Genomic DNA, 84,494 nt, shown 5'->3' on the forward strand with positions numbered 1-84,494 from the left:
CTCGGAGATGTGTATAAGAGACAGAGCGCCGGACAGGTCTGGTTCGACGATCGCGACCTCGTCGATATCGCGAGCGACCTCCGCCGCAGCCATTCCCCACGGCGCCGACGCCATTGCAAAGCGCGTCTCGATCACGCCGACGTCCTGGACGATCCGTGCCGTCGCCTCGCCCGTCGAGAAGGACAGCGCGCGCGCCACCGGTGCCGCCGCGATCGCGCGGAACAGCGCCGGGCGGATCTGCGCGAGCGCGCCGAACGCCGCCTCGTGGCTGGCGAGACGCTCGCCATAACGGGCACCGGTCCGCACGATCGCCAGCAAACGGATCCCTGCGCTCGGCAGCATATAGTTGAACCCCTGCGCGACGACCGGCCCGGCGAGCCCGGCGATCGCCGCGGCGGTAAGGAACCATCCCGAAAGCCCGAGCAACAGCACGGAAGCCGCCGCGACCAGCGCGGCATAGCCCGCCGCGCGCACCAGCATCGGCCGCTGGCGGATGCGCTGTTCGCCCAGCAACGCGTCGAGCGCGGTCACGCGTGCAGCTCCAGCGAGACCGTCCGGTCGGCGATCGCCGCGAGCGCGGCGCTGTGCGTCGCGATGAGCGTGGTGCGTCCGCGGCACGCCGTGCGGATCGTTTCGATCAGCGCCGCTTCGGCGACCGGATCGAGATGCGCGGTCGGTTCGTCGAGCAACAGCACCGTGCTCGGCTTGAGCAGTGCGCGCGCGAGCGCGATGCTCCGTATCTCGCCGCCCGACAATCCGCCGCCACGCGCGTCGATCGGCGCGTCGAGCCCGCGCATCGCGAGCATCGGCCCGAGCCCCGCGCGCCGCGCTGCATGCTCGATCTCGCGCGCCGTCGCGGCCGGCCAGGCGAGCGCAATATTCGCACGCAGCGTCCCCGTGATGATCAACGGCGTCTGCCCGACCCAGGCGGAGGCCGGAGCCAGCGTGATACCTTCACCAAGCGCGATACCGTCGACCGTCACGCGTCCCGCGCTCAGCGGCGCCAGCCCGAGGAGGAGATCTTGCCGCTCCCCGACGGGCCGAGCACTGCGACGATCGTCCCCGGCGCGATATCGAGCGAGAAATCGCGGATCGCCGGTGCATCGGTTCCGGCATAAGCGATCGCCACATCCGTGAGCGTGATCCGTGGCGCGGTTTCGGGCGCGCGCTGGGCGACCGGCGCGGTCGAGGGGGCGAACAGCGCATTGGGGAAGCGCTCGACCGCGGTCTGTGCGGCTTGCTTGTCATGATAGGCGGCGGCGAGCCGGCGCATCGGCAAATAGAATTCGGGCGCCAGCGCCAACACGAAGAACGCTCGCGCCAGATCGAGCTTTTCGGGCACCGGAAACGGCAGCAATCCGAGCACGTTGAACCCGGCATAGACCGCCACCAGCGCCACCGACAGCGCGGCGAAGAATTCGAGCGCGCCAGACGACAGGAACGCGACACGCAGGACGCGCATCGTGCGCCGCGCAACTTCTTCCGAAGCGCGCGCCAGTCGTTCGGCTTCACGCTGTTCCCCGCCGAACGCGAGCAGGATCGGCAAGGCGCGGATGCGATCGGCGAACAGGCCCGAAAGCCGCGACATCGCACCGAACTGCCGCCGCGATTTGTCAGCGGCGGCCCCGCCTGCAAGAATCATCGCGGCAAGGAAGGGGATGAGCGTGACGACGAGGATCGCCGCCGCGATCGGACTGGCGAGCGCGGCGGCGGCGATCACCAGGAGTGGCGCCAATCCAGCCGTCGCGCGTGCCGGAAGGAAGCGCGCGACATAGCCATCTGTCGCTTCGACCTCATCGACGCACGTGGCCAGCAGGGTGCCCGTCGTCGCGTGCCCGCCCGGCGCGCGCGCCAATAGATCCGTGACGAGCGCCGCGCGGAGCGTTCGCTTGGTCCGCCGCGCCGCGTCCGCGCCGACGCGCGCCGCAAGCAGCGCACATACCCCGCGCGCGCAGCCTGCGCCGACGAGCAGCGCCAACCATGGCAGCATCGCGCTCAGCCCTGCCGGAACCTGCACCACCGCGCCCGCGAGACCGCCAGCGAACCCGATCCCCGCCACCGTATCGCCAAGCAGCAAAACCGTCGGAGGCCAAAGCCGCACCGTGGGAGGAACGATGGACTTGAGCCGCAGCACAACACTGACGGGATCGGGCTGCGTCGGGATCGGGCTGCGTGGGGATCGAGTGCATCGCGATAGCCTAGCGAGCGTCATCGCACCGGCGAATACGCAATACCCCTCACCGCCGTCGGGCATCGGATCCGTATAGACCCGTATAGCGCACCGACGAACGCGCGTGCTTCGATGGGTCAGCAAAGGAGCGAGCCCATGCCAAACCGCACACCCCGCAACGCCGCCCGTTGGCCCAGATCAGGATCGGCAAAGCGAGCCGCAGCGATCGGGCGGGGCTCGCTATGACACACGGCGCGACGCCCGCTGCCGAACAGGCCGCCCTTCGCCATGTCGTCGTGCTCGGGTCTCCGGGCGCCGGCAGCTTCACCACCTCCGTCGCGCAGGCATATTGCGACGAAGTTCGCGCCTGTGGCCAGGAGGCGGAAATCCGCGATCTCTATGCGATGGGGTTTAACGCGCTGCTCGCCAATTCCGAACGGCCGACCGCGCCGGACTACCGGCAGCCGCCAGATGTCGCGGCCGAACTCGCCGTGCTTGAGACCGCGGCGGTCATCAGCTTCGTCTACCCGCTGTGGGTCGGCATGCCGCCCGCAATCATCAAGGGCTATATCGATCGCGTGCTGGGCGCGGGTTTCGAAGAGCCCGAACGGCGCTCGGGCAACCGGGTATCGACACTGCGCGGCAAACGCTTGCTCAGCTTCAGCGCTTCCGCCTCTACCCGGCCCTGGCTTGAAGAACATGGCCAGTGGACCTCGATCCGGCAGGGCATCGACAGCTATCTCTCGACGGTCTTCGAATTGGTCGATGGCGGACATGTCCATTTCGACTCGATCGTCGAGGGCGTATCGGAGTCCTATGTCCGCCAGTGCCTCGCCGATGTGCGCGAAGTCGCGCGGCGGACGTGCGCCGCTGTCCTAAGCGAACGCCATGCCCGCCAGAACGACGCGCGCCGCTTGCAGCTTTCACACTGAGGAAGCGGCAGAACTCCCCGACAGAACTCGAACGTGGCGGGTCAATCGCACCAAACAGCAGCGGGGGCAGGCACGGGATGGCGCCGCCGCCGCATCCGGCCTAGGTTGCTGCGCGGCGGACGGAGTCGAAAAGGTGGCTGAACAGAGACTTGTCCATATTATCGACGATGAGGAGGCGATCCGCCGGTCGGCAAGCTTCATGCTCAAGACGTCGGGCTTCGCGGTCGAGACCTGGGCGTCGGGCGTCGATTTCCTCCGGGAGGCGAAGCATGCGGCGATGGGCTGCGTACTGCTCGATGTCCGCATGCCCGAGATGGACGGGCTTGCAGTGCAACAGGCCATGATCGAACGCGGCATTGCGATGCCGGTCGTCGTGCTGACCGGGCACGGCGATGTCTCGATCGCAGTGCGAGCAATGAAGGCCGGCGCGGTCGATTTCATCGAGAAGCCGTTCGCCAAGGCGCTGTTGCTCGACTCGCTCGCCGTGGCGTTCGAGCGGATCGATCGTTCCGAAGCCGATGCCATGCGCGCGGCCGACGCTGCGATCGCGATCGGCGCACTGACGGCGCGCGAACGCGAGGTCCTCGAGGGCCTGGCGAGAGGGCTGCCCAACAAGACGATCGCCTACGACTTCGGCATCTCGCCGCGCACCGTCGAAGTCCACCGCGCCAACATCATGTCCAAGCTGCACGCGCGCAGCTTGTCCGAAGCGCTGCGGATCGCCTTTGCCGCGGGGTTGGGCAGCTCGCGCGGTTGAGTACCCGGACCGCCGGTCCGATCCGACGCTCCAGACGCGATCGTACCTGCCACGACGCCCGCCGCGAGCAGCACGAGCACGACCGGCGAAACCGTTGCCATCGCCTGAAAGGCGCGCCACCCGAGCGCGGCGGGAGCCGTGCGGCGGGCGTATCGAGCAAAAACTAGCCGATCGGCTTGCGATCCAAGACGTCGATATCGGGCGAAGGCGCCGTGCGACACGGCGTGCGCGGTGCCGTATGGGCATTTCTCGTCGACGGGGATCACCGGATCACCGAACCTCACAAGCCGCGCAAGGAGCGCGATCCCCGCGATGAGGGCAATCCGGGCCTGAGGCCCCTGCGATCAAGACGGGATTGCGACGCAGGCGGGATCGCGGGGTCAGGCGGTCGCCGGGGTTTGTCACCGACCACCGCGAGCTTGCTGGATGCGGGGTTGCGGCCGCGTGGCTTCAGCCGCATTGTCGCCACACGCCAACGGCATAGGCCGCGGCAAGCAGAAATTGAGCCGTGGACACCGTGTTGCGTTTTTCTCCTATCGTCGGTCTTCTCGGTCTGTTGCTGGCGGCGCCCGCCGTCGAGGCGGCGTCCTCCTCGTTCGACCTTGTCGGCCCCCGACTGGACGTCAGCGTGGTGCGCGACGGCGTTACGCTCCCGCTCGAGCGCGTGCCCAACCTCGCCGAAGGGGATCACATCTCGGTCAAGCTCGCCCCCCTTGCGGGGCATGACGAACATTATCGGCTGATCGCGGTGTTCCTGCGCGGCGCGGTCGATCGCCCCGGTAAGGACTGGTTCCGCGAGGCCGAGAGTTGGCGGGAGAAGAACGCCAGCCTGTCGCTCGTCGTCCCCAAGGACGCACAGCAGATGGCGCTGTTCATCGTCCCCGAGCGTGGCGGCGGCGCGAATGCGGTGATCAGCGCGGTCCGCAAGCAGCCCGGTGCGTTCGTCCGCGCGGCGCAAGAGCTGAACCAGGCCTCGCTCGACCGCGCACGGCTCGACACCTTCCTCCTCGAGATGCAGCGTGCCGAGCGCAAGAACCCCGAGAGCCTTGCCGCCGTCTCGCCGGTCCTGACGCGCAGCCTTGCGGTCAAGCTCAAGGCCGAATGCCTCGCGCAGCCGACCGAAGTCCAATCGGCGTGCCTGACCGGCGACCGCGAGACGCTGTTGCTCGCCGACACGCACAGTTCGGCGCTGGCCGATACACTTGCGGGCGCGCCGACCGATCTCGCTTTCCAGCTGAGTGCGACACCGCAAGCCGGATACGGCTCGTACAGCTCGTATATCGGCGTGGTGCGCGACCTGTTCCGGATGTTCGGCGCGTTCCAGTCGACGCAGCTCCAGTTCATTCCGGCGCTCGCGCAACAGCGTAACGCCACTGTGACGGTATTGCTTAACACGCCGGTCTCGTTCGCCAAGCCGACCTCGGTGATGGTCGTCGCGCTCCCGGCGATCGAAGCGCCCAAGCCGCCGCCGCTGCGCCAGCCACTGCCGGCGACGATGCTGTGCGCCGCACCAGGGGTGATATTGCCAGTCGAAGGCGCACCGCTGGTCTATGCCACGGGCTATGCGCACGACATGGTATTACGGCTCAAGCGGCTTGACGGGACGCAAGCCGAGATGCCGGTCCGCGCCGATCCAAGCCTTGGCGGCTTCGTCGCGACGGGCGACATTCCGTTCGGGCCGTTCGGCCCGGTGATCTCGGCGCAACTGCACGGTGCCTGGGGCTTTTCGTCGTTCGATGGCCCGAGCTACGTCCTGACCAAGCCGGGCGACGGGACGTGGAAGGCAACCGATCGCACCGCGCTGGTCGTCGGCCGCTCGAACGAACTGCAACTGTCCGGCGGCAGCGCAGGGTGCGTCACCAAGATCGGGCTGCGGCGCGGCGATGGTGCGGTCGAGCCGCTCAGCTGGAAGCAATCGGCCACGCACGGGATCGTCGCGACCGTCCCGCTCGAGCAATCCGAACCCGGCACGGTCTCGATCGTGATCGAGGAAAAGGGCGTCGCAACGCCGACCGAACTCCCGCTGCGCGCGCTGCAACAGGCCGGAAGCGTCGATGAACTGAGCTTCCACGCGGGCGACGACCAGGCCACACTGACCGGCACGCGGCTCGACCAAGTGATCGGAGTGACGCTCGGCACCCTCGCCTTCCAGCCGGGCGCGCTGACTCGCGTCGGCAAGCAGGATCGCGTCGCGTTGCAGGCCGCCAATCCGGCCAGCGCAATGGCGCTCGCTGCGGGCACGACGCTTCCCGCCGACATCAGCTATGTCGGCGGACGCCACAAATCGCTGAGCGTGACGATCGCACCGCACCGCGTCTCGGCAACGCTGCTCCGCGTTACGGCGCGGGCGCCGGTGCGTGATGGCGCCTTGCCGATCACCTTGCCCGGCACCGCGGTCTTTGCGCAGGATGCCCGACTGACCTTCGCCTTCCACCTCAACGACGCCCCCCCGCTCACGGGGCGCGAAAGCATCGAGATCGGGACGGTCGACGGGCGCACCAGCACGATGGTCGCGGCGGGCAAGGGCTATGATCTGCAGGACGCCAAAACGGGGATCGTCTCGATCAACCCGGCCGAAGCGCTAGGGCCCACGGCCTATGGCGCCCTGCGCTTCCGCATCGCGAGCGACGGCGCAGGGTCATCGTGGACGCCGCTCGCCACCGTAGTGCGACTCCCGGAGATCCACACGATCAGCTGCGCGGCGCGGAAGGCCTGCAAGCTGTCGGGCAACCGCTTCTTCCTGATCGAAGCGGTTGGGACGAACGCCGAGATGCAGCCGAGCCAAGCGATCCCCGACGGTTTCGTCGCGACCGAAATCACCACTCGCGCCAGCGCCGAAGGGCGGATCTACCTGCGGCTGCGCGATGCCCCCGAAGCCACCGCGACGGTAGCCGCGCCCTAACGATCCGGCTGTTGAAAAGGGTGTGGTTACCCCGCGACTGGCGCTTCGGCGGCAGGTCCGGTCCAGCCGCCTGCCGTTGCCACGTACAGCCGCGCCACGTTGAGGAACTGTCGCGTCTGCGCCAGCACCAGGCCATTGCGGGCACGATGATACAGGCGCTCGGTCTCGAGCACTTGGAGGATGCCCGAATTGCCGACCTGATAGCTGCGTTGCGACAGATGGCGCGATCGTTCGGCGACCGCGACCGACTCGCGCTGGTTGACCACCGAACGCGCGTCGCTCTGGATCGCCGAGAGCAGATCGGCGACTTGGCCGAATGCGGTCAGCACGGTCTGCTGATAGGTCGCCTCGCTCGCCTTGGCGCGGTTGATCGCCGCGGCGCGCTGCGCCTTGAGCGTCCCGCCATGGAAGATCGGCGCGGTCACGCCGGCAAAGATGTCGTACCCCCGGAACGCGTTCTTGACGAGATCGCCGATCCCCGGTGCGCCCTGCGTCAGCGTCGCGCCGAGCGTGATGTCGGGATAGAACCGCGCGGTCGCGACACCGACCCCGGCGGCGGCGGCATGCAGATCGGCTTCGGCCTGGAGGATATCGGGCCGACGATGCACGAGCTCGGACGGCAGCGCGACCGGGATTGCGGTGGGCAAGGTCAGCTTGGCGATGTCGAACTCGGTCTCGCCGAGCTCCGACGGCGCGATGCCGACCAGCGTCGCGAGCAAGTGCCGCGCTTCGGCCAATTGCTGCTCGAGCTGCGGGATGTCGCCGCGATCGGCGGTGTATTGGCTTTGCGCGTTGAGCACCTCGACCAGCGTACCCTCGCCGCCCTTCCGCCGCTTTTGCGTCAGATCGACGTTGCGCAGATCCTCGGCGAGCAAGGCATTGGCGGTCGCGACCTGCGCACGGATCGCGGCGACGGTCAGGACCTGGTTGACCACCTGCCCGGCGATCGAGAGATGCGCCGCCTCGGTCTGGCGTTGCTGCGCCTCGACCTGCGCGGCGCTTTGCTCGACCTGACGGCGCAGCCCGCCAAACAGATCGAGATCGTAGCTGATCCCGCCGCCGACCGAATAGAGATGGAATTCGGGATTACCGCCGGGCGCGAGCGGATTGTTGCCCGAAAAGCCGAAGCCCGCGAGATTGACCTGCTGCTGATCGACGCGCGCATTTGCGTCGATCTGCGGGAGACGGCGACCCGCGACGGCGCGCAGTTCGTCACGCGCCGCGGCAAGCGTCGCATTGCTCGCCGCCAAACTGCGATTGTTGGCGATCGCACGGTCGACCAGCGCATCCATTTTGGGCGATCCGAACGCCGTCCACCAGCGCTGCGCCGGCCCCGCGCCGAGTGTCACCGCAGGCGCACCGCGCACCGCGACGCGCTGCTCGCTCGGTGGCTGGTAGCCGCTCACCCCCGGCGTCTGCGGACGCACGAAATCGGGGCCGACGGTGCAGCCGGCGAGCGCGGTCGCGGCGAGGAGGATCGGGAGAAAGCGCATTGGCATCAGTCCATATGGATCGTTGGGCCGTCGGCCGCGCCCTTGCGCGGGCCGCGCATCAGCAGGAGCAGCGGAATCACCGCGAGCGTCAGCACGAACAGCAGCCAAAACGCGTCGATATAGGAGACCATCGACGCCTGCCGGGTGACTTGGGCATTGAGCGCCGCAACCGCGCTTGGGAGGTCGAAGTCGAAACCTTGCGCCAGCGCGGGATTGTCGGGCCGGACGCCTTCGGTCAGTCGCGAATGCACCGCCGCGGCATTTCGGATCGTCAGCGCCTGGAGCACCGAAATGCCGACCGCCGAGCCGATATTGCGCGTCAGCGTGAACATCGCCGCACCCTCGTTGCGGTATTTGACGTCGAGCGTCGCGAACGCGATCGTCGTCAACGGCACGAAGACGAGCCCGGTGCCGAGCCCCTGGATGAACCCGGAGACGATCACCAGCCGCTCGCTCATCTGCAGCGAAAAGCCCGCCATGATGTAGAGCGAAACCGCTGCCAGCGCGAAGCCGACGAAGATCAGCAGCCGAGCATCGACGCGTTTGATGATCCGCCCGACGATGATCATCGAGATTAGCGTGCCGATCCCGCGTGGCGCGGTGACGAGGCCGGTCAGCACGACCGGATAGCCCATCAGCGTCTCGAGCATCGTCGGCAGCAAAGCGAGCACGCCGAACAGCACGGTGCCGAGGAAGAAGCCGAAGATCGAGCCCGTCAGGAAATTGCGATCCTTGAACATCCCGATGTCGATGAAGGGCTTTTTCGCGGTCAGCGTATGGACGACGAAGAGATAGCCGAAGAACAAGGCAAGCCCTCCCTCGATGCAGATTTCGAGCGAGCTGAACCAGTCCTTGGTCTGTCCGCGATCGAGCATCAGCTGGAACGCGCCGATCGCGAGCGCGAGCATCGCAAAGCCGAACACGTCGAGCCGCGGTCGCGCGGCGTCCTTGGTCTCGGTGAGAAAGCCCGACAGCCCGACAAAGGCGAGAATGCCGATCGGCAGATTGATGTAGAACACCCAACGCCAGGTGAGATTGTCGGTCAGCCAGCCGCCGAGCGCCGGGCCGATGATCGGCCCAAGGATCGCGCCCATGCCCCACACCGCCATCGCCGGGCCGTGGCGCTCGGGTGGATTGATGTCGAGCAGGATCGCTTGGCTCATCGGCACCAGCGCTGCGCCGAACACGCCCTGCAGCAAGCGGAAGCCGACGAGTTCGCCGAGGCTGTTGGCCAACCCGCACAAGCCCGACACGACAGTGAAACCGACGATCGACCACAGCATCAACCGCTTGCGCCCGAAGCGCCCGGCGAGCCAGCCGGTGAGTGGCGTCATGATCGCCGCCGCAACGATGTAGGACGTCAGGACCCAGGTGATCTCCTCGCTCGACGCCGAGACGCTGCCCTGGATGTGCGGCAGCGCGACGTTGGCGATCGTGCTGTCGAGCGAGTTCATCACGGTCGCCGCCATCACCGACGCGGTGATCAGATTGCGGACGGCGGGGGCCGGATAGGCGCTCGTCATCGCACCGGGGTCGCGGCGCCGAACAGATGGCGCTGATAGCCGGTATCGACCGTGACCTCGACGCTCAGCCCGGCGTGGAGCGGGATATCGCGCGGCACTTGGTCGATGCTGAACTCGATCGGCAGGCGCTGGACCACCTTGACCCAGTTCCCCGTCGCGTTCTCGGGCGGGAGCAGCGCGAAGCTGTTGCCAGTGCCGGGGCTGAAGCTCGCGACGCGGCCAGTCAGCTTGAGGTCGGGAAAGGCATCGATCTTGAAGGTCGCGCGCTGGCCGACGCGCATATGGTCGAGCTGGTTTTCCTTGAAATTGCCCTCGACCCACAGCCGCGTCCCCGCCAGCGTGAACACCGGCTTCGCGGCCGAGACGTAGCTGCCGAGCTGGAGCTGATCGACCTTGGTGACGATGCCGTCCTGCGCGGCGCGGACCGTCGTATAGCCGAGGTTGAGCCGCGCGCGTTCGAGCGCGGCCTGTGCTCGCTGGACCGCCGGTTGCCGCTCGGTCGGCGCGGAGACGCTGCCGGTCAGTGTCGCGGCAACGCCGGCATTCTGTTGAACCGAGGTCGCGATCTGCTGGCGCGCGGTCTGCGCGGCGAGCACCGCCTGGTCGTATTGCGCTTGCGACGAGATGCCTTCGGCGAGCAGCGCCTTCTGGCGCGCCGCCTCGCGCTGAGCGTAAGCGAGCTTGTCGCGGCCGGCCTGCAGCGTCGCTTCGCCCTCGCGATAGCTCGCGCGGACCGAGGCGACCTGGGTGCGCGCACTGGCCAGTTCGGCGGCGGCTTCGTCGACGGCCGCCTGATACGGGGCCGGGTCGATCCGGAACAGGACGTCGCCCGCCTTGACGCGCTGGTTATTGTGGACCGCGATCGCGACGACGGGACCGCTGACATTGGCGCTGACCGAGACCAGCCCGGACTGGAGATAGCCATTGTCGGTCGCTTCGTAGCGGCCGCCGCTCAGATAGAAATACACGATGGCCAGCACCGCGACGATCGGCGCCAGCAGCAGCAAGGGCGTCCGCAAGCGAAGCCGGGCGCGGGGCTGGCGGTCGGCGGATTCCACTACGGGAGCAGGCGCGACGATCGGGGTCGAGTCTTCCACCGTGGGATAGTCGGCCGAGCGACCTGGCGAATCTTCCAAACTCATAGACTTTGCTCTCGAAAAGCAGTCGGTCCGCAGACGAAAATCGGACTCGGATAGCGCGTGCAACCGCGGTCGCGCCTTGCCGCTTCCGCCGATACCACGCAAACAGATAATATGCATGCTTATGTTTTGAAAGAGGCTAACGCGATTTGGCGACGCGGCTCCAGCGCGGATGCGCGGTGGAACGCGGCGCGGCGACCCTACTGCGCGCGTAAGAAGGCGGTTTTGAACATGCGGAGACCCCGACCGCCTCGCAATGATCGCTCTTCCAGATGACCTTCAGGCGCTAACGGCAAAGGCTATCACCCTCCGCGCAGCAGGGCCGGCCGCCGCCGCCTTGAGCGAGCGGCTTGCGCCGCCCGCCGGGCGGCACACGTGATCAGGCCGGATCGTCGAGCGAGAACAGATCGCCGTCATCGTCGAACGCGAACAGTTCGGCGTAGCGACCCCATTCGGTCACGGTGCGCAGCGTGGTCGCGGCGAAATCGGGCGACATATGGTCCTCGAGCTCGTCGCGGAAGCGCCGTGCCGGCGCTTGGTGGCTCGGGCGTTCGTCGAGCACGACGCGGATGTGGCGCGCCAGCCGGACATGCGTTTCGAGCGTGCGGCGGAAATTGGCCTTGCGCTGGTCGACATCCTCCTGCGCGAACGCCGCGCCGCGCTTGGTGAGCACCGCATCGCCATCGTCGATATCGACGAACTGCAACATCTGCAGCGTCTCGACGATCGGAAAGAGGTCGTCAATCTCGAGCTGGAGCGTGTCGGCGAGCGTGGCGAGCGGCGCGCGGCCCTCGAACGGCGCGGCCTCGATCTCCTCGATCAGGCCCGCCAGGCTGTTGATCGACACGTCGGGCAACGGCCGGTCGAGCCCGTGCTCGAGTTGCATGCCCGGCAGCGCGACCGGCACGACCGCACGCTGCGTCATCCGCGCATAGATCTGCTCGACCAATTCGCGGAACGCGGGATCGAGCCGGTCGCGCGGCTGCGGCAGGTCGACGGTGAACTCGGCCGCAATCCGCCCCGGGTTCGACGACAGAACGAGGATCCGATCGCACATCAGCACGGCTTCCTCGATATTGTGTGTGACGATCAACACCGAGGCGATGCCGAGCTTCCCCTCGCCCCACAGGTCGAGCAAATCGGTGCGCAGCGTCTCGGCGGTCAGCACGTCGAGTGCCGAGAAGGGTTCGTCCATCAGCAACAGCGACGGCTCGACCACAAGCGCACGCGCAAGACCCACACGTTGGCGCATCCCGCCCGACAGCTCCTTGGGAAAGGCGTTCTCGAACCCGTCGAGCCCGATCAGATCGATCGCGGCGAGCGCACGCGTTCGCCGTTCCTCGGCCGGCACGCGCTGCGCCTCAAGGCCGAGCTCGACATTCTGCAGCACCGTCAGCCACGGGAACAGCGCGAACGACTGGAACACCATCGCGACCGAGCGCGGCGCGCCCTCGGCATCGGGGACGAAGCGAAGCTCCCCGCTCGACGGGCGGACCAAGCCGGCGATCGAGCGCAGCAGCGTCGACTTGCCCGATCCCGAGCGGCCGAGCAGCCCGACGATCTCGCCCTCGCGGACGGCGAGCGCGACGTCTTCGAGGATCGGCGGGCCACCCTGCTCGCCCCCATAACTATGGCTGACATGCTCGAGCGTGACGACGGGGCGGGCGGTATGCGGGATCATGATAAGGTCCTCAGGACAGACGCAGACGGCGTTCGGACAGGCGATAGAGCGGGCGGAACAGCAAGCGGTTGATCGCGATGACGAACACCGACATCACCATGATGCCGAGCAGAACGCGCGCGCCGTCGCCCGCGGTGGTCGCATCGGCGATATAGCTGCCGAGCCCTTGCGCGCGCAGCCGCGTGCTGCCCCACGACACGGCTTCGGCGACGATGCTGGCGTTCCACGATCCGCCCGAGGCGGTCAGCGCGCCGGTGACGTAATAGGGGAAGATCCCCGGCAGGATCAGCCGCCGCCACCACTGCCAGCCGCGCACCCCGAACATCTGTGCCGCTTCGCGCATGTCGCTCGGAATGGCGCTGGCGCCTGCAATGACGTTGAACAGGATGTACCATTGCGTCCCGAGCACCATCAGCGGCGACAGCCATACATCCGGATCGGCATGAAAATGGACGATCGCGACGACCGCGATCGGGAACAGCACGTTGGCCGGGAACGCCGCGAGAAATTGCGCAACGGGCTGGATCCGCGAGGTCCAGCGCGGCCGCAGCCCGACCCACACGCCGATCGGCACCCACACGAAGCTCGCCAGGATGATCAGCACAATCACGCGCAACAGCGTGATCAGCCCGAAGCGCAACGCCGCCAGCGCCTCGGCAAGCGACAGCGTCTGGTGGAGGAAGTCGATCGCATAGCCCGTCGCGGCGAGCGCGGTGAGCGCGACCACCGCCGCCCAAAGCCGCATCCCGCGCGCTGCCGGGGCGACCGCCCTGGCGGCGAAGTGCCGCTCCTGCGCGATCGGGCGGCGCGCGGGTTCGAGCCGATAGACCATCTGCCCGACCGCGCGCAGCGGCGCAGTGAACGCCGGAAGCAACCGCGCGCGCCGGAACAGGTCGAACAGCCACGATTTCGGCGGGGCGACGCTCGCGGTTTGCTCGACGCGAAAGCGATCGGCCCAGGCGATCACCGGGCGGAAGACGAGCTGGTCGTAGAGCAGGATGACGACCGCCATTGCGCCGACCGCGAGCGCGACCGCGCTGAGATTGCGCTGCTCGATCGCGATCGCCAGCCACGACCCGATCCCCGGCAGCATGATCTGCGTATGCCCGACGCTGATCGCCTCCGACGCGACGACGAAGAACCAGCCGCCCGACATCGACATCATCGCGTTCCACACGAGGCCTGGTGCGGCAAACGGCAGTTCGAGCCGTATCAGTTTGCGCAGCGGCGAAAGGCCGAAACCGCGCGCAACCTCGTCGAGATCGGCCGGGACCTGCCGCAGCGACTGGTACAGGCTGAACGCCATGTTCCACGCCTGGCTGGTGAAGATCGCAAAGATCGCCGCGCACTCGACCCCGACCCGGCTGCCCGGAAACAGCCCCATGAAGGCGGTGACGGTAAAGGTCATGAACCCTAGGACCGGCACCGACTGGAGGATGTCGAGCGCGGGGATGATCACCAGTTCTGCCCGCCGGCTCTTGGCGGCGGCGGTCGCCGCGAGCAGCGTGAAGACGAACGATGCTGCCAGCGCCGCGAACAGCCGTAGCGTCGTCAGCAGCGCGTAGCGCGGCAATTGCCACGCATCGAGCACGACCGGCTCGAGCCGAAGCTTGGCGAGCGGCTCCGTCGCGTCACTGACCCCCGCCGCGATCGCCACCCCGGCCGCAGCAAGGATCGCGAACAAGGCGGCATCGGGCCAGCCGAACCGCACTTTCAGGCGCCGCGGCGAGAAGCCGAGAAATCCGGGCGTTTGCATGTCAGAACGCTCCATGCAGGCGTAAGGCGGCGATGTTCGCCGGTCCGCGATCGCGATTGTAGCCGGGGTTGGCGATATGCTGCGCGTCGAGCGTCGCATCGACGCCCGGCAGGAGACGCACATCGTAATAGAGCTCGGCGAACTGCTCGCGCCCGGCGTCGGGCAGCCGCGCATCGCCGACGAGCACGCCGATCCCGCCCGCCGCGAGATAGCGCTGATGCGCGGCCGAGATGCCGTTGACGACGAGCGCGAGCCCGACCCGGTCGGTCGACCGCCCCCAGCCCTTGCCCGCCAGCACCGCGCCGATTTGCGCAGTGCGATCGATATCGGTGAAGTCGTACGGCTCGATGCCGCCATCCGACCAGCCGAGACGGCCGAAAATCCCGAGCGTGTCCGTCAGTTCCTGCTCGGCATTGGCATAGGCGCCCACCCGGGTCCGCCGACCGCGCACCAGCGCCGTATCGGCCGGGGCAGCGCTTGCCGCGCCGAGCGCCAGCGCGTCGTCGAACCGCCCGAACTGCCCGCGATTGCGGAACACGCCGAGCCGGATCGATCCCGCACGGGGGCCGAAGCTGTGACGATGTTCGACTTCGCCATCGAGCTGATACTGGCCGAAACCGCGCTCGAGCGTCTCGCCATTGGGCACGCGCGACAGGTTGAACGCACCGACGCGGATGGTCCAAGGCCCGCGATAGGCCTCCAGCGCCGCCCCGGTCGAATAGCCCCAGGCGTCGGCCGCGTAATCGAAGCTCCCCGCATCGACCACCGACCAGTTGAGGAAGTCGGCGCGCGGGTCGTGCGCGTAGCGGTTCGTATCGAACACGTCGCCGACGCCGATCTTGCCGACGGTGAGAACCAGCCGATCGATCGGCCGCGCTCCGCCCAGCTGGTTGGACGACGCCACCACCGCCTCGCGCTCGCTGCCGAGAGCGATCGTCTGGCGGAAGAACACGCGCTGTAGGCGGAAATAGGGTGCGGACTTGCCGACCTTGTAGGCTTCCGCACTCGGAAAACCCGCCGCGCCGAGCGTGTTCGACAAGCCGAAGCCCTGATCGATCTCAGGGTTGGCCCAAATCTCCGCCCCCTGCCAAGGTGCCACGCCGAGATAAGCGGTGACGTCGGCAGTTTCCTGTACCTGGCGCGGCGTCAGGCTGTTTGGGCCAGAGTAAGGCGAGGCGAAGCCCCCTACCCCCTGGACAACGAACGTTGCCTGGCCGTGCAGCGCAAAGGTCTGCGGATCGCCCGTCCGCGCGCCGCTGGTCTGCGCCGCGACGGGACTGGTAGTAAGTAGCAGCACGCTGCCGAGTGCCGCGATCGGAAAATACGGGACCGCGACGCCTTTGAGCATGCGCGACCGAAACAGCGCGTCAGCGACGCGCACGGGGGGATATGGTGCGCGCTTGGGCGCGAAACATGGTCATCAGCGAAATCCTCGGGTCTCGTGGTCGAGCCCGCCGGATATCGCCTCAGGCCGGCATGATACCGCCCATGACGACCCGGCCGGGCCCAGGATTCCGGCAATCGACAGCGCAGAAGCCAAGGCTTCTACTGTCGCCGTCGCCGGACAAGGGGCTAGATCGGGGCATTGGGATCCTGTGGAATAGAGGCATCAAAGTCGTACCGAATCGGACGGGCGATTGCGATATCGCGCGGCGCCTAGCAGGTTGCCGTGCCCTCGCACAGTGTTTGTGCGGCAGTGCGGTACGATGCCGTGCCGAGGCTCAATCGATCGCCACCGGCCCCAGCATCTCGGCCATCGCCCGCGCGACATTCTCGAGCGTGTACGGCTTTTGCACGACCATGCGGTCGCGATGGTCGGCCGGCAACTTGGCCTGTTCGCCATACCCCGTCGCGAACAGGAACGGTACGCCAAGCACAAGCAGGCGATCGGCGATTGCAAAGCTGTTGCGATCGCCAAGGTGGATGTCGAGCATCGCAATCGCGGGCCGATTCTGCTCGATCGCATCGAGCGCGCCGTCGACCGTGGCCGCGGTCGTAACGGTTTCGGCGCCGAGCCGCGTTACAATGTCCTCGGCATCGAGCGCGATGATCAAGCTGTCCTCGACCAGGAGGACGTCGCGCCCCTTCAGCATGCGATCGGGCACCACCGCCGGCAGCCCCGGCGCGGGCCCTGCATACCGAACCGGCGGCGCAAGACCGGGCGGCGCTTCGGAGACGTGTCGCGCAGGGATGCGGAAGCGCGCCTCGACCCCCTCGGGACGATAGTCGACCTCTGCCGTCCCGCCGATGTCGTATGGCACCGAGCGATGGATGATCGTCGTCCCGAAACCCTTGCGCGTCGGCTTGGCGACGGTCGGGCCGCCGGTTTCACGCCAGGCAAAGTGCAGGTCCTGCGCCGCATCGCGCTCCCAACTGATCGCGACACGACCTTCGGGCACGGACAGGCTGCCATATTTGGTCGAGTTGGTGACGAGTTCGTGCAGCACCAACGCCATCGTCGAATAGGCCTGGGGATTGAGCAGCACCGGCGCGCCGTCCGAAATGATCTTGTCGCCATCGGCAAGAAAGGCCGCGGCCTCGGCGTCGATCAGCGCCTGCATCGGCGCCGGGCCCCAATGGTCATCGGTAATCTGGTTGTGCGCGCGCGCCAGCGCATGGATCCGCCCGTCGACCACCTTGACGAAATCCTGGACGACATTCTCGGTCGGCTGCGACTGGCGGATCAGCCCCCGGATCACGCCGAGCACGTTGCGCACGCGGTGGTTGAGCTCCGCGATCAGCAACTCCTGCCGCGCGCTGGCGTGCTGCCGCTCGGTCGAGGCTTCGTCGGCCATGCGCAGCACGACTTCGATCAACGTCGCGCGCAGCGTCTCGGCAACGCGCACCTCGGACGGTGTAAAGGGCTGCGAACGCCCCTGGACGAGCTCCTTCCACTCGGCAAAACTCTCGCGCGGCGACAGCCGTGGCCCATTGACGCCATATTCGACCGGCTTGTCCGGGTTGCCGGCCCAACGCACCGATCGCACGAGTTCCGACCGGAACAGCACGACATAATCGCGCGGCGCACGCGAGATCGGGATCGCCAGCAAGCCGGCGGATTGCGAGACGAACGCCTCGGCACCCGGCAGGATCGAGGCAATATGATCGGTCGCAAAAACCTTCCCCGCAGCCGTGCTGTTGAGGGCGCGGACGATCCGCTGGAATTCCTCGACCGACGGCGTCACCCCGGAAAACGCATGGTTGCCACCGATCCACACGCCGACACCGTCTGCGGCGATAGCGTTGGTCAGGATATCGCCGAGCCAGTCTGGATCCCTCAACAGCGTATCGTCGGAGGCAACCGCGCCGAGCAACTGGTCGGCGATCTCGCGCGCACCGCGCTCGAATTCGACCGTCGCCTGGCGCTCGCGGCTTTCGAGCCGCATCGCGAACATCTGCGCGAACAATTCGCTGACCGAACGCCGCTCGAAGGTCGGGCAACGCGGTGCATAATGGTGGCACGCGAACAGCCCCCAGAGCTTCCCGTCGACCAGGATAGAGATCGACAGCGACGCCTGGACGCCCATGTTCTTGAGGTATTCGATATGGATTGGCGACACCGCGCGCAGCACCGAAAGCGACAGGTCGAGCGGCTGGCCCTGCGTGTCGCGGGCCGGCACGATCGGGACAGTCTGGTGATCGACATCGGCGATGATGCGCAGCAAATTGCGCTTGTAGAGTGCGCGCGCCTGGACCGGGATGTCGCTTGCTGGATAACGCAGCCCGAGGAATTTGCCGATCCCGGCCTTGACCGCCTCGGCCACGACCTCGCCCGAATCGTCGGCATTGAAGCGATAGACCATCACCCGGTCGAAGCCGATCAGCGCGCGGACCTGGCGTGCGCCTTCGCGGAAGAAGCTCTCCATGTCGGCGCATTGGTCGAGCCGCGAGATCATCGAGCGGACAAGGCTGCTCGCATCGCCATATTCCCCCGATGCCGGCTCGGCCTCGATAACGACCTGGCCTCCCGAATAATGGATCGCGACATCGAACGCAGTGCCGCCGGGAACGAGCACGAGGTCGAACACTCGCTCGACCGCATCGGCGCCGCGCAGGACCGCGGCACGGTTGCGCAGGTCGTGGATGACCGGGGTGGAGAAGATTTCGGCAAGCGGCAGCCCGATCAGATCTTCCGGAGTGTGGCCGATATAGTCGGCGATATTCGCCGACGTGCGCGCGACAAGCCAGTCGGCGGTCAGCGCCAGCAGGAACCCGATCGGCTGAATCGCCCCCAGGATGTGGATCGGTTCGCGATCACAGTTCGTCAGATCGACCGATCGGAAGTCGTCAGCCAAGGTGCCCGGTCTCCACAATTCGTTGTCCGCTGGTTTCAAACAACGCAAACACGTGACGCGCCGCGGCGACCGCGACGGAGCGTTTTAAACCAGTATCGAGCCGCACGTCGAGCATCTGGAGCAAGCTGCGCCACGCGGCCGAATCGACGCCGCCAAGAAAGCGCGTCGGGAAGTCGGCGGGGACCGATCGCTTGAGCATCGTCCCGCCCAGCCGCGACCCCTCGAGCACATAGAGGCCACCAAGCACCGCCGCTTCATCCGAAAAGACGATCGGTCCGGCAGGGTCGGGCACGGGCAGACCGAGCACCGCGAGATCGGCTCGCACCAGATCGCCGCGCTGGCGGATATCCCAATCCGGGACGATCGCGCCCACACCCGCTTCGACAAGGGCTTGCTCGACAGGGATGTGAGCAGCCGCCTGCGCCCCGAGAAATGCGCCATAATCGTCGCGGTCATCGAGCCGGATCTGCGAGTATAGGCGATCGACCCGGTCGTGCTGCTCGTGCGTTGCCGCCCGCAACGCGCCTCGCGCGGTGATTTGATGCGTCATCGCGTCATAGTAGTTCGGTTCGACGCAAATGTAACCGCGCGCTATCATAGGCTGGATCAGCAAACGTCGGCCGTGCACGATGGTGCGAGCGCGCGATCACACGGGTTTGCTCAGATAGCGCGACCCCGCGAGACAGAAGCGCCACGGCGTTGTCGCGCCCTTGCTGATTCCGATCCGCACCGCCTCGACGATGCCGGGCGCGGTCGCGGGCAAGGCCATCGCAAATGGCGGACCATCGAGCGGCGCTCCGTTCAGCTCCGCATCGATCCCCAGCGCCTGTGCCAGCCGCCCCGGCCCGCTGCAGAGCAGTCGGTCGGCGACATTGCCGCGACGCGCCTGCATGACGTCACGACCGTATAACGGTTCGATCGCGCGGATCAGCACGGCACTCCCGGGCTGCTCCGCCGCGCAAACGAAGTTCAGGCACCAATGCAATCCGTAGATGCGATAGACATAGGCACGCCCGACGGGGCCGAACATCACGGCATTGCGCGGCGTCATTCCGCCGAAACTGTGCGAGGCTGGATCCCCCGCATCATACGCCTCGGTCTCGACGATCCGGCCGCCCGCGCCATCGACTTGCAGCTCGGCGCCGATCAGGCCGCGCGCAACGCTTACCGCGTCGCGCGCGAAGAACCCGGCGGCGAGTGTCACAGCAGCCTCCCCTCACCGACGCGCACGCCGCGATCGCATCGATCGATGACCGCAGGTGGCGGAAGCGGGCAAGTTTGTGGTGGCATCACGGCCCCCGGCTTGTATGGCACGCGACGCGCGGATCAACCCCCGCACGCTACGGAGAGGCTGCCGAATCGCCCGTCGCCGCTGTTCGGTGACGGACCCTGGAGCCTGTTATGCCTGCCCCCTTCTCGACGTCCGCGCGCACCGGCGCTGCGCCGCGCGTCGGCCTCGTCCACGCCGCGCTCGCGGTCGGCGGTTTTGCGATCGGTACGACCGAATTCGCGACGATGAGCTTGCTTCCCTATTTCGCGCGCGACCTGCACATCGACGAACCGAGCGCCGGACACGTCATCAGCGCCTATGCGCTGGGCGTGGTCGTCGGGGCGCCGCTGATCGCGATCCTGTCGGCCAAGGTCCCGCGCCGCACGCTGCTGATCGCACTGATGACGGTCTTCGCGGTCGCCAATGCGCTGTCGGCGCTCGCGCAATCTTACACCATGCTGTTGCTCGTCCGCTTTCTCAGCGGTTTACCACACGGAGCGTATTTCGGCGTCGCGTCGCTCGTCGCGGCGTCGCTCGTGCCCGACGAGCGGCGAACTCAAGCCGTCGGCCGGGTCATGCTCGGGCTGACCGTCGCGACGATCGTCGGCGTACCCGCCGCGACATGGCTCGGGCAAGTATTCGGCTGGCGCTATGGCTTCGCGATCGTCGCGGTGCTTGCGTTGATCACCGCAGGCCTCGCGGTCGCGATCGTCCCGCAGGACCGCCCGCAAAAAGACGCCAGCCCGTTGCGCGAACTCGGCGCGCTCCGCCGGCCGCAAGTGTGGCTGACGCTCGCGATCGGCGCGATCGGCTTTGGCGGGCTGTTCGCAGTCTACACCTATCTCACCGCGACGCTGACCCAAGTGACGCGCATCTCGCCGGCGCTTGTCCCGGTCGTCCTCGCGTCGTTCGGGATCGGGATGACGATCGGCAACCTCGTCGTACCGCGCTTCGCCGACAAGCGGCTGATGCGGACGGGCGGCGTGCTGCTGCTGTTCATGGCTCTCGTCCTCGCGCTTTACACGGTTGCCGCGCACAATTTCCTCGCGGTGACGCTCGACGTTTTTGCGATCGGGCTCGGCGGCGCCCTCGGGACGGTGCTGCAGACGCGGCTGATGGACGCCGCGGGCGACGCGCAGACACTCGCGGCGGCGCTCAACCATTCGGCCTTCAACGTCGCCAATGCTCTCGGACCATGGCTCGGCGGGATGGCGATCACTGCCGGCTTGGGCTGGACCTCGACCGGCTGGGTCGGATGCGCGCTCGCGCTCGGTGGGTTCGCGGTGTGGTGCGCCTCGGTGCTGCTCGAAGCGAGAGGTCGACGCGCCGTATAGTCGGCTGAAATCGGCGGCGCGCGACTTCGACAAGCGCAGCAGGCGTGCGTAAGAGGAGCCATGTCAACCGCCTCGACCCGCCGCATCCTTCTCGCCAGCCTGATCGGCACCTCGGTCGAGTTTTACGACTTCTACGTCTATGCGACCGCGGCCGCGCTCGTATTCGGGCCGCTCTTCTTCCCGGCGAGCGATCCCGGCGTCCAGATGATCGCATCCTATGCGAGCTTTGGCCTCGCCTTCTTCGCGCGCCCGCTTGGGGCCGCGCTGTTCGGACATTTCGGCGATCGGCTCGGCCGGAAATCGACGCTGGTTGCCTCGCTGATGCTGATGGGTGGATCGACCGTCGCGATCGCCTTCCTGCCGACCTATGCACAGATCGGCTGGATCGCGCCGCTGCTGCTGTGCATCCTGCGCTTTGGCCAAGGGCTCGGGCTCGGCGGCGAATGGGGCGGCGCCTCGCTGCTCGCGGTCGAGAATGCGCCCAAGGGTCACGAAAATCGCTGGGGGATGTTCCCGCCGCTCGGCGCGCCGATCGGCTTCATCGCGGCGAACGGCTTCTTCCTGCTGCTCGGCGCGGCGCTGACGCCCGCGCAGTTCGCCGCCTGGGGCTGGCGCCTTCCGTTCCTCGCCAGCGCAGTGCTCGTCGTGCTGGGGCTGTGGGTGCGTCTCAAGCTCACCGAAACGCCGGCATTTCGCGAGGCGGCGGCGCACGATGCGCTGCCGCCGGTGCCGATCGCCGAACTGTTCCGCCACCATCTGCGCGCAACGCTCGCCGGGACAGGCGCGGTGATTGCCTGCTTCGCGCTGTTCTACCTGACCACCGCCTTCGCGCTGAGCTATGGCACGACGACGCTCGGTCACAGCCGCCAGGCGTTTCTCGGGATCGAGATCGGCGCGATCCTGTTCCTCGCGCTCGGTGTCATCGTATCGTGCACGCTGGCCGACCGGACCGGAGCGCGGCCGATGCTGCGCTGGGGGTTTCTGGGGTGCGCAGTGTCAGGACTGCTGATGGGGCCGATGCTTGGTGCGACGTCCTTGTGGATCGTGTTCGCGTGGCTCGCGCTGTCGCTGTTCGCGATGGGCTTCGCTTACGGCCCGCTCGGCGGGTGGCTGCCTTCGCTGTTCGACGCGGGGGTGCGCTATACGGGCGTGTCGATCGCCTTCAATCTCGGCGGGATCCTCGGCGGCGCGCTTGCCCCGATCGCGGCGCAGAAGCTCGCCGAAGCAGGCGGCCTAAACCTTGTCGGCATCTATCTCATTGGCGAAGCCTTGCTGAGCCTTGGCGGCTTGGCGCTGCTCAAACCGGCGCATTGAGCGGGCCGGGCGTGCTGCCTTGGCGCGCAACTTGCCGCGCGAAACGATCGGCGGGTCGGAAGCGCGCTTGACCGCCGGGCCAGCGGCACCCACGGAGTCGCCAAAGCCTGCGCCGGGAGCCTTTCACGGCGGCCAGACCACGACCTTATCATCGAGACCTCTTATGTGGCCGGCGCGGCTCTTCACTTTCTCTTCCAACGACATGGCGATCGACCTCGGCACGGTGAACACACTCGTCTATCTCCGGGACAAGGGGATCGTGCTCGACGAACCCTCGGTCGTAGCGCTCGAGACGATCGACGGCGTGACGAAGCTGCGGGCGGTCGGCACCGACGCCAAGCTGATGATGGGCAAGACCCCTGAGGAGATCCGCACGATCCGCCCGATGCGCGACGGCGTTATCGCCGACATCGATGTCGCCGAACAGATGATCAAGCATTTCATGGACAAGGCGCTCGGCGGCGCGAGCCGGATGCCGCGACGCCATAAGGTCGTGATCTGCGTGCCGTCGAGCTCGACCCAGGTCGAACGTCGCGCGATCCGCCAGGCGGCGACCAACGCCGGCGCGGCGAACGTCCTGCTGATCGAAGAACCGCTCGCCGCCGCGATCGGCGCCGGCATGCCCGTTACCGAGCCGATCGGCAGCATGGTGGTCGATATCGGCGGCGGGACGACCGAAGTCGCGATCCTGTCGCTGCGCGGGCTTGCCTACAGCACGTCGGTGCGCGTCGGCGGCGACAAGATGGACGATGCGATCGCGTCGTACATCCGCCGCAAATACAACCTCATGATCGGCGAGGCGACCGCCGAGCGCGTCAAGATGACGATCGGCATGGCGCGCAAGCCCGAGAACGGCGTCGGGCTGACGATGAATGTCCGCGGGCGCGGGCTGGTCGGCGGGATCCCGACCGAGATCGAAATCAACCAGGCCGAAGTCGCCGAGGCGCTCGGCGAGCTCGTCGCGCAGATCGTCGAGGCGGTGATGAACGCGCTCGAGCAGACGCAGCCCGAGCTTGCCGCCGACATCGTCGACCACGGCATCGTGATGACCGGCGGCGGATCGCTGCTGCGCGAGCTCGACACTGTCCTCGCCGATGCGACCGGGCTGCCCGTCGTCGTTTCGGAAAACGCGCTGACGTGCGTCGTCACGGGTGCGGGCCGCGCGCTCGAGGATGCGGTGTTCAGCGGCGTGCTCAGCGAAAGCTGAACCTGCGAGGGAACCTCCACCGCGTACTTGCGCTTGGTCAAGCGCACGGGCACATCGCGCCCTCACACGATCTGGAGCATTCTGCATGGCCGCCGACAAGATGGATATTCTGCACTCGAGCCTGCTCGACAACGATGACGAGCGCGTCGTCGAATTCATGGGCGAAGTCGATGGCGAGGAATATCAGTTCGCGGTGCAATATGCCGTGCTCGAAGCGCTAAGCGGCGACGCACCCGAGGACGACGCCATCGAGCAGTTCAACCGGTTCGAGGATTCGATCGCCGAAGCCGGTCTCGTCGCGCTTGCGCGCAACAGCGACCAGGCGATGATCGTGATCAGCGAAAACGATCTCGAATAGCCCTTGTAGCCATGCCGGGAACGTCCCGGCATGGCGCCTCGCGAGGCGGGTCTTACATGGATAGGCCACGAAAACCGTCGTGAGATCTTCCGAATGGCACCCGCTTGCTCTTGCCTGGCTGCTCGCTCTCCCCGTGGCGGGATAAGGCCTCCCCTATCACGCCCGACGTAGCGGCCCCCAAAGGGTAAGTTGCCCGATCCTGCGCGATGGACCGCGTATCACTTGGCGTTGACGATCGGTCCCGACCATCCGCGCTTCACCGCCCGTGACGAGATCGACATCCTGGTGAAAGCTCAGGCGTCGATCCTCTACGGCCGCGACAAGACCGTCGCCACGCCAAGCGCGGGACCATGTTGATCCCCGCACGCCCTACCCAAGTCGACAGGACCCGCGTCGTGTAACGCGACTCTTCCAGCCCCCCTCCCGCTCCCCGTACCAATGCCGGCGCGGTTGGCGCGAGCCGATCGCATAAAAAAGCTCCCCCGGCATAGGCCGAGGGAGCGTCTCGAAGATCGAAGCAGAGTGTCGTGCCGTGCCGATCAGGTGCGGCTTGCCAGTTCCTTGTTGAGCCACAGCGCGAGCAAGGTCGCGAGCGAGCCCGAGAGCAGATACGCGCCGCCTGCGACCAGACCGAAGTGCGACGACAGGAACAACGCGACCAGCGGCGCGAAGCCGGCACCGACCAGCCAGGCGATGTCTGACGTAAGCGCAGCGCCGGTGTAGCGCGATTCGCCCGTGAATTCCGAAGCGACGACGCCCGACGACTGGCCGAACGAAATGCCGAGCAAGGCGAAGCCGAGCACCATGAAAATCACTTCGCCAAGCTCGCCTGCGGCCAGCAACTGCGGCGCGAACCCGGAGAATACGGCGATCGCCGCCGCCGACGCACCCAGCAAGGTACGGCGCCCGATACGATCTGCGAGATACCCCGACGCCACGATAGCGACGACGCCGATCGCTGCGCCGACGACTTCGATCGCCAGGAAGCGCTCGGGATTGCTCTTGGTGTAGAGGAAAACCCACGACAGCGGAAACACGGTGACCATGTGGAACAAGGCAAAGCTCGCCAGCGGCGCGAACGCGCCGAGTGCGATCGTCCGGCCCTGCTTGCGGACCGTCTCGAGCACCGGCGCCGGGATCAGATCACGGCTGGTGAACATGTCCTGATAGTCCGACGTGCTGACGATGCGCAGCCGGGCGAAGAGCGCGACGACATTGATCGCGAAGGCGACGAAGAACGGATAGCGCCAGCCCCAGTCGAGGAAATCGACCGACGACAGCGTCGCGGTGAAATATGCGAACAGCCCCGCCGCGACCATCAGGCCGAGCGGCGCGCCGAGCTGCGGAATCATCGCATACCAGCCGCGTTTGTCTTGCGGCGCATTGAGCGCGAGCAGCGACGACAGGCCATCCCAGCTCCCGCCGAGCGCCAGCCCCTGGCAGATCCGCAGGAAACCGAGGACGAACGCGGCATAGACGCCGATCTCGGCATGGCCTGGCAAAAAGCCGACCGCGACGGTCGATCCACCGAGCAGGAACAGCGCAATCGTCAGCTTGGTGCCGCGACCATACAGATGGTCGATCGCGAGGAAGATCATCGATCCGATCGGCCGGGCGACGAAGGCGAGTGCGAACAGGCCGAACGAATACAGCGTACCGGTAAGACGGTCGACATAGGGGAAGATCATCGTCGGAAAGACGAGCACCGAGGCGATCGCATAGACGAAGAAATCGAAGAATTCGGACGTGCGCCCGATCACCACGCCGATCGCGATCTCGCCCGAGGAGACATGCTCCTGGTTGATCCGGCTGGCATCGGCCTCGATCGCGCGCGACGTCGGGGTGTGGGTGGCTTGCATCGGTGTTCGAACTCCCGGCCATGATCGCCGTTTATGGTGTTCCTCTACGCGTGCTGCAGCGCAGCGAGGATTGGACAAAATGTCCAATGGGAGCCGCCGCCATTGAGGCTTAGCTCCGCGACATGATCCGACCTTCCTCGCCCCTTCGCCCCGCAATCGCGGGCCTCGCGCTGCTAGCGCCCGCCTTGCTCGGAGGGTGCAGCACCGTCGTGCTGTCGCCCGCGGGAGATGTTGCAAAGCAGCAGGGTGACCTGGTGGTCATCGCTACATTGTTGATGTTGATCATTATCGTGCCCGTCATGGCGCTGATCGCCTTCTTTGCTTGGCGGTATCGCCAGGCCAATACCGATGCACCGTACAGCCCCGAGTGGCATCATTCGACTGCGCTCGAACTGGTCATCTGGGCGGTGCCGCTGTTGATCATCATCTGCCTTGGCGCAGTAACCTGGACCAGCACGCATCTGCTCGATCCGTATCGTCCGATCGGCCGGATCGACGCGACCCGCCAGGTGGCGCTCAACGCCAAGCCGATCCGCGTGCAAGTCATCGCACTCGATTGGAAATGGCTGTTCATCTATCCCGATTACGGGATTGCCACGGTCAACCAGCTGGCCGCGCCGATCGATCAGCCGATCGAGTTCGACCTGACCTCGGCCGACGTGATGAACGCGTTCTACATCCCCGATCTTGCCGGCATGATCTACGCGATGCCGAGCATGACGACGAGGCTCCATGCAGTTGCCAACAAACCCGGCAACTATGCGGGTTTCTCGTCCAACTTCAGCGGCGACGGCTTCTCGTATATGAAGTTCCGCTTCCTTGCAGGATCGCAGAGCGACTTCGACGCCTGGGTCGCACGGGTCCGTGCGAGCGGCGCCATGCTCGACCGCGCGACCTATCTCAAGGTCGCCAAACCGAGCATGAACCGTGCACCAACCTTCTATTCGGGCGTCGCGCCCGGACTGTTCAACGCTGCCGCCAACAATTGCACCAAGCCTGGGCAAGTCTGCATGGACGCGATGATGCGCGCCGATGCGGGACCGCACAGTGGCGCGCATGCCGAAGGCCACGCCAAGAACGACGACGCGATGAAGATGTCGGCGATGCCGATGCCCGGTTCGGGGAAACCCGAAGTGGTAGAAGCAACCAAGATCACCGCCAAGAATTCCGCCCAAAGCACAGCGCGCCTTGCCGGCGCAGGTCTGCCGATGCCCGGCGACCGGAGGACCTTCTGACATGATGCCCCCCATGAGAGATGTACACCCAGTGGTCAGCCCGCTTCTCGGGCGTCTGACGCTCGATGCGTTGCCCCTTCACGAATTGCCCGTGCTGCTCGCCTTTGGCGGCGTCACGGTCGGCGGCCTCGCGCTGCTCGCGATCATCACCTACTTCAAGGCGTGGGGATGGCTGTGGCGCGACTGGTTCACCTCGGTGGACCACAAGAAGATCGGCATCATGTATGTCATCCTCGCGCTCGTCATGTTCCTGCGCGGCTTCTCCGACGCCCTCATGATGCGCGCGCAGCAGGCGATGGCGTTCGGCGACAACGCCGGGTACCTTCCGCCCGACCACTATAACCAGATCTTCACCGCGCACGGCGTGATCATGATCTTCTTCGTGGCGATGCCGCTGGTCGTCGGGCTGATGAACTTCGTCGTCCCGCTGCAGATCGGCGCGCGCGACGTGTCCTTCCCGTATCTCAATAATTTCAGCTTCTGGCTGACCGCGTCGGGTGCGATCATCACGATGATCTCGCTGTTCGTCGGCAACTACGCGCGCACCGGCTGGCTCGCGATGCCGCCGCTCTCGGGGATGGAGGCGAGCCCGGACGTCGGGGTCGACTACTATATCTGGGGGCTGCAGATCGCCGGTCTCGGCACCTTGCTCTCGGGCGTCAATCTGCTCGCGACCATCGTCAAGATGCGCGCGCCCGGCATGACGCTGTTCAAGATGCCGATCTTCGTGTGGACTGCGCTTTGCACCAACACGCTGATCGTCGCCGCCTTCCCGGTGCTGACCGCCGTGCTCGCGATCCTGTCGCTCGACCGTCTGCTCGGGATGCAGTTCTTCACCAATGGCCTCGGCGGCAACCCGATGATGTACGTCAACCTCATTTGGATCTGGGGCCACCCGGAGGTCTACATCCTCATCCTGCCGGCGTTCGGCATCTATTCCGAGGTCGTCGCGACTTTCTCGCAGAAGCGCCTCTTCGGCTACACGTCGATGGTCTATGCCACGATCGTCATCACGATCCTCGCCTACCTCGTCTGGCTCCACCACTTCTTCACGATGGGTTCGGGCGCGAGCGTCAACTCGTTCTTCGCGATCACCACGATGATCATCTCGATCCCGACGGGCGCGAAGATCTTCAACTGGCTGTTCACGATGTACCACGGCCGCATCCGCTATGAGCTGCCGATGATGTGGACGGTCGCCTTCATGTTGACCTTCACGATCGGCGGGATGACCGGCGTCCTGCTCGCCGTGCCGCCGGCCGACTTCGTGCTGCACAACTCGCTGTTCCTGGTGGCGCATTTCCACAACGTCATCATCGGCGGTACGCTGTTCGGCATGTTCGCGGGCATCAACTTCTGGTGGCCCAAGGCGTTCGGCTTCAAGCTCGACCGGGTATGGGGCAAGCGCTCGTTCTGGTTGTGGGTCGTCGGTTTCTGGACCGCCTTCGCACCGCTCTACGTGCTCGGCCTGATGGGCGTGACGCGTCGCTTGAGCCACTTCGACGATGCCTCGTACCAGCCCTACTTCATCGTCGCGGCGATCGGCGCGGCAATGATCGCGGGTGGCATCGGCTGCATGGCGATCCAGTTCTTCGTCAGCATCCGCGATCGCAACACCGAGCGGCTGCGCGACCTGACTGGCGATCCGTGGGATGGCCGCACGCTCGAATGGTCGACCTCGTCGCCGCCGCCAGACTACAACTTCGCGTTCACCCCGATCGTCTATGACAATGATGCCTTCTGGGACATGAAGACGCGCGGCTTCGAGCGTCCGACGGCGGGCTTCAAGGCGATCCACATGCCCAAGAACGCCGCCGCCGGCGTCATCATCGGCCTGATCAGCGTTGGCTTCGGCTTTGCAATGATCTGGTACATCTGGTGGCTGGCGATTGCTTCGCTGGTAGCGATGCTCGGCGTCTCGATCTGGCATTCGTTCAACTACAAGCGCGATTTCCACATCCCCGTGGAGGACGTGATCCGCACCGAAGACGAGCGCACGCGCCTCCTCGCAGCGCAGAAGGTTGTGGCATGAGCACCGAACTGACCCACGAACAGATCACCGGCGGCGGGAAGCCGGTGTTCTTCGACCTCGACGAGCACGATCATCCCGAGGGCGGCAGCACGATGCTGGGCTTCTGGATGTACCTGATGAGCGATTGCCTCATCTTTGCGGTGCTGTTCGCTTGCTACGGGGTGCTTGGGCACGGCTATGGCGGCGGCAAGGGCCCGAAGGAGCTGTTCGAACTCCCGCTGGTCGCGTTCAACACCGCGATGCTGCTGTTCTCGTCGCTGACGTACGGCATCGCCATGTTGACGATGGAGAAGGGCAGCGTTCGCCAGGTGCAGTTCTGGCTGGTCGTAACCGGCCTGTTCGGCCTGACCTTCCTCGGCGTCGAGATGTACGAGTTCAGCAACTTGATCGCGGAGGGCAATGGCCCGTCGCGCAGCGCGTTCCTCTCGGCCTTCTTCACGCTGGTCGGCACGCACGGCTTTCACGTCACTTGCGGCTTGATCTGGCTGACCACGCTCGTCATCCAGATCGGGACGCATGGCCTTGGCCAGGCCAATCGCCGCCGCCTGCAGTGCCTCAGCATGTTCTGGCACTTCCTCGACGTCATCTGGATCGGCGTCTTCACCATCGTCTATCTCATGGGAGTGCTCGGATGAGCGCCGATACGCACAGCGCACACGCGCCCGAATACGACGCCGGTGCCGGCGGCTACCATGACGCGCATGGCGACGACATGCCGCACGGCTCGATGCGCGATTACGTCATTGGCTTCATACTCTCGGTCATCCTGACGGCGATCCCGTTCGCGCTGGTCATGACCGGGGCACTCGATCACACATGGACCGCGATCCTGGTGCTCGGCTCCGCGCTGATCCAGGTGTTCGTCCACATGATCTACTTCCTGCACATGAAGACGAGCAACGAGGGTGGCTGGTCGTTCATCGCGCTCCTGTTCACGCTGATCGTCATCGTCATAACGCTGTCGGGATCGATCTGGGTGATGTATCACATGAACGCCAACATGATGCCGATGAGCCCCGCCATGTCGTCCGAGACAATGAGCCAGCAATGAGACGGTCCCCCGCGACGATGGCTGCGCTGCTGGTCGTCGCGGGGGTTTTGTGTGCCGGGCTGATCGGGCTCGGTATCTGGCAGATCCAGCGGCTCAGTTGGAAACTCGCGCTGATCGCATCGGTCGAACAGCGCGTCCACGCCGCCCCAATCCCCGCACCCGGCCCCGAACGTTGGGCCACGATCAGCGCGACGCAGGACGGCTATCGTCATGTCCGCGCCGCCGGTCGCTACCGCGATGACGCGACGGTGTTCGTTCAAGCGGTGACCGAACGCGGTCCCGGTTTCTGGGCGATGACCCCGCTCGTCTCCGATCGCGGCTTCACCGTTCTCATCAACCGCGGCTTCGTCGCGGATCGTCGAACGCCGGCGGGCGGCGCTGCGAGCGTTGGCGGGCTGCTGCGCCCGAGCGAGCCCGGCGGCGGCTTCTTGCGCAGCAACGACCCAGCGGCAAACCGCTGGTATTCGCGCGACGTGGCAGCGATTGCGGCTGCGCGGCGACTTGGTCCGGTTGCGCCCTATTTCATCGATGCCGAGGCAGGACCGCCGGGACGCGTGCCGGTCGGCGGGCTGACCGTCATCCGCTTTTCGAACAATCATCTCGTCTACGCGCTCACCTGGTTCGCGCTCGCGCTTATGGTTGCCGGTGCGGCAGCGATGCTCGTGCGCAGCCAGCGGCGCGACGCTGCATGAGCGCCCCGCTCCCGCCGCTCGATACGACCGGGCGCGACAATCTGCGGCAATTGATCAATTTGCGCTGGCTCGCGGTCGGTGGCCAGTTCGCGACGATCCTGGTTGCGCAATTCCTCATGGGTCTGACGCTGCCGCTGGCGCCGATGTTGCTGGTCGTCGGCGGGCTGGTCCTGCTCAATGTCGTCAGCATCACGCAACTGCCGCGCCGCGTCGCAATCTCGAATGGCGAACTCTTCGCCAGCCTGTTGCTCGACGTCGGCGCGCTTACCGCCCTGCTCTATCAAAGCGGCGGCGCAACCAACCCGTTCATCGCGCTGTATCTCGTCCAAATCGTGCTCGGCGCGATCCTGCTCGAGGCGTGGTCGAGTTGGGCGCTGGTCGCGGTGACGATCGCCGCCTTCGCCTTGCTCGCCGAGGTGCATATGCCGCTGCTCTTGCCGCAGCGCTTCTCCTACGACTGGAGCGATCTGTATGTGCTCGGTTCGCTGATCTGCTTCGTGCTGATCGCGGTGCTGATCGTCGGCTTCGTCACGCGGATCAACCGAAACCTGCGGATGCGCGACGCGCGGCTCGCGACGATGCGCCAGCAGGCTGCCGAGGAGGATCATATCGTCCGCATGGGGCTGCTCGCGACCGGCGCGGCGCATGAGCTCGGGACGCCGCTCGCCTCGCTCTCGGTGATCGTCAACGATTGGGGTCATTCCCCGGCGTTGCGTGCACAGCCGGGCCTCGCCGAGGAAATCGAGGACATGCGCGTCGCGCTGACGCGCTGCAAGACGATCGTCACCGGCATCCTGATGGCGGCGGGTGAAGCGCGCGGCGAGCATCCGACGATCACCAGCGTCCATCGCTTCTGCGACGAAGTCGTCGCCGAATGGCGCGTACAGAATTCGGACGACGCGATCGTCTTCCGCAACCGCTTCGGCAACGATCGTGCGATCGTCGCCGATACCGCGGTCAAGCAGATGATCTGGAATTTGCTCGACAATGCCAAGGAAGCGTCGGGCCAGCCGATCACGCTCGAGGTCGCGCGCGACGGGCCGTCGCTGCTGTTCGCGGTGAGCGATACCGGCCCGGGCTTCGCGCCCGAGATGCTCGCCAATATCGGCAAGCCGTATCACTCGACGCGCGATCGGCTCGGCAGCGGGCTGGGGCTGTTCCTCGTCGTCAACGCAATGCGCAAGCTCGGCGGGTCGGTCGAAGCGCGCAATCGCCCGAGTGGCGGCGCGGTCGTCACGTTGACCTTGCCGCTCTCGGCACTGGAGTGGGATGGCGTATGAGCGAGAAGCATCTGTTGATCGTCGAGGACGATGGCGCGTTCGCCCGCACGCTGCGCCGCTCGTTCGAGCGCCGCGGCTATGTCGTCGAGGTCGCTGCCGACCAGGGAGCCGTGACGAGCGCGCTTGCCGAGCGTACGCCCGATTTTGCGGTGGTCGATCTCAAGCTCGGCGCGACCTCGGGGTTGGCGTGCGTCCAGGCGATCCACGCGCATGACGCGACGACGCGGATCGTCGTGCTGACGGGCTATGCGAGCATTGCGACCGCGGTCGAGGCGATCAAGCTCGGCGCGACCAACTATCTCGCCAAGCCGTCGAACACCGACGATATCGAGGCGGCGTTCGGCCAGACCGACGGCGCGGCGGCGGGCAACGTCGACACGCCGCTGACCAACCGCCCGACCTCGATCAAGACGCTCGAGTGGGAACATATCCACCAGACGCTCGCGGCGAACGATTTCAACATTTCCGAGACGGCGCGCCAGCTCGGAATGCACCGCCGCACCCTCGCGCGGAAGCTCGAGAAGCAGACCGTCAAATAACCTTGCCCATTGTGGGCGGCGTGCGGCCAAACGCGCATCCGTGCGTTGCAGCGATCGTCTTACCCGGAGTGTGTCATGCCAGGCCCAAAACTGTTCGAGCCGATCGCCATCGGCGGTCTCGCGCTGCGCAATCGCATCGTGATCGCCCCGATGTGCCAATATTCCGCAGTCGATGGTGCGATGACCGATTGGCACCTGATCCATCTCGGCCAGCTGGCGCTCTCGGGCGCTGGCCTGCTGACGATCGAGGCCAGCGCGGTGCTGCCCGAGGGGCGGATCAGCTATGGCGATGTCGGGCTGTGGAATGACGCGACCGAGGCCGCGCTTGCGGGCGTCATCGCCAGCGTCCGGCGGCATTCCGACATGCCGATCGCGATTCAGCTGTCGCATGCCGGCCGCAAGGCATCGACCGACCTGCCGTGGCACGGCGGCAAGCAAATCGCGCCATCGGCGCAGAATGGCTGGCAGACCGAAGCGCCGTCGGCCGCCGCCTTCGCGGAGGGCGAGAACCCCCCGCTCGCACTCGATCGTGACGGCCTTGCCCGGATTCGCGATGCCTTTGCCGCATCCGCCACGCGCGCGGCGCGGCTCGGGATCGATTTGATCCAGCTCCACGCGGCGCACGGCTATCTGCTTCACCAATTCCTCTCGCCGCTGTCGAACCACCGCGATGACGACTATGGTGGCAGCCTCGAGAACCGGCTGCGCTTTCCGCTCGAAGTGTTCGATGCGGTGCGGGCGGCCTTCCCCGCCGACAAGCCCGTCACGATGCGCGTCTCTGGGACCGACTGGGTCGAGGGTGGTTGGGGCGTGGATGGCACGATCGCCTTCGCACGGGCGCTCGAGGCGCGCGGGTGCGCGGCGATCCACGTGTCGAGCGGTGGGCTCGATCCGCGCCAGGCGATCCCGGTCGGCCCCAACTATCAGGTCCCGCTCGCGCGTGCGGTCAAGCAGGCGGTGACGATCCCCGTCGTCGCGGTCGGTCTCATCACCGAGTTCGAACAGGCCGAGGCGATCATCGGCACAGGCGATGCCGACATGATCGCGCTGGCGCGGACGATCCTGTACGATCCGCGCTGGCCGTGGCATGCCGCGGCGCATCTCGGCGCGCGCGTCGCCGCGCCAAACCAATATCTGCGGTCGCAACCGCGCCAGCACAGCCGCTTGTTCGACCTACTGGAGTGATCGGGCGCAGGCGTCGCCGGCCTGCCCCCGACCTTTAATCGTACGTGGCGGCTGGCCGTCAGGCCGCCGCGCTCATCGCGCTGCCAATCATCGCCGCGACCATATTGCCTTCGATCGGGCGGCTGAACAGATACCCCTGAATGCTGCTGCACCCCTGCCCGCGCAGCTCGCTCAGTTGGTCGCGGTCCTCGACACCCTCGGCGGTCGTCTCCATGTGGAGCGCGGTCGCCAAGTCGACGATCGCGCGGACGATCGCCGCGGCGCTGCGGTCCTCGGCGACCGCGTCGACGAAACTCTTGTCGATCTTGATCTTGTCGAACGGGAAACTGCGCAGATAGCTGAGCGACGAATAGCCGGTCCCGAAATCGTCGAGCGCGATCCGCACGCCCATCGCGCGCAATTTGTGGAGCAGCGTGACGACGGTCGTCTCGCCATCGAGAAACACCGACTCGGTGATCTCGATCTCGAGCCGGTCGGGGGAGAGCCCGCTATGGCTCAACGCCTGGAAGATGACGTTCGGGAAGCCCGAATTGCGAAATTGCAGCGGCGAGACATTGACCGCGACGCGGACATGCGCCGGCCAGGCGGTCGCTTGACGACACGCCTCCTGCATCACCCAATCGCCGATCGCGATGATCAGGCCGGTCTCCTCGGCAACTGAAATGAAGTCGATCGGCGGGACGTTGCCGCGCGTCGGATGCTCCCAGCGCAACAACGCCTCGAAACCGCCGATCCGATCGCGCTTGAGATCGAAGATCGGCTGGAAGTTGAGCCGGAACTGGCCGCTCTGGATCGCTTCGCGCAAGTCGAGTTCTAGCGCACGCCGCTTGCGCGCTGCGGCATCGAGCGCGGGCTCGAAGAAGCGGAATACCCCGCGGCCGTCCTGCTTGGCACGATACAGCGCGAGGTCGGCATTCTTAAGCAGCGCATCGCTGTCGGCGCCGTCGTTCGGGCTGATCGCGATGCCGATGCTGGCCCCGGTAGCGATCTGATGCCCATCGACGAGCAACGGGCTGCGCATCTCATCGAGGATCGCCTGCGCCAAAGCGCGCGGGCGATCGACATCGTCATGATCGGCGAGGATGATCGCGAACTCGTCGCCGCCAAGCCGTGCGACGACTGCATCGCTGGCGATACGCGAGAGGATGTCGCCCATCTGGCGGAGCAAAGCGTCGCCGATCGGATGGCCGAGCGAATCGTTGATCCCCTTGAACCCGTCGAGATCGAGGCACAGCAAGGTCGTGCGCTGTCCGCGTTTGAGCGAACGCTGCAATTCGGACTCGAGCTGCTGGCAGAAATAGGTGCGGTTTGGCAGGCTGGTCAGCGTGTCGTGGAACGCGAGATGCGTGATGCGATGCTCGCGCTCGACGATACCCGCCGACATCCGGTTGAAGCTCTGCGCGAGCCGCCCGACCTCGTCGTCGCTCTCGACCAGCAGTTCGGTGCGCGTGCCTTCCTCGAGCGCGCGCGCGGCCGCATCGAGCGCTGCGATCGGACGGGCGATCCCGTTCGCCAAGCGGCGGCTGCCGAGCAGGACGAGCAGCAGCCCCATCACGCCGGCGAGCGCAATACCGATCTCCATCGTGCGATACGCCGCCATCGCCGCTGCCCACGGATAGCTCAGCAACAGGACCGCGCTCGGCTTGCCCGCCGGCCCGAGCAACGGTTTGGCGAGCGCCAGCGCATCGCCATCGGGCAGGGCCAGAAACGCCGGCTCGCTGCGCCCGCCGATTGCGGTCGCGACGAATGCGTCGAGCGCCCGCGACACGGCAACGTCGCTCGATACGCCGTGCCACGATCCCTTCTCATCGCGTGTCAGGATCGTCGCGGCGAGCGGGATGGCGGACAGATGCTGCAACGCCGCCATCTCGGCGCGATCGAGCGGAAGCGCGAACGTGACCCAACCGATTTCATTCGGGGCGAGGACCGGTGCGACGATGAGCCGGAATGCGCCAGTTCGCGTGGCGATGACCGCCTCGGTCCGGACGCGCGCGAGGGTGGTCGGCACGCTCGCGATCGCACGCCGTACGTCGCCCGAGCCAGTACCGAAAACTTGCCCCTGAAGATCTACGAAGAATGCCTGCGGCACGTCGGCGCGCGTGCGCAACGACGCGAGGGCAGACTCGATCGTCGGCCGATCGCCGCTCGCAACCGCCGAGCGGAAGCCGAAATCGCGCGTCAACACCGACGCGCTGTCCATAAGCGCGTGCGCGCGCATCGCCCAAATACGATCGTAGACGCTGCCGCTGGTCCGCAACTCGGCGCGGACCGCGTCGCGGGCCTGGCCCCAGATCACGAGCTGCCCGACGATTGCGACAACGAGCAGGCTGGCTGCGAACAGCACGCCATATTGCACCGCGAGCCGCGTGCGCAGATGCCGGAAGCGCCACCGCGGCAGGGCCCGTACGGTCATCTCAGCGCCCGCGAATGGTGTAGGTGGTGGTGTACCCGGTCGCAGTCACCGTGGCCGATTGAGCCAGCATATTGTCGGGCGCGCGGATTGATGGATGCCACACGCGGATCGTAGCGCCCCCAACCGGGACGTCCGCGATCGTCGCATGCCCTTTCGCATCCGATTGCACCGCATAAGGCGTTTCGACGACGATGATCGACCCGTTCATCGCATCGTGGATGTTACAGCCGAGGGCGACGACTCCGGGCTTGTCGAAGACGACAGAGCGAGTCTCGTCCTTGCCGTACAGCTTCAAGTCGAACTTGCGCGCCTTCGAGAAGGAATAGACGTGGTGGCGCACCTTGTCGCGATTGGGAAAGCTGACCGTCGCCCCGACCGGCACGATCAGCACGTGCGGGACGAACGCGATATTCTGCTGCGCCATCTCGTACGGACCGCCCGGCTTCATCGCGCCGGCCGGTTTGCGGGGGGTATCGACAAGCACCACCGCACCGGCGAGCGGTTTGCCATCGGCGCCGATCACGTCGACCGAAACGGTCGCGGCGAAGGCCGGAAACGAACATGCGAGCGCCGCGGCCGCTCCGGTGAATCGCATAACATGGATTAACATCAAACCCGGCTAAGCCGGAAAGGTGGCGAAAACGTAAAATTCGCATTTACGGAACCCTAAGGGTCTTTCCGTAGGCAGCAGGCGGCGCCTGCACTTCAGCCGGCGCGGGTGGGCGTATCATGTTTCGACACTTTCAGGCTCTGGTCGTTTGCGTGCTCGCCTTGCTGTGCGCGTCTCCCGCCTTCGCCGGCGAATTGCGCCAGGGCGGCAAATTGATGCTGACGAGCGGGGTCTCGACCGTCGAGGGATCGGCCGGCGGCGGACTGGCGACTTGGGCGCTGATCGCGGGCAATGAGACCGATGCCGGGATCGGCGGCAGCGCGCATGCGACCATCGTCGCGCTGCCCGATTTCGACCTGAAGAGCGTCGGCGGCGCGATCGGCCTGCACAATCGCGTTGAATTCTCCTACGCGCACCAGAGCTTCGACACGCGCCAAGCGGGCGCGACGCTCGGGCTCGGGCGCAACTTCACGTTTGGCCAGGACGTGTTCGGTGCAAAACTGCGCGTGATCGGCGATGCGGTGTATGATCAGGACCGCGTGTTGCCGCAAATCTCGATCGGCGTGCAGTATCACCGCGCCGCCAAGAGCGCGATCATCGCGGCGGTCGGCGGCAAGCACGCGCAGGGTACCGATTTCCTGCTGTCGGCGAGCAAGGTCGTGCTCGCGCGCAGTCTCGTTCTCGGCGCGACGGTTCGCTTCACCAAGGCCAATCAGTTCGGGCTGCTCGGTTTTGGCGGCGATAGGAGCGATGCCTATCACGCCGAATTCGAAGGGTCGGCTGGTCTGCTCGTCTCGCGCCGCCTGCTGCTTGGCGCCGAGATTCGCACCAAGCCCGACAATCTCGGTTTCGCGCGCGAGCGCAAAGCGGTGGATGCGTTTGCGGCGTGGCAATTCGAGCGCCATCTGACGGTGACTGCCGCCTATGCCGATCTCGGCAGTATCGCGACCTTCAAGCGCCAGCGCGGCGCATTCCTTTCGCTCCAGGCGAGCTTTTGAGATAGGCGCGTTCCCATGGTACTTCTTGCTCTCGCGCTCGCGCTTCAGACCACGCCGCCTGGCGAGGATCCCGTCGATCCCTATCCGCACAGCAACGCCAATGCCGGAGCGACGCCGTTCAAGGGCAGCGCGATGCTCGCCGCGTTCCACGGGCGCGCAGGCGTGGACCGGATCGCCGACGATCTCGTCACGCGCATCGTGATCGACCCGCGGATCGCCGATATCCTCAAAGGCCAGGACGAGGTGCGGTTGCGGCGGCTGCTCAAAGAGCAATTCTGTTACATCCTCAACGGCGGCTGCGGTTATAGTGGACGCACGATGCGCGAAGGCCACAAGAACCTCGGACTGCAGACCGCCGACGTCGGTGCCCTCGTCGAGGATTTGCAGGCGGCGATGCGCAAGGAAGGCGTGGCCTTCGCTGCGCAGAATCGCTTTCTCGCCAAGCTCGCGCCGATCAAGCGCGATGCGGTTGAACGCTAGGTTCGCTTACGCGTCTGCACGTGTGACAGGTCTGGACGTCGCTGGCAGAATGCCTATATACCGACCGGTATGAATAGCGTTTGCTCCCCCTCGGCGCCGAAAGGCAGGCCGCGTGAGTTCGACATTGACGAGGCGCTGGGCCAGGCTTTGCTGGTGTTCTGGCGCAACGGCTATGAGGCCGCGTCGATGACCGAGCTGACCAGTGCGATGGGCATCACCAAGCCAAGCCTGTACGCCGCGTTCGGTAATAAGGAGCAGCTGTTCCACAAGGCGCTCGACCTCTACGAGCGCGAAAAACTGGCCTATATGACGTCGGCGCTCGAAGCACCGACGGCGCGCGGTGTCGCCGAACGCTTGCTGCGCGGATCGCTCGAAATGCAGATGAGCACGTGCGATCCCAAGGGTTGCCTCGGGGTGATCAGCGCCGCGACCTGCGGCGCCGAGGCCGAACCGATCAAGGCCGAGGTCGTCAAGCGGCGCGCCTCGTCCGAGGCAGCGCTGGTCAAGCGCTTCGCCGAGGCACAGGCCGCGGGCGAATTCCCCGAAGGCATGACGCCCGAGGCGCTGACCCGCTTCCTTTTCGCGATCCTCCAAGGCCTCGCGCTGCAAGGCGGATCAGGCGCGACCTGCGCTGAGCTTTCGCAACTCGTCGAGACCAGCATGGCGGTTTGGCCGACCCAATAAAAACTTGTCGATAAATATTCGGACCGGTACAGAATGCCGTTGACGCACTCCTTTGGCGCTTTATATACCGAACGGTATTGAAGCTGGATCCTAACGCGGAACCGGTAGCGGCAAAAGGGTCTGTGCCCATGACCAACACGATCACCTGACTGAAGGGTCCGTCGGTAATGCCGCGGGCCTTTTCTACACTTTCCATAGCTTGATCAGCAGGAAGCGTGTGCGTCCTGGCATGATTTCTCACGCCCATCGCGCGGCTACCGCAGACGAAGCCTCGTCTGCGTAGGGTGCTGCTCGTCTGTCCGCCAAAGACCCAAGAGGGGGATTTTCCATGGCCTATCTCGACCTCGACAATATGTTCGCAGCGCCCGTCACCAGCCGCAGCCAGACGCCTGCCACCGCTGGGCATGCCGGGTTCTCGGCGCTCGAATGGAGCGTCATTGCGCTGGCGCAACGCGATACGCTCGGCAGCCTTACCACCCCTGGCCGTCTGGCGCGCGCGCTTGGCGGCGTGTTCGGGCGCGGCACCGCATCGCGGCTCGCCGATCCGAAGCTGGAAGCGCTCCGCCGCGCGGCGGTGCACGCCCGGCATCGCGGTTTCGCCCTGCCAACGGCTGAAATCGCACATTTCCATTCGGTCGGCTTCAGCGAGGCGCAACTCGAAACGCTCATCACCAGCGTGACCGGAATGCGCGTCGGCCGGACCGACCGGAGGAACTTCGCATGAACATGATCGCACCGATCGATACGACGCAGGAGCTTCGTACCGAATCCGACATATCAAAACCAAAGCGTTGGACGCGCTGGCAAAAACGCGCGGCTGTCCTGCTGCCGATCGCGGTTGCCGGGGTCGTCGGCGTCAAGCTGTTCGACCATTCCGACGCGGTCGCAGCGCTTCCGCCACCCGCTGCGGTGACCATCGCCACGCCGTTGGTACGCCAGGTCAGCGAGTGGGACGATTATGTCGGCCGCTTCGCGCCCAGCCGCAGCGTCGAGGTCCGGCCGCGCGTCGCGGGTGAAGTGACCGGGGTGCATTTCCACGACGGCGATGTCGTCCGCCAGGGCCAATTGCTCTTCACGATCGACTCCCGCCCCTTCGCCGCCGCGCTCGCCGAAGCACGCGCCAACGAGGCCAGTGCGCAAAGCGCGCTGGTGCTGGCGCGCACCGATCTCGGCCGCGCGACGCGGTTGATCGCCGACGATGCGGTTTCGGCCGGCGAAGTCGATGCACTGCGCGGGAAGCTGCAGGCGGCGCAAGCCGGCCTCGCGGCGGCGCAAGCCCGCGTCCGGGCGCGCGCGCTCGATGTGTCCTTCACCCAGATCCGAGCACCGATCGGCGGACGCATCTCGGATCGCCGCGTCGATGCGGGCAATCAGGTCGCCGGCGGCGAAGGCACCGGCGGCACGGTGCTGACGACGATCAACGCGCTCGACCCGATCTACTTCACCTTCGACGGTTCGGAGGCGTTGTTCCTCAAGACGCAACGCAACCGCCAGCCGGGTGCCGCTGCGCCTGCGGTCGAGATCCAGTTGCAGGACGAGACGAGCCATCGCTGGAAGGGCAAGCTCGACTTCACCGACAACGGGCTCGACACGCATTCGGGCACGATCCGCGGCCGCGCGGTGCTCGCCAATCCGGGGCTGTTCCTGACGCCGGGGATGTTCGGCAATATGCGGCTCGCCAGCGCCGGGACCAGGCCCGCGCTGCTCGTCCCCGACGATGCGGTGCAGACCGATCAGGCGCGCAAGGTCCTGCTCACGGTCGATGGCAACAATGTGGTCACCGCCAAGCCGGTCGTGCTCGGCGCGGTGGTCGACGGGATGCGCGTGATCCGATCGGGCGTCGGCCCGCAGGATCGCATCATCATCAAGGGCACGCAGATGGCGATGCCGGGTGCCAAGGTTGCGCCCACGGTTGGCAAGATCGCGGTTTCGGCGGATGCATCTGCGCCGACCGCGCAGCCAATCGCGGGCGAAGCGACGCTCAGCCGGTGACGCCCCTACTCGTCACCCTCGCGAAGGCGAGGGTCCCGCTTCTTCTCCCACGACGGGGCAAGGCAGCGGGATCCCCGCTTTCGCGGGGATGACGGGAGTGGCGCCTGTCCGGACCCAATAGCCGATCGATTCATCATTGCCGTTCGTCGCTTCGGCGTCCGCTCTTGGACGCTGCCCGGTGACGTGCGCGCGTCTTCTAGGGACACTGTCCATGCGCTTCTCGCGCTTCTTCATCACCCGGCCGATCTTCGCCGGGGTCATCGCGGTGGTCATCACCATCGTGGGGCTGATCGCCTATTTCAGCCTGCCCGTGTCGCAATACCCCGACATCGTGCCGCCGACCGTGACGGTAAGCGCGGTGTATCCCGGCGCTTCGGCCGAGACGGTCGCGGAAACCGTCGCCGCGCCGATCGAGCAGGAAATCAACGGCGTCGACAACATGCTGTACCAGTCGTCGCAATCGACCGGCGACGGCAAGGTGACGATCACCGTCACCTTCAAGATCGGCACCAATCTCGATGCCGCGCAGGTGCTCGTGCAGAACCGCGTCGCGGTTGCGGTCCCGCGGCTACCCGAGGATGTGCAGCGTCTTGGCGTCGTCACGCGGAAAACCAGCCCCGACTTCCTGATGGTCGTCAACCTGATCTCGCCCGACAGCTCGCTCGATCGCGGCTACATCTCCAATTACGCGCTGACGCAGGTCCGCGATCGCCTCAGCCGCATCGACGGCGTCGGTGACGTGCAATTGTTCGGCGCGCGCGACTATTCGATGCGCGTGTGGATCGACCCCGGCCGCGCCGCCGCGCTCGATCTGACCGCGGGCGAGATCGTCGCCGCGCTTCGTGCGCAAAACGTCCAGGTTGCGGCGGGCACGCTCGGTCAGCCGCCTTATGCAACGGGCAACGCCTTCCAGCTCAACGTCGAGACGCAGGGCCGCCTGACCGACCCCAAGCAGTTCGCCGACGTGGTGATCCGCACCGACAAGGATGGCCGCCAGGTCAAGGTCTCGGACGTCGCGCGGGTCGAGCTCGGTGCGCAGGACTACGGCGCCAACACCTATCTCAGCGGCAAGCCCACGGTTATCGCCGCCGTCTTCCAGCGCCCCGGCTCGAACGCGCTCGCCGCCGCGCAAGCGGTGTCGGCCGAGATGGAGACGATGTCGAAGAAGTTCCCCAAGGGGCTCGCCTATCGCGTCATCTACAACCCGACCGAATTCATCGCCCAGTCGATCGACGCGGTGAAGCATACGCTGATCGAGGCGATGATCCTCGTCGTGCTCGTCATCCTCGTCTTCCTGCAGAAATGGCGTGCGGCGATCATCCCGATCGTCGCGATCCCGGTTTCGCTGATCGGTACCTTCGCGGTGCTGGCGGCGGTCGGTTACTCGCTCAACAACCTCTCGCTGTTCGGGCTGGTGCTCGCGATCGGCATCGTCGTCGATGACGCGATCGTCGTGGTCGAAAATGTCGAGCGCAACCTCGAGCACGGCCTTTCCCCGCTCGAGGCGGCGCGCAAGTCGATGGACGAAGTGTCGGGCGCGCTCGTCGCGATCGTGCTCGTGCTCTGCGCGGTGTTCATCCCGACCGTGTTCCTCACCGGCCTGTCGGGCGCGTTCTACCGCCAGTTCGCGGTGACGATCTCGACTGCGACGATCATCTCGCTGCTGCTTTCGCTGACACTGTCGCCCGCGCTCGCGGCGATGCTGCTCAAGCCGCATGGACCGGCGGATTCGGGCAACCGCGCCGCGCGGCTGGTGCGCCGCACAGGCGACGCCTTCAACCGCGGCTTCGAGCGGATGAGCGAGGCCTATGGCCGCATGACGCTGCGCCTCGTCAGCGCACCGCGCAAAATGATGCTGGCGTAAGGCGCGCTGATCGCGCTGACCGCCGTCGTCTTCACCGTCACGCCGTCGGGCTTCGTGCCAGCGCAGGATCAGGGCTACTTCCTGACGATCATCCAGCTGCCGCCGGGCTCGGCGGTCGATCGCACCGATGCCGTGATGCAGAAGGTCGCCAAGCGCATCCTGCCGCTCGCCGGGGTCAAGGGCGCGGTCATGCTTGCCGGCTTCGACGGCCCGTCGCAGACGCTCGCGCCCAACAGCGCGGCGGCCTACATCCCGCTCAAGAGTTTTGAGGAACGTCGCAAGCTCGGCGTGACGCTCGCCTCGATCATGGGCGAGGCGCAGAAGGCGACTGCCGACATCAATGAGGCACGCCTGCTGATCGTCCCGCCGCCGCTGATCCAGGGCATCGGCTCGGCCGGCGGCTACCGCCTGATGGTACAGGACCTGCAGGGGCATGGCTATCAGGAGATGGGCAAGACCGCCTACGGCCTGATCGGCCAGGCGAACCAGACCAAGGGGCTGGCGCAGGTCTATACCTTCTTCGACACCGCCACGCCGCGCATCTTCGCCGATGTCGATCGCACCAAGGCGAACATGCTCGGTGTGCCACCCGAGCGCGTGTTCGAGGCGCTGCAGGTCTATCTCGGATCGGCGTTCGTCAACGACTTCAACCTGCTCGGCCGCACCTACCGCGTCACCGCCCAGGCCGATGCGCCGTTCCGCAACACCACCGCCGATATCGCCAACCTCAAGACGCGGTCGAACACCGGGCAGATGGTGCCGATCGGATCGGTCTCGACCTTCCGCGACAAGACCGGGCCGTATCGCGTCGTGCGCTACAATCTGTTCCCGGCGGTCGAGGTCGATGGCGATACGGCGAAGGGGTCGTCGTCGGGCCAGTCGCTCGTCGCAATGGAGAAGCTTGCCGACACCGCGCTGCCGACGGGGTACGCGCATGAATGGACCGGCATCGCCTTCCAGCAAAAATCGGCGGGCAGCACGGCGGGGCTCGTCTTCGGCATGGCGGTACTGTTCGTCTTCCTCGTGCTCGCCGCACAATATGAGAGCCTGACGCTGCCGCTCGCGATCATCCTGATCGTGCCAATGTGCCTGCTCGCGGCGATGACCGGGGTGAATCTGCGCGGGATGGACAATAATGTCCTGACGCAGATCGGCCTCGTCGTGCTGATCGCACTGGCCGCCAAGAACGCGATCCTCGTGGTCGAGTTCGCCAAGCAAGCCGAGGAGGAAGACGGCCTGTCGCCGATCGAGGCGGCGGTCCGCGCCGCCAAAGACCGGTTGCGCCCGATCCTGATGACGAGCTTCGCCTTCATCCTCGGCGCGGTGCCGCTGGTGATCGCCGAAGGGGCTGGCGCCGAACTCCGCCAGGCGCTCGGCACGGCCGTGTTCTTCGGGATGATCGGTGTGACCGGCTTCGGCCTGCTGTTCACCCCCACCTTCTACGTCGTCGCGCGCGCGCTGGCGAAGCGGCTCGAACGCCGCCGCCCCGCCCCGCACGCGACCCATGGCCCCGCCGCAGCGCCCACGCTGCAGCCAGCCGAATAGGAACGATGATGAAAGCCATCCTGCTCACCAGCCTCTCCGCGCTCGCGCTCTCCGCTTGCGCCGCTGGCCCCACTTACGTCGCCCCCCTGCCCCCACCGACCGCCGCGGCGCCGTTCGTCACGACCACTGCCGCGACGGTCGCCAGCGATGCCGAGCTGAACTGGTGGCGGATGTACCGCGATCCCGTGCTCGACGGGCTCGTCGCCGATGCGCTCGCGGCAAACACCGATCTACGCGTCGCGGTCGCGCGGCTCGACACCGCCCGCGCCTCGCTGCGCGGCGCCAAGAGCGATCGCGAACCGCAAGTGAATGCCGGCGCGAGCGGCAATTACGCACGGTCGTCGCAACTCCAGAGCCTGCCCGGCTTGGCACGCGAGCGCGCCACCTACGATGTCGGCCTCGACGTCAGCTACGAACTCGACCTGTCGGGTCGCGTCCGTCGCAATGTCGAGGCGGCACGCGGCGATGTCGGCGCGGCGCAGGCCGATGCCGATGCGGTGCGCGTCTCGATCGTCGCCGCGACGACGCGCGCCTATGTCGATGCCGCCTCCTCGGCCGAGCGGCTCGCGGTGGCGCGGCGGATCGTCGACCTCCTCGAAAAGTCGACGACGCTGACCGGCAAGCGCGTCGACGCCGGGCGCGCGACCAAGCTCGACCAGGTCCGCATCGCCGCGCTGCGCGACCAGCGCGCCGCGCTCGTCCCGCAGATCGAGAGCGAGCGGCAAGCCGCGCTGTTCCGCCTGGCGACGCTCACCGGCCGAACGCCGCGCGACCTCCCCGCCAGCGCCAGCGCGCGCAGCACGACGCCGCGGCTCGACCAGCCGATCCCGATCGGCGACGGGGCGGCTTTGCTCGCCCGACGCCCGGACGTTCGCGCCGCCGAGCGCCGCCTTGCCGCGTCGACCGCGCGGATCGGGGTCCAGACATCGCAACTCTATCCGCAGATCTCGCTCGGCGCCTCGATCGGCTCGACCGCGACGACGGTCGGCGATCTGTTCACCGGCGGTCCGGTGCGCTGGCTGCTCGGGCCATTGCTCAACTGGTCGCTCAACCAGTCGGCGGCGCGGGCGAAGATCGCCGGCGCCAAGGCCGAGACGCGCGGCGCGCTCGCCAGCTTCGACGGCAGCGTGTTGAGCGCGCTCGAGGAGACCGAGACCGCGCTGTCGACCTATGCGCGCGAGCTAGACCGCCGCACGCAGTTGCAGTCGGCGCGCGACAATGCCGCGACCGCCGCGCGGATCACCCGCGCGCGCCAGCGCGAGGGGACGATCGACTTTCTCGAAGTGCTCGATGCCGAACGCACCTTCGCCGACAGCGACGCCGAACTGGCCGCCGCCGACGCGCGGATCGCCGATGCGCAGATCGATCTGTTCCGCGCGCTGGGGGGTGGATGGCAGGCCCGACAAAGCTGATCGTGCAGGGCGCGGCGGCGGCCGATCGAGGGGCCATCGGCGGCGCGTCGCCCCACACTGACGCGCTCCTAACGGCTAAGCCACGGCTACGCCGTACAATCGTCATAACGCTGGTGTGGTCGGCGCAGGCCCCGCCGGCCCGACTGCATCAAAATTCGGCCCGACTTGGACCCAAAGCGGTTTCGTTTCGTTGCCGTCGCATTCCCTCCTCAAGGGTTGCGATTGCGTCATGCATCATTACTTAGCACGCTAATGATGTCCGAACGATCTAACGTCGAAGCCGCTTATGCTCGCACACTCCTTCCGCTCGCGCGCATGTGGCGGCAATCCGCCGACCGTGCGCTGAGCGGCTTTGGCCTATCCGCGTCAGGCGGATGGACGATCGTCCAAGTCGGGCGCCTTGGTGACGATGTGCGCCAGACCGACCTCGCCGCCGAGCTCGACGTTTCCGCCGCCTCCTTGGTTCGCGTGGTCGATCAGTTGGTCGCGGCCGAACTGGTCGACCGCCAACGCGACGACGTCGATGCGCGCGTCAGCCGCGTCCGCCTGACCGAGCGGGGCCGCGCGCTGGTCGCAAAGATCGAGGCGGCGTTCGAGGCCTTGCGACGCGAGATGCTCGCCGATGTCGCCGACGCCGATCTTGCCACCGCCCTGCGCGTTGCCGAGCAGCTCGAGGCGCGCTTTACCCGGAAGCGCAACCGATGACGGGCAATCGCTTCGGCTGGAAAGAGGCGCTGTTCTCGGTCAAATGCCTGCTCGCGGCGGTGCTTGCCTATTATATTGCGCTGCGGATCGGCCTGACGCGGCCGTACTGGGCGGTGACGACGTCGTACATCGTCGCGCAACCGCTCGCCGGCGCCGCGCTGTCGAAGGCAGCGTTCCGCGTGATGGGCACCGTGCTGGGCGCCGCCGCCGCTGTCGTGCTCGTGCCGAACCTCGTCAACGCACCCGAACTGCTGTCGCTCGGCCTCGCGCTGTGGCTGGGCGTGTGCCTCTATATCTCGTTGCTCGACCGGACACCGCGCGCCTACGTTTTTCTGCTCGCCGGCTATACCGCGAGCATCATCGGCTTCCCCTCGGTCGAAGCGCCGGGTGCGATCTTCACCACCGCGATCCTGCGCGTCGAGGAGATCACGATCGGGATCCTGTGCGGCGCGCTGGTCCACGGCTTCGTCTTCCCGCAGACCGTGACCGCGACGCTGCTCTCGCGCGTCAACGCGATCCTCGCCGATGCCGAGCGCTGGTCGCGCGATTCGCTCGCGGGGCTGGCCGACAGCCGGCTCGACCGTGATCGGCGCCGGCTCGCGCTCGATATCAACGAGCTGCACCAGCTCTCGATCCATCTGCCGTTCGACACTGCGCGCCTCCAGCCGCGCGTCCGGACACTGCGCGCGCTTCAAGCCGAGCTGTCGATGCTGCTGCCGCTCGCCAGCGCCGTCGACGACCGCATCCGCGAATTGCTGCGTGGGGCCGACGCGCCGCGTCCCGAAGCGCTCGCGTTGATAGAGGAGGTTCGCGGCTGGCTTGCAGCGGCGCTGCCGATGGCCGAGCGCAACGCCACCGCCGATGCTCTGATCGCGCGCGCGCGCGCGCTCGAGCCGCCTGTGGCCGAGCCATTGCTGTGGCGCGATGCACTGCGGCTGAGTTTGCTCGCGCGGCTCGCCGAGCTGATCGATGCGCATCGCAATGCGCGCGACTTGCTCGACCAGATGCGCTCGCCGTCGCGCACGCCGCTCAACCCCGGCGTCGCGCGACTGCTCGCGCGGACCGCGCGCCGCCCGCTCCACCGCGACCGTGGCATCGCGCTGCGGGCGGCGGCGGGAACCGTCGCGACGATCCTGATCGGCTGCGTCTTCTGGATCGGGACGGGCTGGTCCGATGGCGCTGGCGCGGTGCTGATCGCGGGCGTATGTTGCGCGCTGTTCGGCAACAGCGACGATCCCGCGCCGTCGATCATGGCGTTCTTCTACGGGACGATCCTCGGCCTGACCGTGGCGGCGATCTACGCTTTCGCGATCCTGCCACGCGTCACCGATTTCGTGACGCTGATCGCGGTGCTCGCGCCGGCGATGCTGATCGGCGGCGTATTCCTGTCGCGCCCGCGGACGACGCTGGTCACGCTCGGCGCGTTGCTCGGCGGGATCAATACGGTCGGGCTCAACGATCGCTACGGCGGCAGCTTCGACGGGTTCGTCAATGGCGGCGTCTCGCAGCTGATCGGGACGATCTTCGCGGTCGTCACCGTCGGCCTGTTCCAGACGATCGGCGCCAACACCGCCACGCGCCGCCTGATCCGCGCCGGCTGGCGCGAATTGGCGGAGCGTAGCAACGCGAAGGGCCCGCCCGATGCCGCAGGCTGGGTCGCGCGGATGCTCGACCGGATCGGGCTGCTCGCGCCGCGGCTCGCGCTGCAGGACAAGGATCCTGGCAAACCGCTGCTCGATGCGTTGAGCGATCTGCGCGTTGGCGTCGCGATCGGCGAATTGCGGCAATTGCGGCTCGACGGCACGCTCGACGACGCTGCGAGCATAACCCCCGTGCTGCAGGGCGTCGGCACGCATTACCGCGCGCTGCGGCCCGATCGCCCCGCCCCGCCCGAACCCGAGCTGCTTGCCGATCTCGACAGCGCGATCGGCGATCTGGCGGCCAACCCCGAACCCGCCCGCGCGCGTGCCGGCGTGCTGGCTTTGACGTCGTTGCGCCGCAACCTGTTCCCCGGCGCGCCGGCGTATGGAATTGCGGCATGATCGGCGAAGTCTCGATCGGCGGGGTGTTCGTGCCGACGATCCTGCTGCTGGCGATCGCCGCGCTGGTGCTGACCGCCGTCGTCACGCGGCTGCTCTCGGCGTTCGGCGCGTATCGCTTCGTTGCCTACCGACCCTTGGTCGACCTCGCGCTCTTCTTCCTCATCCTCGGACTCTTGTCCTTGCTGACCGGACCCTCGTTATGAAATCGCTGCTCGCCCCGCTTGGCCGTTCCGCCGTGACGATCGTGATCGTGCTGCTCGCGATCCTCGTCGCTTTGTGGCTGTGGCGCCGCTACGAGACCGATCCGTGGACGCGCGACGGGCATATCCGTGCCGATGTCGTCCGCATCACCCCCGATGTCGGCGGGTTGATCACGCAAGTCGCGGTGCATGACAATCAACGCGTGAAGGCGGGCGACGTGCTGTTCGTCGTCGATCGCCCGCGCTTCGCGTTGACGCTCGCTCAGTCCGACGCGGCGATCCAGAGCGCGCGCGCGACGCTGCTGCAGGCGCGGCGCGAGGCGCAGCGCGACCTCGCGCTCGGCGATCTCGTCGCCAAGGAAACGCACGAGCAGAATGTCGCGCGCGTTGCGACCGCCAGCGCGGCGCTCGCGCAGGCACAGAGCGCGCGCTCCACCGCCGCGCTCAACCTGGCGCGGACCACGGTGCGCGCGAGCGTCAACGGCACGGTGACCAATCTCGATTTGCACCCGGGCGACTTTATCGCAGCGGGGGCGCAAGCGATGGCGCTGCTCGATTCGGATTCGATTCGCGTCGAGGGCTATTTCGAGGAAACAAAGCTCGGCAGCATTCATATCGGCGACCCCGTCACCGTCCATCTGATGGGCGAGCCGCGCGCGCTGAAGGGCCGCGTCGACAGCATCGCAGCGGGCATCAGCGACAACGAGCGCAGCATCAGCGCGAACCAGCTGCCGACGGTCAACCCGACCTTCACCTGGGTCCGCCTCGCACAGCGTATCCCGGTGCGCGTCAAGCTGACTGCGGTGCCGCAGGGGGTCTCGCTGATCGTCGGGCGCAGCGCGACGGTAACGGTCGTCCCGCAAGCCCCACAGGTGCACGCATGAGGCGCGGTGTCCTGCCGGGAGCTGCCGCGCTTCTGCTGGCGGGCTGCACCACTGCCGGACCGAACTACACGCTGCCCGATCCAGCCGTGGTCAACCGCCCGAGCGCGCAAGGCGCGTTCGACAGCGGCAAGGAGAAGCGCTTTGCCGATGTCCCGCTGCCCGATCATTGGTGGCAGCTCTATGGCGACACGCGGCTCGACGGGTTCGTCGCGGAAGGGCTTGCCGCCAATGCCGACCTGCGCGTTGCCGACGCCAATCTGCGACGCGCCGATGCGGTCGTGGCGGAGGTCGCTGCTGGACGGACGCTGTCGACCGCGCTTGGCGGCGGCGCGTCGCTGTCGCGGCCCGCTGGCACCGGCGGATCGCTGCCGGGTACGGTGGGCTACGATGTCGGGCTGTCGCTCGCCTACCCGCTCGATCTGGCGGGCCGGATCCGGCGTGCAATCGAGGCGGCGCAGGGCGATGCCGAGGCCGTCGCTGCGGCGCGTGACAATGTCCGCGTGACCGTCGCCGCCGAGATCGCGCGCAGCTATGCGGCCGCCTGCACCGCCAACATGGTGCTCGCCGCCAACAACCGCGTGCTCGCGCTCCAGCGCCAGACACTCGGCGTGACGCAGCGGCTGCAACGCGGCGGTCGCGGCACCGCGTTCGACGTCACGCGCGCGCAAAGCGCAGTCGATCAGAGCGCCGCGCTCGTCCCCTCGACGATCGCGACACGCACCGCCGCGCTCTACCGGCTGGCCACGCTGATGGGCCGCGCGCCTGCGGACTACCCCAAGGACGTGGCAAGCTGCGCGACCGCGCCGACGATGCGCAAGCCGCTACCGATTGGTGACGGCGCAGGGCTGATCGCGCGGCGGCCCGATATCCGCGCCGCCGAGCGCTCGCTCGCCGCCGCGACCGCGCGGATCGGGGTCGCCACGGCGAACCTGTATCCCCAGGTCAGCCTCGGCGGATCGGTCGGGCTGACCGGGCCGCTCTCGGCGTTCGGGTCGGGCGATGCCTTCCATGTCGGGCTGGGACCGCTGATCAGCTGGAGCTTCCCCAACCGCCCGATCGTCCGCGCACAGATCGCGCAGGCGGGCGCGGCCGCCGACGCTGCGCTCGCGCAGTTCGATTCGACGACGCTCGAGGCGCTGCGCCAGACCGAGACCGCGCTCTCGGCCTATGCGCGCGAGGCCGATCGCAACGCGGCACTCGCTCGCGCGCAGGCGAGTGCCGCGCGCGCGGCGAACCAGGCGGGCACGCTCTATCGCTTCGGGCGGACCGATTTCCTCGCTCTGCTGAGCGCACAGGCCGCGCTCACCACGGCGCAAGCGAACCTTGCCGCCTCCAACGCGTTGTTGGTCGATCGGCAAGTCGATGTGTTCAAGGCCCTTGGCGGGGGCTGGCAGTTCTGACGCGCCCCAAGGATCAGTGATGAAACAGGTTTCCCTCCCCGATGGCACAAGCGTGCCGGCGCTTGGCCAGGGCACGTGGATGATGGGCGAGGATCGCTCGAACCGCAGCGCCGAGATCGCGGCTTTGCGTGAAGGCATCACGCTCGGCATGACGCTGATCGACACCGCCGAAATGTACGGCGACGGCGAATCGGAAGCCTTGGTCGGCGAAGCGATCGCTGGGCTTCGCGATCAGGTGTTTCTGGTCAGCAAGGCCTATCCGCAGAATGCCGGCCGCGCGCGCCTTCGCGCGGCGTGCGAAGCCAGCCTCAAGCGGCTCGGAACCGACCGGCTCGATCTCTATCTGCTCCACTGGCGCGGCTCTGTGCCGCTGGCCGAGACGGTCGAGGCGATGGAGGCGCTCCGCGATGCCGGCATGATCGTGCGCTGGGGCGTCAGCAACCTCGACACCGACGATATGGAGGAGCTGCTCGAAGCCGGTGGCGAAGGCTGCGCGACCGATCAGATCCTTTACAATCTCACGCGACGCGGGCCCGAGCATGACCTGCTGCCATGGCTCGCGGCACGGCACATGCCGATCATGGCGTACAGCCCGGTCGAACAAGGACGCCTGCTCGGCCACGGCGCGCTGGCGACGATCGCTGCCGCGCGCGACGCGACTCCGGCACAGCTCGCGCTGGCCTGGACGATGCGGCGCGACGCCGTGATCGCGATCCCCAAGGCCGGCAGCGTCGCGCACGTCCGCGACAATCGTGCCGCGCTCGATCTCGAACTCGACGCGGAAACGCTGGCAGCGCTGGACGCAGCGTTCCCGCCGCCACGCGCGCGCACGCCGCTCGCGATGCTCTAAGCGGCTTGCCCGATCGCGGCGAGCAGCGTCTGTTCGGACACGATCCGGATCGGCTTGCCCGCGCGGCGCAGCGCTTCGGCCTTGCCATATGCCGGGCTCATCAACGTCGCGCGCGTAAAGCGATCGCCTCCGGCGACGATGAGGACATTCGTGCTCGTACCGACCGAGGTCATCACCTTGGCGCCGAGCGCCGCGAGCTGATGCGCCAATGGCCCATCGCGCGGCTCGCCGACGATCGCGACGCGCTCGCCGAGCAGCGGCCCTGCCTCGGCCGGGGTCGGCGCTGGCCCCGGCTTGCGCGGCGGTGCCAGCCATTTCTCGAGCGAGATCCCAGTCTGCTCGATCGCCTTGACGATCACCCAGCCCGCCGCGCGCGCATCGCTCAGCGCGTCGTGATGGCGATGCGCGATTCCGAGATAGCGCGCGAGGCCCCCAAGCTTGTGGTTTTCGAGATCGGGCCAGGCGCGCTGGGCGACGCGGACGCTGTCGAGCCACGTCGTCTCGATCATCGGCCGATCGTGCTGCCGGCAGGCCGCCGCGAGCGCGCTCTTGTCGAAGAACGAATGCGCCACCGTGGTGCGCCCGGCGAGATGCCGTTCGACCACCGCGTGCACGTCGCCGAAGCGCGGCTGCCCGACGACATGGTGCGCGGCGATCCCATGGATCCGCGTATTGAAGATGTTGAACTCGTCGCACGGATCGAGCAGCGTTTCGTATTCGAAGACTTCGCGGCCTCCGCGAAACCCGACAATGCCGATCTGGCAGATGCTGCTCGCGCGCGAACAGGCGGTCTCGACGTCGATCACGACGAAATCGGGCGGCGGGGATTGGAACTCGGCAGACGACACGGCGTCCGGCATAGCAGTTTTCAGGCGGGCATTGTCCACAGGCTTAGCGATTTGCGGCCGCGATCAGCGCCCTGCCCGTGTCGGAGAGGCTGCGAAAGGTGATCGACCAGCGCGGTGCATCCATTTCGGCGATGCTATGCTCCCACGCGTGGCGTGCGACGCCGCTCAAATGATAGGCGCCGCGCGGAGTCAGCAGCGCGGTGGCCCGCTCGAAGCGGTCGCCGATCCGACGGCGGAAGCGCAGCGTCGCGGGGGCGCCGAGCGAGATGCCGACGACATGCTCGAAGTGCGGCCGGTCGCGGTGCCAGCCGATCCCGGCACCGATATCGTAGCGAATCACCAGCGCTTGGACGAGCGTGCCAGCGGCCAATCCCGCCATCCCCTCGGCACGGCGACGAAGCGGATCGAGCCACGCCGGAATTGGCGAAGCCTCGGCCATCCCGCCGGTGTCGAAATCGTAGTGCCAGCCAAAACTATGCGTCAGCCGCTTGCCGAGCCAGCCCTGGAAACGGAACGGCTCTAGCGCGCAGGCGTCAATTGCAACGATCAGCGCGCCCGCTTCGTCCGCGGACACGAAATCCTCGACCGCGGTCAGGCCGGGCAGGATCGGGGTATCGAACAGATCACGCATCATCGATCCAAAGACAAAAGGCCGCCCCTTGCGGGACGGCCTTTCCATTGTCGGCCTCAGGCCGGCAACTCTTCAGGCGAGACCGCCCTCCACGAGGGAAACCGAGCTTAAACCCTGTGCCGACTGCGGCGTGAGACAATGAGACATTCGACCACCTCCTTTCCATTGTTGAACGATGACAGGAAGATGGTGACGCCTCCGGGGATTGCAAGATCCCCGAATGTCCGTTCGATCAGAAGCTGAAGCGCCCGCCAAGCGACAGCACGACGGCATGCGCGTTCTGCAGCAGGCCCTTGGTCAGGATGACCGTTTGCGCGGCGGTGCCGGCATAGGCTGCGGTCGCACGGTCGATCGTCGTGTCCTTGAAATCGACATAGCTTGCCGCGGCATCGATCGTCATGTGGTTGCTCATGCGATAGCTGCCGCCCGCCGAATAGGTCCAACGATTCGAATCGGGCACGCGCGCGTCACGCAGGCCATCCTGTGTCGGGGTCACCGCGCGCTGCACGCCGGCACGCACCGTCGCCTTCGGGCTGACGGCGTAATCGAAACCGCCGGCGAGGCTCCAGCTGTCGCGGTAGTTCTCGGGCAGTGCGACGTTGAGCGGCGCGCCGAGGCGGATCGCGTCGAACTTGCTCCAGTTATACGCGACGACCTGTGCGTTGAGCGTCAGCGCTTCGGTTGCGCGCAGCCGGCCACCGACGATCACCTGCCCCGGCGTGTTGAACTGTGCCTGGACACCCGAGAGCGAACGGTTCTGCGCCGCGAGCGGACCGACCAGCCCGGCAACGGTGAGATCGCCCTTGAGCGTGTGCTTGATGCTCGACTTATAGCTGATGCCGACCGAAACCAGCTTGTTGTGGAGCTGGACGCCTGCGGTCCAGCCGAAGTCCCAGCCGTTGCCGCGCAGCGTCTGGTTGCCGTCGGGCAGTGCCGCCGAGACGTTGGGCAGCGCGTTGCTAAGGTACGCGTCGGTATATTCGACATTGAGCGCGCCGCCGACCCGCAGCCAGTCGGTCAGCACCACGCCGATCGAGGGCTGGATGTCGATCGTGCGCAGGCGCGTCTTGTCGGCGCTGTAGCGCGTCCAGCTATTGGCGTCGTAATCGGTGGTGAAGCTGAACGGCGACGTCACCGCGAGGCCGACCGCGATCCGGTCGTTGATCGGATACGCGACCGATCCGCTCGGCAGCACGCCGTTGTTGATCGGATTGCGCGAGCGGGTCTGTCCGCCGATCGGCGCGAAGGCCTGGCCGGGACGCGCGATCAGCGTGCCGTTGTCGACGACGTCACCCTTGGGCAGGATTGCAGTCGCGCTGACCTGGACTTCGGTGTCGGTGATCCCGGCGATCGCGGCAGGGTTCCACCACAGCGACGACGGTCCCGTGTCGGCGACTTCACCCGAGAACGAACGCCCCGCGCCGACCGTGGTCTGTGACTGGAGATAGAAAGCATCGGCGTGCGCAACGCCGGCGAAGCCGACGGTCGAGACGAGTGCAGACGCGGCCAGCAACGGGGCCTTGCAACGGATAACCATGATATATTCCTGAACTGACTTTTCGAGGGGGAAGAAAGAAAGTGGGCTCAGCGCACGCGCGTCCACGTCTGCGTCTTGCAGAGCGGGAAGAAGACGCAGCCGCGCAGCTTGAGCCGGTCGCTGCCAACGGGGGTGATACGACCGCTATAGGTGTGGCCGTCCTCGGCATTGTAGACTTGGCCGTTGGCCCATACGCCGTCCTTGTCGGGTGCAAAGCCGCTCAGCATCAGCATTCCCTGGACAGGACGCGTGCGCAGCTTTTCATCCGAATTCTTGGCGTCTTTGAGCGAAGGATTGGCGCGCATCGCATCCGACGTGACCACTTTACCGCAGATCGAGGCGCCGCAGCGGCTGATCTCGACAATGGCATTGAGCGTCTCGGTCTTCCAGCGGCCGATCACGGTGTCGGCGGTGGCGGGGGCGCCGGCGAGCAGGGCGCCAATGAGCAGCAGGGACATGTACGTTCCTCTCCAAGCACCACCATCTCGGTGGTGCAATCGTGGTTGCCGTGCTTGAGCGATCCCCGCACGGTCGGTTCTTGGTGTCGCTCCGTTTCGGCCCTAATGGCGAGCCCGTTGACGTATGCGGCAGATGGCTCGCAGTAGATTCGTATGCCGACAAGTCAAGCACTTGTCGGTACCGCTCGGGCACACCAACCCGGCAACACCGCAAGATCGCGCTTCCCCAACGCGATGAAATCCGCAACACACAGGCCAAGACGTTGATCGCCACGCATTCGACAAAGGAGCGTGTCCGTTGCTCGCCGGTGGTCCGGCAAGGGTCGGCGTCGTTGGATCGAGGGCGTGAATGAAAGAGCCGATGCAGGATCTGACGGGGATCAACGAGGTCGCGCGCATGCTCGACATCACGCCCCGGACGTTGCGTTTCTATGAGGATAAGGGGCTGATCACTCCCTGCCGGGTCGGCGCGATCCGCGTCTATACGCGGCGCGAGATCGCGCGGATGCGGTTGATCCTGCGCGGCAAGCGGCTCGGCTTCACGCTACGCGATATCGTCGAATTTCTCGATCTCTACGATACCGATCCGCAGCATGTCGAACAGATGCGCGCGCTCGCGCAGCGATGCCGCCAGCGGATCGACCGGCTCGCCGCGCAGCAGGAGGCGATCTCCGAGACGCTCGTCGAGCTCGAGAAGATCGAGCGCGAAGCCTTGGCACGCGTGCCCAAACCCCGCCGCTCGCGTGTCGTCCTGTCGTCGGACGCTGCGCCGCGCGAGGCCTAGCCGTCCGATCACGTGTCGTCGTGCTCGCGCGCAAGGATCAGCGCCAGCACGTCGGCGATGATCTGCTGCATCGCGTGCTGTGCCGCCAGGCCGTCCCGCGCCTCGATTGCACGCAGCACCGCGCCGTGCGCCGCGAGATCGGCGCTGCGGCCCTTGAAACGATTGGTGAAGCGAATCGACGAGCGCAGCGCGGTCGTCACGACGTCCTCGAACTGCGCGAAGAACGGGTTGCCGGCGGCGCGCAGGATCGCGACGTGGAACGCGATATCGGCGTCGAGCGAGTCATCCTCGCCCGCCTCAGCCGCGACCATCCGCGCATAACCCGCACGAATCGCGACGAGCCCGCCCGCGCCCGCATTGCGCGCGGCAAGCTCCGCTGCGGCGGGCTCGATCGCGATGCGGAGCTCGCTGAAATGCCGCAGCAGCCCGAGCGAGAATTTCCGCTCGAGCAACCAGCCGAGCACATCGGCATCGAACAGGTTCCACGACTCGGCCGGCTGGACGATCGTCCCCTGGCGCGGCCGGGCCGACAGCAGCCCCTTGGCGGTGAGCATCTTGACCGCCTCGCGTGTCACCGATCGGCTGACGCCGTGCTGGCTCGCGAGATCTGCTTCGGTCGGGAAACGCTTGTCCGTATACACCCCCGTCACGATCGCCCGCCCCAACGCATCGAGCATCCCGTGCGTAAGATTGCGTCCGAGCGAGCTGCGGACGTCGTGCGGCTCGGGTCCCTCGCCGCTGGTCACAACGACGCGCGGGCAGCGCGCCAGGCTGCGATCAGGCCATCAGCCTTGGCGCCGACGCGCGCGGCATCGTCGCCGGGGCGGTAGAGCGCGCCCCCGACGCCGATCCCCTCGGCGCCCGCGGCAAGCCATTCCCCGAAATTGTCGGCCCCCGTGCCGCCGACGCCCCACACCGCGACATGCCGCGGCAGGACTTCGCGGATCGCCTTGAGGTAGTTAGGGCCAAGCGCGACCGCCGGGAACAGCTTGATCCGCCGCGCACCCGCATCGATCGCGCGGAACGCCTCGCTCGGCGTGACGAAGCCCGGCATCGGCTCGAGCCCGAGCTCGACCGCGCGCGCGATCAACGCGGGGGCGGTGTTGGGCGTGACCATCACGGTCGCCCCGGTCGCTGCCAGCGCCTCGACCCCGGCAAGATCGAGCACCGTGCCCGCGCCGATCGCCGCAGTGTCGCCGAACGCCTGCTGGATCGCGGCGATGCTGGTGAACGGATCGGGCGAGTTGAGCGGCACCTCGATAATGCGCACGCCGGCCTTCACGAGCGCCTCGGCGACGGGGAGCGCCTCATCGGGCCGTATCCCGCGCAGGATCGCCACGACGGGCGGGGCACCAGCGGCCAGCAAATCGTCGATCGTCATCGGTCAGTCTCCAACAAGGCAAGCCCGGCGAGCGCACAGGCATCGCCATCGAGCAATTTCGTATCGATCCCGCGCGCGACGAGCGCGCGGGCATAGCGGGCACAGAGCGCGGGATCGCCGATCAGGCCGATCGTCTCGCCCGCGGCGGGGGCGACCTCGGCGATCTCGCGACCGATCAGCAGGCCCGACAGATAGCCGGCGGCCCAATCGGGCGAACGCCCGTCGATGAGCTGCGCGCTGCGCGCCTCGAACAAAGCGCCGAGCACCATGTCTCTGTCGTTCGCCCGCGCGAGACCGTGGGCGAAGCCTGCCTGCTCGGCGGCAGGGTCGGCGTCGTCCTGGCTGGCCGCGCGCAGCAGCGTCGAGCGATCGCGCAGCAGCGCGAACAGCTCGCCGGTGAAGAAGGTCTGGAAGCCGGTGATCCGCCCATCCTCGATCGTCGCCCATTTGCTGTGCGTGCCCGGCAGAGCAAGGCGATGGCGTCCCACGCGCAGCGCAGGATCGCGCGCGATCGCCCCGAAGAGTTGCGTTTCCTCGCCGCGCATCACATCGGGGCCGCCCGACGGCGCGGTGCAAGCGAGCCCGGCCATGATCGTGACCTGCACCCCGTCGAGCGCAACCTGCCCGGCCCCGGCGAGCCAGCCCGCGACATCGGCAGGACACCCCGCATAGGGCACTTCGATCCAGCCGTTGCGCGACCCGACCATGCCGCACAGCGCGATCGACTCGGCAGCGCCGTCGGCGCGCCACGGTGCAATCGCGTCGCGCAGCGCCGCCTTGGGCGTGCCGTCGAGCGCGCCGATACCAGCGCCCTCGGCGCGCGCGACGACCGCGCCGTGTTCGATGCGAAACAGCCGCAACCGGCTGGTGCCCCAATCGCCGACGATGCGGTAGCTCATCGCACGATCCTGACGGCAGGAAGCGGTAGTCCGGGGGCAGGCGCATCGAACGCGAACAGCCCGCCGGCAAGCGGTTGCGCGGCGAGGTCGGCGTCGGACAGTCCGGCGCGCGCGGTGGTGACATAGCCGGTCCGCAGATCGGGCCCGCCGAATGCCACCTTGGTGACGTTGGCGCACGGCATGGCGACGCGCATCAACACGCTGCCGTCGGGCGCATAGCGCCGCGCTTCCCAGCCACCCCACAGACCGACCCAGACACACCCTTCTGCATCGACCGTTACGCCATCGGGATTGCCATCCTCCGGCGCGATCGTCGCGAACAGCGTGCCGTCGCGCAATTGCGCATCGGTCGCGATGTCGAAGCGGTGGATCGTGCCAGCGAGCGTATCGACATGATAGAGGAAGCGCCCGTCGGGGCTGATCGCGGGGCCGTTGGTGATCGTGCATTCGCCGCCCACCACGATGATGCTGTCACCGTCGTAGGTGTGGACCGCGCCGCTCGGCCGCGACTCTTCGTCGTCCATCGTGCCGAACCAGAGCCGGCCCTGCGGGTCGACCGTGGCATCGTTGGTCCGGTTATGATCGGGCATCGGCACCGTCGCGATCGGCGCCCCGAGCGCCGCGCCGTCGAACAGCTGGAGCGCACCGCGATTACCGACCAACAGCGCGCCATCCGCGGTTGGAACGATGAAGCTCGGGGCTCCGCCGACGGCAAAACTCTCGCGCCTGTCGGTACCCGGATCATAGCGATGGATCGCGCCGGACTTGATATCGACGAACCACAGCACGCCATCGACCCAGGCAGGCCCCTCGCCGAGCGTTGCGGCGACCGGCCAAACCAAACGACTTTGTGACACAGCGCTCTCCGATCCTGACCTCGCGGCCGATAATGTGTGATCGATCATATAATTAAGCCGCGGGGATCGGGCAATCGCCGAACCGTCGCGGCAAATCGGGTCACGGGCCGCCGCCAGGCTATGCCGCATGCATCCCAATTCTCCGACTTTTTGCGTTATCCCCGCTAGCCTTGCGGTCGATAATCGGGCACCTGCGCCGCATGACCGGCTTACCCCAAGTTCGAACGCCGACAATCAGCCTCATCATCCCGGCGTATAACGAGGAGGACTATCTCCCGGCCTGCTTGGATGCGGTCATGCGCAACGTCGCGGGCAAGGCGTTCGAGATCATCGTCGTCGACAATAACAGCACCGATGGCACCAAGGCGGTGGTCGAGCGCTACCCTTCGGTTAAATATGTGTTCGAGCCGAACAAGGGCATCACGCGCGCACGGCAGCGCGGCTTGATCGCGTCCAGCGGCGATATTCTGGCATATGTCGACGCCGATACGCATCCGCCCGCCGGCTGGATCGAGCAGATCTGGGAGCAGTTCGCCGCGAACCGCGATCTTGCCTGCCTGTCGGGCCCCTACAGCTTCTACGACCTGAGCGGCTTGCGCAATCGCGTGTCGACCGCGTGGTTCGTCGCGGCACGATCGATCTACGGGATCACCGGCTATCTGATGGTCGGCGGCAATTTCGCGATTCCGCGCCATGTTCTCGAGAAAATGGGCGGCTTCGACAGCTCGATCGAATTCTACGGGGAGGACGTCGACATCGCCAAGCGCGCCAAGCAACAGGGAAAGGTCCTGTTCTCACCGCGCTTCGTCATGCCGACATCGGGCCGTCGCATGCAGAAACAGGGCTTCGCGAAGATCGCGGGGATCTACCTCGCCAATTATGCGTCGATCATGCTGCGCGGCAAACCCGCGACCAAAGGGTATGAGGACATCCGCTAGCCTCCAGCGGACGACATCGTGCGGGCCGGGAACGCTATGCCGCGCTGTACAGCCCGACCCACGTGCGGCCCGATTTCGAGCCCGCTTCGTATTTTTCGACATCTACCTCCGCCACCATCGGCTATGGGGATGTCGTGCTTGTTCGGTAGCGGGCGATCGTCGGCGCGATCGAGGTCGCCAACGGCGTCATCCTGCCGGGCTGGTCGACGGGCTTCTGCGTCGCGGTGGTCGGCCGAATCCGGTTTGTCGAAGGGGAGATAGGGACATTACGGTGACCGCCACGGACCCGCTGGCCGATGCCTTCGCCCTGTTCGTCAACAGCACGACCGATCGCGCGCAGTTCCTGCTCGATCCCGCGGGCCTGGTGATGAGCTGGAATCGCGGTGCCGAAATCCTGACCGACTGGAGTGCAGAGGCGATCATCGGACAGTCCTTCATGCTGTTCTACCCCCCCGCCGACGCCGAACGCGGCGACCCCGCCGCCGATCTGGCGCAAGCGCAGAAAGACGTCACGACGCGCAAGGAAGCCTGGCGGATTCGCCGCGACGGTTCCGAATTCCTGGCGGATTCAACGCTCGTCGCGTTGCGCAATCCGGCAGGCGCGCTGCTTGGCTATGGGCAAAGCGTGTACGATATCACCGCGCGTCGCGCCGCCGAGGCAGCGCTTGCCGATAGCGAGCAGCACGTCCGCTCGATCCTCGAAACCGTGCCCGATGCGATGATCGTGATCGACGAACGCGGCCGCATCCTGTCGTTCAGCGCGGCGGCCGAGCGGCTGTTCGGCTATGGCGAGGCCGAATTGGTCGGCCGCAACGTCAGCATGCTGATGCCGAGCCCCGACCGCGACCGCCATGACAGCTATCTCAGCCATTATCTGACGACGGGCGAACGCCGCATCATCGGCATCGGCCGAGTCGTGGTGGGGATGCGTCGCGATGGCACTCCCTTCCCGATGGAGCTTTCGGTCGGCGAGGCGAGCAGTACCGGGCGGCGCATCTTCACCGGCTTCATCCGCGACCTGACCGAACAGCAACGCAGCGAATTGCGGCTGAAGGAGCTGCAATCCGAGCTGATCCACGTCTCTCGCCTCAGCGCGATGGGGACGATGGCGTCGACGCTGGCGCACGAACTCAACCAGCCGCTGACCGCAATCGCCAATTACATGGAGGCGAGCCGCGATCTGCTCGACGCGCCCGATGCCGATACGCTCGGCTATCTGCGCGAAGCGGTCGATCAATCGGCCAAGGAAACGCTCCGCGCCGGCGACATCGTGCGCGCCTTGCGCGACTTCGTATCGCACGGCGAAGTCGATCGCCGCGTCGTTCCGCTGCGCCCGCTGATCGAGGAAGCCAGCGCGCTGGCACTCATCGGCGCGCGCGAGCGCGGTGTGCGATCTTTCTTCGCGTTCGAGAGCGATGCCGCGCACGCCCTCGTCGATCGCGTGCAGATCCAGCAAGTCGTGGTCAATCTGGTGCGCAATGCGGTCGAGGCGGTAGAGATGTCGCTGACGCGCGACGTGACGATCAGCGTGCGCGCCGCGGCGGGCGACATGATCGAGATCATCGTCGCCGACACGGGCCCCGGGATCGATCCCGCGGTCGCGCCACGCCTGTTCCAGGCGTTCGCCACCAGCAAGAAAAGCGGCATGGGGCTTGGTCTGTCGATCTGCAGGACGATCGTCGAAACGCACGAAGGCCGGATCTGGGCGGTACCACGGCCAAACGGCGGAACCGCGTTTCATTTTACAGTCCGCGGCGCTCCTGACGCCACCGACACCCGGACCATTACGTAGCGACGCGTCGTCGCGCTCGCGGCAGGAACGGCGTTCCTATTCCCCGGGTACCTATGTCAGACCTTGCCGCCGCCAAACCGCCCCGCCGCACCCGTATCGTGCTGATCGACGCCGATGAGAGCGTTCGCCGCCAGTTGCAGTTGGCGTTGCAATGGCATGGCTACGAGGTGCGCTCGTTCGGCACTGCTGCGCCGGTGCTGCAGGGTGGCTATGCCGATGCGACCGACATCCTGATCACCGATTATGCCCCGCCCGGCAGCAACGGGATCGCGATCTTGCGCATCCTGCAAAGCCGCGGGTGGGACGGGCGTGCGGTGCTGATCACCAGCAATCCGTCGCACGAGCAGGAACACTGCGCCCGCGCTTCGGGTTTTGCCGCAGTGCTCGAAAAGCCGGTCCACCAGGCCGACCTGATCGCCGCGATCACATTCAGCTGACCGCGCGATCCCCCGTCTCGGGAACCCGCACCATCGCGAGCGCCGCCAGCGCCATCACGATCGCGGCGAACGCCATCGTCCAGATCGGCTCGGTCGGGAAGAACGCCTTGAGGACCGACCCCATCACCGTCGCGACGAGCAATTGCGGCACGACGATGAAGACGTTGAACAGCCCCATATAGATGCCGAGCTTTGCTTGCGGCAGGCTCGAGGCGAGGATTGCATAGGGCATTGCCAGGATCGACGCCCAGGCGATGCCGACGCCGATCTCGCTCAGGATCAGCCAGTTGGGATCGCGGATCACGAAGAAGCTGGCATAGGCAGCGGCCCCGCACAGCAGGCAGGCGATATGCGTCCTGACCTTGCCGATCCGTGCCGCAAGCCGGGGCAGGACGAGCAGAGCAGCCAGCGCGGCCACGCCGTTATAGACCGCGAACAGCACGCCGACCCAGTCGCCACCGGCATTGTAGGCGGCACTCTTCGGATCGCTCGCGCCGAACATGTACTGCGCGACGACGGGGGTGGTGAAGATCCACATGATGAACAGCGCCGACCAGCTGAAGAACTGCACCAGCGCCAGCCGCTTCATCACGAGCGGCATGCCCGCGAAATCGCCGACGATCATGCTGAGCGCATTGTCGGTCTTCCCGCCGCGTGCGAGGCGGATCGCGACGATGCTCGCGACGCCGTAGGCGATCAATAGCGCACCGAGCAGATACACTTCCTTCTGCAACGCGAGCAGCGGCACCGCCGCGACGATCACCGCGCCGCCGACGATCCACGCGAGGCTGCGCCCCAGCCCGCGTGCGGCAAGCGCGCGCATCGGTTCGCCCACGCCTTCGACGGGATCGCGCTCGCCGAATGCGGCCATTTGCGCCGGGCTGTATTCCTTGACGTTGCCGACGGTCCACAGCACCGCGAGCAGCAGCGCCGCGCCCCCGAACCAGAAGCTGTAGCGCACCGTGTCGGGCACCCCGCCGAGTGCTGTTCCCGAGACGCCGAGATGCGCCAGCACGAACGGGAAGATCGACCCGACCACTGCGCCCGCACCGATGAAGGCGGTTTGCAGCGCATAGCCCGCTGTGTGCTGATCCTTGCGCAGCATATCGCCGACGAACGCGCGGAACGGCTCCATCGAAACGTTGATCGAGGCATCGAGCACCCACAGCGTCACCGCCGCGAACCACAGGATCCTGGCCTCGGGCATGACAAACAAAGCGAGCGCCGCGAGCACCGCGCCCGCGAGGAAATACGGCCGCCGCCGGCCGAGCCGGTTCCACGTCCGGTCGCTGTAATGGCCGATGATCGGCTGGATCAGCAGCCCGGTCAGCGGCGCGGCGACCCACAGATACGACAGATCGTCGAGCGAGCCGCCGAGCGTCTGGAAGATCCGGCTCATATTGGCGTTTTGCAGCGCGAAGCCGATCTGGATGCCGAAAAAGCCGAAGCTGATATTCCACAGGCCGCCAAAGCCCTGCACCGGTTTTTCGTTCAACTCTGGCCTCCCCTGCCCGGCGCCTGACGATCGGCAGGGCGTGTTTGTCGGCGAGCGTGGCGACAAGCCGAGGGCCGCACAAGCCTGCATACGAATGCGCAGCGCCGCACAAACCCTTGCCGAGCGCCCCACGCGCGTTCCATGACGCCAGCCATGGACACTGTGCACCTCCATCATCAGGGCAACGAGCGCCGCCCGTTGCTCGTGATCGACGATTTCTGGCCCGACCCCGAGATGCTGCGCGAGGATGCCGCGGCGTTGCGCCTGGGCGAGATCGGCCCGCATTACCCCGGCGTCCGCGCCGAAGTCCCGGCGCGCCTCGCCGAGACGATGCGTCGCAAGATCGCGCCGTTGCTCGCCACGCATTTCGGGTTCGATCCGGCGCCCGGCGTATCGGAAGCCTATTACTCGCTCGTCACGACGCCGCCCGCAGCGCTCGCGCCGATCCAGCGACTGCCGCATTTCGATGGCGTCGAGCCGCGCCGGATCGCGTTGCTGCTGTTCCTCGGCCATGGCGCGCAGGGCGGCACCGCCTTCTACCGCCAGCGCGAGACGGGCTTCGAAAGCGTCGATGCCGACCGGCTCGATCGTTTCAAGGCGACGCTGGAGGAGGGCGTGCGCACCCACGGCATGCCAGACCCCGCCTATATCGCCGGCGATACGCCGCTCTACGAACGGATCGCGCTACAGCCCGGCGCGTTCAACCGCGCGCTCGTCTATCCCGGCAACACGCTCCACTGCGCGCATCTCCCGCCCGAGGTCGTGCTCAGTGCCGATCCGCTTGCGGGGCGCCTGACGCTCAACCTGTTCCTGTTCGACGACTGAGACCGCGCCGGCGCTAGCCGCCGCTGCTCGCGCGGACGACGAGCCGCGTCGGGAGCGGTGCCGCCTCGCACATCCCGCCGCGCAACTGGCCGAGCAGCGTCTCGACCAACACCTCTCCAGCGCGCCGCGTGTCCTGCACCACGCTCGACAGCGGCGGACTGGTCAGCGAGGCCGAGGGGATATCGTCGAACCCGACGATCGCGACGTCGTCGGGCACGCGCCGCCCCGCCGCCGCCAAGCCGCGCATCGCGCCGATCGCGATGCTGTCGCTGGCGGCAAAGATCGCGTCGTACGCCACCCCGCGGCTGGCGAGCGTCTCGACCGCCGCCTGCCCCGGTTCCTCCGCCGTCGTCGCATCGACGCGCAACATCGGATCGGCGGTCAGCCCGGCGCTCGCCAGCGCATCGAGATAACCGCGATAGCGTTCGAGCAGCTCGGGATACCGGCTGTCGGCCGAGCCGAGGAACGCAATCCGCCGCCGTCCCTGCGCGATCAGATGCGCCGTCGCCAACGCCCCGCCGCCGCGATTGTCCGATCCGACGGTGATCCCGGCGGGCCCCGTCCCGACCGCGCCCCAGCGCACGACATGCGTCCCCTGCTCGACGAGATGGTCGAGTCGCACGCGGTACGCTTCGTAATCGCCGTAGCCGAGCAGGATGATCCCATCGGCCTTGTGGCTGTCCTGATAATCGACGTGCCAGTCGCCCGACAGCTGCTGGAACGATATCAGCAGGTCGTACCCGGCCTTCGCACAAGCGCGCGTGATCGATCCGAGCATCGAGAGGAAGAACGGGTTGATCGCGGCATCGTCATCCGCCGCCTCTTCGAAAAACAGCAATGCCAGCGTGTTGGACGATTGGCTGCGCAAGCTCGAGGCGTTCTTGTCGACCGCATAATGCAGACTGCGTGCGATCGCCTCGATCCGCGCGCGCGTCTGTGGATTGACCGATTTCACGCCCCGCAAGGCGCGCGAGACGGTCGGCTGCGAGACGCCCGCCAGCTGCGCGATATCGAGGGAGGTCGGTCGTCTGGCCATTGGGAAAAGCAGGTCCTGCGCTACACGGCACACGCGATACTGCGCCAAACGATCGGCTGACGACAGCCCATTCGTGAATACGTATGCCCGATCCTTTCGAAATGTGTCTGCCCGAAATATAGCCGTGCCGGGCCAATCGACGCTGTTTCACGACGTCGAGGAAACTGAAGCGAGGATGTGCGGGCCGGGCCCGCCTGATGGGGAACACCACATGACTGATTTCGAGCCGAGCCGCGCTGACCGCGCGTGCGCGCCGCTGCGCCGCATTTCCATGTCGGCACGCCTTGGGCTGTACACCAGCACCGCCGCGATCACCGCTGCCCTGCTGCTGCCAAGCACCGCCTACGCGCAAGATGCAGCGACGACCGCGAACGCGAACCCGACCGCCAAGGCGCAAGTCGAAGCAACGCCGACCCAAGCCGATCCGACGCCGCAGCCGACGACGCCGGCGCCCGTGACCGCCGCCGACGTTGCGCCGACCACCGACACCACTCCCGACGGCGACATCGTCGTCACCGGCATCCGCGCGGGCCTCGACTCCTCGGCCAAGATCAAGCGCCAGTCGGTGCTGATCGTCGACTCGGTCTCGGCCGAAGACGTCGGCAAGCTGCCCGACGTGTCGATCGCCGACTCGCTCGCTCGCCTTCCCGGCGTCACCGCGCAGCGTCTCGAGGGCCGCGACCAGCGCCTGTCGATCCGCGGTCTCGGCCCCGACTTTTCGACCACGCTGCTCAACGGTCGCGAGCAAGTCACCGTCGGTGACAATCGCGGTGTCGAATACGACCAATATCCGTCGGAATTCTTCAAGACGGTCAACGTCTACAAATCGGCCGACGCGTCGCTCGTCGCCGCCGGCATTTCGGGCACGGTCGATCTGCGCATGCTGCGCCCGCTCGATCAGGCCAAGCGCGTTCTCGCGGTCAGCGCTCGCGGCCAGATGAACGGCATCAAGAACCTCAACCCCGACAGCTCGCGCTACGGCTATCGCGCGTCGGCGACGTATGTCGACAAGTTCGCCAATGACACGCTCGGCATCGCGCTCGGCGCATCGGCGACGCTCACCCCGTCGCAGGACGAGCGCTATAATGCTTGGGGTTATGCCGGTGCCGGTACCGCGGCGAGCCCGTTCGTGCTCGGCGGCGCAAAGCCCTATGTCCAGTCGAACGAACTCAAGCGCTACGGCGGCGTCGCGACGATCGAATGGCGCCCGTCGGAGGTGTTCCACTCGACTTTCGACGCGCTCTATTCGCACTTCGAGGAAACGCAGCACCTGCGCGGGATCGAATTCCCGCTCGGCTTCTCGAGCCCGACGCAAAGCGGCGTGACCGTCGCCAACGGCTTCGCCACCGCGACGACCTTCTCGGGCGTCCATGCGATCCAGCGCAACGACTATAACCAGCGAAAGGCGGAGAACTTCTCGCTCGGCTGGAACAACGACCTCAAGCTCAGCGACAAGATCCATCTCAATGTGGACGCGAGCTGGAGCCATGCGACGCGCACCGACTTCCTGCTCGAGACCTATACCGGCGTCGGCTATGGCGGCGCGGGGCCGGACGACACCGTCCGGGTTTCGCAGCAGGGCAACGGCACCTACAAGATCGTGCCGACGCTCGACTATACCAACACCAGCGTGTTCAAGCTGACCGATCCGCAGGGCTGGGGCTATAACGGCACGCAGGCCGTCGTGCAGTCGGGCTTCCTCAACCGCCCGAGCTTCAAGGACGACCTCAAGTCGCTCCGCGCGAACCTCAACGGCGAATTCGACAACAGCATCATCAAGAGCTGGGAGGCCGGCGCCAACTACAGCCGTCGCGAGAAGACCAGCGCCTACCAGTCGTTCTTCCTGTGCCCCAAGGGTGCCGGCAGCAACTGCACCGTCGCGAGCGGCACGCCGACTTCGGCGCCGATCCCGACCCAGGCGGTGATCGGCAAGATCCCGCTCGACTATCTCGGCGTCCCCGCGGTGCTCGCGCTCGATCCGCTGTATCTGTACAACAACAGCTACAACACGTTCTTCGACAACCGCCCGTCGTCGCTCGTCCGCGACAACGTCGTGACCGAGAACGTCTATACCGGCTACGCCAAGATCAACATCGACGGCGATGTCGGCGGCAAGGCGCTCAAGGGCTCGATCGGCACGCAGGTCATCCACAGCGAGCAGCGCTCGACCGGCCAGATCGCAAGCGTCGTCAACGGCGTCGTGACGATCGCCCCTGCGTCGCAAAAGTACAGCTACACCAACGTCCTGCCCTCGGCGACCATGGCGGTCGAGCTGGTGCCGCTGGGCTATGTCAAGCTTGGTGCCTCGCAGACAATGGTGCGCCCGCGCCTCGACCAGGAGCGCGTGACGCAGGACGTGGCAATCAACATCGCCAATATCGTGCCGAACAACTTCAACCCCGGGCTCAACCCGGTATTCACCTCGTCGGGCGGCAATGTCGCGCTCCGGCCGTACAAGTCGACCAACATCGACATGTCGTTCGAGCAGTATTTCCGTGGCGGCGGCTATGTCGCGCTGTCGGGCTATTACAAGCACCTCACCGACTTCGTCGATCCGAACAACAGCTACGCGTATGACTTCTCCTCGCTGCTCGGCGCCCTGTCGCCGGCACAGCGCGCGATCGTCACCGCGAACCGGCTGGCGATCGGCAACGTCAGCGCGCCTGCCAACACCGGTCGCGGCAGCGTGATCGGCGTGGAAGGGACGATCTCGCTCCCCTTTAAGATGGTCAGCGAAGCGCTCGACGGCTTCGGCATGTTCGTCTCGGGCAACTACACCGAGTCGGAGATCAAGTTCGTCAGCAACCCGACTCAGGCGATCACCCTGCCCGGCCTGTCGAAGTGGACCGGCAGCGGCACGGTGTATTTCGAGAAGCACGGCTTCCAGGCGCGCGTGAACTATCGCTATCGCTCGTCGTTCCTCGCCGAGGTCGCAGGCCTCTCGGCCAACCCGACCTATCGCACCGCGCGATCGGAAGGCATTCTCGATGCGCAGATCGGCTATGAGTTCCAGAGCGGTCCGCTCAAGAACTTCGCGATCCTGGCGCAGGCGAAGAACCTGACCGACCGTCCGTTCGTGACGTACCAGAATGACGACCCGCGCCAGGTGATCGATTACCAGCGCTATGGCCGTGATTACTACCTGGGCATCACGTACAAGTTCTGACCGCGTGCGACGGCGGACGGCGAACCCATTCGCCGTCCGTCGTCCCGCGAGTCTAATGTCGAAGAAGCGGGGACGCGGACCATGGCCACTCTATCCGATCCGACCGGACCGATCCGGATCGTCATCGTGGGCGGCGGCACCGCAGGCTGGATGGCGGCCGCCACGTTCGCGCGTTTCCTCGAAACCGGGTTCGAGATCGACCTGATCGAATCCGAAGAGATCGGCACCGTCGGCGTCGGCGAAGCGACGATCCCGCAGATCCGCTTGTTCAACGATGCGCTCGGGCTCGACGAGGATGCGTTCCTGCGCGCGACGCAAGGCACCTACAAGCTCGGCATCGAGTTCGTCGACTGGCTGCGGCCAGGCCATCGCTACATGCATGCGTTCGGCGCGGTCGGGCGCGATGTCGGCTTGCTGCCGTTCCATCAATATTGGCTGCGTGCGCAAAAGCTCGGGTCGGCGCGCGATCTCGCGGCCTATTCGCTCAACAATCAGGCGGCACTCGCCGACCGGATGCAGCGCGGTTCCGCGCGCACCGCACGCGTATTGCCCGACATGCCGAGCGCGTTTCATTTCGACGCCGGCCTCTATGCGCGCCATCTGCGCCGCTACAGCGAGACGCGCGGCGTCACCCGGATCGAAGGCAAGGTGGTCCGCGTCGACCAGGACGAGCGCGGCGATATCTCGACGCTGCTGCTCGAGGACGGGACGACGCTCGGTGCCGATCTCTTCATCGATTGCACGGGGTTTCGCGGGCTGCTGATCGAGCAGACGCTCAAGACCGGCTATGACGACTGGACGCACTGGCTGCCCGCCGACCGCGCGATCGCGGTGCCGTCGGAACGCAGCACGGCGTTCACCCCGTACACCCGCTCGACCGCAAAGGCAGCGGGCTGGCAATGGCGCATTCCGCTGCAGCACCGCACGGGCAACGGGCTCGTCTATTCCTCGGCGCATTTGAGCGACGACGAGGCAACCGCGACGTTGCTTGCGGGCCTCGATGGCGAAGCGCTTGCCGATCCGAGCCCGATCCAGTTCCGCACCGGCAAGCGTCGGCAAATGTGGAACCGCAATGTCGTCGCGATCGGCCTGTCGGGCGGTTTCATGGAGCCGCTCGAATCGACGAGCATTCACATGATCCAGTCGGCGATCGCGCGGCTGATGAAGCTGCTGCCCGGACGCACCATCGCGCAAGCCGACCGCGACGAATTCAACCGCCAGAGCGACTTCGAATACGAACGCATCCGCGACTTCATCATCCTCCATTATCACGCCAACGACCGGAGCGAGCCGTTCTGGCAGATGTGCCGCGAGGCGACGCTGCCCGAAACGCTTGCCGCCAAGATCGATCTGTGGCGCGGCAACGGCCACATCACGCGCGAGCATGAGGAGCTCTTTACCGAGGTCGGCTGGCTCCAGGTGTTCGCTGGCCAGGGTGTGATGCCGGCGGGGCACCACCCGCTCGCCGACGCGATCCCCGCCGCCGATCTCGCCGAATTCCTCGATACGATCGACCAGCTCAACGCCCGCGAAGTTGCCCAGATGCCAAGCCATGCCGATTTCATCGCGCGCCACTGCGCCGCGCCGACGCCGGTGGCGGCGTGAGCCTTACCGCCGCGCTGCTGCTCGCGCTCGCCGGTCCGGCGAGCGCAGTCCCGGTCGAGCAGGTGCGCGCGCGTCTGCCCGAGGACGAGATCATCTATTTCGTCCTGCCCGACCGGTTCGACAATGGCGACCCGGCCAACGACACAGGCGGGCTGACCGGCGACCGGCTGGCGACGGGGTACGACCCGACCGCAAAGGGTTTCTATCACGGCGGCGACATCAAGGGGCTGCTGCAGCGGCTCGACTATATCCAGGCGCTCGGCGTCACCGCGATCTGGGTCGCGCCGGTGTTCAAGAACAAGCCGGTGCAGGGCGCGGCGGGGCATGAGAGCGCCGGCTATCACGGCTATTGGATTACCGATTTCACGAAGGTCGATCCGCATTTTGGCACCAACGCCGAGTTCGCGGCGTTCGTCGACGCGGCGCACGCGAAGGGCATGAAGGTCTATATGGACATCATCGCCAACCACACTGCCGACGTGATCCAGTACCGCGAATGCGTCGGCAAGAGTTGCGCGTATCGCGGCAAGGCGGATTATCCATATCAGCGCCGCCTTGGCGTCACGGGCAAACCGATCAACGCCGGTTTTGCAGGCGACGCGGTGCAGACGCCCGAGAACTTCGCCAAGCTAACCGACCCGGCCTATGCCTACACGCCGTTCGTTCCGGCAGCGGAAGCGAAGGTCAAGGTTCCGACGTGGCTCAACGACCCGCGCTATTACCACAATCGCGGTGACTCGACCTTCGCCGGAGAATCCGCGCGCTACGGCGATTTCAGCGGGCTCGACGATCTGATGACCGAGGATCCGCGCGTGATCGCGGGGTTCATCGCGATCTATGGCGGCTGGATCGATCGCTTCGGCGTCGACGGCTTCCGCATCGACACCGCGCGCCACGTGAACCCCGAATTCTGGCAGGCGTTCATCCCGGCGATGCAAGCGCGCGCCGCCGCGCGCGGGATCCGCAACTTCCCGATCTTCGGCGAAGTCTATTCGGAAACCGTCGACCCCGGCTACACCGCGCAATTCACGCGCCGCGACGGCTATCCCGAAGTGCTCGACTTCTCGTTCCAGGCGGCCGCGCGTGCGATGCTGAGCGGCAAGGCGGGGACCGATGTCTTCGCCAAGCTGATCGACGGCGACGTGCTGTACGAAGGCGGCGACGCCACCGCGCTGCGGCTGCCGACCTTTCTCGGCAACCACGACATGGGCCGGATGGGGCACATGCTCGATCTCGCCTGGCCCAAGGCGACCGACGCAGAACGCCTTGCGCGGCTCGAACTCGCGCACGTCCTGCTCCTTTCGGCGCGCGGAGTGCCGACGATCTATTCGGGCGACGAGCAGGGCTTCACCGGCCATGGCGGCGACCAGGATGCGCGCGAGGATATGTTTGCGAGCAAGGTCGCGAGCTACAACGACAATCGCCTGGTCGGCACCACCAGCACGACGGCGACTGCGCATTTCGGCACCGACAACCCGATCTTCCAGACGATCGCGCGTCTCTCGCAGATCCGGCGGACTCACGCGCAGTTGCGCCACGGTCGCACCATCGTGCGCTTCGCGTCGGACAAGCCCGGCCTGCTCGCCTTCACGCGCGGCGACGATGACGGGCGCGAGATCCTCGTCGTCCTCAACACCTCGAACCAGCCGCTCAGCGCCAATGTCGAAGTCGGCGCGCGCTCGGCCGGCTTCGCCACGCTCGCCGGCGCCTGCCCCGCCACGGTGACCGCACCCGGCTCGGCCGCGATCACGCTCCCACCGCTCGGCTACGCCATCTGCGCCGCCACTCCTGCACGCCTCCCCAGCGAATGAGTCCTATGCCCGCCCCTGCCCAACACCCCGTTCCCGGAACTCCCGAACCCTGGTGGAAGGGCGCATCGATCTATCAGATCTACCCGCGCAGCTTCGCCGACTCGAACGGTGACGGGATCGGCGACCTCAACGGCATCACCGCGCATCTCGAATACGTCGCCGGGCTCGGGATGGACGCCGTCTGGCTGTCGCCCTTCTTCACCTCGCCGATGAAGGATTTCGGCTATGACGTGGCGAACTATCGCGACGTCGACCCGATCTTCGGGACGCTCGCCGATTTCGACACGCTGATCGCGCGCGCGCATGCGCTCGGGCTGCGCATCATCATCGACCAGGTCTATTCGCACACGTCGAACGAGCACCCCTGGTTCGAGGCGAGCCGCGCGAGCCGCTCGGGCGACAAGGCCGACTGGTACGTCTGGGCCGACGCCAAGCCCGACGGCAGCCCGCCGTCGAACTGGCAATCGGTGTTCGGCGGCCCGGCGTGGACGTGGGACGCGCGGCGGCAGCAATATTACCTGCACAATTTCCTGAAGGAACAGCCGCAGCTCAACGGGCACAACCCGGCGGTGCAGCAGGAGCTGCTCGACACCGCGCGCTTCTGGCTCGATCGCGGCGTCGACGGCTTCCGGCTCGATGCGATCAACTTCGCAATGCACGATCCCGCGCTGACCGATAACCCGCCCGCGCCCGCGACCAACCGCGCGCGGACCCGACCGTTCGATTTCCAGCTCAAGCTCCACAATCAGGGCCATGCCGACATTCCGCCGTTCCTCGAGCGGATCCGCGCGTTGCTCGACGAATATGGCGCTGGCTTCACCGTTGCCGAGATCGGCGGCGAGGATAGCGACCGCGAGATGAAGCTGTTCACCGCGGGCGGCAAGCGGCTCGACAGCGCGTACAGCTTCGACTTCCTCTACGCCGATGCGCTGACGCCCGAGCTCGTCGCGGACTCGCTCGCGCGCTGGCCCAACGATCCGACGATCGGCTGGCCGAGCTGGGCGTTCGAGAATCACGACGCACCGCGCGCGGTGTCGCGCTGGACGAGCCCCGATCATGCGCGCGCCTTCGCGCGGATGAAGCTGCTGCTGCTCGCTTGTCTCCGCGGCAACATCTTCCTCTATCAGGGCGAAGAGCTCGGGCTGACGCAGGTCGACATCGCGTTCGAGGACCTGCTCGATCCCGAGGCGATCGCGAATTGGCCGATGACGCTGTCGCGCGACGGCGCGCGTACGCCGATGCCGTGGACGGGCGACGCACCCGATCTCGGTTTCGGAAGCGCAACGCCGTGGCTGCCCTTCGGCGGCGACCATGCGGCGCTCGCGGTCGATGTGCAGGATGCAAATCCGGAGTCGCAGCTCAACTGGACGCGCCGCGTGATCGCTGCGCGCAACGCACATCCGGCATTGCGTTCGGGCGACCTTCGGATGCGCCACAATGACGCCGCCGTGCTCGCGTTCGAGCGCGAAGAGAATGGCGAGCGGCTGCTGTGCCTGTTCAACATGAGCGACGCCGCGCAGGCTTGGCCGGAGGGCATCGAACCGACGAGTAGGATCCTGCTCGCTACAGGCGAATTGGAGACGGGCACCCTCCCCGCCTTCGCCGGCTTGGTGCTGCGCGTATGAGCGATTCCGCCGAGGACCTCGCCCGCGACGGCGCGATCGTGATCCTTGGCGGCGGAACCGCAGGCTGGATCGCGGCATGCCTGATCGCGCAGCGCTGGCCGAACGCGCGGGTGACGCTCGTCGAAAGCCCCGAGATCGGCATCGTCGGCGTCGGCGAAGGCTCGACCCCGCAGCTCAAAGGCTTTTTCGACCGGCTCGGCATCGCCGAGGCCGAGTGGATGCCGGCGTGCGATGCGACCTACAAGCTCGGCATCGGCTTTGCGGGCTGGTCCGACCGGCCTGGGTTCGAGCGCTACTTCCACCCCTTCCCTACCGCGCTCGACAGCCACACCGCGGGCTCGTTCTTCTACAACACGCGCGCCCGGCGGACGGGCCGCGACGTCGCGGCGCATCCCGACCAATTCCTGCTTCCGGCGCGGCTTGCCGCGGCGGGATGCGCGCCGCAGCCCGAGGAGAGCTTTCCGTTCGAGGTGAGCTACGGCTATCATTTCGACGCCTACAAGGTCGGCGCGTTCCTCGGCCGGCATGCGGTGACCAAACTCGGCGTCACTCACCTCCAGCGTCGCGTCGAGAGCGTCGAACGGCGCGCCGATGGCGGCATCGCGGCGTTGCTGTGCGACGATGGCGAGCAGATCGCGGGCGATCTCTTCCTCGACAGCAGCGGGTTTCGCAGCCTGCTGTTCGAGGGCACGCTTGCCGTCCCGTTCGTCCGTTACGGCGACACATTGTTCAACGATTCGGCGGTGGTCATGCCGACCCCGCGCGATCCTGCGGCACCGCTGGCGAGCCAGACGCGCGCCACGGCGCTGTCGGCGGGCTGGGTGTGGGACATCCCGCTGACCAGCCGGACCGGCAACGGCTATGTCTATTCCAGCCGCCATATCAGCCGCGACCAGGCCGAGGCCGAGCTGCGCGCGCACTTGAAGGTCGGCGACGAAGGCACCGCGCGCCACCTGTCGATGCGCGTCGGGCGCGTCGCCGAAAGCTGGTCGCACAATGCGCTCGCGGTCGGGCTGGCGCAGGGGTTCCTCGAACCGCTCGAGGCGACCGCACTCCACATCGTCATCGCCACGGTCGAGGCGTTCCTCGACGCCGTCGATGCCGACGGGTTCACCGAGAAGGCCCGCGCCCCCTTCAACGCCCGCATCGCCGCGCGCTACGACGGCGTGCGCGACTATATCGTCGCGCATTACCGGCTCAACCAGCGTCACGCCGACCCGCACGGCTATTGGGCGGCGGCGCGCGCGGTCGAGCCGTCCGACACGCTCAAGCACGTCATGTCGGCCTGGTTCACCGGCGCCGACCTCACCGCGACGATCGACCAGCTCGACATATCACGCTATTACAATGCGATAAGCTGGCATTGTCTGCTCGCTGGATACGGCACCTTCCCGGACGACGCGCGGCTCGTGCCGCCCGGCCCCGATATCGAGCGGATCGACATGGTCAGGATCGAAGACTTCCTACGCCGCTGCGCGCACAATTTCCGCCCGCATACCGATCACCTCCCCCGGTAATCTCTTGAAAGACCTGACATGAAACGCCTCCCCCTCGCGTTGCTGCTCGCCACCGTCGCGCTGCCGCTCACCACGGTCGCCGCGCACGCGCAGAGCGCTGCCCCCGCCCCGACGCTCACCGCGGCCAAGGACGGCGTCGAAGTTACCGCCGGCGCGCTCAAGATGAAGCTGATCGCGCTCAGCGACGATCTCGTCCGCGTCCGCATCGCGCGCGGCGGCGTGTATCCCGAGGACGCCAGTTGGGCGGTCCTGCCTGCGCAGCGCGCGACGCGCGCGACGGTGACACCCACCGCCGACGGCTTCACCACCGCGAAGCTCCGTGTTCGCATCGGTGCCGGTGGTGCCGTAACCTTCGAGACGCTCGACGGGAAGATCATCTCGGCCGATGCCGCGCCCGCTAGCGTCGACGGCAAGACCTTCACGCTGACCAAGACGCTGCCGATCGGCGAGCATTTCTACGGTCTCGGCGACAAGACCGGCGGGCTCGACCGGCGCGGCAAGGCGTTCGTCGACTGGAATACCGACGCGTTCGGCTTCTCGAGCTCGGACGACCCGATCTACAAATCGATCCCCTTCTTCGCCTCGACCGGAGCGGCAGGCGGCAGCTACGGGATCCTGCTCGACAACACCTATCGCACCTGGTTCGACTTCGGCCACAAGGATGCCGAGACGCTCGCGTTCGGCGGCCCCGACGGCCCGATCGACTATTATTTCATCGCCGGCCCCAGCCTCGGCGACGTGACCCGCCGCTATGCCGGATTGACCGGACGCGCCCCGCTCGCGCCGAAATGGGCGCTCGGCTATCAGCAGTCGCGCTACAGCTACATGTCGGCCGACGAAGTCCGCGAGATCGCACGCCGCCTGCGCGCCGACCGCGTGCCGACCGACGTGATCTGGCTCGACATCGACTATCAGGACCGCAACCGCCCCTTCACCACCAACCCCAAGACCTTCCCCGACATGGCGAAGCTCGTCGCCGACATGAAGGCGCAAGGGATCAAGCTGGTCGCGATCACCGACTTGCACATCGCCAAGGTCGATACCGGTTACGCGCCCTACACCAGCGGCAAGCGCGGCGACGAATTCGTCAAGAACCCCGACGGCAGCGACTATGTCGCGCCGGTTTGGCCCGGCCCGTCGGTCTTCCCCGATTTCACCCAGGCCAAGTCGCGCGCGTGGTGGGGCACGCTCTACAAGGGCTTCCTCGATGACGGCGTTGCCGGCTTCTGGAACGACATGAACGAGCCCGCGATCTTCAACACCGCGACCAAGACGATGCCGCTCGACACGCAACACCGCATCGCCAGTGACGATTTCGCCACCCGCACCGGCGACCATCGTGAGATCCACAACGTCTACGGCATGCAGAACACGCGTGCGACCTATGACGGCCTGCTCGCGCTCCGCCCCAACGAGCGGCCGTTCGTGATGACGCGCGCGAGCTATGCCGGTGGCCAGCGCTATGCCGTGACCTGGACCGGCGACAACAGCGCGACCTGGGACCATCTGAAGCTCTCGGTCCACCAGATCCTCAACCTCGGCCTGTCGGGCTTCGCCTATAGCGCCGCCGACGTCAGCGGCTTTGCGGGCGGGCCGAGCCCCGATCTGCTGACGCGCTGGTTCGAGATCGGCGCGTTCACGCCGGTGTTCCGCGATCACTCGGCGACCGGTACGCCGCGCGTCGAGCCGTGGGTCGACGGCCCCGATCATCTCGCGATTCGCCGCCGCTTCGTCGAGGAGCGCTATCGCCTGATGCCCTATTTCTACGCGCTGGCCGACCAGAACAGCCGGCTCGGCGATCCGATCATGCGCCCGGTGTTCTACGATTATCCGAGCGCCGCGAGCATGGGTTGCGACCAGTCGATGGCGTTCACGCTCGGCAAGGCGCTGCTGATCGCGCCGCCGCCGAGCCCCGAATCGCCGCAGCGCTACGACGTCTGCCTGCCCGCGGGCGGCTGGTACGATTACTGGACCGGCCAGCGCGCCGGGAGCCCCGAGCCAACCTCCGCCGGCCCGGTCCAGTCGGCGACGCAGGCCGTCCCGACCGAACACGCCAAGGGCGACCGCGTGAGCGAAACCCCGCGGCTCGATCGGCTGCCGGTGTTCGTCCGCGCCGGCACGATCCTGCCGCGCCAGCCGCTCGTCCAGAGCACCGCGCAGACGCCGTCGGGGCCGCTGATGCTCGACATCTATCCGGGCGAGGACTGTGTCGGAACGCTCTACGAGGATGACGGCACGACGCTCGCCTATCAGCGCCGTGGCTATCTGCGTCAGACGGTCCGCTGCAGCGTAACCGCGAACGGAGTGACGATCGCGTTCGACGCGCGCGAGGGCAGCTTTGCGCCGTGGTGGAAGCAGATCGCTGTCACCGTGCATGGCTGGACCGGTGCCGCCACCGTGGCGCAGGACCGCAAGGCGATCACCGCGCAGCCAGACAGCGCGGCCGGCACGCTGAGCTTCACCGTCGCCGCGCCAATCCGGGCAACGCAGGTCACGTTGGCGCGCTGACCGGGCGCGCCCGGCGGGTATCCCGGGCGCGACAGCGCGCCACGGGCCCTTGCGCTTTGCCCTCCGTTGTCTGACTATAAGCGCAAGGGGATCACGTCGACATTGCATCGGCGGCCTTGTGTCACACACTCCTGGAGGGGACCCCAATGCCACGGACCTTCGCTCTTGCGGCGCTTGCGCTCGGCTTTGCCGCACCCACCATGGCAGCCGCCGCCGGCGCCGATCGCGCGCCTTTCGGAACGCTCGCCGACGGCAGTGCGGTCGAAGTGGTTACACTGACCAATAGCCACGGCATGCGCGCGCGGATCCTGAGCTACGGCGCGATCCTCCAGGGCGTCGACGTTCCCGACCGCGACGGCAAGATCGCCGACGTAACGCTCGGCTATGGCGACATGCATGGCTATCTGACCGCCCCCAATTATTTCGGCGCGACCGTCGGGCGCTATGCCAACCGCATCAAGGGCGGTCGCTTCACGCTCGACGGCAAGGGCTATACGCTCGCGCTCAATAACAAGACCAACGCGCTGCATGGCGGCGTCAAGGGGTTCGACAAGCGTCCGTGGCGGATCGTCGACGTGGCCGGCGGTGCGACGCCGCACGTGACGCTCGCATACACCAGCGCAGACGGCGAGGAAGGCTATCCCGGCGAACTCCAGGTCACTGCGACCTATTCGCTCAACGACTCCAACGAACTTACAATCGAGTATCGCGCGACGACGAACAAGCCGACGATCGTCAACATCACCAATCACAGCTTCTTCAATCTTGGCGGCGAGGCGGCACAGCGGTCGATCTATGACGCTGTGCTGACGATCCCCGCCGATACGACGACGCCGGTCGATGCCACGCTGATCCCGACCGGCAGCTTCCGCCCGGTCGCGGGAACGCCGTTCGACTTCCGCACGCCGACCGTGATCGGCACGCGGATCCGCGATGCGAGCGATCCGCAGATCGTCTTTGGTCAGGGCTATGACGAGAATTACGTCGTCGCGCGCACGCTCAGCGCGACGCCGCGGCTTGCGGCGCGCGTCTCCGATCCGGTGAGCGGGCGGACGATGGAAATCCTGTCGAACCAGCCGGGCGTCCAACTTTACACCGGCAACTTCCTCGATGGCACCGCGGTCGGCAAATCGGGCCATGCCTATCGCCAGGGCGACGGGATCGCGCTCGAGCCGCAGGTGTTCCCCGACACGCCCAACCAGCCGGCGCTCGGATCGGCGCGGCTCGATCCGGGCCAGACCTATCGCAACGTGATCGTCTATCGCTTCTCGGTCGCCGCCCGCTAGCGCCAACGATCGCCCTGGTCAGTCTGCTCGCGCTATCCGGGAGGCGCGCGTGAGCAGCCAGGCGGCGAGCGCGCCATAGACCAGCGCTTCCACCGCCAGCGCGATTGCGTCACCCGCCACGTCGTTCAACCCCGCCCCCATCTGGTTAAGCGGCACGAAGATATGCACCGCGAGCGTCGAGGGCGCGAGATGCGCGAGTGCGGCGAGCCAGGACGGCATCTGCTCGAGCGGCCATGCCGATCCGGTGAGGAAGAACAGCGGAACCGAGGTCGGCACGAGCACCGCCATCGCGCGCTCGGAGCGATCGAACAGCCCGCCGAGGAACAGCCCGAGCGCCGCGACCGCTGCGGCAAAGCACGGCACCGTCACGAGCAAGGCCGGGATGTTGCCGCCGCGCGGAACGTCCTGCAGCCAGAAGATGAAGCCGAAATAGAAGAACGCGGCGAACACGCCGAGCAGCGTCATCGCCGCCCATGCCCCCAAGAATGCGGCACGCCGCATCGGCGGATCGCCGCGCTCGCGTCGCCCGGCGACGAAGGTGGCGACGCCGAACAGCAAGGTCTGCTGGAGGATCACACTCGCGACCGCGGGAAAGACATAGTCCTTGTAGCCTGCACCGCTGTTGAACAGCGGCTCCTGGATGACGCGGACCGGGGTGCGCAGCCCGAGGGCGCGCGCCGCGCTCCGCAGCCGGTTCTCCGCCGCGCCCGCGAGCGCCGCGCTGACCCCCTCGCCGATCGCGCTCGCGCGCAGCAGATATGCGGCCTTCACCCATACGCCGACACCGCCGCCCGGCGCGCCGGTCAGCAGCGATCGCGTCACCCCGCGCGACAGCAGGATGATCCCGTCGGCCTCGCCCGCGCGCATCCGCGCGGTCGCGCTTGGCATGTCGGCGACCGAGGCGACGATCCGCACTTCGCGCGTCGCCGCCAGATTGCGCAGCACCTCGCGCGTCAGCCCACTATCCTCCTGGTCGACCACCAGCACGGGCACGCTTTGCGTCGCTTCGTGCGCATACGGCGCGGGATAGTAAAAAGCATACAGCACGACCGCGAGCAGCATCGTGCTGGCGAGCGTGCGCGACGTCAGCACCGTCCGCCACGTCTCCTCGAAGGCTTCGCGAAAGCTCATGCCGCGCTCCGGGCGCTGCGCGCGATCAGCAGCACCGCGCCGCCGCCCGCAATCGCGACATATGCGAGCAGCGCGAGGATCGGCCCGACCGCCGATGCCGCCGCATCCCCGACGAACTGCCCCATCTGCAGCGCGAGGTAATGCGTCAACGGCAGGATCGCACTGACGATCCGCGCAAAGCCGCTGCCGCCATCGAGCGGCAAGGTCGCTCCCGAAAAGGCGAGCGCCGACCCGGCATAGACCGCGCTCGCCGAGAGCCCGGTCGAGGTCTCACGCGTCACCGCGACGAGCAGTGCCGAGATGCACGCGGTGCCGAGATAGAAAAGCGACTGCCCTGCGACGATCAGCGCGATGCTCCCCTCGACCCGCCACCCGCGCGCGAGCGTCAGGTAGAGCAACCAGGCAACACCCCACAGGCTCATCGCCGCGACATAGGGCAGCATCTTGCCGAACACCGCGCCCGCGACACCACCGCTCGCGCGGGCCCAAGCCGAGAGCGATTTGTCGCGGAGTTCGCGGCCGAGCGCCATCACCGTCACGCACGCGGTCAGCAGGTGGAGCACCGCCGGATTGATCAGCGAGAGCAAATACCATTCGAAACTCGTCGCGGCGTTGTACAGCGCGGTCACTTGCACGGTGAGCGGCGTCACGCGCAGCGGTGGCAATCCGTGGGCGCTCAACTGCGCGGCGACGAGCTCGGTGCTCGCCGCGGTCACCGCGCTCGATATCCCGCGCACCGCCTGCGTGCCGGTCGAGAGAAAGCTCGCTTGATAGCGGATATGGATCGCCGGCACTGTACCGCGCGCCACCCCCCGCCCGACGCCGCGCGGAATCTCGACGATCGCCCAGGCCTGCTCGCGCCGCACCAGCGTCATCGCATCGGGCAGATCCGCCCCGACCCAGACGATCCGCACTGCCGGCGACGCCTCGACCGCACGCACGATCGCGCGGCTTGCGCTGGTCGCGTCATGATCGACGACCGCGATCGGCAGATCACGCGCGACGCCTCCGAACAGCATAGCCCCCATCGCGAACAGCAAGGCGGCGGGCATCAGCGTCAGCATCGCGAGATCCCAGCGACAGCCACGCAAATGCGCGAGTTCCGCCGACAGCGCGCGCGCGAACGCGCTCATTGCGGCCAGTCGAACAATACGCTCATGCCCGGCCGCAGCTTGGCGAGCGTACCGACCGGGCGCATCCGCACCTCGAACGAGCGCACGTCATAGCCCGACGATTGCCGCGTCGCGCGCCACGTCGCAAAATCCGCGCGCGGCGCGATGCTATAGATACGGAAGCTCGCGGTCGTGCCGAGCGCTGGCACCTTGCCGCTCAGCACCTTGCCCATCGCGATGCCGCGATACTGGTCCTCGCGCACCGTCATCGACACCCACGGATGCGCGACGTCGATCACTTGATAGGCTGGGACGATCGGGCTGACGACCTCACCCGGCTGGACGAGCTTGCGCGATACTTCGCCCGCGATCGGCGAGACCAACCGCGTCTCGCCGCCAAGCGCGGTCGCTGTAGTGAGCGCGGCGCGCGCGATATCGACCTGCGCCGCCGCCACCGCCTTGTTCTGCGGCCGCGCGCCCGCCAACGCCTTGAGATATTGCTGGCGCGCCGCCTCGGCCTGGCGTGCACTGCTGTCGCGCGCGGCGACGGCTTCGTCGCGCCGCTGCGCCGCGATCACGCCCTCGGCATAGAGCGTCTCGGACCGGCGGCTGGTGACTTGCGCCAAATTGGCGACCGATTGCGCCGCCAACCAGACCGCCTTGACGCTCGCGACATCCTCGGCGCGTGCACCCTGCTCGGTTTCGGACTGGACTGCCTGCGCACTTTGCAAAGCGCCCTTGGCCTGCGCTTGTCCGCCCGCGATCTCGGGGCTCGACAGTTGCGCGAGCACTTGCCCGGCACGGACGTGCGCGCCCTCGTCGACGAACAGCCGATCGACACGCGCAAGCGCCTTGGTCGCAACGTTGACCTCGTCGGCATCGACCATCCCCTGCAACTGCTCAGGCGCGGGCCGGCTGGCGAGCCACAGCCCGATCGCGAGCAGGATCGCGACGAGGACCAGCGCGGCGTAGAACAGCGGCCGGAGATTGCGCTTGCTACGCGGACTGTCGGTCATGGCGTCACGGCCCCCAGGCGGTGGTCGGCGCGCGCGAGATAGCCGCCGAAACTGTCGAGCTGATGGCTGGCGACAAGCAGCCCCGCCAGCGCGAGATCATATTCATACGCCGCGGCAATCCGTTGCGTGCGGACCGTCGCGATCGCCGCCTGCGCATCGATCACCGCCGCCGAGGTCGCCTCGCCCTCGCGGAACGAGAGTTCTTGCACGCGCAGATTCTCCTCCGCCGCGGCAACGCTGCTGTCGAGCGAGAGGAAGGTGCGTCGCGCGGTTTCGGTCAGGTCATAGGCGCGGATCGTCTGCGTCGCGATCGTCTTGCGGATTTCGGCCGCGCCGTCGGCGGCCGCGCGCTCGCGTTCGTGCGCCGCATCGAGCGTACGGCGCCGGTCGACGTTCGACAGCAAGGTCATCCGCACCGCGACCCCCGCGATCCAGTCGGGTTCGGTCGGCAGCGCATCGTTGCGATTGAGATTATACTCGCCGAACGCGAACGCCTGCGGGCGATAGCGCGAGCGCGCCAGATCGACCCCGGCCGCGGCGACCGCGCGCGCCGCGTCGGCACCGCGCGCTTGCGGATGATCGCTTGCGGCGAGGAACTCGGCCTTGGGCGGCAACGGCTGGGCGTTGACGAAGAGCGCCGTGGTCGGCTGCACCCCACCCTCGGCATCGAGCAGCCGCGCGAGCGTATCGCGCGCGGTCGCCGCCTCGAGATCGGCGCGCAGATAGGCGCGGTCGGCGGCATCGCGCGCGACTTGGACCTCGAGCACGCGGGCATGCGACAACACGCCTTGCTGCTCGAGCTTGCGCGCGTCGGAAAGATGGCGGTCAAAGCCGTCGCGCGTCGCGCGCGTCGAGGCAGCGAGCTGTTCGGCGACTTGCTGCCCGAAATAGGTGCGGACCAGGTTGAGCTGCGACAGATCGCGCCCCTGCGCCTGCGTCGCCTCGGCGATCGCGACGCCGGCCTGCGCGCCACGCTGGATCGCGGGGATCGCACCGCCGGTGTAGAGCGGCAGCGCGGCTGTCACCGTCGGGCGAAACGCCGTATCGCGCGTCTGGAAGCGCAGCGTATCCGGGATCGCCGACACTAACCCTGGCAGCGCCGCGCCGACGCGTTGCGTCACCTGGCTGACGATTTCCTGAAAGCCCGGCGGGAATTGCCCGGGCAAGCCGGCGAGAAAGTCGGTGGTCGCTCCGGTCAGGTCGCGCTTGCTCCCCGACAGGTCGATCGCAAGCGTCTTCTGATATTCGACAAAGCTCGCCGAGGCGGAGACAACGGGCCGCCGCAATGCCTTCAGCGCGTCTGCCGTGGCCTGTGCCGCCCGGACCTCGTGATCCGCCGCACTGAGCGCGCGCGAGCCCTTGCCCAGCGCCTGCGATGCCGCCTCGAAGCTCATCGCCACCGGTGGCGCGACATCCTGCGCCGCAGCGGGCAGCGCAAGAAGAAGACTCACGCCTGCCGCACCAAAGGAAAGCAAATGGGCCATGTCGCCGCCATGCCTCGACTACGGTCCCCGGCGCAAGTCGAAGCGCGCAGAGGCGGGCGCCCTTAGTACGGATTGCCCTTGCGCCCGAGGACGCTTGTCTCGGGTAATTACCCACCCCCTACCGGCTATAAGGCAGAGACGGCACCGAGGATGGTCTGGAATGGACTGCCTCCTGCGAGACGGGCAGTATCGACAGTGGTGCGCAAGGCGGCTTCGGCATCGGCGGCCCATT

General features: G+C 66.9%; 69 protein-coding genes and 2 pseudogenes. 42 read left to right on the plus strand and 29 right to left on the minus strand.

What is annotated here, in order from left to right:
- From QN347_RS04790 to QN347_RS04800, 3 genes and pseudogenes are all read right to left on the minus strand, one after another.
- Nucleotides 1–531, minus strand: a pseudogene (locus QN347_RS04790) (ABC transporter); the annotation flags it as partial.
- Nucleotides 528–983 (minus strand): ATP-binding cassette domain-containing protein, encoded by a 456-nt coding sequence (locus QN347_RS04795; protein WP_322163744.1) that lies wholly within the window; start codon nucleotides 981–983, stop codon nucleotides 528–530. The pseudogene QN347_RS04790 and the gene QN347_RS04795, both read right to left, overlap by 4 nt.
- Nucleotides 984–994: 11 nt before the next feature.
- Nucleotides 995–2,254, minus strand: a complete 1,260-nt coding sequence (locus QN347_RS04800; protein WP_323493976.1) for an ABC transporter transmembrane domain-containing protein — start codon at nucleotides 2,252–2,254, stop codon at nucleotides 995–997.
- 158 nt (nucleotides 2,255–2,412) lie between these two features.
- On the opposite strand from QN347_RS04800, the gene QN347_RS04805 reads away from it, so the two are divergent.
- The 3 genes from QN347_RS04805 to QN347_RS04815 all read left to right on the plus strand — a co-directional run bounded on the left by QN347_RS04805 (nucleotide 2,413) and on the right by QN347_RS04815 (nucleotide 6,761).
- Entirely contained in the window at nucleotides 2,413–3,102 is a 690-nt protein-coding gene (locus QN347_RS04805) for an NAD(P)H-dependent oxidoreductase (protein ID WP_322163742.1), read from the plus strand.
- 133 nt (nucleotides 3,103–3,235) lie between these two features.
- On the plus strand, nucleotides 3,236–3,859 hold the full coding sequence (locus QN347_RS04810; protein ID WP_322163741.1) for a response regulator transcription factor: 624 nt from the start codon (nucleotides 3,236–3,238) through the stop codon (nucleotides 3,857–3,859).
- A gap of 517 nt (nucleotides 3,860–4,376) precedes the next feature.
- A complete protein-coding gene (locus QN347_RS04815) occupies nucleotides 4,377–6,761 on the plus strand; it encodes a hypothetical protein (RefSeq protein ID WP_323493981.1) in 2,385 nt (794 codons plus the stop codon).
- Between the two features lie 26 nt (nucleotides 6,762–6,787).
- On the opposite strand, the gene QN347_RS04820 is transcribed toward QN347_RS04815, so the two are convergent.
- The 9 genes from QN347_RS04820 to QN347_RS04860 form a co-directional block, all read right to left on the minus strand.
- Nucleotides 6,788–8,254: an efflux transporter outer membrane subunit gene (locus QN347_RS04820; protein WP_322163739.1), complete on the minus strand. Its 1,467-nt coding sequence runs from the start codon at nucleotides 8,252–8,254 to the stop codon at nucleotides 6,788–6,790.
- A 5-nt stretch (nucleotides 8,255–8,259) separates the two neighbouring features.
- Nucleotides 8,260–9,777: a DHA2 family efflux MFS transporter permease subunit gene (locus QN347_RS04825; protein WP_322163738.1), complete on the minus strand. Its 1,518-nt coding sequence runs from the start codon at nucleotides 9,775–9,777 to the stop codon at nucleotides 8,260–8,262.
- A complete protein-coding gene (locus tag QN347_RS04830; protein WP_322163737.1) occupies nucleotides 9,774–10,919 on the minus strand; it encodes an HlyD family secretion protein in 1,146 nt (381 codons plus the stop codon). The genes QN347_RS04825 and QN347_RS04830 overlap by 4 nt, the downstream gene beginning before the upstream one ends.
- A gap of 376 nt (nucleotides 10,920–11,295) precedes the next feature.
- Nucleotides 11,296–12,597, minus strand: coding sequence for a nitrate/sulfonate/bicarbonate ABC transporter ATP-binding protein (locus QN347_RS04835; protein ID WP_322163736.1), 1,302 nt, complete (start codon nucleotides 12,595–12,597; stop codon nucleotides 11,296–11,298).
- Between the two features lie 10 nt (nucleotides 12,598–12,607).
- A complete protein-coding gene (locus QN347_RS04840) occupies nucleotides 12,608–14,353 on the minus strand; it encodes an ABC transporter permease (protein ID WP_322163735.1) in 1,746 nt (581 codons plus the stop codon).
- 1 nt (nucleotide 14,354) lies between these two features.
- Complete coding sequence (locus QN347_RS04845; RefSeq protein ID WP_323493977.1) at nucleotides 14,355–15,701, minus strand: carbohydrate porin; 1,347 nt, start codon at nucleotides 15,699–15,701, stop codon at nucleotides 14,355–14,357.
- Nucleotides 15,702–16,074: 373 nt separating this feature from the next.
- Complete coding sequence (locus QN347_RS04850; protein WP_322163733.1) at nucleotides 16,075–18,648, minus strand: HWE histidine kinase domain-containing protein; 2,574 nt, start codon at nucleotides 18,646–18,648, stop codon at nucleotides 16,075–16,077.
- Complete coding sequence (locus tag QN347_RS04855) at nucleotides 18,641–19,198, minus strand: biliverdin-producing heme oxygenase (RefSeq protein WP_322163732.1); 558 nt, start codon at nucleotides 19,196–19,198, stop codon at nucleotides 18,641–18,643. The genes QN347_RS04850 and QN347_RS04855 overlap by 8 nt, the downstream gene beginning before the upstream one ends.
- Before the next feature lie 96 nt (nucleotides 19,199–19,294).
- The gene (locus tag QN347_RS04860) at nucleotides 19,295–19,852 is read right to left on the minus strand and encodes a DNA-3-methyladenine glycosylase (protein WP_322163731.1); all 558 of its coding nucleotides are present in this window, start codon (nucleotides 19,850–19,852) and stop codon (nucleotides 19,295–19,297) included.
- A gap of 197 nt (nucleotides 19,853–20,049) precedes the next feature.
- On the opposite strand from QN347_RS04860, the gene QN347_RS04865 reads away from it, so the two are divergent.
- From QN347_RS04865 to QN347_RS04885, 5 genes are all read left to right on the plus strand, one after another.
- Nucleotides 20,050–21,252 (plus strand): MFS transporter, encoded by a 1,203-nt coding sequence (locus QN347_RS04865; RefSeq protein WP_322163730.1) that lies wholly within the window; start codon nucleotides 20,050–20,052, stop codon nucleotides 21,250–21,252.
- A 60-nt stretch (nucleotides 21,253–21,312) separates the two neighbouring features.
- Nucleotides 21,313–22,566, plus strand: coding sequence for an MFS transporter (locus tag QN347_RS04870; RefSeq protein WP_322163729.1), 1,254 nt, complete (start codon nucleotides 21,313–21,315; stop codon nucleotides 22,564–22,566).
- Nucleotides 22,567–22,729: 163 nt separating this feature from the next.
- A complete protein-coding gene (locus tag QN347_RS04875) occupies nucleotides 22,730–23,773 on the plus strand; it encodes a rod shape-determining protein (RefSeq protein ID WP_133188393.1) in 1,044 nt (347 codons plus the stop codon).
- Between the two features lie 85 nt (nucleotides 23,774–23,858).
- Nucleotides 23,859–24,131, plus strand: a complete 273-nt coding sequence (locus QN347_RS04880; protein WP_010186626.1) for a DUF1488 family protein — start codon at nucleotides 23,859–23,861, stop codon at nucleotides 24,129–24,131.
- A gap of 228 nt (nucleotides 24,132–24,359) precedes the next feature.
- The gene (locus tag QN347_RS04885) at nucleotides 24,360–24,488 is read left to right on the plus strand and encodes a hypothetical protein (protein WP_323493978.1); all 129 of its coding nucleotides are present in this window, start codon (nucleotides 24,360–24,362) and stop codon (nucleotides 24,486–24,488) included.
- A gap of 182 nt (nucleotides 24,489–24,670) precedes the next feature.
- Here QN347_RS04885 and QN347_RS04890 read toward each other — a convergent pair whose 3' ends face one another.
- On the minus strand, nucleotides 24,671–25,990 hold the full coding sequence (locus QN347_RS04890) for an MFS transporter (protein WP_133188395.1): 1,320 nt from the start codon (nucleotides 25,988–25,990) through the stop codon (nucleotides 24,671–24,673).
- 122 nt (nucleotides 25,991–26,112) lie between these two features.
- On the opposite strand from QN347_RS04890, the gene cyoA reads away from it, so the two are divergent.
- From cyoA to QN347_RS04930, 8 genes are all read left to right on the plus strand, one after another.
- Nucleotides 26,113–27,225 (plus strand): ubiquinol oxidase subunit II, encoded by a 1,113-nt coding sequence (gene cyoA / locus QN347_RS04895; RefSeq protein WP_322163727.1) that lies wholly within the window; start codon nucleotides 26,113–26,115, stop codon nucleotides 27,223–27,225.
- Nucleotides 27,226–27,238: 13 nt separating this feature from the next.
- Nucleotides 27,239–29,257 (plus strand): cytochrome o ubiquinol oxidase subunit I, encoded by a 2,019-nt coding sequence (cyoB, locus tag QN347_RS04900; RefSeq protein ID WP_133188399.1) that lies wholly within the window; start codon nucleotides 27,239–27,241, stop codon nucleotides 29,255–29,257.
- Nucleotides 29,254–29,892, plus strand: coding sequence for a cytochrome o ubiquinol oxidase subunit III (gene cyoC, locus QN347_RS04905; protein ID WP_322163726.1), 639 nt, complete (start codon nucleotides 29,254–29,256; stop codon nucleotides 29,890–29,892). The genes cyoB and cyoC overlap by 4 nt, the downstream gene beginning before the upstream one ends.
- Entirely contained in the window at nucleotides 29,889–30,308 is a 420-nt protein-coding gene (cyoD, locus tag QN347_RS04910) for a cytochrome o ubiquinol oxidase subunit IV (RefSeq protein WP_133188403.1), read from the plus strand. Before cyoC ends, cyoD begins: the two co-directional genes overlap by 4 nt.
- A complete protein-coding gene (locus QN347_RS04915; RefSeq protein ID WP_322163725.1) occupies nucleotides 30,305–31,000 on the plus strand; it encodes an SURF1 family protein in 696 nt (231 codons plus the stop codon). Before cyoD ends, QN347_RS04915 begins: the two co-directional genes overlap by 4 nt.
- Entirely contained in the window at nucleotides 30,997–32,280 is a 1,284-nt protein-coding gene (locus tag QN347_RS04920) for an ATP-binding protein (protein ID WP_133188407.1), read from the plus strand. Before QN347_RS04915 ends, QN347_RS04920 begins: the two co-directional genes overlap by 4 nt.
- Complete coding sequence (locus QN347_RS04925; protein ID WP_322163724.1) at nucleotides 32,277–32,819, plus strand: response regulator transcription factor; 543 nt, start codon at nucleotides 32,277–32,279, stop codon at nucleotides 32,817–32,819. The genes QN347_RS04920 and QN347_RS04925 overlap by 4 nt, the downstream gene beginning before the upstream one ends.
- A 75-nt stretch (nucleotides 32,820–32,894) precedes the next feature.
- Nucleotides 32,895–34,004, plus strand: coding sequence for an NADH:flavin oxidoreductase/NADH oxidase (locus tag QN347_RS04930; RefSeq protein ID WP_322163722.1), 1,110 nt, complete (start codon nucleotides 32,895–32,897; stop codon nucleotides 34,002–34,004).
- A gap of 58 nt (nucleotides 34,005–34,062) precedes the next feature.
- On the opposite strand, the gene QN347_RS04935 is transcribed toward QN347_RS04930, so the two are convergent.
- Together QN347_RS04935 and QN347_RS04940 are read right to left on the minus strand one after the other, a co-directional pair.
- A complete protein-coding gene (locus tag QN347_RS04935; protein WP_322163720.1) occupies nucleotides 34,063–36,417 on the minus strand; it encodes a putative bifunctional diguanylate cyclase/phosphodiesterase in 2,355 nt (784 codons plus the stop codon).
- Between the two features lies 1 nt (nucleotide 36,418).
- The gene (locus tag QN347_RS04940; protein ID WP_322163718.1) at nucleotides 36,419–37,012 is read right to left on the minus strand and encodes a methylamine utilization protein; all 594 of its coding nucleotides are present in this window, start codon (nucleotides 37,010–37,012) and stop codon (nucleotides 36,419–36,421) included.
- A gap of 134 nt (nucleotides 37,013–37,146) precedes the next feature.
- Between QN347_RS04940 and QN347_RS04945 the strand changes: the two genes are divergently transcribed.
- From QN347_RS04945 to QN347_RS05005, 13 genes and pseudogenes are all read left to right on the plus strand, one after another.
- Nucleotides 37,147–38,025, plus strand: a complete 879-nt coding sequence (locus QN347_RS04945; RefSeq protein ID WP_322163716.1) for a DUF3034 family protein — start codon at nucleotides 37,147–37,149, stop codon at nucleotides 38,023–38,025.
- 15 nt (nucleotides 38,026–38,040) lie between these two features.
- On the plus strand, nucleotides 38,041–38,505 hold the full coding sequence (locus QN347_RS04950; protein ID WP_322163714.1) for a group 1 truncated hemoglobin: 465 nt from the start codon (nucleotides 38,041–38,043) through the stop codon (nucleotides 38,503–38,505).
- 69 nt (nucleotides 38,506–38,574) lie between these two features.
- Nucleotides 38,575–39,189: a TetR/AcrR family transcriptional regulator gene (locus tag QN347_RS04955; RefSeq protein ID WP_133188415.1), complete on the plus strand. Its 615-nt coding sequence runs from the start codon at nucleotides 38,575–38,577 to the stop codon at nucleotides 39,187–39,189.
- Nucleotides 39,190–39,517: 328 nt separating this feature from the next.
- Nucleotides 39,518–39,913, plus strand: coding sequence for a hypothetical protein (locus QN347_RS04960; RefSeq protein ID WP_322163712.1), 396 nt, complete (start codon nucleotides 39,518–39,520; stop codon nucleotides 39,911–39,913).
- On the plus strand, nucleotides 39,910–41,181 hold the full coding sequence (locus QN347_RS04965) for an efflux RND transporter periplasmic adaptor subunit (protein WP_322163710.1): 1,272 nt from the start codon (nucleotides 39,910–39,912) through the stop codon (nucleotides 41,179–41,181). The genes QN347_RS04960 and QN347_RS04965 overlap by 4 nt, the downstream gene beginning before the upstream one ends.
- A 211-nt stretch (nucleotides 41,182–41,392) precedes the next feature.
- A pseudogene (locus tag QN347_RS04970) lies at nucleotides 41,393–44,590 on the plus strand (efflux RND transporter permease subunit).
- A gap of 8 nt (nucleotides 44,591–44,598) precedes the next feature.
- Complete coding sequence (locus QN347_RS04975; RefSeq protein WP_322163708.1) at nucleotides 44,599–46,002, plus strand: efflux transporter outer membrane subunit; 1,404 nt, start codon at nucleotides 44,599–44,601, stop codon at nucleotides 46,000–46,002.
- Between the two features lie 255 nt (nucleotides 46,003–46,257).
- Nucleotides 46,258–46,707, plus strand: a complete 450-nt coding sequence (locus QN347_RS04980; protein ID WP_189674798.1) for a MarR family winged helix-turn-helix transcriptional regulator — start codon at nucleotides 46,258–46,260, stop codon at nucleotides 46,705–46,707.
- Entirely contained in the window at nucleotides 46,704–48,749 is a 2,046-nt protein-coding gene (locus QN347_RS04985; protein WP_323493979.1) for an FUSC family protein, read from the plus strand. The genes QN347_RS04980 and QN347_RS04985 overlap by 4 nt, the downstream gene beginning before the upstream one ends.
- Nucleotides 48,746–48,952 carry a DUF1656 domain-containing protein gene (locus QN347_RS04990; protein ID WP_189674800.1) on the plus strand — a complete coding sequence of 69 codons (207 nt, stop codon included), beginning with the start codon at nucleotides 48,746–48,748 and terminating at the stop codon, nucleotides 48,950–48,952. Before QN347_RS04985 ends, QN347_RS04990 begins: the two co-directional genes overlap by 4 nt.
- A complete protein-coding gene (locus QN347_RS04995; protein WP_133188431.1) occupies nucleotides 48,949–49,833 on the plus strand; it encodes an efflux RND transporter periplasmic adaptor subunit in 885 nt (294 codons plus the stop codon). The genes QN347_RS04990 and QN347_RS04995 overlap by 4 nt, the downstream gene beginning before the upstream one ends.
- On the plus strand, nucleotides 49,830–51,233 hold the full coding sequence (locus QN347_RS05000) for an efflux transporter outer membrane subunit (protein WP_322163701.1): 1,404 nt from the start codon (nucleotides 49,830–49,832) through the stop codon (nucleotides 51,231–51,233). The genes QN347_RS04995 and QN347_RS05000 overlap by 4 nt, the downstream gene beginning before the upstream one ends.
- A gap of 19 nt (nucleotides 51,234–51,252) precedes the next feature.
- On the plus strand, nucleotides 51,253–52,083 hold the full coding sequence (locus QN347_RS05005; protein WP_322163699.1) for an aldo/keto reductase: 831 nt from the start codon (nucleotides 51,253–51,255) through the stop codon (nucleotides 52,081–52,083).
- On the opposite strand, the gene QN347_RS05010 is transcribed toward QN347_RS05005, so the two are convergent.
- From QN347_RS05010 to QN347_RS05025, 4 genes are all read right to left on the minus strand, one after another.
- Nucleotides 52,080–52,931 carry an exonuclease domain-containing protein gene (locus tag QN347_RS05010; RefSeq protein WP_323493980.1) on the minus strand — a complete coding sequence of 284 codons (852 nt, stop codon included), beginning with the start codon at nucleotides 52,929–52,931 and terminating at the stop codon, nucleotides 52,080–52,082. The genes QN347_RS05005 and QN347_RS05010 overlap by 4 nt on opposite strands.
- Before the next feature lie 43 nt (nucleotides 52,932–52,974).
- Nucleotides 52,975–53,565: an alpha-ketoglutarate-dependent dioxygenase AlkB gene (locus QN347_RS05015; RefSeq protein ID WP_322163695.1), complete on the minus strand. Its 591-nt coding sequence runs from the start codon at nucleotides 53,563–53,565 to the stop codon at nucleotides 52,975–52,977.
- A 229-nt stretch (nucleotides 53,566–53,794) separates the two neighbouring features.
- Nucleotides 53,795–55,099 (minus strand): OmpP1/FadL family transporter, encoded by a 1,305-nt coding sequence (locus QN347_RS05020; RefSeq protein WP_133188441.1) that lies wholly within the window; start codon nucleotides 55,097–55,099, stop codon nucleotides 53,795–53,797.
- A gap of 47 nt (nucleotides 55,100–55,146) precedes the next feature.
- Nucleotides 55,147–55,557 (minus strand): DUF2147 domain-containing protein, encoded by a 411-nt coding sequence (locus QN347_RS05025; protein ID WP_322163692.1) that lies wholly within the window; start codon nucleotides 55,555–55,557, stop codon nucleotides 55,147–55,149.
- A gap of 349 nt (nucleotides 55,558–55,906) precedes the next feature.
- Here QN347_RS05025 and QN347_RS05030 point away from each other — a divergent pair, with 349 nt between their 5' ends.
- Nucleotides 55,907–56,341 (plus strand): MerR family DNA-binding transcriptional regulator, encoded by a 435-nt coding sequence (locus QN347_RS05030; protein WP_322163690.1) that lies wholly within the window; start codon nucleotides 55,907–55,909, stop codon nucleotides 56,339–56,341.
- A gap of 8 nt (nucleotides 56,342–56,349) precedes the next feature.
- On the opposite strand, the gene QN347_RS05035 is transcribed toward QN347_RS05030, so the two are convergent.
- The 4 genes from QN347_RS05035 to QN347_RS05050 form a co-directional block, all read right to left on the minus strand.
- Nucleotides 56,350–57,018, minus strand: a complete 669-nt coding sequence (locus tag QN347_RS05035; RefSeq protein WP_322164203.1) for a FadR/GntR family transcriptional regulator — start codon at nucleotides 57,016–57,018, stop codon at nucleotides 56,350–56,352.
- 65 nt (nucleotides 57,019–57,083) lie between these two features.
- Nucleotides 57,084–57,722, minus strand: coding sequence for a 2-dehydro-3-deoxy-6-phosphogalactonate aldolase (locus QN347_RS05040; RefSeq protein ID WP_189674807.1), 639 nt, complete (start codon nucleotides 57,720–57,722; stop codon nucleotides 57,084–57,086).
- Complete coding sequence (locus tag QN347_RS05045; protein ID WP_322163687.1) at nucleotides 57,719–58,621, minus strand: 2-dehydro-3-deoxygalactonokinase; 903 nt, start codon at nucleotides 58,619–58,621, stop codon at nucleotides 57,719–57,721. The genes QN347_RS05040 and QN347_RS05045 overlap by 4 nt, the downstream gene beginning before the upstream one ends.
- A complete protein-coding gene (locus QN347_RS05050) occupies nucleotides 58,618–59,478 on the minus strand; it encodes an SMP-30/gluconolactonase/LRE family protein (RefSeq protein ID WP_322163685.1) in 861 nt (286 codons plus the stop codon). The genes QN347_RS05045 and QN347_RS05050 overlap by 4 nt, the downstream gene beginning before the upstream one ends.
- A gap of 200 nt (nucleotides 59,479–59,678) precedes the next feature.
- Here QN347_RS05050 and QN347_RS05055 point away from each other — a divergent pair, with 200 nt between their 5' ends.
- The 4 genes from QN347_RS05055 (at nucleotide 59,679) to QN347_RS05070 (ending at nucleotide 62,645) form a co-directional block, all read left to right on the plus strand.
- Nucleotides 59,679–60,416 carry a glycosyltransferase family A protein gene (locus QN347_RS05055; protein WP_322163683.1) on the plus strand — a complete coding sequence of 246 codons (738 nt, stop codon included), beginning with the start codon at nucleotides 59,679–59,681 and terminating at the stop codon, nucleotides 60,414–60,416.
- A 62-nt stretch (nucleotides 60,417–60,478) separates the two neighbouring features.
- Nucleotides 60,479–60,565: an ion channel gene (locus tag QN347_RS05060; RefSeq protein WP_322164202.1), complete on the plus strand. Its 87-nt coding sequence runs from the start codon at nucleotides 60,479–60,481 to the stop codon at nucleotides 60,563–60,565.
- 122 nt (nucleotides 60,566–60,687) lie between these two features.
- On the plus strand, nucleotides 60,688–62,208 hold the full coding sequence (locus QN347_RS05065; protein ID WP_322163681.1) for a PAS domain S-box protein: 1,521 nt from the start codon (nucleotides 60,688–60,690) through the stop codon (nucleotides 62,206–62,208).
- 53 nt (nucleotides 62,209–62,261) lie between these two features.
- Complete coding sequence (locus QN347_RS05070) at nucleotides 62,262–62,645, plus strand: response regulator (protein WP_133188459.1); 384 nt, start codon at nucleotides 62,262–62,264, stop codon at nucleotides 62,643–62,645.
- On the opposite strand, the gene QN347_RS05075 is transcribed toward QN347_RS05070, so the two are convergent.
- Nucleotides 62,638–64,140: an MFS transporter gene (locus QN347_RS05075; RefSeq protein ID WP_322163678.1), complete on the minus strand. Its 1,503-nt coding sequence runs from the start codon at nucleotides 64,138–64,140 to the stop codon at nucleotides 62,638–62,640. The genes QN347_RS05070 and QN347_RS05075 overlap by 8 nt on opposite strands.
- Nucleotides 64,141–64,293: 153 nt before the next feature.
- Here QN347_RS05075 and QN347_RS05080 point away from each other — a divergent pair, with 153 nt between their 5' ends.
- Nucleotides 64,294–64,965 (plus strand): DUF6445 family protein, encoded by a 672-nt coding sequence (locus tag QN347_RS05080; protein ID WP_322163676.1) that lies wholly within the window; start codon nucleotides 64,294–64,296, stop codon nucleotides 64,963–64,965.
- 13 nt (nucleotides 64,966–64,978) lie between these two features.
- Here the strand turns inward: QN347_RS05080 and QN347_RS05085 are convergent, their stop codons facing one another.
- A complete protein-coding gene (locus tag QN347_RS05085; protein ID WP_133188463.1) occupies nucleotides 64,979–66,001 on the minus strand; it encodes a LacI family DNA-binding transcriptional regulator in 1,023 nt (340 codons plus the stop codon).
- Nucleotides 66,002–66,212: 211 nt separating this feature from the next.
- Between QN347_RS05085 and QN347_RS05090 the strand changes: the two genes are divergently transcribed.
- The 7 genes from QN347_RS05090 to QN347_RS05120 all read left to right on the plus strand — a co-directional run bounded on the left by QN347_RS05090 (nucleotide 66,213) and on the right by QN347_RS05120 (nucleotide 79,519).
- The gene (locus QN347_RS05090; protein ID WP_322163674.1) at nucleotides 66,213–69,167 is read left to right on the plus strand and encodes a TonB-dependent receptor; all 2,955 of its coding nucleotides are present in this window, start codon (nucleotides 66,213–66,215) and stop codon (nucleotides 69,165–69,167) included.
- A gap of 81 nt (nucleotides 69,168–69,248) precedes the next feature.
- Nucleotides 69,249–70,772 (plus strand): tryptophan halogenase family protein, encoded by a 1,524-nt coding sequence (locus QN347_RS05095; protein WP_322163672.1) that lies wholly within the window; start codon nucleotides 69,249–69,251, stop codon nucleotides 70,770–70,772.
- The gene (locus QN347_RS05100) at nucleotides 70,769–72,583 is read left to right on the plus strand and encodes an alpha-amylase family glycosyl hydrolase (protein ID WP_322163670.1); all 1,815 of its coding nucleotides are present in this window, start codon (nucleotides 70,769–70,771) and stop codon (nucleotides 72,581–72,583) included. Before QN347_RS05095 ends, QN347_RS05100 begins: the two co-directional genes overlap by 4 nt.
- A 5-nt stretch (nucleotides 72,584–72,588) precedes the next feature.
- Nucleotides 72,589–74,208: an alpha-amylase family glycosyl hydrolase gene (locus QN347_RS05105; RefSeq protein ID WP_322163668.1), complete on the plus strand. Its 1,620-nt coding sequence runs from the start codon at nucleotides 72,589–72,591 to the stop codon at nucleotides 74,206–74,208.
- Complete coding sequence (locus QN347_RS05110; RefSeq protein ID WP_322163666.1) at nucleotides 74,205–75,725, plus strand: tryptophan halogenase family protein; 1,521 nt, start codon at nucleotides 74,205–74,207, stop codon at nucleotides 75,723–75,725. The genes QN347_RS05105 and QN347_RS05110 overlap by 4 nt, the downstream gene beginning before the upstream one ends.
- Nucleotides 75,726–75,743: 18 nt before the next feature.
- The gene (locus QN347_RS05115; RefSeq protein ID WP_322163663.1) at nucleotides 75,744–78,233 is read left to right on the plus strand and encodes a TIM-barrel domain-containing protein; all 2,490 of its coding nucleotides are present in this window, start codon (nucleotides 75,744–75,746) and stop codon (nucleotides 78,231–78,233) included.
- A 146-nt stretch (nucleotides 78,234–78,379) separates the two neighbouring features.
- The gene (locus QN347_RS05120) at nucleotides 78,380–79,519 is read left to right on the plus strand and encodes an aldose epimerase family protein (RefSeq protein WP_322163661.1); all 1,140 of its coding nucleotides are present in this window, start codon (nucleotides 78,380–78,382) and stop codon (nucleotides 79,517–79,519) included.
- 18 nt (nucleotides 79,520–79,537) lie between these two features.
- Here the strand turns inward: QN347_RS05120 and QN347_RS05125 are convergent, their stop codons facing one another.
- Genes QN347_RS05125 through QN347_RS05140 form a run of 4 tightly spaced genes read right to left on the minus strand, consistent with a single transcriptional unit; the run spans nucleotide 79,538 to nucleotide 84,229 of the window.
- Nucleotides 79,538–80,650 (minus strand): ABC transporter permease, encoded by a 1,113-nt coding sequence (locus QN347_RS05125; protein WP_322163659.1) that lies wholly within the window; start codon nucleotides 80,648–80,650, stop codon nucleotides 79,538–79,540.
- A complete protein-coding gene (locus QN347_RS05130) occupies nucleotides 80,647–81,783 on the minus strand; it encodes an ABC transporter permease (protein WP_322163657.1) in 1,137 nt (378 codons plus the stop codon). Before QN347_RS05130 ends, QN347_RS05125 begins: the two co-directional genes overlap by 4 nt.
- Entirely contained in the window at nucleotides 81,780–82,778 is a 999-nt protein-coding gene (locus QN347_RS05135; protein ID WP_322163655.1) for an HlyD family secretion protein, read from the minus strand. Before QN347_RS05135 ends, QN347_RS05130 begins: the two co-directional genes overlap by 4 nt.
- Nucleotides 82,775–84,229: a TolC family protein gene (locus QN347_RS05140; RefSeq protein ID WP_322163653.1), complete on the minus strand. Its 1,455-nt coding sequence runs from the start codon at nucleotides 84,227–84,229 to the stop codon at nucleotides 82,775–82,777. The genes QN347_RS05135 and QN347_RS05140 overlap by 4 nt, the downstream gene beginning before the upstream one ends.
- Nucleotides 84,230–84,494 lie beyond the last annotated feature (265 nt).

Origin of the sequence: Sphingomonas sp. 10B4 (assembly GCF_035019905.1) — a bacterium.
GTDB lineage: Bacteria > Pseudomonadota > Alphaproteobacteria > Sphingomonadales > Sphingomonadaceae > Sphingomonas > Sphingomonas glacialis.

What these genes read in the sequence shown, in the direction of transcription:
- QN347_RS04800 (WP_323493976.1), bottom strand. Translation starts at nt 2,254, where the DNA reads ATGCCCGACGGCGGTGAGGGGTATTGCGTATTCGCCGGTGCGATGACG.
- QN347_RS04805 (WP_322163742.1), top strand. Translation starts at nt 2,413, where the DNA reads ATGACACACGGCGCGACGCCCGCTGCCGAACAGGCCGCCCTTCGCCAT.
- QN347_RS04820 (WP_322163739.1), bottom strand. Translation starts at nt 8,254, where the DNA reads ATGCGCTTTCTCCCGATCCTCCTCGCCGCGACCGCGCTCGCCGGCTGC.
- QN347_RS04825 (WP_322163738.1), bottom strand. Translation starts at nt 9,777, where the DNA reads ATGACGAGCGCCTATCCGGCCCCCGCCGTCCGCAATCTGATCACCGCG.
- QN347_RS04830 (WP_322163737.1), bottom strand. Translation starts at nt 10,919, where the DNA reads ATGAGTTTGGAAGATTCGCCAGGTCGCTCGGCCGACTATCCCACGGTG.
- QN347_RS04835 (WP_322163736.1), bottom strand. Translation starts at nt 12,597, where the DNA reads ATGATCCCGCATACCGCCCGCCCCGTCGTCACGCTCGAGCATGTCAGC.
- QN347_RS04840 (WP_322163735.1), bottom strand. Translation starts at nt 14,353, where the DNA reads ATGCAAACGCCCGGATTTCTCGGCTTCTCGCCGCGGCGCCTGAAAGTG.
- QN347_RS04845 (WP_323493977.1), bottom strand. Translation starts at nt 15,701, where the DNA reads ATGCTCAAAGGCGTCGCGGTCCCGTATTTTCCGATCGCGGCACTCGGC.
- QN347_RS04855 (WP_322163732.1), bottom strand. Translation starts at nt 19,198, where the DNA reads ATGACGCATCAAATCACCGCGCGAGGCGCGTTGCGGGCGGCAACGCAC.
- QN347_RS04865 (WP_322163730.1), top strand. Translation starts at nt 20,050, where the DNA reads ATGCCTGCCCCCTTCTCGACGTCCGCGCGCACCGGCGCTGCGCCGCGC.
- QN347_RS04870 (WP_322163729.1), top strand. Translation starts at nt 21,313, where the DNA reads ATGTCAACCGCCTCGACCCGCCGCATCCTTCTCGCCAGCCTGATCGGC.
- QN347_RS04875 (WP_133188393.1), top strand. Translation starts at nt 22,730, where the DNA reads ATGTGGCCGGCGCGGCTCTTCACTTTCTCTTCCAACGACATGGCGATC.
- QN347_RS04880 (WP_010186626.1), top strand. Translation starts at nt 23,859, where the DNA reads ATGGCCGCCGACAAGATGGATATTCTGCACTCGAGCCTGCTCGACAAC.
- QN347_RS04890 (WP_133188395.1), bottom strand. Translation starts at nt 25,990, where the DNA reads ATGCAAGCCACCCACACCCCGACGTCGCGCGCGATCGAGGCCGATGCC.
- cyoA (WP_322163727.1), top strand. Translation starts at nt 26,113, where the DNA reads ATGATCCGACCTTCCTCGCCCCTTCGCCCCGCAATCGCGGGCCTCGCG.
- cyoB (WP_133188399.1), top strand. Translation starts at nt 27,239, where the DNA reads ATGAGAGATGTACACCCAGTGGTCAGCCCGCTTCTCGGGCGTCTGACG.
- cyoC (WP_322163726.1), top strand. Translation starts at nt 29,254, where the DNA reads ATGAGCACCGAACTGACCCACGAACAGATCACCGGCGGCGGGAAGCCG.
- cyoD (WP_133188403.1), top strand. Translation starts at nt 29,889, where the DNA reads ATGAGCGCCGATACGCACAGCGCACACGCGCCCGAATACGACGCCGGT.
- QN347_RS04915 (WP_322163725.1), top strand. Translation starts at nt 30,305, where the DNA reads ATGAGACGGTCCCCCGCGACGATGGCTGCGCTGCTGGTCGTCGCGGGG.
- QN347_RS04920 (WP_133188407.1), top strand. Translation starts at nt 30,997, where the DNA reads ATGAGCGCCCCGCTCCCGCCGCTCGATACGACCGGGCGCGACAATCTG.
- QN347_RS04925 (WP_322163724.1), top strand. Translation starts at nt 32,277, where the DNA reads ATGAGCGAGAAGCATCTGTTGATCGTCGAGGACGATGGCGCGTTCGCC.
- QN347_RS04930 (WP_322163722.1), top strand. Translation starts at nt 32,895, where the DNA reads ATGCCAGGCCCAAAACTGTTCGAGCCGATCGCCATCGGCGGTCTCGCG.
- QN347_RS04935 (WP_322163720.1), bottom strand. Translation starts at nt 36,417, where the DNA reads ATGACCGTACGGGCCCTGCCGCGGTGGCGCTTCCGGCATCTGCGCACG.
- QN347_RS04940 (WP_322163718.1), bottom strand. Translation starts at nt 37,012, where the DNA reads ATGCGATTCACCGGAGCGGCCGCGGCGCTCGCATGTTCGTTTCCGGCC.
- QN347_RS04945 (WP_322163716.1), top strand. Translation starts at nt 37,147, where the DNA reads ATGTTTCGACACTTTCAGGCTCTGGTCGTTTGCGTGCTCGCCTTGCTG.
- QN347_RS04950 (WP_322163714.1), top strand. Translation starts at nt 38,041, where the DNA reads ATGGTACTTCTTGCTCTCGCGCTCGCGCTTCAGACCACGCCGCCTGGC.
- QN347_RS04955 (WP_133188415.1), top strand. Translation starts at nt 38,575, where the DNA reads ATGAATAGCGTTTGCTCCCCCTCGGCGCCGAAAGGCAGGCCGCGTGAG.
- QN347_RS04960 (WP_322163712.1), top strand. Translation starts at nt 39,518, where the DNA reads ATGGCCTATCTCGACCTCGACAATATGTTCGCAGCGCCCGTCACCAGC.
- QN347_RS04965 (WP_322163710.1), top strand. Translation starts at nt 39,910, where the DNA reads ATGAACATGATCGCACCGATCGATACGACGCAGGAGCTTCGTACCGAA.
- QN347_RS04975 (WP_322163708.1), top strand. Translation starts at nt 44,599, where the DNA reads ATGAAAGCCATCCTGCTCACCAGCCTCTCCGCGCTCGCGCTCTCCGCT.
- QN347_RS04980 (WP_189674798.1), top strand. Translation starts at nt 46,258, where the DNA reads ATGTCCGAACGATCTAACGTCGAAGCCGCTTATGCTCGCACACTCCTT.
- QN347_RS04985 (WP_323493979.1), top strand. Translation starts at nt 46,704, where the DNA reads ATGACGGGCAATCGCTTCGGCTGGAAAGAGGCGCTGTTCTCGGTCAAA.
- QN347_RS04990 (WP_189674800.1), top strand. Translation starts at nt 48,746, where the DNA reads ATGATCGGCGAAGTCTCGATCGGCGGGGTGTTCGTGCCGACGATCCTG.
- QN347_RS04995 (WP_133188431.1), top strand. Translation starts at nt 48,949, where the DNA reads ATGAAATCGCTGCTCGCCCCGCTTGGCCGTTCCGCCGTGACGATCGTG.
- QN347_RS05000 (WP_322163701.1), top strand. Translation starts at nt 49,830, where the DNA reads ATGAGGCGCGGTGTCCTGCCGGGAGCTGCCGCGCTTCTGCTGGCGGGC.
- QN347_RS05005 (WP_322163699.1), top strand. Translation starts at nt 51,253, where the DNA reads ATGAAACAGGTTTCCCTCCCCGATGGCACAAGCGTGCCGGCGCTTGGC.
- QN347_RS05015 (WP_322163695.1), bottom strand. Translation starts at nt 53,565, where the DNA reads ATGATGCGTGATCTGTTCGATACCCCGATCCTGCCCGGCCTGACCGCG.
- QN347_RS05020 (WP_133188441.1), bottom strand. Translation starts at nt 55,099, where the DNA reads ATGGTTATCCGTTGCAAGGCCCCGTTGCTGGCCGCGTCTGCACTCGTC.
- QN347_RS05025 (WP_322163692.1), bottom strand. Translation starts at nt 55,557, where the DNA reads ATGTCCCTGCTGCTCATTGGCGCCCTGCTCGCCGGCGCCCCCGCCACC.
- QN347_RS05030 (WP_322163690.1), top strand. Translation starts at nt 55,907, where the DNA reads ATGAAAGAGCCGATGCAGGATCTGACGGGGATCAACGAGGTCGCGCGC.
- QN347_RS05035 (WP_322164203.1), bottom strand. Translation starts at nt 57,018, where the DNA reads ATGCTCGATGCGTTGGGGCGGGCGATCGTGACGGGGGTGTATACGGAC.
- QN347_RS05040 (WP_189674807.1), bottom strand. Translation starts at nt 57,722, where the DNA reads ATGACGATCGACGATTTGCTGGCCGCTGGTGCCCCGCCCGTCGTGGCG.
- QN347_RS05045 (WP_322163687.1), bottom strand. Translation starts at nt 58,621, where the DNA reads ATGAGCTACCGCATCGTCGGCGATTGGGGCACCAGCCGGTTGCGGCTG.
- QN347_RS05055 (WP_322163683.1), top strand. Translation starts at nt 59,679, where the DNA reads ATGACCGGCTTACCCCAAGTTCGAACGCCGACAATCAGCCTCATCATC.
- QN347_RS05070 (WP_133188459.1), top strand. Translation starts at nt 62,262, where the DNA reads ATGTCAGACCTTGCCGCCGCCAAACCGCCCCGCCGCACCCGTATCGTG.
- QN347_RS05080 (WP_322163676.1), top strand. Translation starts at nt 64,294, where the DNA reads ATGGACACTGTGCACCTCCATCATCAGGGCAACGAGCGCCGCCCGTTG.
- QN347_RS05085 (WP_133188463.1), bottom strand. Translation starts at nt 66,001, where the DNA reads ATGGCCAGACGACCGACCTCCCTCGATATCGCGCAGCTGGCGGGCGTC.
- QN347_RS05090 (WP_322163674.1), top strand. Translation starts at nt 66,213, where the DNA reads ATGACTGATTTCGAGCCGAGCCGCGCTGACCGCGCGTGCGCGCCGCTG.
- QN347_RS05095 (WP_322163672.1), top strand. Translation starts at nt 69,249, where the DNA reads ATGGCCACTCTATCCGATCCGACCGGACCGATCCGGATCGTCATCGTG.
- QN347_RS05105 (WP_322163668.1), top strand. Translation starts at nt 72,589, where the DNA reads ATGCCCGCCCCTGCCCAACACCCCGTTCCCGGAACTCCCGAACCCTGG.
- QN347_RS05110 (WP_322163666.1), top strand. Translation starts at nt 74,205, where the DNA reads ATGAGCGATTCCGCCGAGGACCTCGCCCGCGACGGCGCGATCGTGATC.
- QN347_RS05115 (WP_322163663.1), top strand. Translation starts at nt 75,744, where the DNA reads ATGAAACGCCTCCCCCTCGCGTTGCTGCTCGCCACCGTCGCGCTGCCG.
- QN347_RS05120 (WP_322163661.1), top strand. Translation starts at nt 78,380, where the DNA reads ATGCCACGGACCTTCGCTCTTGCGGCGCTTGCGCTCGGCTTTGCCGCA.
- QN347_RS05125 (WP_322163659.1), bottom strand. Translation starts at nt 80,650, where the DNA reads ATGAGCTTTCGCGAAGCCTTCGAGGAGACGTGGCGGACGGTGCTGACG.
- QN347_RS05130 (WP_322163657.1), bottom strand. Translation starts at nt 81,783, where the DNA reads ATGAGCGCGTTCGCGCGCGCGCTGTCGGCGGAACTCGCGCATTTGCGT.
- QN347_RS05135 (WP_322163655.1), bottom strand. Translation starts at nt 82,778, where the DNA reads ATGACCGACAGTCCGCGTAGCAAGCGCAATCTCCGGCCGCTGTTCTAC.